This window comes from Parendozoicomonas sp. 209JJ7-1, from assembly GCF_058147085.1.
This window is the reverse complement of record NZ_JBYVJU010000015.1, coordinates 1-115343: the sequence shown is the minus strand read 5'-3', so window position 1 is coordinate 115343 and position 115343 is coordinate 1. Positions and strand designations below refer to the sequence as shown.

The window sequence follows — 115343 nt, the reverse complement described above, 5'->3', positions numbered from 1 at the left end:
TCCATAGCTGGCAGCAGATCTTTCGGATCGGTAACCTTAATTCCAACATGCCCATAGGATTCCACCAGCTTCTTAAAGTCCGGCAGGGATTCCATATAAGAGTGGGAATAACGGCTGTTATATTGCATATCCTGCCACTGGCGCACCATGCCCAGCGCCTGGTTGTTCAGGTTAATTACCTTAACCGCCAGGTCGTACTGCAGGCAGGTGGACAGTTCCTGGATATTCATCTGAATACTGCCTTCACCGGTTACACAGGCGACATTGGCATCGGGATTATGGAGCTTAACCCCCATAGCCGCCGGCAGACCAAAGCCCATGGTTCCCAGACCACCGGAGGTGATCCAGCGATTGGGCTTATCAAACGGGTAATATTGGGCAGCAAACATCTGATGCTGACCAACATCTGTGGTCACATAGGTTTCTGAATTCCTGGTGACCTGGTAAAGAGCTTCTATAGCCTGTTGAGGCTTGATGACACCCTCTTCAGTTTTATAGGGGAAAAGTCCGCCACGGCCTTCACGCCATTCCGTGATCTGTTTCCACCAGTTTTCCATGGCTTCTTTATTCTGAACATCTTTGGACACCGCCGCGATGTCGTTCATTTCTTTAAGAACGCTGGTTACCGGGCCAACGATGGGTACATCAACGGGAACGTTCTTAGCGATACTGGCCGGATCAATATCCACATGGACAATTTTGGCCGTGGGGCAGAACTTGCTGGTGCTGTTGGTCACTCGGTCATCGAAACGCACACCAACAGCAAGTACCAGGTCACTGTGGTGCATGGCCAGGTTGGCCGCATAGCTGCCGTGCATACCCAGCATACCGACGAACTGTTCGTCAGTTCCCGGGAAAGAGCCAAGCCCCATCAAAGTGTTCGTTACTGGCGCGCCAGTCTGCCTGGCCAGCTGGGTCAGCAGCTCAGAACCTTCTCCCATAACCACACCACCACCGGCGTAAATAATCGGGCGACGGGCTTTGAGCAGCAGATCCATAGCTTTGCGAATCTGGCCACTATGGCCTTTCTGGGGAGGTGTGTAGGAGCGGATTTTGACCTTTTCCGGATATTCGTAAGGAAATTTCCTGGAAAGGTCAGTGATATCTTTCGGCAGGTCTACAACAACCGGGCCTGGGCGGCCGGTCTGGGCAATGTAAAATGCCTTCTTGATAATTTCCGGAATATCTTCAGCACGCTTAACCAGAAAACTGTGTTTTACGATCGGGCGGGAGATGCCCACCATATCGGTTTCCTGGAACATATCGGTACCAATAAATTCCGACGGTACCTGGCCAGACAGGATAACCATGGGAATGGAATCCATATAAGCCGTTGCGATACCTGTAATAGTGTTGGTCGCACCTGGGCCGGACGTGACCAGTGCAACACCGGCCTTGCCGCTGGAACGGGCATAACCATCTGCCATATGGGCAGCGGCCTGCTCATGACGTACTAAAATGTGTGTAATTTTGTCCTGGCGGAAAATGGCATCATAAACGTGCAGCAACGCGCCACCCGGATAACCGTAAATATATTCGACACCCTCATCAGCGAGCGCCCTTATAACCATGTCCGCTCCGGACAGAAGTTCGACTTGCTTACCCTCAGTCACGGAATCACCGTTATTTATTTTACAACCCGCACACACCTGCTGGAGGGAGCCGGGCTGAATTGTTATTGCCTGCGCAGTGGTTCAGGGGAAAAAGGCCCTGTCACACTTTCCCATGTGTCAGTTTGTATAAGCCTGCTTGTGGAGGCTCTGTATTCCCAGGCAGATATTACCCTTACGGAATGGTCACCGGGTATTGCGGGTGTCTTATCCCGGATAACAGAAATATTGTTCATTCCACAGGCTGCAAACCTTTCAGCACTGTGAAATATGCGGTCATTGTTGTCGCTGAACTCTGGTGAGTCAATAGGAGCACCATTAAAGGGGCTTCAAGCGGTGACCGTATGCGGGTAAAGTACAGCCATTAGCAGATAATAAAGACAACATCAGTTTCCTATGAAAACACTGTTCCAATCCCTGTCCCTGGTATTTTTGTTCGTGTTGGGCACTTCTGCCTCAGCAGAAACTGTCTATCGCTGGTACGACAGCAACAACACTCCCCATTACAGTAAGCGCCCACCTGAGGGAGTGAAATACGAAACCCTGACCACCAGAGATATAAAACCGAAAGACCAGAATCAGGATGAGAGCGAATCTGCAGCGCCCGGCACCGACAAAAAGCGTCGTGACACCGCAGATAAAACAGACGAATACTCTGAACAGCTCGCCCGTCTGGAAAAGCAACGCGCGGAGTCCTGCAGTACAGCCAAAAAGAACAAAGAACGTTTGCTGAACAATCATCGTATTCAACTACGAGGCGAAAACGGAAGCGTAAGAACATTGAGCCATGAAGAAAAGATGGAACAGCTCAAACGAATGGATGAGGCCATCCAGGAATACTGCAACTGATATTGAGCGGAATATTACCTGCTGAAAGAAGGCTTACCGTTTAAACCGGCAAGCCTTCCTCTATTTCCTTGTCAGTAACGCTTCACTTCTCCTTTAGGCGCGTATTTGCTTTCCTTAATGGGAGAGTGTTTCTTGATGTAATCCTTCAAAACATCCGCATCAATAAAACCGGTATTCACATAGCCTGGCTTATCATCCACTTTCGGATACCCATCGCCACCCGAAGCCGAAAAACTGTTCACGGCCAGGCGGTAGATTTTATTCGGTATCACCCGCTTGCCACCAACGGTCACATTCTTTAGCAGGCCGTCTTCAATGGTCATGGCGACATTGGCGAACTGGGCAAAGGCTCCACTGTTCGGAGGCATACTGCCAACAACCTGCAGATAGTCTTTCAGCTCTTTCCCTGTGAGTTCCACATAGCAGACCTGGTTCCCGAACGGTTGCACCGTCAGCACATCCCTGTAGGTGATTTCACCTGCAGGAATGCTGGCACGGATACCTCCACTATTGACGACAGCAAGGTCAGCATTCACTTTATTCATCTGGACATCAGCAATTAAATTACCCAGAGCAGTTTCCCGGAAGCGCACCTCAGACCGCTCGCCAGGTAAACGCTTATCGGTATAGCCAATGGGAACACTCAACATGGCCTCGCCTTCCTTATAAAAAGGTTCAAGCAGTTCCAGCATGGCTTTATCTTCCGGAATAACAGGGCCGATATTCACATAAATCTTTTTACCATTGCGCATGGTGCGCTCTTTGAGGTTAACCGGTATCAACTCGTAATTGGTCAGCTTAAGAATGCCATCCTTATATATGAAATCAGCCCGGCCAACATATTTGCCCCATTCAAAGGCCTGCATGATATAGGTCGAGTTAATAATGTCAGGACGATACAGGGGATTCTGTGAGTGTCCGCCAGTAATAATATCGATGCCATCCACTTTCCTGGCAAGATTAACATCCCCTGGAGAGTTCGCCCCATGCTTACCCCGGAAGTACCAGCCCAGATGGGTTGCGGCAAGAACAATGTCCGCCTGACTTCTCATCTCCGGCATCAAGGCTTTTACTTCTTTAACCGGGTCTCGGAACTCCAGGTCTTTGGTGACATCCGGATTTGATGTTTCCACAGTATCCAGGGTGGTCAGCCCGATAATCGCCACCTTGACGCCTCCGGCATCCATAATGATGTAAGGCTTGAAAAGCCGCTTTCCTGTTTTCTTATCGTAGATATTGGCAGCCAGGAAGGGGAATTTCGCCCACTTCTCCTGCTTCATCAAGACGGGCAGGGGATTATCGAATTCATGGTTACCAACCGCTGAGGCATCATAGCCAATCAGGTTCATGCCTTTAATATCCGGAAGAGCGTCCTGCATATCTGATTCAGGTCTTCCCGTATTAATATCACCGCCCGATACCAGGATTGTTGCTCCACCTTCCCGGGCAACTTCCTTGCGAATATGGTCTATTAACGTTTTACGGGCAGCCATACCACCCTCACCACGCTGGTTTCGCCAGAAATTACCGTGATTATCGTTGGTATGAAGAACTGTCAGCCGATGGACAACGCCTGCACCGGGAGGCGGTGGCTTGGGTGGCATGTGGCAGGCTGCCACCCAGACAACAAACGACAATAACCATACAACTCGAAAGCGATAAATCGACTGCATCACAGAACTCCGGATAGTCCAAAGAAACGCCAGTTTGGCAATTCTAGCAGCCCCTGTGGATTTGCCCGGAACGGAGTCTCAGACAGTTGTGACCAGACTCCTGCCTGTTCTTAATTCATAGCTTTATCAAGAGATGCCACAATAGATAGAAGACCAGCTACACGGTCACCTTCCGCCTTAAGGGCTTCTTCAGCATAAGGGTGAATGCTGGCACCTTTGGGAAGTTCACTTCCATGCTCAATCATCCCGTGCAGACGGGGGATATAAATCCACTGCAGCCACTCGGTAAACGACATGGTATCAACACAGAAAGGCAGCTCACTGGCCAGCGCCTCAGCTGAAGGAGGCATTGCACGCCAGAATTCCACCTCCTTCAGTTCTGCTTCCATTCTTCTCAGCAACACGAATACGCCCTGATTCAAAACAACAACTCCTTCACAAAAGCTTTCTTCATCACAGCCTCTTCACAACAATAATGGCCATGGAGCAGCAGCCAAATATTATAAATCCGAAGACAAAAACAAGTCATGCTAACGCACCTGTGAACGTCGAAGAAAACACAGAAGTGTTATTGCAAATAGAGCCCATCGTCCACATCCAGATAGAACTCCACATAAGTGCAGCGATGTGATCGAGTATCCAGGCAGGGCATAAACTTCTCTCCTACACTCCCTTCTACATTCTCTGCTTTCGCGCTAGAAATGTGTCTATAAAGTGTATCTATGAGGAAGGTACCCATGAAAAAAGTCATCACGTTCATTGCTTTCGCATGGGTCTCTGGGGTCTTTGCAACAACTTGCCCCAATGGGACTTACCAGGAATGCGCTCAGGGCGCTTGTTATCAATATTATATAGAACACCAAAAGAGCTGGACTGATCACACCCCTGTGTATCATTGTGTTATGGAAGATTTTTCAGGTGTGACGCAATGCTATGTCGGATCGGCAGGCAGTTGCCGGAATGATGGCTCTGGCTGTGTTGAATGTTGAGGGAACGCCATGTTGGCTGGCCCTGCATGAGCCTCAATAAGCTTCTTACCGTCCTGGTCTGCCTCAAGCGCATCGAGCTATATCAACACAGAAATCACCACAAAGCCTTAAACCAGTCCACTATTCCTTTTACCGGAGACGCCCCCGCACAGGGCGCACTCTTTCGGGGCTGAGAACCTTCAATAAACGGCAGTGACATATCATTTTCACAACCGCTGCCCCCTAAAAGACCACTTGCCCGGTCTATGCTGAAGAACTTTACATCTGCAGCAGATATTGTCCTTAAAGACTCCACTCCCCGCTGGCGCATAAATTCACTCCAGACCCGCAGTGCACCGGTACTGCCGGTGAATCTGGTCGGGCCGTTATCATCCCGGCCAATCCAGCTAACCGCGAGTGTGTCATCGGAATATCCGGCAAACCAGCTGTCCCGGCGATCATCAGTGGTTCCGGTTTTCCCTGCCAGACGAACAGACGACGGCAACACTCTATAAGCACCAGACCCGGTTCCTTCGGTCATGGTTTTCTGCATGGCGAAATCAATCAGAGCAACCTGCCCTGCCGGAAAGGCTTCTGTCTCTGAGGAACTGTAACGGCGCAGGGGGTTCCCGTGGGCATCCAGCACCGTATTGATAGATCGCAGGGGAACCCTGTATCCGCCGGAAGCCATGGTCTGGTACATGGCAGCCACCTCCACCGGACTTAATTCAAGGGTGCCTAGCAAAAGAGAGGGAAACGGTTTGATATTCCGGGATAAACCCATTTTTTTCAGGGTTTCCACCACTTTGGGCAATCCCACATCCAGACCGATACGAGTGGTTGCCTGGTTATAGGATTTGGCCAGAGCCAGATATAAAGGTACGTCGCCGTGGGATTTCTTATCATAGTTCCGGGGTGTCCATGCCCTGCCATTCTCCTCTGTTACGGTAACAGCTGTATCACTGACAGATGTTGCCAGGGTATAACGGGATGGCTCTGAAAGTGCCGCCAGATAAACCGCCGGCTTGACCAGTGAGCCTATGGGTCTGCGGGCATCAAGAGCCCGATTAAAACCCGCAAAACCCGCGTGCCTTCCACCTACAACAGCCTGTACTTCTCCAGTCGCAATGTCCGTAACCACCATGGCGGTTTCCAGCCCGGTATTTTTGCCGCCCTCAAGTCTTCGCAGTGTTTTCTCAACGCTGCTCTGGGCCTGCTGCTGGGCAATGGGATTCATATTGGTGAAGATCTGCAGGCCTTCACTGGTCAGGTCTTTATTGCGGTAATCGTTGCGTAGCTGCCGTTTCACCAAGTCGATATAAGCCGGGAAAGCATTGGCCTGCATTCTTTCACGGGAGACAACCCCCAACGGCAGAGACTTTGCCCGTTTAACTGCAGTGGCAGATGCGACCCCATACTCCGCAAATATATCCAGAACCAGATTACGCCTCTCTTTGGCTCGCTCAGGATAACGCCGTGGGTTATACCAGGACGGGCCTTTTATCATGGCCACCAGCAAAGCCTGCCGGGAAAGATCAAGTTCCTTCAACGGGCGAGCAAAATAAAACTGGCTGGCCAGAGCTATACCGTGAACAGCCCGCTGGCCCTGCTGCCCCAGATAAACTTCGTTAAGGTAGGTTTCAAGAATATCGTCCTTGCTGTAATGGGCTTCTAACAGCAGGGACATCAGGGCTTCTTCAACCTTTCGGGTTAGTGTGCGCTGGTTATTCAGATAGAAATTCTTCACCAGCTGCTGGGTCAGGGTACTTCCCCCCTGCACAATGCCACCGGCCTGAACATTCGCCACCATGGCACGGGCAATGCCTTTCAGTGAAATACCCTGATGGTTATAGAAATCCCTGTCTTCCACCACGACCAGCCCTTTGAGTAAGGTCTGCGGGACATCATCAAGGCGAACAAGAATCCGGTCTTCATAACTGGCCGGATAAATTCCTCCCATTAGCTGAGGGTCCAACCTTACAGAGGAAATATCCCGGCCAAGGCTGCTCAACCGGGATATTCCGTTACGGTCAAAGGCAATCTTAACCCTCAAGTTTCCCCTTGCCCCTTCGGGAAACTGGAAGCCACGGATATGAATTTCAAAAGTATTACCAGAACGGGAGAAAGTTCCGGGACGACTGACCCGTTTTACCGGTTGATAGCCCTGTCTTCGCAACTGAAACTGTAAGGTATCCTGTGTGAGCTTTGCGCTTTGGGAAAGCTCGACAGGCTTTGCGTAAACCTTGGCGGGAATCGCCCACTTTTTGCCATTGAAGGTCTGGGTGATGATAGCGTCGAGATAAACCATCCATGCGGCCAGAACAACCAATCCGCAAACCCCCAGTTTGAATATCAGATTCAGCGACAGTAGCCTGCCGCGTCTGCCCCCTGATTTTTTCTGTCTGGTTTTTCTGTTTGAACGTCCCTTGGCAGCGGGCTTTCGTTGAAGTGATTTTCTGGTCATGGATGGAATTATATGTTCCAAACCTGCCTGCATGGAACCAGTCAGTTGTTTCCCCTGTGGTTGTCTATGCCAGCGTTTGAGCTGTCTCTTTATAAACTTCGTCTATCATTACTGTGTTGATAATGAATAACTGTTCTATCTGAACGCAAAAGGATTTGCTTGATGGAGCTGATAGAAATGAAAAACTTGGGCAGAACCTCTGTCCAGTGGCTTAACGCTGTAGGTATTCACAGCCCGGAGCAATTAAAAGCCGCAGGGGCAGCCCAGGCTTATAAGAAAGTCAAAAGCCGGGGATTCAGGGTTTCAAAGGTCCTTCTTTATGCCCTTGAAGGGGCTTTACTGAATGTGCACTGGAGTGAACTCAGCCCCGATCATAAAGACCGTCTGCTGCAGGATGCAGAGAACGCACAAGAGTAATGTTCAGACAATTTACTAAGAAACAGTCTGAAAAGTAGTGCATTCAAAGACGAATTCTTGAAAATAGCCCTTTTTATAGCAGTCCCTTGAGCAAGAAACGTCGCAAAAAATCTGTGGCGCAGAGTCCATGACACACTTCATGCAAGGGTTCGCCGGAAAGCAGGGCGTCATACCACAACCGGCGTCTTTGCAAGGATTATGAAGTGCTACCGGAGACAACTGAGGCTATGATCCATTTGGCGATGATCCACATCATGGTGCGACGCATGGCCTATGGCCTCATGAGTGACTTTTCAGACGACTCCTAAATGAATGAAAACAGTCTTCGCTCTCTGAATCAGGGAATGACTCTATGCACGTAATCTCTGGCAGCTTTTTGAAATACCTTGTCGGAACGGTGGGACTCTACCTGCTCTTGACCACAGTCTCCTTTGTCTTTGCACCCTACCATGCTTTTCCGGCCTACGGAATTGTCGGTTATACCCTGGTGATTCTGTTATTGCTGTACACCATCGGGCTGGCGGAACGGAGGTGGCACTATATTGCTGGTGGCTTAACCCTGGTGCTGGCGGGTGTGGTGGGCAGTGCTGATATTGTGCTGTCCCGGGAAGAGATAGTGATGGAATTGCAGCAGCTGAATTTTGTCTGGGCCCGGCAGCTGTTCAGTGATATGGATACTGTGTCCAATATGGTGAATATTCTGGTGATATTGCTGAATATCTTTACCAGCAGTCTGGCGGCCAATGTGCTGTTCCATGGCTTGAACAGGCAGAACTTTAAAGACTCAGCCTGATGGTTGGGGAGCAGGCCTCGGCTTTGTGCCGAAGCCAGGGAAAAGGGGTCGGGTTCATTAAAAGTGCTCAACCCCTTTTTTCTTCCCCCTTTGCAACCAGTCAAGTCTCACATGACCTTGGGGATGTTTTCCCCTAAGAAACTGTCTGAAAAGTAGTGCATTCAAAGATGAATTCTTGAAAATAGACCTTTTTGTAGCAGTCCCTTGAGCAAGAAGCGTCGCAAGAAGTCAGGAAAAAACCGGTATCCATCAAACCTCAGTGAAGGTGCATGGAAAGCCCTGCAAGGGCTATTGCCCACAGAGAACAAAAATGAGGTCAGTTTGCGTAAGGTGCTCAATGGCATTTTCTATGTGCTCTAAACAGCCATTGGTGGGCCTGCACGAAGATACGATGCCGGAAGATTGGGTCAGAGACAGATTGCAATTCGCGCTGAAGGTTGTCTTACATTGGGTCTTACGTTGTAACAACCAGAAAGGGTTGAAAGTCTTACCGAGGCGGTGGGTTGTGGAAAGAACATTCGCATGGCCTCATGAGTGACTTTTCAGACGGCTTCTAAAACCCTTCTTTAAAACAGTCTTCTTAACATTTTGTTTTTAAACGGTATATAAAAAAACTTCTGAAAATCCTCCAAAAATATTTGCAAATGCAAATAAGAATGATTATTATTTACTCGCTGGCTGACTACCAGCACCGATGATTACAAAACAGATTCCCAAGGTCTGGCTTGTAACCATCTCCTCATCAGGCAATTCACGGCATTTTTCCCCGGTTCGTCCGGGGATTTTTTTGCCTGACAAACGGGGAGGGTAATTCAAGGGCTGTTAGTTATCACCCACCAGATAACCAGCACAATCAGACCAGGAACAAAAAAACCTATCAGGGCACCGGACTCCCGATCACCGCCCCGCTTTTCCGAGATTTCCCCCAGCCACCAGGTTAATCCCAGCCAGCCGGCAACAGCGACCACAATGCCCAGCCAGTGCAGCCACGATAATTCCGCAAAGAAAACCATTAAATCCATGCCCCCAATACCTCCACAGCCTGTTCAATATGTTGTTACGGCCACTTATTCGCCAACTCAAACCCACGGAGTATGGCAAACATACCGGCAAGCGTTAGTTTTGGACTCATCAGGGGAAGAAGGGTTCAACAGCCTGGGCAACCAGACTGTTGAGAGCAAGGAGGGAGAATCAATAATAAAGAGAAGGGAAGATAAACTTATTGGGCGTTCTTTTTTTTAAACTCTGCGCAATAATCAGGACGCTGGACACCTTCTGTCCACCAGACAACATCATATTCTCCGGACAGATCACGGCCTTCCCGGGGCAGTTCGGCCATACCCAGGGTGATAACCCGGGCATTCGGGTCGTTGGCCAGCACATATTGAGGTACGCCAATATCCTTACGGGCATGCCAGTTGCCCGCCAGCAGGGCGGAACCTGTGGGTTCAGACATCAGGCTTGCCGCCATTCTGACATCTCTGGACACCTGAATGCGCAGCATGGCTTCTTCGCGGGCCTTGGGAATATATCCGCAGTGGGATTCCTGGAACTCCTTTCGGTGAATATTCAGTCCCTCGTCACCAAGCAGCTCATCACCGATGCGGACTGGCTGGGATTTCACAACTTTCATTTCACCTTTATCAAGGTTGGCGGCCTTCAGAGGAATTCCCTCTCCCGCAGCCCAGGCCACGATGGGGCCATACAGCTCCCAGTCCCAGCCTTTCTGCCAGTTCAGGGTTTTGTTCAGCTGTTCAAGGTCAGTCATTCTCTCCTGCACAGCAAGATCGGCACCGGGCTGCTGGGAAGGAACAAGCATTTCCAGGGAAATCTGTTTCAGCCAACCTTTGGCATAAAGCTTTTTCAGAATCTCCAGCTGCAGAGCATGTTGTTCAGCGTTGTCGTGGAACTCACCAAGAATCACATAATCTTCTTTCTGCAGCACATCCACCAGCTGGTCAATGGTCGCAAGACTGCGCTGCTCACTGAACACTTCCCCCGGTTTCATCCCCGCACAACCGGTCAGTAATACGGCCAGGCAGGCAACGGCCCCAAAGTGCTTTACACGAGATAACATTTATTCGGCTCCTGCCGTAATTTTCAGAATCATTTCACCGAAAGTGTAGATAAGAGAACCGCCCCTCAGGCAGCAACCACCAGCGGATAACCGTTTACGGGGTGAGGCATAATGCAGACATCAATATCCAGCAGCTCTTTCAGCAATTCTGGCGTTAATACCTGATCGGGAGTGCCCTCTGCTCTTACCTTGCCATCACACAGCATCACCAGGCGGTCTGCATACTGGCTGGCCAGGTTCAGGTCGTGGAGAATCACCACTACGCCCACATTGTGGCTGGCAAATTCCCGGGCCACCTTCAGGGTGAGATGCTGGTGCGCGGGGTCAAGGGCAGATGTTGGTTCATCAAGCAAGAGTACCCGTGGGCCGGATTCTGGTTCATCCCAAATCTGCGCCAGAACTCTGGCCAGATGCACTCGCTGCTTTTCACCACCAGACAGCGTTGTGTAATCGCGATCCCGAAGATAGAGGGCATCAACCCGGCGAAGGGCCTGATCAACAATATCCAGGTTTTCTTCCCGACTGGTTTTGCAGGGAGAACGCCCCAGCAGAACAACCTCACCGACAGAGAAAGGAAAGTTCAAAGAAGACGACTGAGGAAGAATACCAAGCATCAGGGCTCTTTCAGTCAGCTCCCAGCTTTGGATTTTCTGACCATTCAGGGAAATACTGCCACTGTTGGCGGACATCTCATCAGTCACTGAGCGGAACAGTGTCGACTTACCAGCGCCGTTTGGGCCAAGCAGGGCAACCACTTCCCCAGGGCGGGCATGGAAAGAGACATTATCCAGCAGAAACCGGCCGTCCCTTTCAACAGAGACGCCCTGAATATCAAGACAAGGATTAATTCCGGAATCCTGCATCATCCAATCCTGTTTCTCTGCTGCCACAGCAGCGACATAAAGAAGGGAGCGCCGAGCAGCGCGGTTACAATACCGATAGGCAGTTCAGCCGGAGTAATCACTACTCGGGAAATCACATCCGCAAGCAGCAACAGAGAACCACCCAGAAGCGCCGAAGCAGGCAGCAGATAACGGTGATCCGGGCCAATAGTCATGCGAATAAGGTGGGGTACAACCAGGCCGACAAAACCGATCATTCCCGATACAGAAACGGAAACACCAACACCCAGGGCGGTAAGAATAATTAACCGGATTTTCAGCGCCTGAATATTATGGCCAAGATGGCGTGCTTCCGATTCACCCAGCAACAGGGCATTCAAACCTTTGGCCTGGCTGATAAGAATCAACTGAATACCCAGCAATACCGGCACAACCAGAATCAGCTGCTCCCAGGTGGCTCCACCCAGGCTGCCCATCTGCCAGAAGGTCAGGTTCCTCAGCATGGTGTCATCGGCCACATAATTAAGAATGCCCATGCCCGCGCCACTTAAAGCACCAATGGCAATACCGGCAAGCAGCATGGTAGCAACAGAGGAACCGTGGGAAGTGGTACCGATTTTATAAACAATCAGCGTCGCCCCAAAACCACCTACAAAGGCAAGAAAAGGTACAGTGTACATCTGCAGGGTAGAAACCATGGCCACAGGCAGAAGGCCAATCAGCACAATGCCAACACCCGCGCCTAAAGCCGCACCACTGGAGACACCAATAATACTCGGGTCTGCCAGAGGGTTTCGGAACAGCCCCTGCATGGCTCCGCCACAAACGGCCAGGGCACTGCCCACCATAACCCCAAGAATGGTTCTTGGAAGACGGATAACTTCTACTATCATCCAAGCTTGGGAATGCTCTGCAGCATCGGGAACGGTCATCCCCAGCCAGCTTTTCAGAAGTCCGAAGAATTGTCCGGCAGTTACCGGAACCGCCCCGGTGATAACGGACAGCATCATTATCAGCGGCAACAATACAGCCAGGCCGACAACAAACAGCCTTGCTCTGTTTTCCCTTTCCATCAGTGTTTTACTGCAACCTTTATTAGCGAATTAGCGAGCATTCAAAGTACGTGGTTACGCATCCGGACCATACATATGGTTGGCCAGCCTGAGAGCTTCATCACCAATCCTCGGCCCCAGACCACCCATGAGAGTGCTGCCATCAATTATAAGAATATTGCCATTACGACCGGCGGGTGTCGCCTCCAGCCCAGGTATCAGTCTGAGCACCTTGTCCAGGGAACCTTCCTTGTTCATGGTGCTCTCAGTTACCAGAATAAGGTCAGGGGCCATGGACAGCAAAGCTTCGCCGGAAACCGGCTTAAAACTGCTGAACGAAGACTTCACCGGATTCACGCCACCAGCCATCTCAATCAGATTGGTGACTGTGGTGTTATCCCCCGCAAGAACAGCGGTTCCTGTATGAGCCATCAGGAAAATAACCTTCTGCGGTTTTTTACCTTCCGACACCTTTCTTACTTCGACAAGCTTCTTTTCAATATTCTGCCAAAGCTCATCACCAGCGGGCTTATTGTTCATGACTCTGGCCAGCTCGGTAATACGGGTTTTCAATTCCGGAAGTCCTGCGCCTGCCGGAAGAACAGTGACCTTAACGCCCGCCTGTTTCATCTGCGTCAGCACAACGGGAGGTCCCATTTCATCTGTGCCAATCAGGTGATTTGGCTGAAGGGAGAGCATACCTTCGGAAGCCAGCTGGCGATGGTAACCAACTTTCGGCAGAGCCATTGCCGAAGCAGGCTTGTTGCTGGTGACATCTGTACCGACAACTTCTTCATTCTGCTTCAGCTTATAAACAATTTCGGTGACACCAGGACCTATTGTTATTATCCGGTCGCCCGCTTCCGCCAGAGCCAGGGATGGCAGCATGACCAGTGCGGCCAACATCCGTTTACCAAACATCACTCGTTCTCCATCATAATACTTGCGGCAGGCCAACTCTGGCTCTGCAGGAAACTTAACATCTGTACCAGCCGTTCCATCGGCACGTCCCGGTCCCCGGCGATAACCACCTGAATATCCGGCCTATCCTCACGGGCTTTAAGCAGGGCGGCAGATACCGCCTCCCAGCTTTCATGTTTTTTCCCATCCAGCGCCCAGCCCGGAGTGTCCGCGAGCAGGTTGACTGCGAGGGTTTCCGGTTCTTCCAGCACTTCTGCTTCTTCCACACCAAGACGGGGCAGGTCTACCGACAGCGCCAGGGGCGCAACATTGGCGGTGAACATTAGAAACACCATAACAATGAAGATAACGTCCAGCAGCGGCGTCAGGTCAGGCAGCAGGGACGCCTGGGCTGCGTCGTCTTCAGGTAGACGAATCATGCGGCAACTTTCTCAAAATCAACAGCTCCGGCGTTCCTGGCCCTGCCTTGTCTGTTTTTGCTGAAATCCCCCTCGTCCAAAACCGTATCGCTGGCATCCACGCCTTCCAGCATAAGATTCACGTGGTTCAGAACAAATTCGAGACGGGCGAGGTAGTTATTGGCCCACAGTGTAAAACCGTGGCTGGCGGCCAGGGCCGGAATAGCGATAGTCAGACCGTAAGCTGTGGTGTACATGGCCGCGAACAGGCCTTCAGCCAGTACCGCAGGAGTGACCGGGCCGGTTATGCCTGCCATACCCTGAAACATGGTAATCATGCCGAGCACTGTGCCCAGCAGGCCGACCATCGGACTCAGCACACCGATCAGCAGCAGAAAACGCAGGCCGGAGTGCATACGCTGACGATGTTTCAGCAGCCACAGGCCGGCAATTTCTTCCCGCATATCCTTGGGGCTGGAAGCGTGCCTAAGCAGTACCCCAACCCCCTGATGCAGACAGTGCTTCTGGCTACAGAAGCGGGCGGCCTGATCTTTATTGCCGCAGTCGCCACAGCCGTTTTCCTGCAGATCCATCAGCAGCTTGCGAACACGGGCCTTGCCCATGCCTGGCTGCAGGGTATAAGTCACGATGCGTTCAATAATCAGGGCCAGAGCCACCACCGACAGAAACAGCAGCGGCACTCCCATTATTCCCAGCTGGTTATAGACATCTTCCAGCATTTTTCACTCCCAGGCTTATAGGTTTTATCGGGTATTCAAGGCGAAATGCACGGGGATCTGCACCCGCTGGCGTACGGCTTTTGTTCCAACCATTTTGGGGTAGAACAGCCAGGCGGAAGCAGCCTTAACGGCAGCCCGGTCCAGCAGGGGGTAACCCGATGAATCAACAATATCCACGGACAGAGGCTCGCCCCCTTCATCCACCAGCAGCTCCACTAGCACGATTCCCTGCTGATTACGACGACGAGCCGCCCGTGGATATTTGGCAGGCTTTTGTCGTTTAAAGTACGGATCAGTCACTATCGCGACTTCTTCACTTAGACCATCCTGCTGGTTTTCCTGCAGAGCGGAAGCGACAGAGGCCATTAGCTCAGGTTTGGCTTCCTGCGGTTTTATTTCCTCTGGCTTCTCTTCCTGCACAGGCTCAGGCTTCTGAGGTTCAGGCTCTACCTTGGCTACCTCAACGGGCTCGGGCTTGGATTCCGGCTCTACCTTTGGCTCAGGCTCCACTTTTGGAGGAATCTTCCTGACAATCTCAGGTTCTGGAACTGGCTTGGGCTCAATCTTCGGCTCAGGGCGCGGTTTGGGTTTTGGTTCAGACTCCGGCTTAGGCTCGGGTTTTACTTCCTGAACGGCCTCTGGCACCGACACGAAATTGTTGAAGGTCAGGGACACTGGTGCGGAAAATGCTTTTTCCGCATTCAGTGGCTGCCGGGGGGCCGGAGTCTTCTGCCACAGTAAAACAGCTCCCGCATGCACAGCTATCGAACACAGCAAAACCAGCGACCCACGTAGTGAACCACTGTTTAAAAAATCTCTGAGAATGCCTGTCCGTCTCACCCAAAAGATGCTCTTAATTATTGCCCTGCCAAGGGTTTCAGATCATTTGACGCGGAATCTAACACAAATGAGAATGATTTGCATTTGTTTTGGATCAATTTTATAGTGTGCGCCATCACAGATTCTCCCGGCATGGATTACCAGGAACGCAGGAAGCTCGAATCTAAGCCCGGCAAAAATCCAACTACAAGATTCTTGCTACCAAAAACAACATTCATACACACACGGAAATAACTAAAAATGTTCCAGAGGACATTATTGTCCGCAGCAATTGTGGCTGCGCTCGCATCAACGACAGCTGTCGCTGAAGAAAACACTCAAAAAGCCACTTTGCTGGATAAAGTGACCGTTAGCGCAACAAAAACAGAAAAGAATATTGGTGATGTAGCAGGTTCTGTTTCCGTTATTACAGAAGATGATCTCGAAGAAAATCTGGCCAGCAATATGGCTGAAGCCGTTCGCTATGAGCCTGGTGTTGATATTTCCGGATCTACCAGCCGATTCGGTTTAAAAGGCTTTAATATCCGAGGCCTTGACGGTGACCGGGTCAAGATTCTTGTTGATGGCATTCCCCAGGCCGCAGATTATGATTTCGGTCCTTACCAAAATGCTCGCCGGGATTTTGTTGACCCAGAAAGCTTAAAAGCTATCGATATTGTTAAAAGCCCCGGCTCTGCCCTGTACGGCAGTGATGCAATTGGCGGTGTTGTGGCATTCACAACAAAAGATCCGAGCGACTACCTGACAGACGGCAAAGATATTTATGGCTCCGTAAAAGGCCAGTATGACAGTGCAAACAAAGGTTTTCTCTCAACCCTGACTGCCGCCGGTCGCAATAATAATCTGGAAGCCATGGCGATTTACACTCATCGTTCTTCCGATGAAACAGAAACCCACAGCGGCAAAAATATTAATGGTCCAAGTCGTGGTCGGGCCAACCCTGAAAACAACAAGGGTAGAAATCTTCTTGCCAAAGTGTTCCTGAATCTTGATGAACACAAACTTGGCATAACTCTGGACTCTCTTGATGACCAGATTGACGGCAAATTGAAATCTGAAATCAAAACTGTTGTTTCCCGTTACGGGAATTACACGCAAAACAGTTTCACCATCAATGACAAGAAGCAGCGCAACCGCCTGACTTTCAGCCATGAGTGGGATGCCAACCTAGTGCCTTTCGACACACTTAAATGGTCTCTGAGCATCCAGAAAACAGAATCCACGCAAAAAACCAGAAACTCTCGGGATTATGCCCAGGCAACAATCCCCATGCCCCCACCTAGAGCTCCTGTAGTTGTTCCGGCTCATGCAAGAAGTTTTGAAAGAAAGTCCGAATATACAGAGAAACTTATTCAACTAAGCGCTCAGGCAGAAAAAGAGTTCTCCACTGGCAACATTGGACACTATGTGATTTACGGACTGGACGTCAGCCAGAATAAACTGGCCAACAAACGCTTTATCGATACAAAAGATGAACGCCCAGGCCGCTCAAGCCAGACCACTCAAAGGGATTTCCCCAAATCCACGTCTGAACAGTTTGGCTTTTATATTCAGGATGAAATTACTATTGGCGATACCGGCCTGACCATTACGCCCGGGATTCGCTTTGATCGCTTTGCCCTGTCTCCCAAAGTTGACGCCCTGTACCTTGCAGGCAAGCCTCTGGTAACCAACCCGAAAGATCAGAGCGACCAGAAGTTCTCAGCAAAACTGGGTGCGGTGTATAAAATCACTGAATCAACATCTGTCTTTGCAAAGTACGCTCAGGGCTTTAAAGCCCCAACCGCAGAACAGATGTATGGTGAGTTCCAGAATCCCCGTCATGGTTACCAGAGAATTGCCAATACCAACCTGAAGCCGGAAAGCAGTGAAACCGTAGAACTGGGTATCAGGGGCAACCTGTCATCTATTCAGTATGAAATCGTGGCCTTTGCCAGCCATTATGAAGACTTTATTGGAGACACAAATGTTGCCAACCCCTACAACAACGGTATTCGTCTGACCAACCAGGCAAACAATCTCAATGATGTAAAAATTCACGGACTGGAAGCCAAGTCCGAGGTGAATCTAGCTCTGCTCTCAAACAAACTCAGTGATTTCACCGCTACCGGTAGTATTGCCTGGACCAAAGGTCGCTATAAGAATGAGAAAACCGGCACAGAACCTCTTAACAGCGTTAATCCGCTCAAAGGTGTTCTCTCTCTCAAATATGCTGCACCTGCAGGTAACTGGGGCAGCACATTGGCAATGACCCTTGTTCAGGGTAAAAAGGAGAAAGATATTGACGAGACTCAAGCCGAAAGCGCTCGTATAGACAAACAATTCGCTCCTGCTGGCTACGGCCTTGTTGACCTGACTGCCTGGTATCAACCGGTTCCTGTCCTGACCCTGCGTGCGGGCCTGTTTAACTTGACCGACAAGAAGTACCACAAGTGGGATGACGTAAAAGGTCTTGATGACACCAGCGTTCAGCTGGATCGTTTCACCCAGCCCGGCCGCAATTTCAGCTTGAGTGCCAAATACGAGTTCTAATCTCACACGGCACTTAAACTGAAGCAGCTCTTCTTAACTGACAACCACCACCCCGCTCTCTATAGGTAGAAGGCTATAGAAGGCGGGGTTTTGTCGTTATAATCCTCCCTCTTAAACGACAACAATAGTTCTTCCTTTTATATGCATAAACTCTGCGCCGTCAACGACATTCCCGAGCCCGGCAGCAAAGGCTTTGACCATACGCCAGACGGCGCAGTATTTGCGGTACGTTTTGACGGGCAGGTTTTTGTATACACCAATACCTGCCCACATCTGGGCGTGAACCTGGAGTGGCAACCGGATCAGTTTCTGGATTCCGAACAGCGCATGATTCAATGCTGTATGCATGGCGCGCTGTTTCGAATAGAAGACGGTGAGTGTCTTTCCGGGCCATGTGCTGGAGAATCCCTTCGACCCGTTCCTTTCCGGATAGAGAATGAAATTATTTATGTAACGACTGAGTCCGGTTAAAGACTTTTCACAGTTTTTACGTTCTTTTCTCTATTTCTCTTTTAATGGATAAACGACATCAGCCAAACCATTAACATGCAGCTCCAGGGCCAGCTCAAGCAACCGCCCGAGCCTGCTGTCCGGCATACCTTTTCTGGCAAACCAGAGCAGATACTCTTCCGGAAGATCTATTAATACCCTTCCTTTATATTTACCAAAAGGCATTGGCATTCTTGCCAGGGACAGCAGGTCTTCTTTTTCAAACATGGCTTAAACCCTGAGGGCCAGCTCCCGGTCGAGGATAATTTCTTCCGGGGTAATGGTCGCTCCCCAGACCATAACCTCTACGCCAGCTGCCATAGCCTGACGCAGGGCCTGCCCATAGGCCGGGTCGATACTGTCCGCTGGGCTGACCACTTCTATACCCGTGTGTTGAACGCAGAACATCAGTACCGCACGGTGCCCCTGTTCAGTCATGGCCTCCAGTTCGCGCAGATGTTTCTGGCCACGGATGGTTACAGCATCGGGGAATTCACCATGACCATCCCCCGTTGCCAGGGTGACGCTTTTCACTTCCACATAACAGTCGGGTCTACCTTCCTCAGAAAGCAGAAGGTCTATCCGGCTGTTTTCCTCACCATACTTCACTTCTCTGCGCACCTGACTGTAGCCTGATAAACTCGGAATTCTGCCTGTTTTCACGGCTTCCTGAACCAGCGTATTGGCCCTGCCGGTATTGACACAGGCCAATGTCATTCGCTCTTCACCGTCATAACTTACCGGTATCTCCACCAGCTCCCAGGTACAGGGAAGCTTCCGCTTGGGGTTGCCGGAGTCGGAGAACCACACTCGTGCATTCTCCGGCTGGCAGTTTTTCATGGAACCGGTGTTCGGACAGTGAATCGTTGTTTCAGAGCCATCCGCCAGAGCAATATCCGTCAGAAACCTTTTATACCGTCGCTGCAGGCGGGCTGTCTGCAGGGGAGGATCGAAATACATAAATATCACCAAATATTATAAAAAAAAAATTTTGATTCTAATTTACACTTAATACCTCAGCGACACTTCTATTAGCGGGGCTAGATTCTTATAGATGTGGTGGCTTTTTGGACCCGGACATTTTGAGGTGGAATCCTTGTCCGGGTTCTGGTAGCTTCTCGGCTCCTTGACTAGTTGTAATTTACGGGGCGTATGGAATGCCATCTCGCCCCACAGCCATTCCCGGGATTCCGGTTTCCCTGAGACTTTCCGGATGTTATACCCGCAGGACGATGACTTGGATAGAAACGGGGCTGTAAGCATGTCAGCACAAAACAAGCCAGAGAACGGCAACCTGCTCAAAACCTTCGAACCTTATAAGGAAAAGAAGGGTGAGGAGTACATGAGTGATCGTCAGATCCATCACTTCGCCCAGATCCTGAACAGCTGGAAGGAGGAGTTGATGGTTGAGGTTGACCGCACTGTAAACCATATGCAGGACGAAGCCGCTAACTTTCCTGACCCGGCGGACCGCGCCAGCCAGGAAGAAGAGTTCAGTCTGGAACTGCGTACCCGCGACCGTGAGCGCAAACTGATCAAGAAGATCGAAAAGACCCTGTCCCGCCTGGAAGAAGGCGACTACGGTTTTTGCGATTCTTGTGGCGTAGAGATCGGCATCCGTCGTCTGGAAGCCCGTCCTACTGCAACCCTGTGTATCGACTGCAAAACCCTTGCAGAGATCAAGGAAAAGCAGCTGGGTCACTAAGACTCAGCCATGCTCGCTGACTTTTCCTGCACAGGCCGTTTTGCTCCGTCCCCGACAGGTCCGCTGCACTTCGGCTCCCTGACAGCAGCTCTGGCCAGCTACCTGGACGCCAAAGCTGCGGGAGGGCACTGGCTGGTTCGCATTGAGGATATTGACCCTCCCCGCGAACAACCCGGCGCCACCTCCCTGATTCTCAATGCTCTTGAAGCCTATGGTCTGCACTGGGATCAGGATATCCTGTACCAACACACCCGCCTGGATGCCTATCAGGAAGCTCTTGAGCAGCTGAAAAAAATACAGCTCGCTTATCCCTGCACCTGCACCCGCAAACAGCTGGCACCTTATCTGCCCTCATATCCGGGATTCTGCCGCAGCCATTCCGGTATTCCGGATACACCCCACGCAATGCGTTTTAACGGTCAGGATCAGAGCTTCACTTTTGAAGACCGTATTCAGGGTACACAGAGCTTTTCCCTGAAAGAGCTTGGGGATTTTGTAGTCTTTCGAAAAGACGGGTTATTTGCCTACCAACTGGCAGTAACAGTGGATGATGCTTTCCAGGGGGTTACAGATATTGTTCGGGGTATTGATCTGATCGATTCCACTCCCCGCCAGCTCGCCCTCCAACATGCGCTGGGATATTCAACGCCCTCCTATGCCCACCTGCCGGTGATTACCAATGAGCTGGGGGATAAACTCAGCAAGCAGAACCATGCTGCCGCATTGCCTCTGGAGAACCCCCAGCCAGTTCTGCTGAAAGCCATGATCGCCCTGAATCTTCCCGTTGATGCCCATATTCGTAATGCCACCCTGCCGGATATGCTGAAATGGGCAGTCGAACACTGGAATATGAACCGCCTGAATGCACAAAAAGATATTCCGGAAGCTTCGCTGCCGAAGTAAAGCCCGGCATTGGCGGAATAAATAAGAGCTGTCTACTCTCCCGTTTTCTGCTGCCAGAGCAATCAATAATGAAAGGCAAGGTTTTACAGCTCTTTCTCTGTTTTCTGATGCTATCGCCCTTGGAAAGGCTTCAGGCCCATGAACAACCGGAAACAGAAGATAGCAAAATCCTTTGCATTCAGGCTTCCGAGGTTCTGGTAGAAAAAAACCTCTTTCCCAACTGTGTGGTCGTTATTCAACGTGGGATGATTCGGGATATTGTTCCCTGGTCACCACACGTTGAAACAGAGCAATGCGACTCTCTGGAAACCTACTCAGGCATTCTGGCTCCCGGATTGATTGATATCCATATCCATGGAGCCGGTGGATATGATGTTATGGAATCCGCTCAATCCACGGAGGCCTTAAGGATTATTTCCCAAACCCTGTTGAAAGAAGGGGTCACCAGCTGGCTTCCTACCACCACAAGCGCGCCTTCCGGCGAACTGACAAAAATTCTGAAAACCATAGTGGAACACGCTGTTGCACAACCCCCGGATGAGTCCGGCATTCTCGGTATTCATATGGAAGGACCGTTTATCAGCGCAGCCAAGAAAGGCTGTCATCATATTCAGAGTCTTAAGGATATTTCCCTTACGGATCTGAAAAAGTGGCATAACAGTACTCATCAAATGCTGAAAATAATTACCTTTGCTCCTGAGCTGGAAAACGCCCAGACACTTATCGAATGGTGCAAAGAAAATAATGTTATTGCATCTATCGGACACTCAGCAGCCACAGAGGCAGAGACTCTTAAGGCCATTGAACAGGGCGCTCATATGGCAACACATCTGTATAACGCCATGTCTATGCCCACCAGCCGTAATGCAGGAATGGCCATGACCTTACTGAACGGTTCCAGGCTGCCTTTTGAAATTATTGTTGATGGCCAGCACCTGAGTCCCACACTTGTTCGGATTGCCTGGAGACTTAGCCGGGATAACCCGGAACGCTTTGTATTAATCAGCGATGGCATGAAAGCCAAGGGGCTGGAGAAGTACTCAGCCAGCTACATTCTTGGAAAAGATATCGAAGTGGAGATCCTGAACGGAAGAGTTGTTCTGACCACTGACAGTACACGACTGGCTGGCAGCATCACGACAATCCCGCAGTCCATCTCACACCTGAGAAAAATTACCGGCTGCTCAACTGAAGAAGCTCTTCTTGCCGGCAGTTATCACCCGGCCCAGGCACTGGGTCTGCAGGATCGAGGCTTGCTTCAACCTGGAAGACTGGCGGATATGGTGCTCTTTTCAGATGAGCAATCCCTGTCGGTAAAAGCCACATGGCGACAGGGACGACAGGTCTTTACCGCTTCTGCTGAAAGATAACTGAATATATAAACAAAACCCATTTCAATAACATCAACATATATGGTAACAAGCCAGCCTGGCAGGGAAATGGGATAAAAACCCGTAAGCTTGAAAGCCGTTGCAGCCGCTGCAATAGTTGACCACAACAGGGCCGCTGCCAAAACGCACCGTCAGACCTCTCAAAACGGCCCGGAATTGCGCTAAGCACCGAACAACCTGTAATATCCCTTTGGCTCGTTATAACAGCGAGTTTGTTGTGGAGCTTCGGCATGTACCTGCACCGACTTGTACTTCTACTTGTCATTGGTATTTATCTTTTTTCCCCTGCCATTCTGGAATGGTGGATAGACTCACCGGAAGGATGGTACCGTCCCTGGCTGCTCTGGCTGATTCTTATTGTTGCCGCTTACCTGCTGCAACCCGGGGGCCACAAGCATGACTCTTGAGTTAAGCCAGCTGGCCTCATTCAGCATTATTTACCTGATGCTGCTGTTTGGTATCGCCTGGCTGACAGACCAGGGCTGGATTCCCAGAAAAGTCACCTCCCACCCGTTTACCTATGTTCTATCTCTCGGAGTTTATGCCAGCGCCTGGGCGTTCTACGGTGCTGTAGGCATGGCCCATTATTATGGCTTTGTTTTTCTTGCCTACTATCTGGGAATCTGCGGAGCCTTTCTGCTCGCCCCGGTTCTGCTTGCTCCGATATTACGCATAACCCGAGATTATCAGCTCGCCTCCCTTGCAGACCTGTTTGCCTTTCGCTTCCGCAGTTCCTGGGCCGGAACCCTGACCACCATAATTATGCTGCTGGCCATGCTGCCCCTTGTGGCCATGCAGATTCAGGCTGTTGCCGACTCCGTACATATCATCGTGCGGGAAGGTTCGCCGGAGCAGCTGGCCTTTGGTTTTTGTGTGATCATCATTCTGTTCACCATGGCATTCGGCACACGCCGCATATCCAGCCGGGAAAAACACCACGGTCTTGTGTTCGCCATCGCTATTGAGTCCATGGTGAAACTGATCGCCATGCTGGCTATTGGTACGTTTATTCTGTTCCAGGTGTTTGATGGCCCACAGGATCTGCAGGGCTGGCTGGTGACCAACAAGGAAGCTCTCGATACCCTGCGTATCTCCCTTGATGACGGCCCCTGGCGAACTATGCTGCTGATCTTCTTCGCAGCCGCCATAGTTATGCCGGACATGTTCCACATGACTTTCACTGAGAACCAGAACCCCAACACCCTGAATACAGCCAGCTGGGGCCTGCCCCTTTACCTGTTGCTGATGAGTCTTCCTGTACCCCTGATTCTCTGGGGAGCTCTAAAGCTGCAAACAGGCACAACACCAGAGTATTTTTCCCTGGGCATAGGGCTGGAAACGGATAATCTCTGGCTTTCCCTGCTGTCTTACGTAGGAGCCATGTCCGGTGCCAGCGGACTTATCATCGTAACGACACTGGCCCTCTCCGCGATGGTTGTAAACCACCTGGTGCTGCCGGTTTACCAGCCCCCCACCAGTGTAAATATCTATCGCTGGCTGAGCTGGACCAAACGTATCCTTATCGCCACCATGATTTTCGCAAGCTATGGGTTTTATCAACTTCTGGAAGCCCAGCAGGATCTTGCAACCCTGGCGATTGTCTCTTTTGTTGCCAGTCTGCAGTTCCTGCCCGGAGTGCTGTCCACTATCTACTGGCCCCATGCCAACCGGAAGGGTTTTATCGCGGGCCTGATCTGCGGCGCGGGCGTCTGGTTCTTCACCATGCTGGTACCCCTGATTACTGCGGAGGAAACCACCTTTATCACCGGCATGATAATAATTGAACTTCCGGAAAACAGCTGGCACTGGGCCGCGCTGGTTTCACTGTCCGTCAATATTCTTGCCTTGGTGACAGTCAGTCTGTTGACAGAGATCTCTCCTGAAGAACGCCATGCCGCAGAACTCTGTTCCATCCAGACACTGGGCCGGCCATCCCGCAGAAGCCTGAAAGCCTCTTCACCAAAAGAATTCCAGGAACGTCTCAGTCGCCCCCTGGGGCCTTACACTGCTCAGCGGGAAGTGTTCCAGGCCCTTAAAGACCTGAATATATCTCTGGATGAGAAACGACCATACGCCCTGCGTCGTTTACGGGACAGAATTGAAGGCAACCTGTCTGGCCTTATGGGACCAAGTGTTGCCCGGGATCTGATCAACCGCTATCTGCCCTATGAGTACGACAGCACTGGTAGCGCTGATCTCAACTATGTAGAAAACCGGGTCGAGGAATATCAGCACCGTCTCACAGGTCTGGCCGCAGAGCTGGACCGGCTGCGTCGCTACCACCGCCAAACCCTGCAGAATCTGCCTATGGCCATCTGCTCTCTGGCCAAGGACGGCGAAGTTCTGATGTGGAACCAGGCCATGAGCGAACTTACCGGCATATCCGGCAACAACACTGTCGGCTCACGACTGGTCAGCCTTCCCTCGCCCTGGCGAGACCTGTTCACGGAGTTCACCAGCAACAGGGAAAAATGCCGGGAAAAACGCCAGACAGAAATTAATGGCCAGACCCGTACGTTAAATCTCCACAAAGCCCATCTGGAAGAAGGCTCGGTCATCATGGTGGAAGACCAGACCGAAGCCCAGCTAATGGAGCAGAAACTGATGCACAGTGAACGGCTTGCTTCAATCGGCCAGCTGGCCGCTGGAGTTGCCCATGAAATAGGCAACCCGGTAACCGGCGTTGACTGTCTCGCACAAGAACTGCGCAGTTTTGCTGAAGACGAGGATTCCCAGGAGATCGCCGACCAGATTCTTGAGCAAACCAAACGTATCGGGAAAATCCTGCACTCCCTGATTAACTTCGCCCATTCCGGCCAGTCCTCGGAGCAAACCGAAGTGGAAGCTGTCAGTCTGCACCGCTGCGCCAGCGAAGCCACCAGCCTGCTGGCTCTTAACAAAAACAGCCGGGGCATAAGGTTTATCAACAACTGCCATATGGACTACATGGTGGCAGGGGACAGCCAGAAGCTGACCCAGGTGCTGATCAACCTGCTCAGCAACGCTCGAGACGCCTCACCGGATAATTCTGTTGTTACCGTAAACACGACGCCGGGTGAACACTCCATAACACTGGAAGTGACCGACCAGGGCAGCGGCATCAGCCCTGAACACCAGAAGCGTCTGTTTGAGCCATTCTTTACCACCAAAGAAGCGGGTAAAGGCACCGGCCTTGGCATGGCGCTTGTTTACAGTATTGTTGAAGAACATTTTGGTACAATATCTGTTCGCTCTCCGGTAGAGGAGAATGGCAGAGGCACATGTATCAGTATTAGCCTGCCACGTCATCTGGCGGAAATTGATTCATACGAAACCCCGGCCAGTGCCGGGGTTGTTTGACGGAATGCGGATTCGGGGGAATTCCATGAAACCAGGAAAAATTCTTGTTGTTGAAGATGAACCGGTCATCCGCTCATCCCTGCGCCGGCTGCTGAAGCGTAACGACTACGAAGTGACTGAAGCCGAATCTGTAGACGACGCCTGTCAACATGACCTGGAATCATTCGACCTGATTATTTCCGATCTTCGTCTGCCAGGGGAACCTGGTACAAAGATGATTGAACGGGCCAGGCAAACGCCAGTCCTTATCATGACCAGCTATGCCAGCCTGCGCTCAGCCGTGGACTCCATGAAAATGGGAGCTGTAGATTATATCGCCAAACCTTTCGATCACGACGACATGCTCAAGTCTGTGGCCGAAACCATCAGTCTCAAAAACACAGCCTCCGCCGAAAAAACACCAGCTCCAGCCAGGCAAACATCTTCCCCCTCAATATCAGCCTCCGCAAAAACAGAAAACCCTGCAGGTATTATTGGCCAGTGCAGCGCCATGCAGACCCTGTTCAGCAGAATCAAGCGGGTTGCGCCCACCGAAGCGACTGTACTGATTCAGGGAGAGTCCGGCACTGGTAAAGAACTGGTGGCCAAAGGACTGCATGAAGCCAGTCGCAGAGCTGATAAACCCATGATTTCCGTGAACTGCGCGGCTATTCCTGAGAGTCTGATCGAGTCAGAGCTCTTTGGTCATGAAAAAGGCGCATTTACCGGTGCCACTACAACCCGCAACGGCCTTGTAGAAGCTGCGGACGGCGGAACACTGTTCCTGGATGAAATTGGTGAGCTTCCTCTTGAGGCCCAGGCCCGACTGCTTCGGGTTCTTCAGGAAGGGGAGATTCGCCGGGTTGGTTCTGTGGAATCACGTAAGGTGAGTGTCCGTCTGACAGCGGCAACACACAGAAACCTTAAGAAGATGGCCAGCGAAGGGAAATTCCGGGAAGACCTCTACTACCGCCTGAATGTTGTTGAACTGAACCTTCCGCCCCTTCGTGAACGGGGCCAGGACATCACCCTGCTGGCGGAAGCCCTGCTGGAGAAAACCACAGCTCGTATGGAGGTGAATCATATGCTGATTTCCCCAGAAGCACTGGTGGCTATAAGCCGTCACTCCTGGCCGGGCAATGTACGGGAGCTGGAAAACGCGATTGAACGTGCCGTTATCCTCAGCGAAGACGACATGATCACACCGGAGCTGCTCGGCCTTGAGCATGCAGCTGTTGCCAGCAGAGACTCTCAGCCTGCACCAGTAACAGCGGGTACAGACACTACAGAAGAACTTTCCATGGAAGATTACTTCCTGCGATTTGTTCTCGACCACCAGGACCAGATGAACGAAACCCAGCTGGCCCGCAAACTCGGCATCAGCCGCAAGTGCCTTTGGGAACGCCGCAAGCGTTTAGGTATTCCAAGAAAAGAGGCGACAGCCTGAACACACGTTCCCGGTCAGCTCTTCTACAATTACCAGATCAGGGAGCAAGACCGGGAATGCACAGTGCGCTTTTCACAAGGATGGATATCGTATTTACTCTGCCTGCTGGCTTTTTCTGCGGCGTCTATGGCAACACCAACGGTTTTTGCCGAAGCAGCCTTTGCCGAAGAAAGCGTTAATAACAGCAGTGACAATATATGTAAGCAGATGCGGCTAAAGCGCCAACATGAAATTAACCGCAATCCAGCCCTCGACCTTCTGGTTCCCCTGCGCAAAAGCAGCGACGCAAACTGCTTCAGCCCCGCCGAAAACCTCTATTTCGTCAGCCTTGTAGCCGCCCAGAATGAGATAGGCCCCAATGCCCCCTGGTATCAAAACATGGGCAATCAGAACAGAGAGAAAGCCAAACTGGCCTGTGAAGTAATGGGCTATGGTGCAACACCCCTGAGCCTGTCCATGGAAGAGTGCATAGATGCCCGTTACCAGGAAATGATGCTCCCCTACAACGACGAATACCGCAGCGAATCCACCACCTACATCAACAAACGCAATAACCGGGCTGAAGAGCTTGTTCAGGAATGTGTAACGGCTTTCTATCAGAACCTGCCCCAACTGCCCCGGCAGATACAGTTCCCCCTCGCCTACTACGACCGCAAACTTCATTCTTACCCCGCCTGGTATATTGAAAGCCGTATAGACGATACCCAGTGGTTGATGGATATGCAGAAAACCATGGCCAGCCAGGTGATCAGCGATGCCCTGAGCAAACAATGCCCCGGGAATATGATCTGGTGGCTCTATCTCTCTACCTGAACGGCCTGACCTGAACCTTTACTTAACCTCAACAAACCCTGACCTTCCAGCCCCCGGCAAACTGTCTCTATTGCCGGCCAGATGTTAATATGTGCCTTTTCACATGCACCGAACAGCTTTCTGTTCATGGCAGTAACCAGAGATCACAGTATATTATGACTGGCGGGCGCAAAGGACTCGTAGGATTCCTGTCCAGGCTTTTCAACGGAAAACCGGCCACATCCCAGGAACCGGTTCGCAAGGTTATTCCCCGGGACGAACATACCATTTCCCGCCGACACATCAGTGATAATGCCCTGAAGGTTCTTCACCGTCTGAACAGTCAGGGTCACGAAGCCTGGCTGGTTGGTGGCTGCATTCGTGATCTGCTGCTGGGTCTTTCTCCAAAAGACTTTGATGTGGCAACCAGCGCACCTCCCGAAGAGGTGCGTTCCCTGTTCCGCAACTCCCGCATTATTGGCCGGCGCTTTAAACTGATTCATATTGTGTTTGGCCGGGAAATGATTGAAGTGGCCACATTCCGAGCCAACCATGACAACCTCAATGGCAAGCAGCACAAGGATAAATCTCATCACTCAGATTCCGGGCGTATTCTTCGGGACAATGTCTACGGCACCATTGAAGATGATGCTATTCGCCGGGATTTCACTATCAATGCGCTCTACTACACCACAAAAGATTTCAGCATCCATGACTTCTGTAACGGTGTAGAAGACATAGATAACCGTCTGATTCGCCTGATTGGTGATCCGGTACGCCGTTACCATGAAGATCCGGTTCGCATGATGCGGGCGGTGCGCTTTGCCGCCAAACTTGACTTTGATATTGAGCAGGAAACCGCCGCGCCTATTCGAGAACTGGGACACCTGCTGAGGGATATTCCTTCTGCCCGCCTGTTTGATGAAACCCTTAAGCTGTTTCTGTCCGGCTATGGTCGGGAAACCCTGCGTTTAATGCGGGAATATGACCTGTTTCAACCACTGTTTCCGGCAACAGATTCTGCCCTGATGGATGACCCTCAAAGCGAACGATTGCTGGATCTGGCTCTCAAGAATACTGATGACCGTATTCAGAAGGATAAACCCGTTACTCCGGCCTTCTTCTATGCTGCGGTACTCTGGGCACCTCTAAAGGCCATGCAGGATGACCTGATTGCCCAGGGTATGCCTCCGGCTCCTGCCGGACATCAGGCCGCCATGCAGGTTGTTGCCAACCAGTGTACCCATACAGCCATTCCCAAACGCTTTACCATTCCCATGCGGGAAATCTGGGATATGCAGCATCGCCTGGAACGTCGCCAGCCCCGCAGAATTGAAGAACTGGCAGCCCATCCGCGCTTTCGGGCAGCCTATGATTTCCTTCTGTTGCGGGAAGCCTCCGGGGAAGATCTGCAAGGTGCTGGTGACTGGTGGACCGATTACCAACGGAAGAATCCGATCATTCAGGATCACACCAGACCTTCTCACTCATCCGATGATCGCGGACCAGGGGAGAATCGTAACCGTCACCGACGTCGCAGACGCAAACCATCCCGTAATAACCCTGGTCGTTCGTCCTAACAGTTTCCTTTTGAGTAAGGCCCATGTCCGTCATTGCTTATATCAGCCTTGGCAGCAATCTCGAACAGCCAGAGCAGCAGGTGCTCTCGGCTGTTGAACAGATAGCCAATATCGAGCAAACAGAGCTTCTCGCCGCTTCCCGGCTCTATCGCAGTGATCCTGTGGGGCCTGAAGGGCAGCCTGACTATATCAATGCGGTAATCAAAGTTGAGACAGACCTTGCCCCTCTGGAGCTGCTGGACGCCACCCAGTCTATTGAGCAGGCCCATGGGCGAGAGCGCCATATTCGCTGGAGCGCCCGTACCCTTGACCTTGACCTGCTGCTTTATGGAAGCCAGACAATCAACTGTGAACGTTTGACTGTACCCCACAAAGAGATGCACTGGCGCAACTTCGTACTGAGACCGCTGGCAGATATCTCCCCTGACCTTGTGCTTCCCACTGGACAAAGCCTGCAAAAGCTTTTAAAAACAATTGGAGATAAAGGACTTTCTGCGATTGGCCGAATAGAACTGCCGCAGCCGGCCTGAAGACAGCCTGATGGCTGTCTTATAAAAGCGCCTCCCGGGACAGACAGAGGAAAAGCATGCATGGAAGCAACGAGGTTGACCGCGAACCCACTCGACAGTTCCTGTAGCGTGAAAGAAAGCTTTCCTCAGTTTATCGCCGTTGAAGGGCCAGTCGGCGTAGGCAAAACAACCCTCGCCCGGCGCCTTGCCAGCACATTCAACTATAACGTTCTTCTTGAAGAGCCTCCGCGGGAAAATCCTTTTCTTGAACGGTTTTACCGCCACCCCCGCCAGGTTGCACTGGCGACGCAGCTGCATTTCCTGTTTCAGCGGGCCACACAATTACAGACTCTGCACCAGAACGATATGTTCGAACCTGTAAGGGTGTCTGATTTCTGTATGGAAAAAGACCGTTTGTTTGCGGAAATGTACCTGGACAGCCACGAGCTGGAGCTTTATGAGCGTGCCTGGGATATGCAGACCCGTGATCTGCCCCGGCCTGATCTTGTGATCTATCTGCAGGCCCCTGTGGATGTTCTGAAAGAGCGTATTCGGGAACGGGGTATAGAAGCCGAACGATTAATTGGCAACGGCTACCTGAAACGGCTCAATGAAGCCTATGCCAGTTTCTTCCACTATTACGAAGCCTCTCCCCTGCTGATTGTTAACGCCTCGGAGATTGATCTTGTCCATAATGAGCCGGATTACCGGCAGCTGATAGAGGAAATTATGTCATGTCGAAAAGGCAGGCATTATTTCAATCCCAAGTCTTCGGAACTTTAGGCTGTGCCTGGATCTGAAAAGGCTGCCATACCGGTAATCCCAGTCTAACGCAGAATTCCACAGAAGCATTCAGGTATACACGCTTGCCAAACAGGTAAATGTTGCACTGGAAATACATCCTGAATTCCACCAATATAGCCCGTCTGAATCAGGACTGAACTGCTACGGCCAGCTTTTCAGCCCCACCAGTGATGGAAAAAACAAATCCAGGGCTTATGACAAAAACTACTCTGCATACCCTGCTGGAACAAAAAAAGGCCGGTGAGAAATTCACCTGCCTGACTTCCTATGACGCCACACAGGCGCATATGGTCAGCAGCCAAGGCACTGAAATCATTCTGGTAGGAGACTCTCTGGGCATGGTTGTTCAGGGACGTAACTCCACTGTTCCCGTCTCTATGGACGATATGGTTTACCACACCCGCTGTGTCAGCCGGGGAAATACCGATGCCATGATTATGGCAGATATTCCGTTTATGGCCTGCGCGATAATAGAGCAGGCTTACACCAACTGTGCCCGCCTGATGCAGGCCGGCGCGGAAATCATCAAGCTCGAAGGCGGTCGCTGGCTGTGCGATACAGTCCGTGGACTGTCCGAGCGTGGTATTCCCACCTGTGTACATCTGGGGCTGACACCTCAATCTGTCAGCATGCTGGGTGGTTATAAAGTGCAGGGCCGGGATGAAGAATCCGCAGCCCGCATGATAGAGGACGCCCGCCTTCTGGTTGAAGCAGGTACCAACATCCTTCTTCTCGAATGTGTTCCCAGCCCCCTCGCCAGTGAAATTTCCCGATCTGTTTCCGTGCCGGTTATTGGTATTGGCGCAGGTTCCGATACCGACGGCCAGGTTCTGGTAATTTACGACATGCTCGGCATGACCAATGGCCGCAAACCCCGTTTTGTAAAAGACTTTATGGCAGAAACATCCACGCCTGCGGAAGCTGTCGCCAAGTTTGTGAATGACGTTAAAAGCGGGAAATTTCCCGCTCCTGAGCATGGATTTAATGCATGAGAACGGTTTATAGCGTCGCAGATATTCGGGATTACGTATACAGCGTAAAAGCTGCCGGGAAGACGGTTGCCCTGGTTCCCACCATGGGCAATCTTCACGGCGGCCATCTGAGCCTGGTGACCAAGGCCCAGACTCTGGCAGATATTGTGATTGTCAGCATCTATGTTAACCAGATGCAGTTTGGCCCCAACGAGGATTACCACAGTTATCCCCGTACCATGGCCCAGGATGAAGCACTGCTGGAAGAACATAATGTGGATATGGTGTTCGCACCTGCGTCCCATATTATTTATCCGGAAGGACTGGATAATCATACGATTGTGAAAGTGGATGCTCTGGACGGTATGCACTGCGGCAAATCCCGTCCGACCTTCTTTACCGGTATTGCCACGGTTGTCACCAAACTGCTGAATATTGTTCAACCCAATGTTGCGGTTTTCGGCGAGAAAGATTTCCAGCAGCTTTGCATTATCCGCAAGATGGTGAGTGACCTGTGCATTGCCGTTGACATTATTGGCGCACCTATTGCCCGCTCAGAAACCGGCCTGGCCCTGAGTTCCCGTAACGGTTACCTGTCTCCGGAAGAACTGGAGCAGGCCAGCCTGCTGAACAAAGAGCTGTTAAAGGCCAAAGACACCATTACCTCCGGTGCCAGCAATTACGATATTATTCAACGGGACGCTATCGCCAGTTTGGCGGAAGCCGGATTCCAGCCGGATTACTTTAATATTATTCGTCGCTCAGACCTGCGCCCCGCCAGTCCGGAAGACAAAGAACTGGTGATTCTTGCAGCAGCAGGCCTGGGTAAAGCCCGGCTGATTGATAATATTCAGATCGACTTGTAAAGCTGCGCGCGAACAAGTATTTTTTGCAACCGCGGTATCGGGGACATATAAAGATCTGCCGCGGTGCAGCTTAAAACAAGGGAAGCTCCTGATGCAGAACGTAATGCTCAAGGCCAAACTTCATATGGCCAGCGTGACTCACGCAGTTCTGAACTATGAAGGTTCCTGCGCTATCGACGGCAAACTGCTGGATATGGCGGGATTGCGCGAGTTCGAACAAATTCAGATCTACAACAAAGATAATGGCGAACGCTTTACGACGTACATTATTCGAGGTGAAGACGGTTCCGGCATGATTTCCATGAACGGCGCTGCGGCCCGCCTGGTTTCTCCCGGAGACCGCGTTATTATCTGCGCCTACGCCAGCTACTCAGAAGATGAATGTGCCAGCCACAAGCCAGCACTGATTTACATGAACCCGGATAATACTGTCAGCCACAGTGCCAATGCTATTCCGGTTCAGGTTGCCTGATAGACCTGTACTCCGAAATACTGAATAACAATCGGCACAGTAAATAACAAAAAGCCATCTGATGACAGGTGGCTTTTTGTTATTTCATAAACCGGAACAGTCGTTCGTTGCTAATGCTATTACAATAGAGTCACGACTAGCCTTATGGAGTCTTCTTGCAAATGACTGCACAAACCTTGTTATCTTCACTGCCTGATTATCAGGCATCTGAGAAACTCGATTCCCTCAGACACCAGATAACAGGAGATTTCCTGCGCAGGGCTATCGCGCAAGAGGGTAACCGCTTTGACCGCTTCTCTTTATATGCCTGTGATCTTCTGCTGGATTACTCCCGCAACCTTGTGGATGAGGAAATTCTTAGTCAACTTACCGAGATCACTCGAGAAGCAGAGCTACAGAATGCTATAGAAGCCCAGTTCAGCGGAAAGATTATTAACACCACAGAAAACCGCGCTGTTCTGCATACAGCTCTGCGATCAGCCGATATACACTCATCCACACCTGAAGAACCTGTGCTGGTTGATGGTGTAAATATCAAACCTGATATCCAGGCCATGCACAGACAAATGCGTTCCATCTGTGAGCGTATTCATTCCGGTGAATGGACAGGGCATACAGGGAAGTCTATACGTCAGGTTGTTAATATTGGTATTGGTGGTTCATTCCTGGGCCTGAAAGTTGTTACCGATGCCCTGAAGCCATTCCGGCTAGAACAAATTACGCCCCATTATGTGGCAAATATGGATCCCGCGGATATTAGCGGTGAACTACCGCTTCTGGATCCGGAACAAACCCTGTTTATTATTGCCTCCAAAACCTTTACCACTCTGGAAACGCTCTCCAATGCCAAAGCGGCCAGAAACTGGCTGCTGGAAAACGGCATTAAAGAGAGTGACCTGTGCAAACACCTTATCGCCATTTCCTGCAATATTGAAGCAGCTACAGAGTTTGGTGCAGCGAAAGAAAATATTCTGCCCCTGTGGGACTGGGTGGGTGGCCGTTATTCTCTCTGGTCAGCCATTGGCCTTATCATCGCCCTGACTGTTGGTTATGACAGATTCCTGGAGCTACTGGCTGGCGCTGGAGAAATGGATAACCACTTCCGCACAGCGCCTCCCGAGAAAAATATGCCCGTATTAGCGGCTATGCTGGGTATCTGGTACCACCACTGGTTTGATGCACAGAGTTATGCCGTTATCAGTTACGATCATGGATTGCGAGGTCTGGTTGACCATCTGCAACAGGTTGATATGGAGAGTAACGGCAAAAGTACCCGGAAGGATGGACAAGCCGTTACCTGCCAGACCGGCCCTATCATCTGGGGCGGAGCCGGAACAAATGATCAGCATGCCTATATGCAGTTAATGCATCAAGGCACCCGCGTAACACCTCTCGACCTGATTCTTCCTGCAAGCAGCCATTACCCTGTTGGTGATCAACACCCCTGGCTGTTTACCAACGGTCTGGCACAAGCCAATGCTTTGGCCTGCGGTAAAACCCTGGAAGATGTGAAAAAAGAGTTGGCGGAAAGCGATCTCAGCAAAGACGAAATCGAGAAGCTTTCTCCCCATAAAGTTGTACCCGGCAATCGCCCCTGCAATCTGCTGATGTGTGAAAGCATTACCCCCAAAACATTGGGTGCCATTCTGGCGATGTATGAACAGAAGGTTTTTGTTCAGGGGGTTATCTGGAAGATCAACTCTTTCGATCAGTGGGGGGTTGAACTTGGCAAGCTGCTGGGCAAACAGCTTTACCCGGTACTTAAGGAAGGAGACCTGAGTGAACTGGACAGCTCTACTCAGGGGGCGATCAAATACTTCCGGTCTGTTAACAATAAATAAATGCGGTTAACAGCAAAGCTTATCCGCCGGCCCGCTTGGCGTTATGACCCAGGCGGATCAGCTCAGCGACCATGGTGTCCACATGGTCGCCCTGTAACTCGATAGCACCATCTTTTGCCGCGCCACCGCCGCCAAAGCGTTTCTTCAGTTGCTTGGCAAAGCCTTTCAGGTCATTGCCTGTCATGGGCAAGCCTGTGATGACAGTCACTATTTTTCCACCCCGCCCTTTTTTCTCAGGCCTTACCCGAACAACACCATCGGTTTCAGGAACAACCTCTTCTTTTTTTGTCTCACGTATACGACCCTGGTCAGTGCTGTAAACCAGACGACTTTCGTCACTTTTATCGGAACTGTACTTAGCCATAACAGAAAAATAAGGAATATATTTCAAAAGTATGTGCCGGACTAAACCGGCACATAAAGAGTTTATCAGCCCTGCTTCAGCAGGCTGCGCAGATCGATAATGGCAGCATTGGCACGGGAAATGTAGTTCGCCATAACCAGAGAGTGGTTGGCAAGGATGCCAAAGCCATCGCCGTTCAGAATCATCGGACTCCACACGGTTGCCTGGGTCTCCTGCAGTTCACGGATGATCTGCCTCAGACTGACCAGAGCATTTTTCTTCTCCAGAACATCCTGAAAATCCACTTCAACAGCTTTCAGTAACTCAATCAAAGCCCAGGATGTACCTCTGGATTCGTAGAAAACATTATCAATCTGCATCCAGGGGGTTTTTACAAGCATTTCATCACCTGCCGGGGTGGACTGACCTGCTTCTGCATCACCGGCCAGATCTGTATTCAAGCGGGTTTTACCCACACTTGCGCTCAGACGCTGGGACAAGGAGCCAAGTCGGGTTTCCACATCCCCCAGCCACTGGGTCAGGTTATCTGCACGGGTGTAGAACTGAGCTGGGTTACTCGGATCAGAGAGGCGCAGCAGGTAGCTGTCCAGCTTTTTAATACCACGGCGATATTCGCTTTCACTGGAAGGTAACGCCCAGCTATTGGAATCAAAATTAAACTGAGGTTCCGCCAGGGCCAGATCAGGATCTTCCTTGGACTGGGACTGTGACCGGCTGAATTCTCTGCGCATGGCCCGGGTAAAGTCACGGAGCTGCACCAGCACGCCGAACTCCCAGCTGGGCATGTTATCAAGGAATACACCTGGAGGTGCTATATCATTGCGCAAATAGCCACCGGGTTTATCCAGCAGGGTTTCAGCTATGCGTATGGCTGTTGCAGTAGAGGTAAACCCAGGGACAACCGGCCGATTCAGCTCTGCGGCCATTGCCTTGGCGTTAGTCCGAACATTAAACAGGGCAGGTTCACTGCTCCAGTAAAACCCGAGAACAATAACAACCAGCAGGTAAATACCGACAATTACCGCGATTATGCGTCCCAGATTACGCCCGCCAATTACTGACGTTATATCTGCCAGCCGTTCTTTCCAACTCTCCAGGCCCATGACATCCCCTTAAAATCCAGCAGGTGCAACTTGTTCGGACTATTATGGGCAAAGCTGAGCAGAACTCATAGGGGCTTTATTAATTAACTTGGCTTAGGCGATATGACCAGAAAACATTCTGCGTTACTCACATAATGCTACATCGACTGGAAACCGCTGAGTTGGAAATCACATGAATAGGAGAATCGTCTTTAAGCAAATCCCGCCACTGCCTCTCCATTTTTCTCCGATATGTTCTTCTGCCTATATTCTCCGCAGTATCCTGTTTGTAAAATATATTAAGATCCCGATCTATAGCCACTGAAAACCCCTCTCTCAAAGCGCCTTCTGCGGTTGCCCGGACACACATAAAGTCATAGCAGCCGACAGGAATAACATCCGTGACATTTTCAAAGCGCAGGTGAGCCGCCAGTTCGGTATACATGCTTTCACTCAGTTCTCCCTCACCCTCATCCGACACCACCTCAACAGGTTGGGCAAATGCGTCAAATTTACCTTTAAGGAATACTTTTCTAATACTTCGCTCTCCCATGACCCTTGAGAGTTCTGATATAGCAGGCCCTTTACCTTTCATAAGTACATTGTAAACATTGAGGCCCTTGCGCAACCGGAGTTCTCCCCCTTCATTGACGGTGAAGTGTTCGATAACAGCAATCTGCGACTGGATAACACTCAGGAATTCATCTGCGTTGAAATTGACCAGCTCTTTGGTCTGCATATCAATAATTAAGAGTCCCACTTCTTTGCCTTCTGCAAGCAGGCTTTCAATATAAGCAATGGTTTCAGATGAACCTGCATAAGTAATGGTTGGCACCGGGAAAAAAATGCTTATAACAAAGCCCATGCATCGCAGGAATTTGCCAAGAGGAAACTTCAAGAAAACACTCATCGGGCGGATAAAATATAATCGAAGAGGTAAACGCCTATAATAGACCTTCTTCCTGAGTACATCCTTTGCCCTCAGAAGTTCATGCTCTATCAATAGACGTTGATTCCCCCTTTATTGTTACCCTTTGGGCCAGATATGGCTATCAATCGAACGATTTTGAATAGCTTTCCAATGGGGTAAACGGGAGGCCTGCCCGATTCGTCTTTCCTGGTAATCATCACTTAACAGCCACAGGCCGGTACTGTTAAACGAATATACTGGATCAAGATCATTACGCTTCTCAGGAGGTTTCAGGGCACTGGTCAGGTTATCCAGCACGACCTGTCGTCCATCATCGGTTTCCACCATCAAAACCATATGGGCCTGCCGCAGTGTAAGCGAACGCACATAAGCCAACCGCAAACGTTCATCGGAAATACCCAGCCGACGCAACGTAATGTATTTGGCGATAGCGTAATCTTCACAATCCCCAATACCCCGGTTCAGGAACTCCCTGGGTAAAGCCCAGTAGTCTTCCTTTCCCCAGGCATTCTGGTCACTGCGAAAACGAATAGCGTTAAAAAAACGGTTGATCTGTTCGATACGAACATTGTCTGGCGCAGTACGCAGACGGGTAATCAACTGCTCCCAGGCGTCAACACGCTGCCCGACTTCCCGCTGAGCGCCAGCCATGTGTCTGGCGGCTGTCGAACTTTCGGCACTGGCATCAGTACCAATCACAGCACAACTCAGCCCTAATGCACTGATTGACAGTGCTACTGCTAGGGGTTTCATAGTGGATCACACTCCCTGTGAACAACTCAATCACGAGATCCTGAAACCACTATAGGACAGCCATCCTGCCCGTTTTTCGTCTACATGCCTTTGTTACAACCTATACACAATCACCGGACATCAGTAGTATTGGCAACATACATAGGTACCTTGATAGTAATCACTAACAAGGTTAATAGGGAACCGGGTGAGAATCCCGGACTGTACCCGCAACTGTGACAGAGAATTCTGTCTCCCGCCGCAACACACAGCGGTGAAAAACCACTGGAAAGGTTCTACAGGCATTCTGTAAGAGCATCCGGGAAGGGGGAGACGATGGATGAAGTATCTCTGGAGTCAGGAGACCTGCCTTGTATACATATACGGATGTTGGGCGGGATTACCCAGGAGTCTAAGGACTATCTCTCACAGTGCGAAGATGCGCTGAAACCTGCCTTTCGTTCCGTACCGTCGGCCCCGTTGCGGGAATCCAACACACCGACCTTAATTACGGACACACATGAACATAAAAAAAATACCAGCAACCCTTCTGCCTCTTGCACTCGCTGTCTCTACACAAGCCGTCTCAGCTCAGACCAGTGAAGATATTTATGAGCTTGAAGAGGTTGTTGTTACAGCCAGCCGGATGGCACAAACGGTTGACCAGGCACTTGCACCTGTTTCAGTTGTTACCCGGGAAGATATTGAGAACAGCCAGGCCAGCAGCGTGCCGGAACTTCTTGGTGTATTACCTGGCATCCAGATAAACAGTAATGGCGGCCCGGGAGCAAGGGCCCCGCTCATGATCAGGGGAACAACATCAAGCCAGTCACTGATACTGATAAATGGCCAGCGAATTGGCAGCGCAACCTCTGGATCGGCCAGCCTCGAGTATCTGGATCCAGATCAGATTCAACGCATTGAAGTCGTGAGAGGCCCCAGAGCAAGCCTTTATGGGGCGGATGCAATAGGAGGTGTAGTCAATATCATTACCCGCAGCAGCACTGCTGAACCAAAAGTAACTTTTGGCATTGGTTATGGTAGCCGCAATACTCGAACAGCAAATGCTAACGTTTCAGGTACCCATGAAAATACCCGTTATCACTTCGGTATCAGCCGGTTTATAACTGATGGTTATGATCGCACTGATGCCAAAACTTCACCTCAAAATGATAATGACTTTTATTACAACACAACCAGCAGCCTGAAGATTGGTCATGATTTTTCAGACAAGCTGGCGGGGCATATCAGTTTCCTGAACAGTGAGGGTGTTTCAGAATACGATGAATTCGGCACTCAAAAACCCAGAACAGAGTTCAGCAACTCCTCAGCCTCTTTAGGGGTAGACTACAAAATTGACGAGTTCTGGAAAGCCTCTGTTAATTTCTCTCGTAATGTCGATGATAATCGTGCAGTACGCACAGCCTATCCTAATAAGTACAAAACAAAGCGTGACTTAATAAGCTGGCAGAATGATGTTTCTGTCGGCGAAAGCAGTCTCATCATTGCCGGTCTGGATTACTATAAAGATACCGTCGACAGCTCTGTAAAGTTTACAGAAACCAGTCGTGATAATAAGGCCGCTTTTATTCAGGGACAGACAACATTTGATAAAAGTGATGTGCAAGTGAGTCTGAGAAGAGATGACAATGAAGCTTACGGCGTAAAAACCACCGGTAATGCAGCGTGGGGGCTTAACCTTCCATACAGCATGAGATTGATCGCCAGTTATGGTACGGCATTCAGAGCCCCGACTTTTCAGGATCTCTATGCCCCTCCGCAGAACTTTGGCACCATATATCTGAGCAATCCGAACCTGAAACCCGAGAATGCAAAGAACAAGGAAATTGAACTTCGCGGTAATTATAATCATTGGTCATGGAGCATTTCAGCCTTCCAGAATGATATTGATAACCTGATTGTCAATTCTCAGAAATCCCACAATGAAGTTATCAGATCAAACGTCAACAAAGCCCGTATTCGTGGTTTTGAAGCCAATACCACAGTGAAAATTGAAAACTGGACGGTGACAACCAACCTGACAGTGCTCGACCCGAAAGATCGCAAGACGGATAAAGTCCTTGTCCAAAGAGCCAGACAAACCTTTAACCTGATTGCCGATCGCAAATCCGGCGACTTCTCCTATGGAGGCACCTTCACTGCACGCAGTCATTCCTATAGTGATTCTGCCAACAAAAGGAAAGTATCCGGCTATGGTACGATCGACCTGCGTGCCAGCTGGCAGATTACTAAAGACGTTAAAACAGGTTTGAAAGCCGTTAACATTCTGAATAAAAAGTACGAAACGGTAAAAGGGTTTTATGAAGAACCCCGCGGCATCTTCGCAAATATTTCCTGGTCCCCATCTATCTGATCTAATATCCGGGGCAGTTCATCTGCCCCACTTCCATCGGCTTACACTCTGACGGAGTTTCCATGTCCAGCTCTGATGCCAGCAAAGATGAAAAATACAAACAGCGCATGCAGCGCAAGAAAGAGCATATAGACAGCCATATCGCAGCGGCAACGGAAGAACGCGGCATTGTTATTCTGATAACCGGCAACGGCAAGGGCAAAAGCACCTCTGGCTTTGGCACTGTACTGCGATGTGTTGGCCACGGCCTGAAAGCCGGCGTCGCACAATATATAAAGGGCAAATGGGACTGCGGGGAACGCAATATTCTGGAAAAACTTGGTGTTCAGTTCCATGTAATGGGAACCGGCTTTACCTGGGATACCCAGGACAAAGAACTTGATACCAAAGCCGCCCAGGAGGTCTGGACAGAAACCAGGAAAATGCTGACAAACCCGGAACTCAGCCTGGTTCTGCTGGATGAGATCACCTATATCGCCCGTTATGGCTATGTGGATACCGGTGAAATTATTGAAGCCATTAATAACCGCCCCAAGATGCAGTCGGTGATTATTACCGGTCGGGGCTGCCCGAAAGAGCTTACCGATATTGCAGACACAATCAGCGAAGTGAAAGACGAACGCCACGCATACCGAGCCGGTGTAAAGGCCCGGAAAGGTATAGACTGGTAGGTATGGATCACTCTAGCTGGAGGCCACTGGCAAAGCAGGTATTCAGCTCCAGCTACAGCAGGGTTCATATTCAGACTATCCAGTCAGCAAGATATGTAAAACAGCCCAGCCAGCATCTTCTTTCTCAATCTAACGTCTTTATCCACCACCTGCGCCTGCAGAAGATTATCTGCCAGGCTTTCATCAGGTGCTCTATAATCTGTTTCTCCAGCATGAAAGCCGCTATTTTCACAATTACTGGCACCCTGAACAGGTTGATATGAATTAATACCTGATCAACGAAAACCGCAAACAGCCCAAAGCTCCCGATCTGATTGAAAACAAAAGAAATATTGTTATTCTTTGAGGGCTTAAGGCTGGAACATCATAGTTTCCATGGGTATAATCAGCGCCGCATGATTTCGTCAAATATCACGCATAAGGGCCTATAGCTCAGTTGGTTAGAGCAGTGGACTCATAATCCATTGGTCGGAGGTTCGAGTCCTCCTGGGCCCACCATAATCCACAAGAGGTGAACAGTTAATAGCTGCTCACCTCTTTTTAGTTTTTGGCTTTTAGTCTCGGTAATGGTCTCGGTGAAGTGCAGACCTTAACCGTGTCCCTTCGCTCTGTTTCACACCTTCTCAGCTCCGTGGTTTACCCTTCGCAAAATCACTTCGCTACTTATTATTCACTGGGTTATCCAAAGAGCCCTTTCCTTATGGCTCGCTCTCAAAGAGTACTCATCATGAAAACGTTCAGTAACAGGTATAGGGGGGGAGGGTCAAAATCGAAGGAGGGGGGCGGTGGCAGGGCCCGGATGTCAAACCGGTAAGCGGGCCCCATTTCTGATGCCTCGACAATTTTTAGCATTTCTATGGATTTTATTTATCCAATCTATCCACCCTATCCAACCATTTATAAAGAAATAAAAATATATAAGAACTCTAAAACGCGCTTTTCCCTGCCTTGCCTGGATAGATGCAAACCAACAGCACAACCTGCACAAGAAAACAGCCTTCCCCGTACATCATCTGAAGAAATTTTGGACAGGGACGACCTATCCGAGATTGCTTTTTATCCTACGGGCTCCTTTGACAACACACCGGAGCTCTTTATGTCCTACCAAACACCACCCCGTATCTTGCGAATGCCTGATGTGCAGGAACGCCTGGGGAATGTCAGTCGCAGCACTATCTATCGCTGGGTAGAAGATGGCTGGCTGCCACCCCCAATACATTACGGCAAAAACTCTATCGGATGGCTTGAGCACACAGTCTCAGACTGGCTGGTTGAACTGGATATGTGCAACTAACGCTCAAAAAAAACCGGCACGGATGCCGGTATTAACTCTTCAAAAGGACTTTGATTATGAGTACTTCTCATGAAAATGTCGTCCCACAGGATGACGCCCATAATTTCCTGAAACTGTTTGGTGGGTCAAATGCCCCCCAGACCTTTCAGCTACTCCCAGAGCAAAAAGGCAGTGACGTACATAGCAAAATACTGCACGGCTCATATAACGTACTTGAACCCACGCTCAGAGAGGCTAATGCTAATGGAGCAGGCGTATTCTTTACGCCCAACCAAACCGATTTAAAGGGCAGGCGAGCAGAGAACATCCTTGGTGTTCGTACCCTGTTTGTTGATCTGGATGGTTTCCCCATCGACCCTGTTCTAAATGCCCCTCTCAAACCTCACCTGGTTATTGAATCCAGCCCTGGTCGATTTCATGCCTACTGGCAAGTAGAGGATTGCACGCTGGAACAGTTCCCTTGCCTGCAAAAAGAACTTGCACGATTGTTTAATGGAGATAGCTCTGTCTGCGATCTGCCGAGGTTAATGCGAGTACCCGGATTCGATCACCTGAAAAGCACGCCCTTCAGAAGCCGTATTGTTAAGGTAAATGCAGAACCCGTCTATAGCGTTCAGCAGTTAACTTCCGGGCTAGGGTTAACGCCATCTTCTCAATCCTTACCTCAGCCAAAGCCTTGCCTTTCATCCAGCCAGCAGCAGGTATTCCGGGATGGAGAAAGAACTACAGCACTCACGACCATGCTTGGCAGACATTTCAAAAATGGTGTCTCATGTCAGGATGCACAACTGCTGGCCCAAATCTGGAACCTTAAGTGCTGCGTACCACCGCTGCCGGATGAGAAGGTGTGTGCCACAGTCGAAAGCATTCACCGGACAGTTCAGAGAAAACAAAGTTCCTCTGAGCCGTGGGTTCAGGCCATCAACGAAGAGTTCTCGCTGGCTCTTCAAGGTGGCAAAAACGTCATCATGCGTGAAACTCCCGAAGGGCCTGTCGCTCTATTGCCTAATGAGTTTCGTATGTTCCTAGCGAACAAAAGAACTCCATATGGTAAGCCCATCGCTCCTGAGTGGTTAAAGCACCCAGATAGAAGACAATATGACAAGGTCGTGTTCGACCCCTCAAGCTCGCCATGTCCGAATTCTTATAACCTATGGAAAGGCTTTGCCGTAGAAACAACCCCTAACGGAGACTGCTCCCTATTCCTCCAGCACGTTAAGGAAGTCATCTGTTCTGGCAATAAAGAGCATTACGAGTACCTCCTCGACTGGATGGCTGATGCTGTCCAGCACCCATCCGTGTTACCCGGCATAGCTGTCGCTCTTCTGGGCGGACAAGGCACAGGGAAAGGGATCTTCGTCAATTATTTTGGCCACATCTTTGGTCATCACTATATGAGTGTTCACAACCCAGAGATGCTGACGGGCCATCATACCGTCCACTTAGCACACACATTGCTTGTTTTTGCTGATGAAGCCATGTTTGACGGAAACGCTTCTACCGCAGGCTCTTTAAAGTCACTCATTACGGAGCCCACCCGCACAGTCAATCCTAAAGGACGGGATATGTTCACCGTCAGGAACTTTGTTCGCTTAATAATGGCGAGCAATAACACCAGAGTTTTACCCGCAGACGTAGATGACAGGCGCTTTCTGGCCCTCAAACCCAGCGATCATCGCAGTGGTGATTACCAATACTTCAAGGCATTAACGCGTGAATGCAGTAATGGTGGCCCGGCAGCACTGCTTCACTATCTTCTGCATCAAGATATCAGCCAACGACAGCTGCGGTCTGTACCAAAAACGCCAGTTCTCACCGAACAAAAGCTTTTACACCTCAGTGAAGAGGATAACTGGATATACGAGAGCCTGGTGGCTGGAGAGTTCGTTTCTCAAAGTTCCTGGCCACACCAGATAAGTAAGAAAGACCTGTTCAGACACTTTCAGGAGTCCCTCCCTCACTGGAAACAGCGCAGTGGTGGCAGTGGTCTTTTCCATAAGAAATTCCGGGCAATTCTTCCTGTTCAGGATAAACGTGCAGGTGGTGAACGCTATTACCAGCTCCCCCCACTGGATGAGTGCCGCAAAGCATTCGAGAAATATATCGGAGGCGATGTAGACTGGGGCGGATAGCAGAGCCATTCATATACAGATGGCGGGCCTAAGCCCGCCGGCTTCTTCTATCCCGGTTTATTCCTGAACACACTCTCAACCTTATGCTTTGAACCAGAGGGTTGGCGCATACACACCCTGATGCTCCCGGGGCTCTTTATATCCATGGCCCTTTCAAGATGGAACTCCAGTTCCCGAACACTCCAGCGGTTCTCCAATGCCTGCTTTGCGTAGGAGTATCTTGAATAACGATACTTCAGTTTATCCAACAGCAGAATGTTATGTTCCCAGCTTAACCAACCGATACTCTGCCAGAGTTCCTTCTCATGAAAATCCGGCCAAGCCTCAGCAAACTTGCGCATATATAACAGGTTGCCAGGCTCAAACTCCGTAAAGAGGGGAAAATGTCGCTTCAGGTATCTGGCAAAAAATTTCACATCACGATGACTCCAACGTGTCCCATGCTCTTTTTCCCACTTCAGCATTGAGTCACCCACCTGCCAGTACAGCGATAGTGTCTGCCTGTTCAGCATAAACCTTGTGAATATGCGGGCGTCAGTGATTCTGGCCCTGGTTGAATTTAACCAGGCAACATCATTACGGGATATTGAGTCATACATACACCTTTCCTCCACACTCACGGACTGGGCGAAGCAGTATATGCAGCCAGAAGGATCACCTATAAATGCTTAATTGGCATATTGAAACAAGCTATAGACCAAGGCTAAGAAGGTGCATATTCACCAGAAATGCAAAAAAATTTGCAGCATTGTTTTCCTTGCATAGGCTTAATTTTTATACGTACCACAACAACGGCCAGACATAACAATGAAGAACGACACCTTTCGTATTACCATCGGACAACCAGACTCTGTGCTGGAAAGAATTCAGCAAAGGTTGTCGAAACCTCAACCACTTGAAAAGGAATACCTGAGCCGCCCGGAGTGCTACAAACGCTACGGAGTATCCCCCTCAACATTTGATCGCATGCGTGCTGAGGCAGACTTCCCAGCTCCCATCACTGCCAGCCAAAACGCCTACCCGAAGTGGAGTATTACTGACCTGAAAGTCTGGGAGGCTGCCAAAAAGAGAGAAAACCGGCTCAGGTAAGTTATCCAGTCAAAGCACAGGCAGGCATTCAGCCGTTGCCTGCCGGTATGCATGACTTCCTGAAAATAGCCCTTCACAAGTTACCCGGTCTGCTCCGAAAACGGTGACAAGGATTCGGGAAAGTTAAATCTTGTATGATCAGAAGCTGCCGGGTGTATATCAAACGACACCACCCAAAGTCTTAAGTCATCACTGAAATCAAAACTCTGCTTAACAGCCTTACTGAATCGCTCCGTTTTCGGATAGATCAGCAGCATATCCCCTGCCCCCTCCAGGTATTTATGGCCATAAGCAAACATCTGGTAAAAATCCCCCTGGGAGAGGCCGAATTTGTCTTTGCCATTGCCCTTGGCGCTGTCCAGCAGCTTCCATTTGGTATCCAGCACCTGCACGACCGTTTGCTTATTTTTCATAATTAACAGATCAGGCTTGAGGCGGAACCAGCGGCTTGTACCGTAATCCACCAGGGATTCGGAGCTGGCCTGCTCTTTTAACCAGTAGGGCTTTTTGAGTTGTCTGCGGAGGATGCTGGCCACGTAAGCTTCAAACACAGCTTCCATCGGGAACAGCAGGGATATGGTCTGCTCCTTTCCACTCATGGAGAGAGGCGAGAAGCCTTCCAGTATTAACCGGGTCCAGGCCAATGGTGTTTTGTAATGCTCCATCCCCCGGCTGACCTTCATGGTGGAGAAGTCACCCGGAATATCCTTGCTCAACGGCACATCCTGAAAGGCAAAGTTCAGTTCCCTGCACAACTTCTGGCTGGCATTGGAACGGGTGATGCCTGCTACACGAATTAATGCCGTATGGATAAGCCTGTTAACCGGACGGTCTTGCAGGTATTCGTCGTACTCAACGTAAAAGCGGTGCTGATTGACCAGATTATGGCGAAGCTGCCTTGAGGTCAGCAGTTTGCCTTTCATAAAGTTCTGGTTATCCTCCCGGCGCACATACTCGGAACACAGGCCCCGTTTTACCAGATGGCTGACACTCTGCAGAAACTGGCGGATAAACACCTCAAGCAGGGGCATCTGTTTCGTGGCCACCAGCGCATCGGTGGTTTCAATATGCCGGAATGCTCGCAAATGCCTGAGCATATTAAGCAGAGCCTCACGGGACTCCCCCTCTGCTTCTGTCGTGGTGGTTTTGGGAAGCACCTCAATCTGCACACCGGTCGGGGTATGAATCACCCCGACATAGTTCCGCACCTGCAGCGCCTTGTGCCCGCCCCAGGAGCAAAGGCGAAGAAATGCCGGTGTCTCTTCATCCTGATTCAGGCACAAATTCTCAAGGTAGAGGAACGCCTTGCCGGTGATCTTTTTGCAGCGGCCATCCTCAACCTTCGGGCTTAAGTAGCCATACTCAAAAACGGTGATGACATCGCCAGCCATCACGCATCTCCGGCCACGAATGCTGTGATTTTTCGGTACGCCTGAATATTTTGCAGGGCATCCGGGTTTCTCTGGTAGGTGACATTCTCACTGTCGAAAGAATCATCCTGGTAGTCGTTACCAAAGAGTGACTGACCGGTCGTTTTAGTTTGTTTAACAAACTGATCTTCAGGGTCTGTGACCTGGTTATCTCCCAGCACCAGGCGGATTTTGTCCCAGTCTTCAAAGAAGTACTCTTCCAGCAGCGGGATGACCTTATTCTTGAAGATAGAAGCCAGCTCATCCAATCGTGCCTGCTCGTCATCAATATCTTGCAGCGGCATAAAGAAGGCGTGTCCCAGAGTATGCTCTCTGTCGTACAGATACTCGATACGCTGGTTCATTACCTTCAGCATCTCGCCAACATTCACCTCACTCACGGCAACATCAGAGAGCAAACCGCAGTTCGGCATCATCTCCTGAAAGTCGAACCTGCGTCGCAGGGCGGTATCCATCATCGCCAGGGAGCGGTCAGCGGTATTCATGGTGCCGATAATGTGAAAATTGGAGGGTACCGAGAACTCATCCTTGGAATAAGGGAGCTGAACCGTCAGGGCTTCTTTCTGCCCGGCACGTTTGGAAGGCTCAATAAGGGTAATCAGCTCACCGAATATTTTGGAGATATTGCCCCGATTGATTTCATCAATAATCAACACAAATTCGTTCTGCCTGCCCTGTGCTGGCTTGGCAGAAAACGCCGGGACGTTGTGTTGCTCAACCAGATAATCAAGGATGCTCCGCACATAAGAAATATTGTAAATCTTATCCAGGTTAGTCCTCCGGTACTGGTTCCGGATATGTTCTATGGAGACCGGGTATCCTTTCCCTAAATCATCATGGACAGTATTTTCCGGGAAAACTCTAAAGGTTTTGTTCCCATGATATTTCACACCAAAAGACTTTCCTGTTTGGGTCTCCAGCTCTATTCGCTCTCCACCATTCAGTTGTTCCTGTAAAGCCTGTATAGCTGTTTCCAGAGGAGATTCAGAAACAGCAACACCAGCGGCAGCATCCATACAAATCTGTTTAAGAATGCCGGGGGCAATGTCATAGCTGATCTGGCCATCATCAGACTCAGCCCTTAGCCCTTCCACAAACTCTTCATAACTGAAACTCTGGTGAAAAGTCACAAACCGGATGCGACCGGCTTTTACCAATTCATCATATTTCCGCTTCAATTCTTCCCTGTCTTCAGGAATAGGGAACCCCGGTTCAGCCTTACGCACGGCGGCTTCAATGGTATGGAAGGTTTTTCCTGTACCAGGAGGGCCATACAAAATGGTATTGGTGCCTGCGGACATCATGCTCTCCCCCATATCCTGGGCGTCTTCTGTTTCCGGTACCAGAGGTTCTGGCTGGTGGTTTTGTTGTTTATTGGTGTGATAAATACATTCAAAGAAATACCAAAGGGCGATATTCCTCTCGATGGCACTCCAGCCGTTTTTCAGTAATTCACTGACGGCCCCGGTAAAAGCCCGATTGCACTCGTTCCAGTTACCATTACGGGGCAGAGACATTTCAAACTGGCTCTGCAATACCATGAAAACAGTATTCACATCGCGGGAATTAATAATCGTGGTCAGATGCTCCGGGTCAGCCACTGCAAACACCCGGTTAATCACAGCTCGATTTGTTTTGGAGAATGTGCCGTTCTGCCAGTCTTTGTGAATCTGGGTAAATCTTGCTGGCGAAGGGTCTTTCAGAATATCCAGCGTCATGCTTTCAAGGAGGGGAATGTTGTTATCCATATCTTTCTGGTACAGACCACCAGCGCCTACACTGGAAACACCATTTGAACGCTCAAACCAGATGGCCCTTACATCCTGGGTGGATAACGTACCTGATGTTTTTATGGCAACGGCCTTCTGGCACACCTTTTCATAGGTCGCCTGCCAGCCTTTACTGCCACCTTTCTGGTCGTATACCCATTGCAACATAACCTCCAGGCTGTGCTTTCCTTTGCCTGCTGCCCATGATTTTTCCAGCTCCGTCAGGTACTGCGGCTGAATTTCGATACCGGAAGACTGAGGGCTCCACTTCTGTTCAGGAAAGGCATTCACCACCATCAGCATGGGCAGGGAGCCATCAGCCTGCTCCAGACGCATATCGTCAAAACGAAAACGGATGCAGTTGCGGGTTTCGGAGTTATCCCGAAAATCCGGATCGGTAAAACTGCCCTGGGTGACTGTGCCTTTGGCAATCAGCCCTCGGGGCTCTTCCCCCAGCCTGACCAGATAGACCGTATCCCCCGGTTGTGGCTGTTTGCTGCTGCAGGACCAGGTAATTTCATCTCCCACCTGGTATTTCAGGCTGCCATCTTCCGAGCCATCTCCGCCCAGAGAAAAGTGTTTGGGGTTCCAGGTAAGCAGATAGGCGGACATAGGCATATTCCTTGGCCAGAAACGGGGTAGAGTAAATGGCCACCATGATCCTACTGTTACAGCAGAATAGTAATAGGTCGACGTCTATATTTGAGAGATATCCGCCTGCCTGCTTTTTGGGTTAGTGCTGGGCAGGCGGTGTTTATAAAAATCAGGGGAGGGTCAGGCGACAGCGCGTTCTACAATGGCATTGGCCAATTGCAGGTTGGTTTGTTGGGACTGCTTGACGTTGGCTTTTAGGTGGTCGCAAAGAGCCATTAGCTCATGAACCTTATCCAAAATTCTTGCTTGCTCAGTGATGCCTGGTACCGGCATAACAAATTCAGCCATTTTGTTTGCATTAACATTGGGCACGCCTACAGAAGTAGTATTTAAACCAAGGTAGGACTGACCTAACGGACTCATCAACATCAACAAAAAAAACTCTGGAAGCGAACCTTCAGGCAGTCTCACTCGAATCAAATATGCGCTTGGAATGGCCGGAATATCCAAAGTAAACAATGCCATTGTTCCAATACTGCCAGAGCGAGTAATCAACAAATCGCCTTTTTGAAGGCCGTATAAATTAAGTTTTCCAGTATCAACTTCAACACGTGGTGGATCGCTTAACTCAATACGCCCATCAGCAGTCATATCCGTTGTTCTAACCGTGGGGTAACCTTTGGCTGTAACATATTCTTCTTTACCAAACCTCGGTCCATAAAAAGAATCTTGCCAATAAGTTCCAAACCGACACCATTCCCACCCATTCGGCAAAGCAAACGGCTTCTCACCTTCACCAATCGGCGGCAGTGGTTTCTGTTTTTTGATTTTCTTCTCTTTTACCAGCCGGGCTTTTTCGTCGGCGATACGGGCCAGCAGTGCGGAGGCAGGCTCATCCTCCGGGCTCTGGGGTACCAGCCTGCCCATAACCGCCAGTTGCAGCACGGTTTGTTTGAGCTGGTCGATGCTGTGCTCGGTGGTGAACAGGGTGTCGAAGTGTTCGGCGATTCTGGCCCAGTTCTGGGCGAAAATTGCTCCTGCATTTTCGCCATTTCCGCCATCCCTGGCGGTCATCGTTGCCTCTGCCGTGGTGCTGTTGGTCAGCGTAGCCAGCAGGGTTTCTACCAGGGTTTGGTGGGCGGTGATACTGTCGGCCTGCTGCTGTTCCAGTTTGTCGCAGAGGGACATGAGTTCGTTGACTTTGGTGACTATGCTTTCTGCTTCGGCTTCTGGTGCGACAGGGATAATCAGACCATCCCACTTTCCTCTGTTAATTATCGGCGTAGCTGATCCTGTTGCTTGATCCAAAACACTTCGATAGAAGCGTTGAGTCATCACGGAGAACAGTAAAAATTTCGAAGAAATATGAAGGGGTTTAATCGCATTAATTTGCTGGTTAAATGCAACCCGGTGATTGATTACGACAGCTTTCCCAATTGAACCACCGATACAAACCATGAGTATGTCGCCATGATTTGCCTCAGTAGTGTGCTCCATAGCATCTTCCGATATAAACTTTTCGGGCGTTAATAACTCCCCAGACAAACTAATTTGGCCTGGCCCAATGAAAGGAATATCGCCTTCAAAGTACTCTTTGACTTTGGTGCTTGGTGTTTTACCAGTGGATGTAATACCAACATCAGTTACCCTGCACCATTGCCAGCCTCGCGGTAATTGATATGGGATTTCATCATCATTAATAGGCGGCAGTGCCTTCTGCTTTTTAATCTTCTTCTCTTTTACCAGCCGCTCTTTCTCAGCAGCCATCCGTTCCAACAACACTGAAGCCGGTTCATCATTCGGATCCTGAGGCACCAGCTTGCCACGCACAGCCAGTTCCAGAATCAGCTCCCGCAGCTTTTTTATGCCATGCAAATCCAGTTTGGAGCTTTTGCCCCGGCCTGCGCTGGATTTGGTGGTATGGGCGCTGGTCCAGAGATCAATATTTTCAAGCAGCAGTTCGGGGTTTAACAGGGAGGTCATACAACAGTCTCGCTGGCCAGCATATTCATAATCAGGCGGATCAGGGTGTCTTTCTGCTTCGGGTCGGATTCCGCCACCAGCAGGGTCAGGGCGGCCAGACCGGTGTCGTTAATTACCGGTTCGCCGTCATCATTCAACAGGCGGTTATTGCGGTTGAGGAAGTCCACAAACAGAAAAGCGCCGCTGCGTTTATTGCCATCAGTAAAGGGATGGTTTTTCACCACAAAGTAGAGAAGATGTGCAGCTTTGCTCTCAATCGTTGGATAAGCCGGTTCACCAAATGCGGTCTGATCCAGGTTGCCCAGCAATGCGCCCAGGCCATCGCCACGAGGCCGTGCAAACAGTTCGGTGGCTTCCTTGCGTTCTATCAGGGTCTTTTTCAGGGCCAGCAATGAGGCCATAGCCTGCTGCTCTGTGGCCAGAGTACCGCCGGGCTGACCGGTGGGTTCGTTCAACAATCCTTCATCGTACCGCTGGAGCCACAGGAAGGTCTGGGTGTAGCGGCTGACAATCTCCACCAGCCCCCGTCCGGTATCAGCATGGAGTTCCGGAGTGGCGGCGGCTTTGCGAATCAGCTTAAGGGCCGCTTCCAGCTCACGGGCATTGTCCTCAAAGCGCTGCTGGTTGATGGTATAGCCACGGGTGAGGTGTTCTTTCAAAGTGCGGGTGGCCCACTGGCGAAACTGAACAGCCCGTTTGGAGTTCACCCGGTAACCCACGGAGATAATCGCATCCAGGTCATAGTGTTTCAGATTCCGGCGAACCTGACGCCTGCCTTCCGTTTGAACTGCTAAGAAATCCTTAGAAGTTGAGGTTTCCTCAATCTCCTGATCTTTATAGATATTTTTCAGGTGCATAAGGATGTTTTCCGGGGTTGTCCCGAAAATCTGCCCCATTTGCCGCTGGGTCAGCCATACGCTGTCCCTGGCCAGCCGAACGTTGACTTCGCCGGTTTCACTGGTGAATATCTGGACTTCACTGTTCTCCTGCATCAGCCGTTCTGCCCCGTATCCGTAGAGAGTGCCGCTCCCAGTATATCCTTCAACTGCTGCCGAATAGCCATCATTTCCTGCTGCTGGGTGGCGTAGGTTTGCAGCAGTTCATCCGGGTCGTGGTTGACCTGTTCGCCCACATGGGGATTTTTGATATCCAGGTTGAAGTTCCGGGCCTTGATCTCATCGATGGTGACCTTCCACGCCTGCTCGTTCTGCTCCCGGCTGGCAAAGCCGTCGGCCTCGTTGCCCCACCATTCAATTTCCGGCTTGAACTCTTCAAACTTCATCGGGCGGGTTTTGCTGTAGTTCTTGTAACCGGCAGGGTACGGGTGCTCGTAGTACCACACCTGTTCCGTGGGCTGGCCCTTGGTAAAGAACAGCAGATTGGTCTTGATGCCGGTGTACGGGTTAAACACGCCGTTGGGCAGCCGCACGATGGTGTGCAGGTTGCACTCTGTCAGCAGCTTCTCTTTCAGGCGGGTTTTCATGCCTTCGCCAAACAGAAAGCCGTCTGGCAGTACCACAGCCGCCCTACCACCATATTTCAGCAGATGGATAAAAAGGGTCATAAACAGATCGGCGGTTTCACGGGTGCGGAACGCCGCCGGGAAGTTGGTTTCTATGCCGTCTTCTTCCATTCCACCGAAGGGCGGGTTGGCGACAATCACATCCACACGCTCTTTCGGCCCCCAGTCACGAAGCGGGCGGGCCAGAGTGTTGTCGTGGCGCACGTTGGACCGCACGTCGATGCCGTGGAGAATCATATTGGTGGTGGCCAGCAGGTGCGGCAGGGGCTTCTTCTCCACGCCGTGGATGGTGTTCTGCAAAGCCTGCTCATCATCCGGGGTATGGACGTAGTTCTTGCGCTTGTGTTCGATGGTGCAGGTAAGAAAGCCACCGGTGCCGCAGGCCGGGTCCATCACTTTGTCGGTGAGCTTTGGGTCTACCCGGTTGACCATAAATTCGGTGACAGGGCGTGGTGTGTAAAACTCACCGGCGTTACCGGCGTTTTGCAGGTCACGGAGTATCTGCTCGTACATATCCCCAAAGGCGTGGCGCTCTTTGGATTTGTTGAAGTCCACTGCCTCTTCAATTTTGTTCAGCACCTGCCGGATAAGCTGGCCGGACTTCATGTAGTTGTAGGCGTCTTTGAAAACGTTCTGAATCACGTAAGCCCGCTGGTCACCGTCTCGGCCACGGAGTTCCTGCAGTTCTGGGAACAGGGTGTTGTCGATAAAGTTTTTCAGCTCTTCGCCGGTTATCCCTTCCGGGTCTGCCGCCCAGTTGCACCAGCGCAGCTCTTCCGGGATGGGAGACTCGTAATCGTCTTCCAGCAGCTCCCATTCCTGTTCACGGTCGTCGAAAATTTTCAGGAACAGCATCCACACAAGCTGGCCGATGCGCTGGGCGTCACCATCTACGCCGACATCCTTGCGCATGATGTCCTGGATGGATTTGATGGAGGAAGAAATAGACATGAACAGATATCCTGAAAAAACAAACCCCGATCACTGTTTATATGTGATCAGGGTAATAAGCTATGACTGGAGTTTTACTACCAATATCAGGCAGGTGCCAGAGGTTTTCATCTGTAGAGGGCGGTTTCCAGCTCCTGAACGGCCTTGGTGTACTGCTTTTTGCCGCCGAAGCTTTTCACCAATTCTGACACTGTGCCCAGTTCGGTAAACGGCTCATGATTTAGAATCTTGATGTTTTCGATATGCTCTATGCCGGTGTCGGCATACTTGTCCAGAAGCGCCTCCAGCACCTGTCTGGCGGCACCTTCGTACTTGGTGAAGTAATTCCGTTTCTTGACGTTATCGGCACGCTCACGGCGCGTGAGGGGCGGCTGGTCGAAGACGATATGGCAGATCAGGTCAAACGGGTCGAGCGCTTCTGTGTGAGAGGTGCCCAGCTTCTTTTTTACATCGGCCTGAAGCTCATCCCAGAACACGCCTTCTTCCGCCAGCTCTTCGATAATGGCTTTTTTCTGGTCGGCGTCTGACCATTTGCGGAGAAAGTCATCCATGCTGGCAAACTGCTTCTTCACAGTATTGCGGGTGTAGTCACGCATGGACTCGGTAATCAGCTTGCCGTCGGCCCCCAGGTACTGAATCCGTTCACCAATAACAGTGACCTTTTCCCCTTTAACACGGTATTTGATACGGGGCGGAGTATCTGGGCCACCGGTATCATCGCCTCCATTATCAAAGGGGCCTGGGTCGCCAATCGTATCGACACCATCATCACTGCCTTCACCGGCTGGATCGTCGGTGTTCTCTCCGGTTTCATCCCCTCCATCTTCTGGCGGTTCAACCGGCTCGCCGGGTTGGGGATCGTAAATCTGTACCGGATCACCATCGAAGTTCGGATCAGCAAACAGCTCGGTGGCTTTTTTGAAATCCATAATGGTGAACCAGTGTTTGCCGTAATCTTCATCAATACGGGTGCCACGACCGATGATCTGCTTGAACTCGGTCATGGATTGTATGCGCTGATCCAACACCACCAGCTTGCAGGTTTTGGCATCCACGCCGGTGGTCATCAGTTTGCTGGTGGTGGCGATAACCGGATAGCGGGATTCCGGGTCGATAAAATTATCCAGCTCGGCTTTGCCTTCATCATTATCCCCGGTGATACGCATCACGTACTTTGAGTTCTCTTTTACTCGTTCGGGGTTCAGATTCACCAGAGCCTGGCGCATGCGTTCAGCATGGTCGATATCGTTACAGAAGACGATGGTCTTCTGGTATTCACCACTGGCTTGCAGAAACTCGGTGACCTTCATGGCCACCAATTGGGTACGCTCATCGAAGACGATATTTTTATCCATATCCTTTTGGTTATAGATGCGGTCTTCAATCACATTTCCGTATTTGTCTTTCTGTCCGTTTCTGGGCCGCCAGCCTTTGAGGTCTATATCGAAATCGACCCGCACAACCTTGTAAGGGGCGAGAAAGCCATCATCAATGCCCTGCTTCAGCGAGTAGCTGTAAATGGGCTTGCCGAAATAATCGATGTTGGAAACCTCTTTGGTCTCCTTGGGCGTGGCAGTTAAACCGATATGGGTAGCGCTGGAGAAGTAATCGAGAATCTCCCGCCAGGCCGAATCTTCTTTGGCGCTGCCCCGGTGGCACTCGTCGATAACGATCAGGTCAAAGAACTCAGGCGAGAACTGCTTGTAGATGTTCTTCTCATCATCTGTGCCGGTGACGGCCTGATAGAGGGAGAGATACACCTCAAAGGATTTATTGATCTGACGCTTGCTGATTTTGGTCATGGCCTGACCAAAAGGCTTGAAGTCGTTGTTCTTGGTCTGGTCGACCAGGATATTGCGGTCTGCCAAAAACAGGATGCGCTTCTTCTGCCGGGACTTCCAAAGCCGCCAAATGATCTGAAAAGCCGTGTAGGTTTTGCCTGTTCCGGTGGCCATAACCAGCAGGATGCGATCCTGGCCTCTGGCAACGGCTTCTATAGTTCGGTTGACGGCATTGGCCTGGTAATAGCGTGGGCTACGGCCTGAACCATCATCGTAGTAAGGCGCTTCTACGGCAGGCAGGGAGGTGGAATCAAACTGCTTCCAGGTGCAGTAACGCTGCCATAGTTCTTGAGGTGAAGGAAATTCATCAAGGCTCAGCTCTGTTTCCATTTGGGGCGCATTGCCGGTGCAATCCCGAAACAGGAAACCATCGCCATTACTGGAAAAGACAAAGGGGATATCCAACGCCTCAGCATAATCCAGCCCCTGCTGCATACCGGCACCGATGCTGTGCTTGTTGTCTTTCGCCTCGATAATGGCAATAGGTTGGTTTTTCTGGTGGTAGAGGATGTAATCAGCCCGGCGCTTTTTGCCACGGGTATGGAGCTTGCCACGGACGATAATGCGGCCAGCGGTAAAGGTGACTTCTTCCCGCACCTGGGTGTTGATGTCCCAGCCTGCATTCTGGATAGCCGGGGTTATGAACTTGGTGCAGATGTCCCGTTCCGTCAGCTTTTGCTTTTCCGCCTTGTTCAACTGCATGCTCTCCGTGTTCAGATGTTTGCACCTTTTGGTATGGTACTCTGAGCAGGGGAGTTGGGGTAGGGTGTCGTTTAGTGATGGTGGTTATATTTTTGGCAAATAACAAGATGGTTACCGTGGCAAAACAAATCTCTTATATCTCTGTCCTAATACTATCCATTTACGTATTAAGGACAACAACCATGTTTGACGCTATTCTTGTAATCGGTTTAACCAGTTTTGTTGCAGCAACAGTTTCAGAGGTTTTATTCAGCAACTTAATCAATGGTATTGATGATCGAACAAATATCAACAGCACTAGCAAAATTGATCCAAGCATTACACACAACCTGCCTTTCAAAGTATTTCTTCTCACTTTTTCCATATCAATAGTCTTGTACTATGGGTGTGTGTGGTTAGCTGAGCTCATTTTTTGATACACGCCTACCCAATACAAAAAAAATAGACAGCCTTCCTAACAATCTTCCACAGATGAGGAACAATCAATAATCCCAAAGTTCAGAAAACAAACATTGCATCCACATATACTTTGGCAAACACATGATCATTGAGAAATTAAACGAAATACTTACCGTATTCATCACAATCTATTTAATCTCCTTCCTTATAATAAAATCAAACGAAGCAAGAAAACCTGTAACACTTTGAATCCCAAGCAATGAAGAAAACATAAAATCCATAAGAGTTTTTTTTCGATTATTATTCAACAAGATTAAAGCCTTTGGAAAACACTTGTCACAGGGATTCCTGCAAAACATCAATTCGATTTACAAATTCACTACTCGTAACATCGGGTATCTGATTATTGGCTCCATTTTATTATCTGGAGGGTGCCATTTTTTCACTGAGTGCTGGGCGTTTGCCTGTCCCGTGGTGATAAATGCCAGTGTTCGCATTTTTTGCATTTATAGGGCACCAGGTCACGTTCATACATCGTCTTTGCGTACTCAGCCGAGGACTGGGCATCTTCTTCAGTGAAATAAACGGAAAGTGGTTGTCCAGATTGTTTGCCAAAGCAGGTATCGCTTTTCATCGTTACTCCCAAATCATCATTCTACTTTTAGTGAGCCAATGCTCAGGCTCACTGCCATGCTATGAGAGTTCGCCAGATTCAATAAGTGACACACCATGGGAATAATTTTTTAAATTGAGAGGGAAAAAGCTTTCCTATAGGGAGTGGTGCATACCTACGCAAACCAGACCAGTCAGGGCACTCAAAATGACTTCTGTTAATTCAGGATGATCTGCCCTGACACATCCATGATTTAACAAATGCAGGAGGGGAACACCTCCATTGCAGCAAGTACAGTAACTACCTCACGTTTACAGAGAATATTTCATCCAAAATCCCTGCCCATTGAGCCATCCCCTCACGTTTCTCCTTGAGGTAGCTGTACTTGTTGTAGTGGATATCATCCACTCCTTGTTTGGCATGATTATGGATCTGCTGCATCAGCTCCTTGCTGTATCCACGGCTGGCCATCAGGGTCTTACAGGTACGCCGGATATCCTTTGGGGTGAACTTTTCTATTCCCGTTGCAACACAGAAGCGGCTCATGGCTTGAGAGACAGAATCAAGACGCATATGGCCTGATTGACGGGACGTCAGCCTCTCAGCATAAAAAGGATACATGCTCTCATCCTCATCAATCCTGAGCTCATCAAGAATCGACAGGGCATACCTGTTCAGTGGTACAGCATGATTCTGTCCATTTTTTACTATGGCACCCGGTAGGTAGAGTACGCCCTCCCGGAAGTTGTAACACCTCCAGTTAGCCTGAAGGATTTCCAGCGGACGCTGCCCGCCCAATGCAATAAGCAGGCGAAAGAGCAAGGCCATTTTATGGCTCATCAACTCAGGCAGTTGTTGCCATACCTGAGCCAGCTCCTGCTCTGATAAATGGCGTTCCCCCACACGAAGCAGTTTGGTATTACTTGGAATACTGGCGACCGGATTGCTCGTCAGATGGAACGTACGGGCTTTGTCACCACCATTGTGAACAGGGCTTGTGGGATCGAGGTGAGCACCCAAGCCATTCTGGAAGGCCGCATGCAGGTACGCCCGGGTATGGCGCATAGCAACAGGTGTCCCTTTGCCATAAATACGGCGCAGAATTGTAACTATATCCTCTGGAACAATATCCTTGGCAGGCATGTTCCAGTACTGAGGAAACGGATGACAGACATGGTGATTCAGGCGGTTCTCAACTTCGGCCCAGGTTTTCTTGCCATTATTGCGCATCTGCGCAGTGTATAGCTGGATCAGCTCCCCCAAAGAGCCAACTTTCGATCGAGCCTCCCGTTCTTTCCTTTCTTGTTCTTTTTTCCGTGCTTGATCTGCCCGCCAGTCCTTCGGATCAATTCCCCTGAGCAGAAGGTGGCTATATTCCAATGCTTTGACACGGGCCTCTGAAACACTCAAACCTGCTTTTGTCTTACTGCGGGGAGGCCGGAAACGACCAATAGATAGAGTGACGGGCTTTTTCTCCCGGTCATACTTGAATATAAATTCCTTATCGCCATTTCCCCGCACTTTAGAGATCAAGCGACCTCCACCTTGTCCGAGGGCTTCGCTATGGCTCCTCTGCCCATCAAGGGACAATGCCTCAACCATTTTGTCATTTGTCCGTTGACCACTGCTTTCATACCGCATAACTGCACCGCATCGTTTTGTTTTTGCAGAAGGCATACCATTCACCTGAGCAGACGTTTTATCCGGATTAGTTCGAAATGTGGTCTCGGTAGAGGTCTCGGTAAAATGCCGAGTTTCCATGACGACCAATGATTAAAGGTAGGTATGTTTTTTAACTCGTCAAACCAGATTTACCTGATGAAACAAGGGGTTCCAGCGAGTCTATGATGAGAGATGAGTACAGATGAATATGTATGAATTTAGAAAAATCAGAGACTCATAATCCATTGGTCGGAGGTTCGAGTCCTCCTGGGCCCACCATATACAGAAAGCGCTTCCGAGTAAGGAAGCGCTTTTTTGTATCTGTCGACTTCCTCAGTCAACACCATGTCCCCACTCAAACATCATGAATCTCTTACCTGATAACAATGACGGGGCGCAATATGCCCTGCCAGTCTCAAGCATCATGCAGTCCTTGTATATTATCCCTGACATTTCTTGAACCACCGAGAAAAACTCGGTAATTGGACTATTTAGCATGTACCTATGAGCCTGGGTAGTTTTGCCTTTATCCAAACACCCCTGCGCAGCCTGAATAATAAAGCTGTTGGTGATATGCCCGGGATCAAGGATATCTGATCTTGAAGGGGTTTCAGTCAGCAACCTTTTTTCAGCCAGCTTCCGAATAGCCAACTAACATAGACATAATGTGACTTTTATACTGATGCTGATATAACACCCAGAACCCAGCCTTTTTTCTATAGTCTTTCTTCCTTCTCTCCAGCGGTGAAAAGGAAAGAACAGGAGGTAAGCAGTGATCAGCCGAATGCCTCATTTGATCCTTCTCAGGCACTGGTTATTTAGCTCCATACTTCTGGCAGCCTTGATTCTTCCTTGTGCATCCAAGGCTGACCTTCTGGAACTCTTTGAAAAAATCGACCAGGAACTGGCTGCCGGTAAAAAAATTGCGATATTCGTTATGAATATTAATACCACTGAAGTCCTGTCCTATAACGCCGAGCGGGTGCCTATTGTTCTATGGTCACAAAAGAAACTGCTTAGCCGCTATTATACAAACAAGAACGTTTACTTTATCGATGCAGACTATACAGCCACCCCTGGCCCCCTTCAGCTGGTTCATGACTATGTAAAAATGAAGCAGAAATACTATCTCGAGATGTATGCCAAAACCCGAACCTATAAGGCGTTCGGGAGCACTGTCGTGCACTCCGATACCGAGTACACCCAATGGATAAAACACAATCTGGATGCTTTTCTTGATGCCCATGGCATAGATGTTGTTGTCCCCGTTGGAGCTTCCTCCAGTGAGAATATGTATATGACGGCTGTAGACCTGGCAGCCAGAGGCCGAACGATCGTCACCGATACGGAACTCCAGCTGCTTCTGGATAAGCGTCAGGGTTTTATCCAAAACGCCAGCCCTGATACCTACGTCCAGTTTATGAAAGAAAATGAACAACAATGGAGAGAGCTGGAGATTCGTGTACACAAAGCGGCAATTGAACCTTATGTTAATATTCTCGATGATTCAGGCAATCTGCCAATATCCTCAGCAACCTGCACCTCAGAGCTGTAATTTCACTATTCGACCACCGCCAGAACATCTGAGACTGGCCCATTTCCTGACTCTTTAATAATAAACGGGCTACTCCTCTGCTACAGGAACTATCCTCATGAAACAAAGGCGGTAGTCATCACTGTTTTTAAACGGTTCTGGGCGGTAAACCATGAGTGAAGTGAACTGGCTTGAGATGTTTGGCTATGTAGCTTCGGTGATTACCGGAGCCAGCCTGACTATGAGTTCTATTATCCGATTACGCTGGCTGAACCTGCTCGGTGCCTTCTGTTTTGGCACTTATGGTGTGCTGATAGGTGCTACTCCCGTGGCTCTTTTAAATTACTTTATCTGCTGCGCCAACATTTACTATCTGGGGAAAATTTACACAGAGAAAGAACACTTCCGGATATTGCCCACCTCAACGGATGACCAGTACTTCAATGAATTTATCAATCTGCACAAATCAGAAATAAAGGACTTCTTCCCGCCCTTCCACCTACGTGAGGACAGGGAATACACTGCCATGATGATCCATCGTGACCTGGCCCTTGCCGGACTGTTCATCTGCCACAAAATTGATGACACCACGCTGGAAGTGGACCTCGACTTTGTACTGCCACCATACAGGGACATGAAACCCGGGCAGTTTGTTTTCAAAGAAAACGAGTCATTCTTCACTCAACAGGGCATTACGAAAATCGTATCGGCATCAGGGAGTGAGGCCCACTCCAGTTACCTGAAAAAAATTGGCTTTTCCATGAAAGGGGATCGTCTGGAACTGGCTCTTTCAAGGTAATCAGATACAAATCATTACTCCCCGGAATTCACCCTTTAGCGCCCAGCGACTATATTTCTCTCCTTTATTATTTATGCCGGAGATTCCCATGAGATATATCGTAGCTCTTGCTATCTGCTCCAGCGTTATCGCCAGTGGATGGACTCAGGCAACCCAGGAAAATAACTCCTTTGTATTACACAAGGGCCTGCCCGCCCCAGGAACGTCATCAACATTCCCCATTAAGGGAATGATTGGCGGACAATTGGATGTGAGCGGTACCATTTCTTTTAACGTTCTGGGCAAAGAATTCTTCGACAAACAAAAGGCTGTAAAGGTCAAAGTCACAACATCCTTCAGCAGCAACGATGAAGGATTCTCTCAAGACGAAGACTATCTTCAGGAAGATGAAGAGTTTGATTACTTTAGCTGTAATAACAAGGGCTGCAAATATCTTGGGGATATGGAGATTTCTGAGGTGAATAATGATGTCACCCATGCCCGGCAAGCCAGCACGGTTCCATACCATGCTTCTTTGGGAGACAAAGGTCGTATAGGAACTTATATTAATAACGATGGGGATGTTACCCAATGCGACTGGAAACTCAACCCTGCCGGAAACAACCAGGCTTCTCTGATCACAACCTGTACAGATTCTACATCCGGACATGCGACGAGCGAAACAACCTTCACCCTGCTATTGGGCAAGGATGGTGCCTGCTATAAAAAAACCATAGATATAAAACTGATTGATAAACCACCTGTTCCATTTTTCCATGGAGAACTGGACTGCAAAGGGGATAACTATTTCTTCGGCTTGCTCAGATAACTTATCCCGGTGATCCTGGCAAGGAAGCCGTATCACCAGGAAGCTCAGGATGTGGCTAAATTACAAACTCTTTAACACTTCCTGAACCGAATCCCTGGCATCGCCAAAGAGCATTCTGGTGTTGTCCTTAAAGAACAGCGGATTATCTACCCCGGCGTAGCCCGACGCCATAGACCGTTTGAGAACAACAACCTGTTTGGCTTCCCATACTTTCAGAACCGGCATGCCCGCGATAGGTGAATCCGCCCGTTCTACAGCATCAGGGTTAACTGTATCGTTAGCGCCAATCACCAGTACCATGTCGGTTTCAGGAAAATCATCATTGATCTCATCCATTTCCAGCACAATATCGTAAGGCACATCCGCTTCTGCCAGCAGGACATTCATATGGCCAGGAAGCCGCCCTGCAACAGGGTGAATACCAAAACGTACCTTGCAATCACGCTTGCGTAACTGATCCACAAGTTCTTTAACGGATTGCTGGGCATGGGCAACAGCCATACCAAACCCCGGCACAATAATCACACTGGAAGCGGTAGCCAACTCATCAGCAACATCTCCCGGAGTTGTAGAAACAGCTTCACCATGATCGACAGATTCACCACTGCCTGAAGAGCTGTCCGTCCCAAAGCCCCCCAAAAGCACGGAGATAAATGATCGATTCATGCCCTTGCACATGATATAGCTGAGAATGGCGCCGGATGAGCCTACCAGGGCTCCCACAACAATAAGCAGATCATTGCCCAACATAAACCCGGTTGCGGCAGCGGCCCATCCGGAATAGCTGTTAAGCATCGACACAACCACCGGCATGTCGGCACCGCCAATAGCCGCCACCAGGTGTATACCCAAAGCGAAGGCGATAACTGTCATCACCAGCAACATAAATGTCGACAGAAATGTGTGGGGATTATCCGCAAACCAGAACATCATCAAAATGCAGGCCAGCAGAGCCACTGCATTTAAAACATGACGAAAAGGCAAAATCACCGGGCTGCCAGAGATACGCCCTTCCAGCTTGCCCCAGGCCACCAGAGAGCCTGACAGGGTTACAGCACCAATAAAGATCCCCAGATAGATCTCCACCAGGTGAATGGTGACTTCGATACGGCTCAAATCAATCGAGACCGGTGAAAAATATCCTCCCCAGCCAATCAGGACTGCCGCCAGCCCCACGAAACTGTGCAACAGGGCCACCAATTGAGGCATGGCCGTCATCTCGACATCCCTTGCCCGTTTGGCACCAATCACTCCACCTATAGCAACGGCAATCACCAAGGGGATATAACTGGTCACGGCATCACTGAAAACCGTAGCCACCATGGCGATGGCCATACCCGCTATGCCGTAATAGTTCCCTCTACGCGCGGTTTCATGGGAGCTCAGGCCCTTAAGACTGAGAATAAAAAACAGCGCGGCCAGAAGGTAGGCCATATAAACGACACCTTGCATCTCCTGCCCCCCTTATCGTCGGAACATTTCAAGCATACGACGGGTTACCCAGAATCCCCCGACAATATTTATGGACGTAACAAGCACTGCGACAAATGCCAGAACAGATGCAAACCAGGAACCGCTACTGATCTGCAACAAGGCTCCCACCACAATAATGCCGGAAATCGCGTTGGTGACACTCATAAGGGGTGTATGCAACGAGTGAGACACATTCCAGACCACTTGCCAGCCCACAAAAACAGCCAGCACAAACACCATAAAATGGGAGAGAAACGAAGGCGGTGAATATCGTCCAAGCCAAAACAGCAGAAGTCCGGCCACAACCCAAAAAGCTATAACAGCCGCAGTTCCGGATTGTTTTTTCTCGGCAGCTGGCTCAATTTTTGGCGGCGGAGTGACAGGCTTGGTTTTTGCGGGTTCTGCCCGTAGCTTTGGAGCGGGAGGAGGCCAGGTAATTTCACCATCTTTGACAACCGTTACCCCCCGGATAACCTCATCTTCCATATTTATAACAATCTGCCCATCCTTCTCAGGGGTCAGGTCATTTAACAGGTGAATGAGATTACGGCCATAAAGGGTGGAAGCTTGCCCAGATAACCGTGAAGCCAGGTTGGTATAACCAATAATGGTGACGCCTTCCTTCACTACAACCTGCCCCGGCTCGGTGAGATCACAATTCCCCCCCTGCTCTGCGGCCATATCCACAACGACAGAGCCTTCCTTCATCAATTTGACAGCATCTTCCTGCCAGAGTTTGGGAGCAGGTTTACCGGGAATAAGGGCCGTTGTAATAACAATATCCACATCTTTGGCCTGCTCCCGAAACAGAGCCATTTCTGCCTCTATAAATTCTTTGGACATCTCCCTGGCATAGCCACCAGTCCCGGCTCCATTCTCCTCCATATCAACTGTCAGGAACTGCCCCCCCATGGATTCCACCTGTTCTTTCACTTCCATGCGAGTATCAAAGGCCAGAACAATAGCCCCCATACTCTTGGCCGTGCCAATAGCTGCCAACCCGGCCACACCGGCACCAATAACCAGAATCTTTGCGGGAGGAACTTTACCGGCCGCTGTAATCTGGCCAGTGAGGAAATGTCCGAAATGGTGCGCGGCCTCAACCACAGCCCGATAGCCACCGATATTAGCCATCGTACTCAGGGCATCTATCTTTTGGGCACGGGAGATGCGAGGCACAGAGTCCATCGCCAGAACATTCACCTGCTTTTGTGCAAGCTGTTCCATAACTTCGGGGTTTTGGGCCGGCCAGAAAAAACTGATAACTGTGGTGCCGGGGTGAAGAAACTCCCGTTCCTGCTCATCGGGAGCATTCACCTTGAGAACAATATCCGCCTTACCAAATAACTGTTCTTTGTCCGCAATAATTTCAGCTCCGGCCTGCTGATAATCCTGATCGGTAAAATTTGCGTTCAAGCCAGCCCCTGCTTCAACAAGGGGCTGATATCCAAGATCAAGTAAGCGGCTGATACTGTCTGGAGCAAGAGCAACACGCCGCTCCTGTTCATCCTGCTCTGCGGGAATCGCAATTATCATGTTTTCCTTACCTGCCTTACCTCAACAAAGAGATTTCTGGGTGTAGAAAAATCATATAACTGTAAATAAAGCTGTATCTAGAACTTATCAGCCTTATTTAAAAGACTCTATATAGTTTGAAAAGATCACTTTGCCTAACAACAAAGGAGACTTTTTTGTCTCATTAAAAACAACACTATAATTTAATAGACTGACATGTTGTCCCCTTAAGTAACAAATCAATTTAAGATTTGGCCTTGCAGTCAATATGGCCACGCATTCCCTTAATTTGGCCTCTTACAACCTCCATTATTTATCTATATATGTAGACTCAGTGAAAAAATAATAATAATAATGATCCCCACTTCTTTCACTGCTGCACACAATGTCGTTGCGTTGATACTGGGAAAGAAGGAAGAATAACAGAGCAACACTCGGAGAATAACAAGAATGGCTTACAAACCACTATTTGCCGTGGCTCCCCTGGCCTTGGCTGTTAGTATGATTTCCTCCACTGGCGTCATCGCCGCACCGGGTGATGACGTTGCCCAGGCCAGCGGTGGGCTTGAAGAAGTTATGGTAACAGCGCAGCGTCGTGAACAGACGCTGCAGGAAGTTCCTATTTCTGTTCAGGTCGTTAGTGAAGATCAATTAACCCAGAACAATATTTCTTCCCTTTCTGATATTGCCAATATTACCCCTGGGCTTTCTTTTGGTGCGGCCTCAGAAGGTAACACAGTCTCCGTGCGAGGAATTGCAACAAAAGCTTTAGGGGTTGGGGTTGAAAGCAGTACCGCTGTTTATCTGGATGGAATATATCTCGGCGGTGGTGCGGCTCTGCTGGGGGACCTTCAGGACGTTAATCGTATTGAAGTATTGAGAGGTCCCCAGGGAACATTGTTTGGTAGAAACGCTGCCGCTGGTGCCATTAGTGTAACAACGAATGCACCTGTTGAAGAGTTTGGTGGTAGTTTAACTGGAGGTATAGGAAGCGATAGCCTCCGCTATGTAAATGGAACCATAAATGCTCCTATCTCCGATACCGTGCTTACTCGTACAAGTTTCACACGGACAGTAAACAATGGGATTTTTGGCAATAAAAGTGGCGGAAAGCGGTTTGGCAAGGCAGATACCGGCGCTATTCGCAGCCGAATCACCTGGCTTGCAACAGATGATCTAACTGCAGATTTTTCTTTTGATTTCACTAAATCTAAAGGTGGTCGGGTACCTATAGTTATTGATCGCGTTGGTAATAATGGTACCGCTCCTAGCCCAACCAACAAAGCGTCTATTAAAGATACCCGCTTTGAAAACGGTCTTGTCGTTATAGAAAACGGCCAGCCGAAAGCTCTCGATCCAGACTTTGGTGGCGCAGATAACGGCGGTCTCTCAGCAAAATTCACATATGATTTAAACGACGCATTGACCCTGACATCTTCTACGTCTTATCGCTTTTCCAAGAGCAAAGGCTATTCTGGTACAGGTGCTCTTGTAGATTTTGGTACAGGTCCAGTCAGTGGCTATGTATCAAAAACCACAGATAAGCGTAAAGAGTTTAACCAGGAGTTCAGGCTGAATGGCAGTGACGATTTCATGGACTGGTTCGCTGGCATTAACTATTCAAAAACCAGAAACTCCAGCTATGACACAATGGCATTGCCAATGCAGGCAGTAACCACATCATTAGGCACCGGCAATTTTGGCGACCAGATTCAGAATGTAAACGCGGTTCTCGACAGTATCGCATTATTTGGTGATGCAATTATCCCTTTGACAGAAACCGTCAATGTTTCTGTTGGTGCCCGGTACTCCAAAGACAGGGTAAAAGTTAAGTGGAAACAAATTCAGCAGGGTTCTGCAGGCCAGGTTTTCTACGCAAATGTAGGGCCTGGAGGTTTGAAGGTTAATGACAGTTGGAGTAACCTTTCTGGCCGTATTGTCTTTGACTGGACAATTAATGAGTCTGTAAATACCTATGCTGGTGTCTCCCAGGGTTACAAGTCAGGTGGATTCGGTACATCCTTAGCACCGCAAAATGATCTTTCACAAACTGCATCTGCCAGTGGTGGCCCGTACCTTCCTGTAGCTTTGGCTGAGAATGTCAAACCTTTTAAGGAAGAGAAATCGATCAATTATGAAATTGGTGTCAAGAGCTCTCTGTTCGACGATACCGTACTCTTAAACGCAGCCCTGTTCAGAACGGAGTATGATAATTACCAGATCAATACTGTTGATCCTGCTAACCCCCGCATCTCAATAGTTGATTCTGCTAATGCCGTTTCTCAAGGTTTAGAACTTGAATCAAGCTGGCTCGCTACCGAACAGCTTACACTGAGCTTCAATATGGCTCTTATGAGAGCCCAGTTTGTCGAAAATGCCAAAACTGTTGACAAAAACCAGGATCTGCTAAGAGCACCCAGATTCACAGCATCACTTAACCTTGACTACGTTCAACCTGTTGAGCGGGGTCAGATTCGCTATAACATGACATACAGCTACTCCTCGACTCAGCGTCTGACCAATCAGACGCTCGCTGGAACCCAAGGCAGAAATCCAGCGACTGGAAATATAAACAGCAGTCTTGTATTTAAGAAAGCTGATATTTACAGCGGTGCATTTGATAACCTGAATGCACGAGTCACCTTTACGCCAACCAGTCAGAAATGGGCAGCTGCTCTCTGGGCAACTAACATTCTTGATAAAGCCTATCGGGCTGATGGCCATTTTGAGCTAACTAACTCAACTCTCCATGTTTATGGATCAAACAGCCGCCCCTACTTCCGTAATGCTCCCCGCACAATTGGTGCAGAGCTGTCTTACTTCTTTGGTGAGTTTTAATACACCGAAAGTTGCAAGATAATCCCACCCACAACAAACCCGGCAGCAGCCGGGTTTGTTTTATCTAACCTAACCTTCCAGCTTTCTATAAAGCAAAACCTTCAAGGCTCTGTCCGGATCAACATCTCTGAATACCTCAGGATTCTCTATCTGCTCAACAAATTCCATCTCAGGGCACTCTTTCGCCACCTGCTCCATTAAAAATTCCCGGGGCAAATCCGGCGCATTCAAACAAAGCAGCATGTCACCTCCATCAGTCAACAGTTCCGGCAGTTTACGCAATAAACGTGCATAGTCTTTTGTCGCCACAAAACTGCCACGCTGGTTGCTGGGCGGGTCAGCAATAATCAGATCATAGGGGCCGTACTTTCTCAGTTTGCCCCAGGAGTGGAAAATATTATGGCTAAAGAACTGTACATTGCCGTTTATATTATTTAACCGGTGATTGTCCCGGCCAATTGCCAACGCGCCTTTGCTCATATCCATATTGATGACACTGTCAGCACCACCATGCATGGCAGCTACTGAGAAAGCGCAGGTATAGGAAAACAGGTTAAGTACCTTTCGTCTTTCTGCATGGGACTGTACCCACCTGCGACCATTTTTTATATCCAGAAACAGTCCGTGGTTCTGCCCTTTTAGCAGGTGCACGAGGATTTTCCGGCCATCTTCCTCAACAACATGGTGTTCAGGCACAGAGCCAGACAGCACCTCTGTCCGGGAAATCCCTTTTCCACGCTGTTGGAATACAAGGTTTAATTCAGCATCAATATTCCAATGTTGCTCCCATAACTCCTCTATACATACCTGCAACAACTCAACAGTCGATGACCCCAGCTCTTTAAAAGCGGTAAGCAACAGCACCGGGGGATACCAGTCCAGTGTTATCTGCTCATATTCCGGGAACAGGCCGCCTCGCCCGTGGAACAGCCGACATACATCCTTTCCCGGCGCAACGCCTTTGAGCCGCTCTGAGAATATGCTGTTATCTATAACCTTTTCAGGCATATGAATAGTTCCGGGAAATTCAAATAAGCGCATTGTATGGAAATTCAACGTGCTATGCAGGCACGCCTGATAATTGACCGGCATCAGGCAGTATTGGGAGAAAAAGGTTATGTTCGCGGAGCCCTTGAGCAGTTTTACCAGGAACAGCCCGCCGGCAGGGAGCTTGTCAAAAAGTCCGTTGGTATGACTGATGGCTCTGTTGCCATCGCCAGGTTTGGAGCTGGTGGCCAGCTGGATTCCGAAATCCTCAGTCAGCCAGTTATCGGTTTCATCTTTTCCAACAAAGGGCTGATGTACAACCTGACCTTTGAAGGCTCCAAGATCACAAAAATAAAACCCTGACTCTATCCTGGCAGAAAATTCTTCCTATACTTCTGTCTCCGATCTATCAGAGAGTTTTCATCATGGATTCCTCAAAGCACATGCAGACACATTCCAAGTGAGCAGATACTGAGTTTATCCGCAGCTCATTCACCAAGTACACCGTCTCTCTTGAAGTCGCCCGTAAAGGGGATGAAGTCGCAATTCGCGATGACAAAGACCCTGACAGAGGTCTGCTTATCTTTAACAAAGATGAGTGGCAGGCATTTATAAAAGGTGTGGAGAACGAAGAGTTCGACTTTTTCCCGGATTAGCCCCAAGGCAGGTTTGCACTTCAGGCTATATAACCTAGATTTTTAATAAAGATAATTAATAAAAACAGTGAATACAAAGTACCGTTCAATCAATGCAGATCTATGTAGATTGCTTTAGAGAGTCGAAGTGTTCAGAAATAACAACGCTTAGAGAGAACAAGAAAAGCCTCGTCAAAAGTCACAGGGAAAAGCAAATGAACACCGAACATCGCCAGGGGTTCACAATCATTCTGCTTACGGCCTGCATTCTATTTGCTAATCTGATTGGATCTCGCCCTTCCTCCGAGCCAGCCTCACAAACCACCTTTGCCGAACAGAAACAGCAGACTCTGACAAATATCTTTTAAGTCCGTTATCTGCTTCTGCCTGCAACCCCGCTACTAACCACCAGCAGCCTGCTAAACTTCTCTCTATTACGGCTCACCGCATAGTCACAGGGATGTGATGTTCAGGTTCTCCAAATTCTCCATTGAGCGCAAACTGCGCTACTCCATGATGACCACTGCCGAAATCGGTTTACTGGTCAGCCTGCTGGTATTCAGTATCAGCGATTATATAAAGTCCAAAGACGCCCTCATTGAGCGGGTGCAGAATCTCGCTGAAGTATTTGCCAGCAACAGTCAGGCCGCCGTCTATTTTCAGGATAAAGCGTCGGCAGAGGAGTATCTTCAAGGCCTCCAGGTTGTAAAACATATTACCGAAGCTCATCTTTTTCTGGTGGATGGCCAGAGGTTGGCCAGCTTTCCCAGGAATATTGAAACAGGCATTCAAAGCCCGGCTCTTCCTTCAGAAAAACGCGCGGTTCTGCTGTCTGACGACTGGCTTGATGTGGTCAGAACCATTGAATTTGAAGACAAGGTCATCGGCAGTATTATTATCCGGACCAGCCTCTCTCCGCTCTACCAGCAGATAACCCTGAACATTATGGCTGCGCTGATGATTACGGTGCTGGCCATTATTGTTTCCTATATCGCCGCATTCCGTATGCAGCGGTTAATCTCCAAGCCCATCACCACTCTGGCGGATACCATGAAGCAGGTCTCCGCCTACCAGCTTTTTACCAGCCGCCTGGAAACAACCCACGATGACGAAATAGGCCAGCTCTATGAACGCTTCAACGAAATGATGACCCAGGTCCAGGCCCGGGATGAAAAACTCAACAAACATAAAGAAGAACTGGAAAATACCGTAAAATTAAGAACCGAAGCCCTGAACATGGCCAACGCCAATCTGAAAAACGCCATAAAAGAAGCCAATGTCGCCAAGGAAGCCGCCCTTGACGCAGCCAAAGCCAAAAGTTCCTTTCTTGCCAATATGAGCCACGAAATCCGCACGCCCATGAATGGTGTTCTGGGCATGCTGGAATTATTGAAAGATACCTCTCTGGATAAAGGGCAGCAGGATTACCTCGATACTGCCTACGGTTCTGCCGACGCACTGCTGCAAATCATCAACGATATTCTCGACTTCTCCAAAATCGAAGCGGGCAAACTGGAACTTGAGAATATTGATATGAATCCCAGCCGCCTGACCGACGATGTCTCTGCCCTGCTGGCCAGCAGGGCCAGGGAGAAAGCCATTGAACTAAGCTGTTATACCGATGTAAACATGCCCCCTGCCGTGAAAGGTGACCCTGTGCGACTGCGCCAGATACTCACCAACCTGCTGGGTAATGCGGTGAAGTTCACCGAAAAAGGTGAAGTGGTTGTACGGGCGCTTTATCAAGAGAAAAACGAAAAGGGCCACAGGGTCCGCTTTGAAGTTCAGGATACCGGCATAGGTATTCCTGAAGAAGTGATTCCCAACCTGTTCCAGCCTTTCACCCAGGCCGATGGGTCAACGACGCGAAAGTTCGGCGGCACAGGTCTGGGCCTGACCATTTCCCGCCAGCTTGTGGAGCTTATGGGCAGCAAACTGGAAGTCACCAGCACCCTCGGCGAAGGCTCCTGCTTCTTTTTTGAAGTCACCATGGAAGAAAGCCAGGGTGTCGCAGAACGACCAGCATCTGCTCAGCATCTGGATCAGATCTATGCCCTCGTCGTAGACGACAACCCAACCAACCGGGAAATTCTCCACAAGTATCTGGGTGCCTGGAACATAGATCACGCTTTGGCGGAAAGCGGCCCTCAGGCACTGGATAAAATGAAAGACGCCGTCACCGCCGGGCGACCCTTTGATCTGGTCTATCTCGATATGCAGATGCCGGAAATGGACGGCATCACCCTGTCAAAGACCATTGCTGAGAACGACCTGTTGAAAAAGTGCCGCCGGATTATGCTCACAAGCGCTGGCCAGCTGTCGGAGCAAGAACAGCACAACGCTTTCCTCCAGGGCAGCCTTGCCAAACCCTTCCGGCAGTCACAGCTGCTGGATATGACCATGGATGTACTTAACAAACAGCCTCTGCAAAGTGCCCCTGAAAAGAAAAACACCCAAACTGACAGCAGTACTCTTTTTACAGGTGACATACCTCTACTTCTGGTCGAAGACAATCCGGTCAACCAGAAAGTCGCCATGGCCATGCTGAAAAAGCTTGGCCTGACCAATGTGGATCTGGCCCAAAATGGCCGGGAAGCTGTGGAGATGAGCGCCATCAAAGATTACGCCCTTGCCCTTATGGATTGCCAAATGCCGGAAATGTCCGGATATGAAGCCACGGGCGCGATTCGGGAGAGGGAAAAAGGTGGCGGCAAACACCTCTCAATCGTCGCCATGACCGCCAACGCCATGGAAGGCGACAGAGAGAAATGCCTTGATGCCGGTATGGATGACTACCTCTCAAAACCGATTAAAAGCACCTCTCTCGGGGAAACCCTGTCCCGCTGGATAAGCTGAAATTAATCACTTTCTTTCAGACAAAGAAAAGCCCCGCTTTGCGGGGCTGAATATTTATACCGTGTGCTGTTCCTGATGCTACCTTGCTTGTCACTGCTTCCCTGCGATGACATCCCTGTCACGCACCCGGTTACTAAAACCATAGTACAACTTTATGCGGAGCGCTGATTTCTGGGTTTTGCCTGCAAATTGCCGATACCTGTTCAAACAGACAACTTCCCGGGACACTTAGTGAAACCTGTACATCAATCTCTCTTACTCTTTCGTATTCTTCTCAAAAGCTGCGCAGGACTGTTGATAATACTGAACGTCGGGTGTCAGGATTTGTCCCGACAGGCTCTCAGGCACCATGACATTGTTAAAAGCCCCAATGATAACCGGAACTATCGCTACATAACCCTCAGCAACGGGATAAAGGCCACGCTTGTGTCTGCTCCCGGTTCAGAAAGCGCCGCTGCGGCTGTTGGCGTAAATGCCGGCCACCAGCAGAACCCTGACCAATGGCCCGGGCTGGCGCATCTGCTGGAACATATGCTCTTCCTGGGCAGCGATAAATATCCCGACGCCAATGAGTTTGATGACTACCTCGCCCAGTACGGGGGCTATTCCAACGCCTATACATCAGAAACCAATACCATTTATTACCTGGCTATCCCCAGCAAAAGCCTGGAACCTGCCCTGGAAAGAATGTCCTGGCTTTTCAGAGCCCCCCTGATAAACCCTGAATACCTTGACCGGGAACGCCATGCAGTGGATTCTGAATTCCAGATGTATCGCCAGGAGGATTTTCGCCGAATGCTCCATGTTGAATTTGCCACAACCAATCCGGCACATCCGGCATCGCGGTTCAGCACAGGCAATCTGGAAACCCTGCCCCATAAAAAAGAACTCAATAAAAAAGCGCCCGATAAAAAAAGCATGAATCTGCGGGAAGAACTGCTCAAGTTCCATAAAGACTGGTACACCGGCCCGAATATCAATGTAGCCATCATCAGCAACCATTCCCTTGATGAGCAGGAGAAAATGGTTCGGGAACTGTTCAAGCCGGTGACAAACCGGAAGAGTGCCACTCACGCCAGCCTTCCACAAAAGTTTCTACAGGAACAGCGCGGACTGCGCATAGATGTTGAGTCAAAACAGCAGATGCGGAACCTGATTATCAACTTTATCCTGCCCGTTGATAAAGACTTTATCCTCGACAAACCCGCAGCCTATCTGGCCCACCTGCTGGGTCACGAAGGCAAGGGTTCCCTTCACAGCTTTCTCACCAAAAAAGGCTGGATTCAGCAACTCTCAAGCACAGGCCATGACAATGGCCAGGATGCCTCACTCGAACTTGAAATTGACCTGACGGAATCCGGCTACCAGCATATCAATCATGTCATTGAGCAAGTCTTCGCCTACCTGAAATTAATCCGGAAAAAAGGCGTAACCCAGCGCCTGTTTGATGACCTGCGCAATCAGCAGGAGCTGCAGTTTCGCTTTATGGAACCGGGAGGGCCAGAGAGCACAGTCTCTGCTCTGGTAGAAAATATGGTTCTACTTCCACCGGAAGAGCTGATTCAGGGTGACATTCGAATATACAGATTTAACCCTGAAAAAATCCACCATATTCTCGACCAGCTCACTCCTGAGAATATGCGCGTTACAGTGATGCGCAATACTCCACCTCCAGTAGTGCCCGAAGAGATAAAAACAGAACCCTGGACACAGGTGACCTACAGTGTTCAGCCTTTCAGCAAGGGGTACAAACAAACCCTGTTATCCGTTCCTGAAAACCCTGAACTGTCCCTGCCTCCATTAAACAGCTATCTGCCCGAAGACCTTTCTCTGGTTCAGGAGCAAAGCACACCTTTACCAGAGCCGCTGATGACTCAACCGGGGTTAAAGGTATGGTTTAAACATGACAACGACTTTGAGGTTCCCCGCAGCAATATCATTATCCGGTTTGCCCGTCCGGAAATTTCCCTTACCCCCAAAGATCAAATGTTGTTTCTCTTTTACAGCCGCATGCTCCAGCACAATATGAAGGAAAGCCTTTATCTCGCAAATCTGGCAGGGCTGGGCTACTCAATATGGAACGATAATCGTGGCTTTTCCCTTGAAGTATCCGGATTTAATGAAAAACTTCCGGCATTCTTCCGCTCTGTGATGAAGCATATGGCCAACATGTCTATAGATACCCAGGAGTTCAACCAGTCCAAAGAAGCTTTTCTGGATCAGCTGCTGAGCCTGCACCAGCAGGAACCGGGTATCCATGTTAACAATGTCATAAAAAGAGTTTTTTATTCCCAGGCTCTTTCCGGACAACAGCAGCTCAAGGCTCTGGAAGCACTGAAACCAGGAGATCTGGAAGCCTGGTCAAAAATCTTAATGGACAAAACCTCCATCACCGCCTTGATACATGGAAACCTCAGCCAGGAAACGGCAGCATCCCTTAGCAAGGATATTGCCACGCTGGTCTCCGGCCCGGACAGGAATAATTATGAAGTGTTACCCCTCCGGATTCCCGAAACACCAGAACACCCCATCTGCCATGTAACCTACGCCAACGACGACTACGCCATCACAATGTTCACCCAGGCTCAGCAAAGAGATATGAAAACCAGGGCTATCTTCCGCCTGCTGGACAGCATCTTGTCAGCGCCTTATTACGCCCGTCTGCGTACTGATGAGCAACTTGGCTATCTGGCAGGAGTATTTGTCCGGGAAAAGCAAAGATTTCCGATGCTTGCCCTTTACCTGCAATCCCCAGGTACCGCACCTGATGAATTGCAGGAAAGGATTTCCGCCTTTCTTAATGACTTCAATAAAACCATTACCGAACTTACCAAAAAACAGCTGGAAAGCCATATACAGGCTTTAATCTCTGAGCTTCAGGAAACCCCTAAAAGCCTGTCTGAACAGACAGATAACTACTGGAATGACATCAACACCGGCTTTACCGGTTTTGACCAGAAGACGCAGTTGGCACAGGCTGTAGCGTCGGTCACGCCAGATGATATCCGGCAGCTCTATAAGCAGCTTTTGCAGCGGAAATATCTGGTGCAGATTAATGGCTACGGCGAAAACAAGCTGCCTGAAAAACGGCCTCCTGCCTGTAACGACGAGATATTCCTTCAACAGTTTAAAAGTCGTTAAAAATCATGACATAAAAAACGACCGGATCAGTACGAATTCCGGTCGTTTAGCATCAGGCAATATTATTTACAGGACTGGCCTCAGAACTGTTCTACATCCAGCTCAAACAGAGGCTCAGCGCCGGAACGTACAGCCTGGCTCAGGCTGTCGATACGGGGCAGAAGTCGTTTAAAGAAATAACGGGCAGTGGTCAGCTTGCCCTGATAGTAACTACCCTCTTCCCCTTCCAGGGACTGACAGGCAACCGCCACCATTCTTACCCACATGTAAGCGTAAGAGACATAGCCAAACAGGTGCAGGTATTCAACAGATGCTGCGCCCACTTCGTTAGGATTCTCTTTGGAACGTTCGATAATGGTTTTGGTCAGATCTTCCAGTTCAGCCAGAGCCTTCTCCAGAGTACCGGAAAATTCACTGACACCAGCAGGCAAATCATCCCCGAGGAATTCCCGAATTTCGCTGGCATACAGGGCAAACAGCTTACCACCGTTGGCAACGGTTTTACGACCCATCAAATCCAGCGCCTGAATACCGTTGGTGCCTTCGTAAATCTGGGCGATACGGGCATCCCGCACCAGCTGCTCCTGGCCCCATTCGCGGATATAACCATGGCCACCAAAGACCTGCTGCCCCTGAATGCAGTTCTCCAGGCCAAGGTCGGTAAAGAAGGCTTTGGCCACCGGTGTTAACAGCGCCACCAGACCTTCCGCTTTTGTCCGCACCGCTTCATCTTCACTGTACCTGGCCAGATCAAGCTGCATACCCACGTAAGTGGAGAAAGCGCGACCGGCTTCTGTGGTGGCTTTGATATTCAGCAGCATCCGGCGTACATCCGGATGTACGATGATCGGATCAGCCACTCTATCCGGCTCTGCGGGGCCAGTTGCGGCACGGCTCTGCAAACGTTCTTTCGCATATTCAACGGCGTTCTGATAGGTCATCTCAGAACAGCCCAGCCCCTGAATACCGATGGACAGACGCTCGTAGTTCATCATGGTAAACATGGCCGCCAGGCCCTTGTTCAGCTCGCCCACCAGATACCCTTTAGCACCATCAAAGTTCATCACACAGGTAGCGGAGGCTTTGATACCCATCTTGTGTTCAATAGAACCGCAACTCAGGGTATTCCTATCACCCAGCGAGCCATCCTCATTTACCAGCACTTTAGGAACCAGGAACAGGGAGATTCCACGGGGGCCTGCCGGTGCATCCGGCAATTTGCCCAGCACCAGATGGATAATATTTTCGTTCAGGTCATGCTCACCACCGGTGATAAAAATCTTGGTACCGGTAAGGACATAGGAACCATCGCCCTGGAGTTCAGCCTTAGTACGGATAATGCCCAGATCGGTACCGGAATGGGGTTCCGTCAGACACATGGAACCGGACCACACACCCGAATACATATTGGGCAGATAAGCCTCTTTCAGCTCTTCTGTGGCATGGGCATTAATGGCGAGACAGGCACCGGCGGTAAGCGTTGGATACAGGGCAAAAGAGTTGTTGGCACTGTACATCATTTCTTCAAACTGTACAGAGAGCATCTTGGGCATACCCATGCCGCCGAACTCAGGATTTCCCCCAAGACCAACCCAGCCACCTTCGGCATAAGTAGCAAAAGCTTCTTTAAACCCCTGGGGCGTGGTTACAACACCATCATTCCAGGTAGCACCTTCTTCGTCCCCGGAGCGATTCAGGGGAGCCAGCTCCCGGCTAGTCAGTTTGGCACCTTCCTCAAGAATGGCATCGGCGGTATCCGGGTCTACAACCTCTGACAGGCCGGGCAGGGACGCCCAGAGTTCGCCGGCCTGGAACACTTCGTTTAAAACAAAGCGCATGTCTCTCAACGGAGCACTGTATTCCGCCATGATTTACCTCTGATTGTTTGTCATCTGGCAAGGCCGCTTTAAGGTTACTTTAAGGGTAAGCCCGTAGCCGCTCTTTACGTTTTGTTACGTGATGATACGCATAAATTAACAACTTTCAAACGATCGTTTAACCCGTTCAAAAAAAGATTATGACTCCATGCCTGTTTTTATTCTTCAATCGAAACCCTGAGTGTTTCTGCAGTTATGACTGGTTAAATTCTGGCCAACCCCAGCTACCCGGTTTACAGTAAAAGCTCCGCCTTGAATTCTGTCTGACCGTCGAAGGAGTGACGTGTGAAAATTTTGTGGCTGATGCTGAAATCCTGGCTTGACCAGAACCTGCTTCCTCTCTGGATGCTTAATCGTGAACCTGACGATAGCCATCCCTACCGGCGGCTATTCACCTAACTCCAGAAATCACTCCCTACGCCGATCATTTATTCAGCTTAAATAAGGACAAAAGGCTGATAAATGACCCGGCTATCTTTCAAAACATTACTCTTCCTTGCCCTTATCAACCTCACATCTTTCAGCCAGGCGCAATGGTTTGATGGCATGGTGATTTCTGGCGGCAGGGACTTCAGCAGCAAAGCCCATCTGACAAGTTACAGAGTCTCACTCACCAGCCCATGGGAAGACCGCTGGTTTAACGAAGAGAACTGGTATATCGGCGGTTACTTTGATCTTTCTGCCAACCACTGGAAGAACAACCTGTCCAAAGGGCCTGATGTTAGCGTCCGGGGTGAAAGCGCTGTCTCCGCCCTGGCCTTTTCCCCGGTATTTCGTATAACCCGAAAAACGCCCTGGTTCGGGAGTTTTACTCCCTTTGCGGAAGCGGGCATCGGTGTTGCCCTGCTTTCAGACAGCGTTCTAAGAGCTAACAACAATGATCCCGTCGATGTCGGTATGCGTATGCAGTTTGAAGATCGTATAGGTTTTGGCTTTCTGTTCGGTGAAAGGCAGCAGTTCCAGGTTATGCTGCGGGTATTCCACTACTCAAACGCCCGACTGCATAAAGAGAACGATGGCATAAATCTTCAGGAAATCGCCTTTGGCTGGTCTTTTCCCTGACCAGCCAGTTTATTTACTCTGAATTATTTATCCTGAACCAGCACCCAGGGCGCGGCCGCAACAGCCCATACAGAAGCGCTCTGTTCATTCCATTTACGGGCATCATCATCGGTAGCCCGCCGTAACTGCCCGCTTTCCATCCAGGCTTTTACGTCAGCAGTCTTATCATCCACAAAGGCACTGCTTACGGTCACCAGATCCAGTTCTGGCGCGACAACCACCACTACACCACGGGCAAACAGACGTTGCAGTTCTTCCCAGGGAATTTTAGCTGTTTCCAGGTTCAGTTTTTCAGCCGTTGTCAGTTCTTCGTTTACATCAATCATAAATACAATCCCCCTGTGGGGGGAGAGTCTGGCATACTCCACTGGGACAGAAAACCACAAAAGAAAACTGCACTCGCTCATGTTTTATCGGAGATGTTATGCCAGTCAGACCCTTACAGCCGAAGGATATTCCGGCCATCACAAAAATTTATAACCACTATATTGAGCACTCCACCAGCACTTTTGAAGAACAGCCTCTGAGCGAACAGCAGATGGCCGAACGGATCAATAAGGTCACCATTCGACATCCCTGTCTGGTCGCTGAGGAAGAGAGCAAGGTTATCGGTTATGCGTATGCCAACACCTGGAAAGACCGTTCAGCTTATCGCCATAGCTGCGAGACAAGCATCTATATTGACCCTGAAACCCAGAGCCGTGGTCTTGGCTCTGCTTTGTATACCGCTCTGCTTGATCAGCTGGCTGAGCGGGGCTTCACCACGGCTATCGGCGTCGTTACCATACCCAATCCCGGAAGCGATCGCCTCCACAAGAAATTTGGCTTTAAAAAAGTCGGTCATTTCGAGCGAATCGGATTTAAATCTGATCAATGGCTGGACGTCAGCTACTGGCAGAAACAGCTTTAAGGCAGCCCTCAAAAAATGCTTCAGAAGTTCTCCCCAGAGCCGAAACCACCTGCATCAGACCAATGCAGGTGGTGTTATGGATAACCAGATTTCATCTTACTCAGCGGGAAGCGTGACCCCAGCCAGTATTCTGCTGCTGGCAGACTCTGAATACCGGAATCCCCCTGCGCCGGCCCAGCCATCAGCCAATATTAACGCCCTTCAGGACTTAAAAAAGCAGCACCTGGAACTATCCGATACCGCCATACGCAGCAAAATCTCTTACCTGCTGACAACGATAAACCAGCGCCTGGCCCTGATACCTGAAATAGCCCGGGTGAAAAAGACTCTGGGAATACCTGTATCTGATCCACAGTGGGAAGATGCTGAGCTTAAGTCAGCCATGAACACGGCCAGGATAACCGGTCTGTCCGAAACCCTGGCCACGAAGTTTATGAAAGGCCAGTTTGAAGCAGCCAGACGCCTGCAGAAACAGGTTCACAAGGAGGCGGCTTTATCTATTGCTGAAGCGGAACAGCGTCTCTCCGAACTTCGTCAGCAGCTCAACTCTCTGACCGTCCCCATGCTGGAAGCCCTGGCAGATATTGCTGACAACCTGCAATATCGCCCCGTATCCAGCGAGATAGAGAGGCAACTGAGCCACCAGCCTTCTCAGATGCCTCTCCACTACAAAAATGTTGCTGATCCCGTTCGGCAATCATTACTTCCCTCCCATAACTGATCAGTGAGCCTCTTCTCAACTGTCCCCTTCACCAGTACGATAGTTGTTAGCAATTACACCAGCGATACGATCTGCCAGACGCGCAAAAGGCAGACTCTGAATCCAGACACTGCCGGTTCCCCGAAGAGTCGCCATCACCATACCCTCACCGCCAAAGACCATGCTCTTTAAGCCTCTGGTCATCTCAATGTCGTACTCAATACCGCCAGAGAAGGCCACCAGACAGCCGGTATCCAGACGAATAGTCTCCCCATTCAGCTCCCGGCGCTGTACCGTGCCTCCAGCATGTACAAACGCTTTACCATCCCCTTCCAGGCTTTGAAGGATAAAACCTTCACCGCCAAAGAAACCAGCCCCGATTTTCTGGCTGAAAGCGATATCCAGCTTTGTGCCCAGAGCAGCGCAGAGGAACGCGTCTTTCTGACAGTTTATACGACCACCGCATTCTGCCAGGTCAACAGGAACGATAGAACCGGGATAAGGTGCCGAAAAAGCCACTTTCTGTTTGCCTGAGCCATGATTGCTGAAGTGGGTCATAAACAGAGATTCGCCGGTCATAGCACGCTTGCCGACACCCCAGAGCTTGCCAAAGAAACCCTGATCCGCATTGGAGCCATCACCCATTTTTGTTTCATACTGGATATCCTGGTCCATCCAGGTCATCGCACCGGCTTCTGCAATCACGGTTTCCTGGGGATCAAGTTCCACTTCGACCATCTGCATATCATGGCCGATAATCCGAAAATCCACTTCATGGCTGTTCACGGCTAGCTCCCTCTTTCTGCTGCTGATAAAAGTGTTGGACCAACCCTACCATAGGAACAGAAAAACTGGCGTATCACGGTTTTATTCATCAGATGACTGGCACTTCCTGTAAACAGGTTGTTCTGCGCGACACAAGGTATAAATGCTGGTTGAAGAACCATAAGCAACTACAGTATCGCTATCATCGCAGTCATCATAATCTTCCAAACCCGGCACATTTTTGCAGGCTTCCAGCGACCAGTACGGCTTTACAGAGTCAGTAAACTTGCAGCAGTGAACCAGCATCCCCGGATCATCAAAAGAACCACAACTGGCTTCCGCGCAACCACCGAAAGCCAGGCTGGAAAGGGACGAGCAAACACCTGCCAACACCGAAACACACAATATTCTTGGCAACATGGAATACCTCTTCATTCACATATACGACAGAAGTGATAGAGAAGTGTAGATAACCGACACCAAACGGCAGGCAATAAAAAACGGGCTCCGAAGAGCCCGTTAAAAGAGAGTAACAAGAGAGTGTTACATCGTGCCGGCAGGAAGATTAACCGAAGTTAGCTTCTTCCATAGCCATCACACTGTCAGCACCGGCTTCGATGCAGGCTTTGTGCATCAGAGTACGGGGCAGAATCTTCTGGAAGTAGAAGTCAGCTGTCTGAAGCTTGGCAGTGTAGAAGCCTTCTTCAGAGGTGCCGGCATCCAGCTTCTCTTTGGCAACGCGAGCCATATCGGCCCAGAAGTAAGCCAGAACCACGTAACCGGAGTACATCAGATAGTCTACAGAAGCTGCACCAACCTCTTCACGGTTCTGCATGGCCTTCATGCCCACCTTCATAGTGATGTCGCCCCACTCTTTGTTCAGTTCAGCCAGCTTGGGCACATAAGCGCTCAGGGCTTCGTTGTCTGCGTTAGTCTTGCAGAACTTGTGAACAATCTTGGTGAAGCCTTTCAGGGATTCGCCCTGGCTCATCAGTACCTTGCGACCCAGCAGATCGAGTGCCTGAATACCAGTGGTTCCTTCGTACAACAGGGCAATACGGCAGTCACGTACGTTCTGCTCCATTCCCCACTCGCTGATAAAGCCGTGGCCACCGTAGCACTGCACACCGTGATTGGCGGCTTCGTAACCAGTTTCGGTCATGAAAGCTTTGATGATCGGAGTCAGGAAGCCCAGCATGGCATCTGCTGCTTTGCGCTCTTCTTCGTCAGCGGCGCTGTGAACCTTGTCAACCAGCTTGGCAGCGTAATATGCCAGAGCACGGTTACCTTCGGAGAAGGACTTAATGGTCAGCAGCATACGACGCACGTCCGGGTGAACGATAATCGGGTCAGCCGGACCTTCAGGGTTCTTCGGGCCAGTCAGGGAGCGCATCTGCAGACGATCACGGGCATAAGTCAGCGCGCCCTGATGAGCGATTTCTGCGTGGGCCAGACCCTGCATACCAGTCCCCAGACGTGCGGTGTTCATAAAGGTGAACATGCAGTTCAAGCCTTTATTGGGAGCACCGATCAGGAAGCCTTTAGCGCTGTCAAAGTTCATGACGCAGGTGGAATTACCGTGGATACCCATCTTGTGTTCGATGGAGCCACAGGAAACAGTGTTACGGTCACCGGCAGAGCCATCTTCGTTGGGCAGCTGCTTGGGTACGATAAACAGGGAGATACCCTTGGTACCGGCAGGAGCGTCTGGCAGGCGGGCCAGTACAATGTGGACGATGTTTTCGGCCATATCATGCTCACCGGCAGAGATGAAGATCTTGGTACCGGTTACCGCATAGGAACCGTCAGCCTGGGGCTCGGCCTTGGTGCGCAGCATACCCAGGTCAGTACCGCAGTGAGGCTCGGTCAGACACATGGTACCGGTCCACTCACCGGTTACCAGTTTGGTCAGGTAGGTGTCTTTCTGCTCCTGAGTACCGTGAGCATGCAGAGTGTTCATGGCACCGTGGCTCAGGCCGGGATACATGCCCCAGGACCAGTTAGCCTCACCAATCATTTCGCTCATTACCAGATTCAGGGACTCAGGCAGGCCCTGGCCGCCAACTTCTACGTCGTGCGCCAGAGAAGCCCAGCCGCCTTCAACATACTGCTGATAGGCTTCTTTAAAACCGGTGGGAGTCTTCACGCCGTCTTCAGACCAGGTACAGCCCTCTTCATCACCCACACGGTTCAGGGGGGACAGTACCTGCTCGCAGAACTTGGCACCCTCTTCTAGGATGGCATCAATCATATCGGGAGTGGCTTCTTCAGCACCTGGCAGAGTGGCGTAGTGCTCCTGATAACCCAGAACTTCATCGCGAACAAAGCGGATGTCACGTAGGGGGGCCTTATATTCTGGCATGGCTGGTGACCTCTTTATTTATGATTCTGACTTGCCGGTCTGAGTGGCAGCTGTTCCCTTGCATCTATTTCTCTCTTATCAGGGAGTATAGGCAGGGATTAAAACATGCGTTTGAAACTTACGTATGAGTCCCTGAAGTGTCAAGGGCTGGCTAAAAGATTTTTGCATCTACACCTATCGACGCAGCCTGGGAATCTGTTGGATTTAACGCCAAACTCCTGCGAAAAAACCGGATTTAGCTCTATACAACAGGAAGAATTCACAGATAGAGGGGGAAAGGGGAAACAGCACAACGGGCCATTTCTGACCCGCGGATAAAATAGATCAGGGGTTAAACTCACAAACCGGTACACACATCATAATGCAGACTTCGGCCTCGGGATCATGTCGGCAGGGAGATGCACACTCATCAAATTCCCCTCCAAGGGTTTGGCAGGCCGACGCCGAAATATATTCGCATTCCTGATACGGTTCCAGCCAGATGCCCCCCTCAGACAAACACCCCAGCACCGCTTCAGGACCAGAGGCAGAAATCTGGGCAGGAAGAAGGGAGCGGGTAATGCGTAAATCCCGAATCACCCCCTGCTCAGACAGTTCTATAGCCTGTTCAATATCCTTCTGGCCATTTTTTACTGTCCAGTGTTCGGACGCCTCGGGTGTTTTTTCAATCTGTACACAGCCCATAATCATGATTATGCCAGCGATAACCAGACAGGCTTTTACATAAGACAACACAGAGAATCTCCTTTCAGTTCGTCGTGAAGCTGAGATATTTTGCAACTTCATCCGCTTCAGGATTATCAAGATGGGGAACATCTCCGAAACAGGGAGCCGGCAGCAGGTTTTTCAGGGTCGCCAGATTCTCATCGTAATGGCTCATCTCGGATTCAGCCCTGTTTGCCACCCAGCCAACCAGCCTCAGCCCATCCCTTAAAATAGCTTCTGCCGTTAATACCGCATGGTTAATACATCCCAGCTTCATACCTACAACCAGCACGACGCCGGCGTTAAGCTGTTTTGGCACACTGGAATACATCTCCCGTGAAGAAAGGGGAACACGCCAGCCACCGGCACCTTCAATCAAAGTCAGATTAGCACCACGCATCATCACACCACGGCAGTAACCGGCCAGCTGGTCGACTGTCACCCGTCGCTTACTTTCCTGAAGGGCGATATGGGGGGCAATCGCCGGTTCCATGGCAACAGGGTTAACCTGTTCGTAGGGAAGCTCCATGGTCGCGGCCTGCTGCAGGGCCAGGGCATCACTGTTGCGTAATCCCTGTTCGGTCATTTCACAGCCAGAAGCGATGGGTTTGATGGCAGCGGTTATCAGTCCATCCATTCTGGCACGGGCCAGCAAACCACAGGAAATAACCGTTTTTCCAGCATCAGTATCGGTACCGGTCACGAACAGCGTTTTCTTCATGGTTTCCCTATCAACACAGCAATTTTAGGAGTGTCAGAGGAGTGTACAGCAGCCACTCTTCCGTTTCCTCACCTCTGCATGTGCTGGCTGTCGCGCCAGGAAAATCCGTTTATTTCCCCAACCATTGACATAAGGTCGCAGCATCCGGCCGATGAGCGGGGTTTTCTCGATGGCAGGCAAGGGCAATTACAGCGCACCATGGCCGCCAGAGGGTAGAAGTATCCAGGTTTTCTGGAGAAACCGGAACAGGAGAAAGCATAAATTCATCAAATGTCTTTCCCGTTAATCTGAACACCCAGGCAGCAAGGTTTACCCCACGCACAATGGAAGTTTTATAACGCTCATAAAGCTGTTCCAGTGTCATTCTTTTGATTTCATCGCCACCAGAACAAGCAAGGCAATCTTCATCCTCTATTACCCCCAGAGCTTCAAGAAGTATCTTTCCCACAGCCCAGATATCAGATTTAACCGACCACCTCAGCTTCGCATCCTTACTATCCAGAGATACAAGACATTCCGGCGGCATAAAATCCTTAGTTCCTCTTCTAGCGTCCAATTCTTCAATTTCCAGTCTGTCTATAGCGGAACCAAAGTCGATAAGCTTCATGGTGTTGTCACAGACAACAAAATTCTCCGGTTTAAGATCCCTGTGCAGCATTCCCTGTTCATGCATTTCTTTTACTGCTCCGACAACATCCCGGGCACATGCCAGATACCCATTCCTGATTAGCGTCCAGCCACCCAGGGGGGTATAATTAAACAAATCTGTCTTCCCTGCTTCCAGAAACAGCCAGCGCTTTTTCTTCCACACACCAGTGGCATAGAGAGTGATGATATGCTCGCTTTTCTTAAGTTTTTGAAGCATTTCACTCTCAGATTCAATTTCCCTTTCTAAAATAGAAGCATATTCCGGATCTTTGCCTGATTTCTGAAGTTTTAATATAAAGGGAGTTCTACCCGGCCAGAACACCCGATATATAGCCGAACCCACTCCCTGTTCGCTGAGCCTGATAATGGTTATTTCCCCTATACGCGCGGAGTTCCCCTGATCGTCAGAAGCTTTCAGAATGCGGGGCAGATGAAGTTCAAGTTCTTCCTTGCCCATCCAGAAGCTTTCATCGACATACTCTATTAGTGGTTTTTCCGCCTGAACGGCGACAGCCCTTCCCCCCAGAGGCTTTCGGAGCACCTGTCCCTCTGTTGGCAATAACTTTCCCGGTTCATTAGTACCAGTGAGAAGCTGTGGGGATTCCTGCGAAGAACCTCCAGCGTCAGCCAGAGAACTACCCGGAAAAGCAGGGAAAGATGGTATTGGTGATGCCATATGCGAAGCTCCGAAAAAAGGTTATTCGGAGCTTTGAGTGGCGGGAGGGATAACAGGTTTTTGATTTGTTTGTCAGACTGGCGGCGATGTTAACGCGGCTTACGCATAACCCCGTAAATCACCTGATAGCTGGCGGGCAGGCCATTGTCTGTCTGGAAGGGCTGATAACCTTCCATTAACCGGGAAAGCATTTTGCGTCCGGCCAATCCACGGTTTTGATTCTCAATAACCGTATTGGCACCGAGAGCCTTCATTTCCCCCAGCAGGCTGATTACGGAAGGATAATAAAGGGTCTCTGTATGCTGGCGCAGGGAAACAACTGACAGTTCAGAAGTCTGGGCTCTCTGTTGCTGCCGTTCAAAACTTTCATAACTGTTCACATGAACATTATCGTCAACCACCTGCCATGCGGTATTCAGTTCATGGAGGCTGCCTGCCGCCAAAGTTGAGAAAACAAACCAGCCGCCGGGCTTTAACACCCTATTGACCTGATTTATTACCTCAGAAAGGGATTCACACCATTGAATCGCCAGGCTGGAAAATACCAGATTAAACTCACTATCAGAGAAAGGCAGTTCTTCAATATCCCCCACAGACCAGCGACACCCGGCCAGTTCCGGTCTCTGCCTGGCCCAGTCCAGCATGCCTTCGGAAAGGTCAAGGCCAGTGATATTCCCGCTTGGATAACGTTCAACCAGCGCTCGGGTTTCATTGCCTGTACCGCAACCCATATCCAGAATGGCAGCTTCAGGCTCCAGTTCCGGCAAGCCCAGGCGTGCCTTTCCTGCTACCCGCTGCTGCAACGTTGCGACAGCATCATAAGTGCTGGCAGCTTTGCCAAAGGTTTCCGCTATACGACGTTTATCCGGTTTAATCTCTGCAGGTTCAGCCGTTACTGGCTGAGATAACATAACGACATCCCCGCTCATGCATCTCCCCCACACATCCTGTGGACACAGCGGATAACCGTCTCTGGGTTATCCAGAAAGAAGGCATGACTGCCGGATACAGATGTCACCCTCTGTTGAGGCAATAACTGTTTAAGGCTGTCGTAAACCGCCAGCGGGTCCTGATCAGCAACAAAGTGTTCAACCTCGCATTGCACCTGTGGCCAAAGATCCCGGGCATCTTCTGCCAATCTGTTCAACAACTCGCGCCAGTCTGTATCTGTTTCCAGAGCTGCTTTGGCAGACGACCGCAGTGCACGAATTGCACCTTTCGGGTTCTCACTGCCTCTGGCACAGACCGGTACAAACCCTTTGAGGGTTAATGCCATATCCTGGGCGGCGCTGTCGGCAAACTCTTTATAAGCTTCCGGTGGCCGGCCTTCAGGCCAGTCATCCGCAGCAACAAAACAGGGTGTACTGCCAAGGGTGATGACTCCGGCAATCTTTTCAGGATACTGTGTGGAAAAACGCACACAGGTATTACCTCCGAGGGACCAGCCCACCAGTACAGTGGGTTTGTCATTCAAATGGGAGTCTATGGACTGAAACAGATCTTCCCAGGACTCTCCATCAGCATCCGACAATGCCATCACACTTACGGAATAACCCAGCTCTCTAACCTGCTCAGCAAGCCCATCAAGAATATTTGGCGACATTGCCCAGCCGGAGACCAGCAGCACCTGTTTAACTTCCGATTTCATCGTAATGCCTCCAGTGCATTCAGCAGCTGATCAACCTGCTCTTTCGTATGGCTGGCACTGAAAGTTACCCGCAGACGAGCTGTGTCCTTCGGCACGGTAGGCGGACGAATCGCTGTGACCAGAATTCCTTTTTCCGCCAGCCCTGCGCTCATGGCCATAGCCTTATCTGCGCTGCCCACAAGAATGGGCTGAATCGGCGTGCTGGAATCCATCAGGGCTAAACCCAACTGTTCAGCACCGGAGCGGAAACGGGCAATCAGAACTGCCAGCCGTTCACGACGCCAGTCTTCTTTCTCCAGCAAGCGAAGACTGGTCAGCGTGGCGGCAGCCACAGCCGGCGGCAGAGACGTTGTGTAAATATAGGTGCGGGAGAACTGGATCAGGGTTTCGATCAATGCCTCGCTCCCCGCAACAAAAGCACCGGCTGTACCAAAAGCTTTGCCCAGGGTTCCCACCAGCACAGGCAAATCTGCGGTGTTCATAGCAAACAGATCGGCAACGCCACGCCCTCCCTGACCAACAGTGCCAAAACCATGGGCATCGTCCACCATCAGCCAGGCATCGTGTCTGGCGGCAACCTGTGAAAGCTCTCTCAGGGGAGCAATATTGCCGTCCATACTGAACACCCCGTCAGTCACAACCAGCTTGCGACGGGCTTCAGCGCGGGACAGTTTCAGTTCAAGACTTTCCGGATCGTTGTGAAGATAACGCTGAAAACGGGCACCGGAAAGATGTCCGGCATCCAGAAGAGAAGCATGGTTCAGGCGGTCCTGAAACACGCCATCACTTTTACCCAACAGGGCGCTGATCACACCCAGGTTGGCCATATAGCCTGTGGAAAACAGCAATGCACGCTCACGGTCAGTAAAAGCCGCCAGCTCTTCTTCCAGTTGCTGATGGGCACGGCTGTGTCCTATCACCAGATGAGACGCACCACCACCGAGGCCATACTCATTAGCAGCCTTCTTGAAACTGGCAACAACTTCAGGATGATTCGCCAGCCCAAGATAATCATTGCTGCAAAACGCCAGCTTTTGCTGACCATCCACAGTCATCACCGGTTCCTGGGGGCTTTCCAGGGTACGGCGCTCCCGGTACAGGCTGTCTGCCCGGCGTTCAGCCAGGGCAGACTCCAGATCAAACGCACTCATACGGCGGCATCAACAAACAGGCTTTCGTCCTGTCTCTTTTGCACCTGCTCCAGAAGTTCAGCCTGCTGCTCTTCGTCGTCCTGCTTCACAACGCCGCGCTCAGGCTTAATGCCCAGCTTATCAAACAGCTCCCGATCCTTATTGGCTTCGGGATTGGGCGTGGTCAGCAGACATTCACCGTAGAAAATAGAGTTGGCCCCAGCCATAAAGGCCAGGGCCTGCATCTGTTCGTTCATCTCTTCACGGCCGGCGGAGAGACGGACATGGGATTCAGGCATAAGAATACGGGCAACAGCTATGCAACGGATAAAATCAAAAGGCTCAACATCATCAATGCTGTCCAGGGGCGTACCATCAACCTTTACCAGCATGTTGATGGGCACACTTTCCGGGTGCACATCCAGAGTGGCCAGATTCACCAGCAGTCCGGCACGGTCACGGGTGGTTTCACCAAGGCCAACAATACCGCCGCTGCAGATTTTCATGCCGGAATCACGGACGTGGGCCAGAGTCTCGAGACGGTCAGAGTAGGTTCGGGTGGTGATAATGTTGCCGTAGAATTCGGGGGATGTGTCGAGGTTGTGGTTGTAGTAATCGAGACCTGCTTCAGCCAGTTGTTCAGTCTGCTTTTTGGTGAGCTTGCCCAGGGTCATGCAGGTTTCCAGACCCAGTTCCCTAACACCCTTCACCATCTCCAGAACATAGGGAAAGTCTTTTTCCGGCGGGTTTTTCCAGGCCGCGCCCATGCAGAAGCGGGTAGAACCAATACTCTTCGCCTGCTTGGCTTTGTCCAGAACCCGCTGCACTTCCATCAGCTTTTCTTTCTCAAGACCGGTATTGTAATGACCGCTCTGGGGGCAGTACTTGCAGTCTTCCGGGCAGGCCCCGGTTTTAATGGACAGCAGTGTACTAACCTGCACCTGATTCGGATCGAAGTTCTGGCGGTGTATGGTTTGCGCACGAAACATCAGGTCATTGAAGGGCAGAGCAAAAAGCTCTTCCACTTCAAAAACAGTCCAATTGTGGCGAACAGAGACATTCTGGGTCATGGTCTTCAGGCTTCTTTTGCTCCGGTCCTGAGTGACCGGATATTTCTGAACAGGTGATAACTTTCTCGATAATACCCGATGAAGCACTTCAGTCAACTGACAGAAACAGGCAAGGTTTACCTTTGGCTGCTTTTTAACCAGAAAAAGATAGCAGCGTGCCTGCTATGCCATGATATCTGTTCACCCGCTTCAGGAGTATGCGACAACTGCCTCTCGAAGCTTCCCACGCCGGAATGGTGCTGTCAGCAGTGTCAGGAACCCCTGCCAACTTCGGATGCCCTGCTTTGCAAACGCTGCCAGCAAAATCCTGACCGTTTCCACTGCTGTATAGCCCCGCTCCTCTATGCCCACCCGGTTTCCGAGATGATGGGCCGTATCAAGTACGCAGGCCGGTTGGTGTTCCTTCGTCCCCTTGTGCAACACCTGATAAGCGCTTTACAGGATCACTATTCTGATGACTCTTTCAGCAATTCTTATAACAGCAGTTCTTTTAACAGCAACCCATGGCCGGAAGCCATTGTTCCCGTGCCTCTGCACTGGTGGCGACTAAGGGTGAGGGGGTTTAACCAGGCCGCATTGATCGCCCGCCAGCTCTCCCGGAAAATCGGTATTCCTGTTTTGCACCGCCATGTTCACCGTACCCGCTATACCCCTGCACAGAAGGGACTTTCCTCCCGAGATCGACAGACAAATCTGCGCCATGCCTTTTCCCTGAAAAAACCTCTGAAATACCGCCATGTCGCAGTGGTCGATGATGTCATGACTACGGGCGCAACTGCCGAAGAACTCAGCAAACTGCTCAAGAGCAGCGGGGTTGAACGGGTTGATATCTGGTGTCTGGCCCGCACTCCGCCCCGATAGTGAAACCGCCTTGATGAATATAACAATCCGGTCTCAGGTAATTTCTGCGTGAAGACCGGACGCTTGCTCCCTACAATAGGCAGACTTTACTCCGGAGTCGCCAATGACATCTTCAGCCCAGCACCCTTACGACACCCTGACCCCGGATACAGTCATCGATGCTGTCGAATCACTGGGCTATATGAGTGATGTCCGCATTCTCGCCCTGAACAGCTATGAAAACCGGGTGTACCAGGTCGGGATTGAAGATGATGTTCCGGTCATAGTGAAGTTCTACAGACCCGGACGCTGGAGCCGGGAGCAGATTCTGGAAGAACACGCCTTCGCCCTTGAGCTGGAGGCCCTGGATATTTCGGTTATACCTCCAAAGGTACAGGGCAACGGAAAAACGCTGCACGACTTCAACGGTTTTATGTTCAGCGTCTATACACGCAAGGGCGGCCATGCGCCGGAGCTGGATAATATGGATCACCTGTTCAGCCTCGGGCAGCTGATGGGTCGTATCCATAAAGCCGGTTCCACCCGCACATTCAGTTACCGAACAGAAATCTCCCTGCAACATTACGCCAAAGACAGCGCCGCCTATCTATTGGAGAACGATATTATTCCTCCAACACTGATACCTGCGTACGAAACCCTGTCCCGTGACCTTATTGAGAAGCTTGAAGTTATCGACGAGGCTAATAATCCTGAAATGATTCGCCTCCACGGTGACTGCCATGTAGGCAATATCCTGTGGCGGGATGACATGTTCCACTTTGTAGACTTTGATGACTGCATCAACGGTCCGGCTATCCAGGACTTGTGGATGTTCCTCTCCGGCAACCGCAACAGTCGCATGGCCCAGCTCTCAGAACTGATGGATGGTTACAACGAATTCCATGACTTTAATCCGGCCGAACTGAACCTGGTCGAATACCTGCGTACCCTGCGCCTGATGAATTACAGCGCCTGGCTGGCCCGCCGCTGGAGTGATCCGGCATTTCCCATCGCATTCCCATGGTTTAACAGTGAACGTTACTGGTCTGACCATATTCTGGAGTTGCGGGAACAGATGGCCGCGCTGGACGAAGAACCCCTTACGATCTTTTAAACCCAAACCACTTTGAAAACCGGGGCTTCATGTCAGCTCCTGTTTGACTTCTCTCTGCCTTTGTTCTTCATCAATCAGGGAATCTTTCACCCAAAGGCGATCGGCCACGACCTCAGGAACAAGATTCACCCGGCCAACAAAATCCATATAAAGGGAGTGAGAGGTTCTGATATTCAGGAACTCCTGTACTACACTGAGCGGCTGTTGTTTTCGGGATGTTCGGGGGAGCCGCCTTATGCTTTCAGCCCTGTTATTTACTGTGTGGAGCCAGGTTCAGCAGGCATCAGACCATGTAAACCAGGCAATATTTAATACAGGGCGTGAGGTGGTTGCTTCGTATTATGGATTCAGCAATCGGGATGTCATCGCAGATGGCTGCGTGACCCGCTATCTGGAGAAAGGCCAGGGGCCGACCCTGGTATTTCTCCATGGAGTGGGGCTGGCCCGGGAAGCCTGGTTGTATATGGTGCCCTGGCTGAGCCGCAAATATCATCTTGTTATTCCGGATATGCCCGGCCATGGGCAAAGTTGTCGTGACCCGAACAGAACCTACAGAGTGGAGGAGAATGTCCGCTGGCTGGGGGCATTTATGGATGAACTGCACCTTGGGAAGGTCAATATTATTGCTCAGTCTGCCGGAGCCACGACATCCGGCCTTTATGCCAGCGAGAATCCCGGCCGGATTGCAAGCCTTACTTTGATCGCCCCTGCTGGGGTAGAACCTACACATTCCGACAGTTCCTATTTAACGCCCTTTCTTCAGGAACTGCTGCAGACTGGCCATAACCGCCTGATTATTAACAAGGCCGAAGATTTTGAGGCCGTACTGCATTTTGTCGCTAATCGCCTTCCATGGCTGCCTTTGGGTTTAACCCGCATACTGGCCTGGGAGCATCTGCGCAACTGCCCGGAACTGGAGAGAGTCATTAATGGCATGCTGGAAACACGTAGAGACATCCAGTCCGGGAAGTTGTCCTTTGAAGATATTGTCAGATCCATTCGTGTCCCCACGCAGCTTATCTGGGGGGAAGATGACCGGTTGATGAGCATAGCCGGTGCCGATTACGTTCACGCATTGCGCCCGGAGCTTCCTATACATCGTTTGCAGGGGATAGGTCACGGGCCAATGATTGAAGACCCGGAAACAGTGGCACGACTGGTGGACAAATTTGTTCCTGGCCTGGTAATAAATTCCCCCGGGGCTGTTATGGCCGGAGCCTTGCTGCCAGAACAATAGTTTGCATTAGAGCCGGGAGCATAACCGGTTTGTCAGAGGAGCTACAGGCTCACCCGGCCCCCATAAAGGGAGCAAGAGTTCCCTGTTTCCAAACCAGATTTAATAATCAGGTATCAAAGTCCTGTTGGCGTAAACGCTCGATATCCCGTCGCTGTTTTTTGTCCGGGCGACGGTCGGAGAACGGATAAGAACCTCTTACAGCTTTGCGATGGGCGGCTTCCTCTTCACGCTTTTGAACACTGTCTTCGGTTTCCTGATAGAGCAGTTGGGCTTCGGGAGCGCCGCGCCGGGTACCGGAGAGAGCCTTGATCACGATAGTTTTCTCATCAAAGCCCTGGCGTAGCACTATAGTGTCGCCGATACGGGCATCTTTACTGGGCTTGGCCCTCTGACCGTTCACATGAACCTTGCCTCCTTCAATGGCATCCCGTGAGACAGAGCGGGTTTTATAAAAACGGGCCGCCCAAAGCCATTTATCAAGACGAACTTTCTCTTCGGTATTTTGCTCTCTGGCAGAGCGTTCCTGTTGGCTGCGCTTATTCATTGTACGGGTAACAGAGCCTCAAAATTATCAACTGCAGCGAACTCCTGAGTATTGACGCCGGGCAGCGAAAGGTCAGGACGCAGAATAGCCAGAAGATAGGATATGCCATAAGTGCGGGCAGATCTGAGAATATCAATATTGTCATCAACAAAGAGTGAACGGGAAGGGTCAAATTCACATTCTTTGGCAAGGTGGTGCCAGAACGCCTGGTCCTCTTTGGGGTGGCCGAAGTCATGGGAGGAAAATATCTGGTCAAAATAACCGGCAAAGTCCAGCATCTCAATTTTCAGATTCAGGCCATCCCGGCTGCTGTTGGTGATAAGAACGACTTTCTTATTGGATTTATGCAGAGCTTCCAGCAGCTCTCTGGCATGGGGGCGAAAGCGTATTTTGTGGGTGATTTCCCGTTTCATGGAGACAATATCCAGCCCCAGTTCACGGCTCCAAAAATCAAAACAGTACCATTCAAGGGTACCCGCGACTGCATCCAGCCTGGGTGACATATATCCCCAGGCTTCATCAAAACTGATGCCATTGGTTTCTGCATAGCGGGCGGGCACCAGCTGTTTCCAGAAGTAGCTGTCGAAATGGAGATCCAGCAGGGTGCCGTCCATATCAAACAACACAGTATCAATATCAGGCCAGGAGATAATAGGAGTATCAGACATTGTGGTACTGTCCATAAAATCGGTTTATGGAAATATACCCTGAATGGGCGGAAAAAAAGTACCTGCACGGAATAAATCAGGGGTTTTATAATAAATGTCCCCAAGCCTGTTGAGGGGCTCAGTGGCGGACGCGTTAACTCTATGAGAACGGGAACAAGAGCAATATGAAAAAAATGCCGGAAATACTGAGTGTCAAGGAAGTTGCCCGCAGCGCACTGTTTCGAGTTGAGCAGATAAGCCTGCGTTTTTCCAATGGCGTAGAGCGGCTTTATGAGCGGATGGCTGGCTTTGGTGGTGGACACCAGGCGGTCATGGTGGTGCCGGTACTGGAAAATAACCGGTTTGTGATGATCGAAGAGTATGCGGCTGGTACCGAAGATTATCAGCTCTCTTTGCCCAAAGGACTGGTAGAATTTGGCGAAGACCTTATTGATGGTGCGAACAGGGAGTTAAAGGAAGAAGCCGGCTATGGTGCACGACATCTGGAGCATATTACTGAATTTACCCTGTCCCCGAATTATATGACTCACCGTATGCAAGTGGTTCTGGCCCGGGACTTGTATGAAGAACGTTTGAAGGGAGATGAACCGGAAGAGCTGGGTGTGCATATCTTTTCTTTCGATGAACTGCCGGAGTTGATTGCCCGCCCTGATTTTTCAGAAGCCCGGGCCATGGCTGCGCTCTATCTGGTACGCGATATGTTGAGACAGGAGTAACAGAATGAATATTGATAATGCTCTGGTGGATAGCCTGAAGGAATTGTGTCTCAAGGCCGGAGAAGCCATTCTTGCCGTTTATTCTGAGGACAAGATTTCTGTTACCCGGAAAAAAGACAGCTCTCCGGTAACAGAGGCGGATCGTCAGGCCCACCGTATTATCACTGACGGACTTGAACTCCTGGAGGCGGGTTTTCCGGTGCTTTCGGAAGAAGGAACACTGCCGTCTTTTGAGGAACGCAGCCGGTGGAAACATTACTGGTTGGTAGATCCTCTGGATGGTACCAAGGAATTTATTGGGCGTACCAATGAATTTTCCGTTAATATTGCGCTGATAGAAGACGGCCGCCCTGTTTTGGGTATGATTTACATTCCCGTATCCCGGGCGTTTTATTATGGTGGCCCGTCCCTTCACGGTGCCTGGCGGCAGAAAGAAGGGCATCAACCTGAACAGATTCAGACCCGCTCCTGCGCACCGGAAGGTTTGTTAAATGTTGCTGTCAGCCGACATCATGGCAGGGAACAGTTAAAGGATCTGGTTGAACGCTTTGAACAGCGGTTTTCTGAAGTTCACCTGACCATTGCCGGCAGTTCACTGAAAACCTGCCTTGTGGCAGAAGGTCGTGTGGATATATACCCACGGCGGGGGCCAACCTGTGAATGGGATACAGCCGCCGCCCAGGCTATTTTGGAAGCTGCTGGAGGAAAGATTGTGGATGCGAGCCTCCAGCCACTTCGTTACAACCAGAAAGAGAGCCTGATTAACCCGGACTTTTATGCTTTCGGTGATCCTAATGCCGAATGGGAAAACCTGCTGCTGTAACTTTTATTTTCTCTTTTAAGACAACCTTGTAAGAGAGCCTATTAGAGATGTCCTTAAGAAAGAATGGGGCTGACAGGTTATCAGCCCCTTGACGTATAAACCTTATAGGGTTTTGTTTCCTGCTGTGACATTCAGTATGGCTTCGGTCGCTGAAATGTTGGTGCCGTCAGCTGTGGCAGACGTTACTATCCCGGTAATGTTCCCAGAACCAACAACCATTCCCTTACCCAGTTGCCAGGCACCCGTCATAATACTGTGGGCACCATTAATGACAGGGGAAACAATTCCTTTCCCCACCCCTGCTGCCTGGTACAACGCGCCTTGAGCGGTTTCTGCAACGGGCATAACAATCCCTTGAGCCATATTCCATGCCGAAGCTGTTACATTACCAGCCATGGCTGAGGATGATTCAATAACAGAAGGAAACAGGCTCGGATTCATAAACTGTACCGCACCAGTTACTGCTGCCAGTGATAAAGTTATGGCTGCTGTCCTGCGGGGGTTGTTCAAAGCATATTCGGTACTACTTTTAACTGCCCGGACTGGCAAAGCTGCCACTTTACCTGTCACTTTGCGTGGAAACTTTGAGAATGCTGCCACATGGCGCAGGCCAGGCCTGTACCAGTGAGGTATTGTCTGAAGATTTCTTTCCGGCGGCTCCAGCTTTTTCCCCATCCTGACGTTGGGAATGAACAGGTCTTCTATCTGATGTTTGTCGATTTCTACTGATGATAATGTGACTGCGTCAATCAGCAGGCTGAGACAGGCAGCAGGATTGACGACCATTTTAGCCTTTGATTGAGGGAAAATGCCCAGAGTGTTTTCCAGGCTGTTTTTACTCCAGGGGATATGCTCCTGGAATGTCTCTTTGCCCACGATTTTTGTTATAAGAGCATCTTCTTTGAAATCAACATGGAAGGAAGCCACAGTATCAGGACTTGTGCCATTCAGGGAACGGATTACCTGTTGCTTGACGGCATTCTGCAAGGGGGACCATCCGGAAGCAAGGGAGAGTGAAGCCGTGAAGGAGGATGGTGAATGCTGGTAGTAGTTAAGAATATAGAGGCGGTTACCCTGTCCAAGATTGAGTAACAGTGGCCCAATACTGATACCATGCAGGGGATTTTTACCCGTATAAACCGCCTGGGTATGTATAACAGAGTTCTGGAAGGGTAAATCAATATGTTCCTGTGAGAGTTCTGAGCCGGAATATACTGAACCGGAAGGTGTCGTCAGCGAAAATGAAGCGTTGTGATCAACAGATCCGCTTTTTGCTTTCAGCAACATATTAATGATGGGGATAACATCCAGTTTCGGGGCCAGTGTTTCCAGAGGCTGTGAAGTATCGCCGGGCAGGGTTATATCTTCAACATAACCTAGATTTTCACCGTTATTGAATATCTCGGAGCGGCTATCTTCAGCGTAGTGCAGGGAAACCTCATCACCTTCAGTATCCACATAAAGGCTTGCCTGGGAGTTGAGTGCCTGGAATGGAAGAAGGCGGAAAACAATATCCTGATCAACCTGGCGAACATTTAAGAAATACTGTTGTTGTCCTTCATTGCGTGTGCGCACAGTGAATGGCGTACTGACTAATTCGATACCGGTAGGGCCGTGAACCGAGGCCAGGGCCCAGGCTGAGCCGGAGCGGAGTTTGAAAACCGGAATGGAAGGAATATTAAAGGGTTTATCTGTTCTATAAACAAGCCTGTTACCATGAATTTCTCCAGCGTCTGAGCTGGCTGCTTTTACAGGTGTGAACATTTTATTCAGCAACTCGTGCTGTTTATCCTTGTCAAAAGACACTACGGGAAGATTAGATGTCCGGAGCATCCTGCGGGAAAAGGGTAACAGAGCTTCAAGAATCCCCAGGGGCTGGATGATAATCTGCGCATCACCGGGTTTGTGAACAACTGCAACGCTTTTTATATTTCCCGGGGCGTTCCAGTGGGCAGTCCTGATGGGGCGCTGCTTTGAATCAGTCCATTCTACCTTAATCCGTCTATTTTCCGGCGTAATCAGCAAACTTGAAAGTGGGGTGGAAGCCGGTTGGTTCTTCTCGCTGGTGTAAAGGCTGGCGACAATGGTTTTATTGCTTCTGTCAGCCGGTTCCCTGGGAGTTATGTGGAGATAGTAGGGATTCTTCCCGGTTTCAAAATCGACAGTCATTTTCAAGGATGATTTTTCCGGAGATGCCCGGGAAGTGATTGTGGCTGGATAGCTGTAGTGCTGGACTCCATTTATTCCTTCAACCTGGATATCCACCTGCAACACATCCGGGTCTTCTGAATAACACCGGGTTGCTGCCAGCAGGACACATAACAAGAAGAATAAAAATACTGTTCCTGGAAAAAGACGAGCAATCATTATGAAGACCTTTATCAGGTTACTGTGTCGTGGGCAGGGCTATTGACAGCCCTGCCGGTTTATTCCCGTTCTAGGGCTTTGAAGAAATAGAAGCATTAATAGAAGCATTAAGAGGAGGGCAGGCCGCTGATGGTGACGGCTGAGTGAGTGTTGGACTCAATGAGAACGTCGTGGTTGAAGAATCGACTACCGGGCTTGTACCCGAAGAGCCTGAGTTTGAAAGGCTCGATGCCAGAGTGCTGGCCACTATATCACTCAGTACAACGCTGCCGTTGTTGAGGAAAGACTCCAGCCATTGGGTGCTATCTGACTGCTGTATGTAAAAACCCGTTGCTGCTGTCACTGCAGCGCCGGAAACAAATGGGTGCTGCCATGCGATTCTTAAAGGTGAAGTGGTAGTTTTATAGGCTTGTTTGACCGCCCATTTTCCGCTTCTGATCCAAGGTCGCTTCTGTACGGGGGGAATGGCTTCTTCAAATCTTGGTTCCGTACTGGTAAAAGCTCCCCAGAAAATCCCCTCGTCCTTGAAGCGCCTGCTTTTTTGTTTGACAAACATAGCCTGAAGTCTGTCATCGGTCAGCGGATAATTCAGTCCAGCCGGTATCGCGGCCAGAATATTCAGACAAGTGCCAATGGCGGGGAGCCATGTACGTTCACTCCCCTGGCTTACGGGAAGGAGGCTGATTCTGTCTTTGCGTGGGTTCCAGTCGATTTGATCTGTTTGATGCTGGCTCTGGAGTTCGCCTTCAGCATTATAAAGTGTGGCCTGAATATTATTTTCACCGAGTTCCACTTTCAGCATTGCTTCAAAGCCAGGGTTTATACCAAAAACATCCCTTTTTAAATGCCGCTCCGCAATTGATTCCGTTGTCGGCTCTTCCGACCCTTTGTACATGAATACTGTGTATTCGCTGGGTGAGCTGGAGACAAAGTTAAAATGGTAGAGCCTGTCTGCGCCATCAGGACTACTGATCAAAATGGAGGGGATAGTCAGGCCATTTTCCGGATTGTTTGGGTGAATAAAAGCTTTGACGTTTATGTTGTTGAGCCCCGTCCAGCTTTGGAAGCCAACTGTTAAACCAGATCTGACCGGGGTATGGCTAAGAGCCACTAAATCAGGCTGTTTAACTTTTGTTGGGAAGTGGGACGTCTTCTGAAATATTTGAAAAACATCTTTGGGTTGAAGCTGATAAGGGCGTTCCTGCATGGCTTCCGACCCCTTAAAAGCGACCGGCGCAAGGGCGTTAACTGCGGCAACAGGGTCAAAACCTTTCAGCAGGTTAATAAACTCTTTATCCTTGAAAATGGGGGTCAGCATATTGGCATCCTGGCTTGCGAGGAGAGTGCCGTCTTTATCATATAGTTCGTACCTTCCGGTATTGGCGAGAATGTTCAGAAAGGCTACGGCTGATTTTTTAAGAGGGGTTTCAGAGGAAAGTTCTACTGTTGATCTGTTCTTTTTACGCAGGCTGACCCTGATCCATTGATTTGGCGCCGGTGTGCTTTCGGATATTTCCAGATAATACATGCTTCCTGTAAGGGTTTTGTTGTTATGCCAGACAGTTGTTTCTCCTGCACCACTGATAAAGAATGATGATGAGAATGCTCTTCTATCGGGGGAGTCTTCACGCAGCATCAGCTTTACAGGTTCCGGAGAAGATTTTCTCTGGGACATGAGGAGGCGTGGGGTTATTGTCTGAGCATAGGACCTGAGGTTGGTTGGGAAGCTTTGAACCGGGATAGTCAGAGAACCAGCACCATCGCCAACGCCTTTTTCAAATATGCCCAGACGGGGATTGCCTTGATCAATCTGAACAAGAAGATCTTCAGGAGGGGGGGATTGTTGCAGGTGCAATCCTTGTATTTTCTGGACAAGCTGATCCTCGGCATTACCTGCTTCACCTTCTTCAGGTTTATCCCCCAGCTCTTTGAACAGGAGAAAGAAAGCCACTGACGGATCTATCATCATGGCGGCATCATTGTCAGAGTCACGAAGAAGAGTCAGCGCAGGGGTGGCATCGCCTGCTATTTTTTTAAGTATTTCCTCCCTGATTCTTCCGCCTTTATTATCCAGCCACTGAAGGACGTAGCGGCTTTCATCCGGATTTACATACAAACGGAAGCCAATAAGTGGGGTGTATCTCCCGGCTCTGTCGTCTTCACCCTCTTCTTTCGGGGGTTCATGCTGCTGCAGAGAAACAGTGATACCTCCATGCTCATGCCCGGTAGAGAACTGCAGTATGTACTGTTTGTCGGGGTCACCAAGGTCTGAGGAAGGTACAATATAGGGGCCGATGGAGTAGCCTTTTTTCAACTCCTCGCCTGTCTGTTTTAATACGAAGTAACGTTGCTCTGCTGTTCCCGGTCTGGTCGTTTTCTGGATATGTAAATATTCATCGCCTGTACCTGCGTAAGTTCTTTGCCCAACAAGCAGAGCGGCAAGGAACGTTAAAAGATAGACAACAGAAAATCTGGATAGCGGTAAAGTCATGGCAATCTCGCTGCAATACTCAGCGCCTGAGAAACAGTGTGGTTTATCGAGCAGGGCTGTAATAGCCAAGGTTGAAAGTTCAGGCAGGTGCTTATACTAGAACCGGATAGGATTTTTTGCCTGAAAATTCCCGCTCCTTTTCCCCGTGTTTTTCTGTGAGAACTGTGGGCTGGCTCAGAAGGACCAGAATGCCTGGTTAGCTTCAACTTCCTTTTCCCCTTCACCCTCCCGGACGACTTCACCTTGTATTCTTATTTTTATGTTGGGTTTTAAACCTCCAGGGGGAATCTGCTCTACAGGGATATCGGCCTCTATTGCGCCAGTGCCGTCATGCATAAGTACTGTATTTGGCCCTACCTGGCGGATAATAACACCGGTTATATCCACCAGTTTTCCTTCCTGCTTACTGTCCAGGGTCTCTTTAACAGTCACTTTGTCCGGCTTGCGGGAATCAACCTGCTTTTCTGTGGCAAACGATATCAGGGGTGTGGTCAGGCAGATAATGGTGGCTGCGAACTGGCGTTTGAACATTGACTTATCCTGGAGAACTTGTCCTTGAGAATCCTGGGAAAATTGTCTCATCCTGAGAAATCCATGCTTACTCAGTGTAGACAGCCCCTGAACATGGCGATGCTTCTACCACCATAAATATGGAGCTGAGCCGGTTTATTTAGATGGGGGGAAGGGCAGCCAGGGATATAAGCAACAGTGGTGAACTGTCGTCAGATTCTGGGGCACTCTTGCTGCATGAAATCACTGGCGAGAGCGCCACTCCCTGGCTGGAGTCAATCAGCTACGTGACAGGCTTGTCCATCAGCCTGTCTCTTTCTGTTCTTTTATATTCTTCTTTAGCTTGCCTGATACGCTCTGCAGCCGCCCCGTGGCCAGCACGCCTGGCGCTTGTCTCGGGAGAGTTTGAAAACAACCAAGACCAGCAAAAGGTGCCACAATTGTTCGTTATTGTCCCGGGGCGGGCGCCAGCTGCCAGCAATTCTTCAATCATGTCTTCACGACCCGTACTCGCGGCAATTCCCAGAGCAGTACTACCATTTTGGCTTTTCGCCTCTATTGAGGCCCGCACCTCATTTTCCTGCAGCAACCGCCTGACAACAGGGTATGACTCCGCTTTTACAGCACTGATCAGAGGCGTCTGTGTTTGTCTGTGAGAATAACAACGATCTTGCACATATTGTCTCTTTTGGGCTCTGGAATAATTGCGGCTGGTGAGTTCGATTTTGGATGGAACAGTGTGTTCATAGTCATCATTTCCTGAAATAGAGCGAATCGCCTCATGTTTCAAAAGCGCATCCACAACCTGAACATTGCCAAGACAAATAGCATAGGTGAGAAGACCGCAGTTTCGACCATAGGTCTCATAATCACCCAGACTCCGTTCCACAACCGTGTACATCTCAATTTCATTTGTGAACAAACGCGTCCAGTTACTACGCAACACCGGGTGCGCAGTATCCGCTCCACTCTCCAGAAGGAGGCTGACCATGTTTCCATCACCACTGCGAACGGCAAGTTCCAGCAGGGAGCGTTGATAACCGTCTTCTTCTTTCACGTTGACGTTAGCCCCGTATTCAATCAGCATTTTGGCAAGTGGCAGGTGCCCTTTCTGAACCGCACAGGAAAGGGGGCCTTTCATTGTTTGATTCCCATAAGGGTCTGTCCTTGCCCCAGCATTCAGCAAACACTGAACGTTCTTCAGGTTGCCCGCTTCACTTGCACTGATCAGACCGTCGTCCAGCCATTCACTTTTGACAGATAACTTTGAAAGCAGTGTGGGTAAACCCTGCTGGGTGCATAAAGACAGAAATTCATACTTTGTTATATTTGCACCTTGACTTATCAAGTAATTACACAGTGGCCAGTTCTGACCGGCGGCGGCAATATACAGCCCCTTGACATCACGGTGGGTCATGCCGCATTTCTGCGGTGTGTTGACATTAAAACTGGGATTTTTTTTCAGGTATTTCACCCCCTCCACAGAACCGGCCCGACAGTACTGGAGGAAAAGTGACTCATTGCACTTTTTCTCGCAGGGCGGTCTCTCGCAGGGCGGTTTCTTGCAGGAGGGTGCTTCGGAAGATGTGTAAGCCAGTTACGTGGCTGAAGAAGTAGCGCTGGTCTGCATTTTTATTTCCCCATAAGAAAACGTGTGTCACCTGTTGGCAGAACCCAGGTGTCCTGCATCTGAGACCCTGCCTGTCCCCTGACGCTCCCTGCCATTAACAGTCTTGTTAAAACCGTGCGGGATAAGCCTTTCAATGTCATCACTCCGATCATCTGAGAGTGATGTTCCAGGCATTATTCCCTCCGCTGTTCTATACACCATGCTCCGAAATAAGAATTCCGGGTCAGGAACGGTCTTATGGGGTGTTTTGTCTGTAAGGGAAACTGGTGGGGGCTTTTCTGTATTTTCCTGCTTTGCCTGTCAGTGGGATGGACGGACAGTGTTCTTGCTGGTAAAGGAAGAACCCGAAGTGCAGGAATACCAGCCCATGGGGAGAGTGCCAGTGTTGATATAACGGTAGTAGGTAAACCCCTTAAACCCATTCTAAAGAAAGGATGGGGGAACCGTTGCCCCGGTATAAAAAAGGAACAGGTATTCACCCCTGCCTGCAGAAAGTCGGTCATGGCGCTTATGACCAGGGATGATGGATCACCGGTGGAATTTCATCCTGACGAAGCCGCACCTGAAGTTGCATTTTTTCCTGACCCTGAAGAACGATTATTAAGTCGTTTTGATGTTCATCCAGGGCAGGAGCCAATACCCGCAGACGAGCCTGAAGATACCGGCGTGGATGTATCTATTACAGAAACCAGTGAAAAGCTGGAACAACTGGCCCTCGAAGGTGTACAGCAGCCAGTTGTGGATACAAAGTTATTTCCCGCCTTAAACACTCTGGTCGTTCAGAACACTGGCTCTGAAGGGGAAGCTAGAAATATGGAGTGGTATATGGCGGAGGACTCCTGGTTCAGCGCCCCTGTCCTGATTAATCATGTTGATGCGGGTCTGTTTCAGCTTTATATACGACAAATATCTGATACTGTTGACAGGGAGTATGAGCATCGCCGAGTTCGCATGATCGTTTATGCTGTTCCCATTGAAAGGGGGGAGAGCCCAATAATTTACGGTGGGGATATTCGCTTTTATGTGGAGCTGGTTGCAGCAAATCCGGAGCAGGAAATAGCCCATCAGAGAAGAATCATTGATACATTAATGACATCGACCGGAGTATCTGATTACGACCGTGAGCTCCTCCATCGTTTTTTACCCCATGCCACCGCTCTGGAATTAATGTCCAGTTATTTTCCCCAGAATGAATTTGCCGAACTGGTGGATATTGCCTTAGAGAAAACAAACTTAACGCGCTTGAAAAGATGTACATTCTGGCAGAAGCTGGTGCTCTCTGTTCTTCTGCGGGTAAGAAGTAATGTACTCGCCAAAAATCTTGAACAGCTTATTAAAGACCATGGTATGGATGGTGCGGCGAGGTTAATACAGGGGCCATTGTCGGAACGAGCTTCAGAACCGGTTTTTTTATTGCAGCTGATTACCGGGCTGCAGGTTGGCAGGGTGAAATATGAGCAGCCAGTATTGGACGCGGTGAATGCCGACAGGCTGAAATCTTTTCAGGTAACCAGCTTTTTCAATGTGAAAGAAAGGACGTACAGACGCACAGAGACTAACAGGCAGTATGCCTATACCATCAGGGAGAGTGGGGAAGAAAATCTTGCTCTTCATGGTGGGCGCCCAGGGCTTCGGACAATACCCCAGGATTTCTTGTTTAATATTGGCGAGCTGGCAAATATGGCAAAGCCCGGGCTCTACATGTCCGCGAACCCTTCTGTTTTCAGCTCTTTATTTGAGGCCGTATTAACAACCGAATCCCGGTTGGGGAGAAAAAGCACTCGACCCTACAAGATACAGGAATATGTTAGAAAGAGTATGTACATGGTGCTTAAGGATGGTGGGAAGTGCAGATTCGCTGACTACTGGGCGGAGGATATTAATATACGTAACAGAAATATCTGGAAGCTTCTGATAGGAACAGGAACCCCTAACAGAGGCGCTTTAGCCCGGCACCAGTATGCTCTTAACTGGATGGATAAGGATTCAGATAACACAATCAGGCTTCTGCGCAATGGCATTTGGAATATATCGCCAGAACGGAATAAAGCCGGGCCAGACAGCCGCAGTTGCTGTGGACGCTTTCTTATTGCGACGAAAGAGGCGGTATGCAGCTGTTTCGGGAGGTCCGCTAAAAAGAGGAGGCGTTAGCCGTATGCCGCTGTTCCGGATAATCCTGCAGATATTTAAGGTTGTCCGTCTCTGGCACCGGTTCTCTTCCTGAAAAAGCTCTGTGGGATGTCAGTAATCAGTTAGTCGGCTCTGTGACTTTATCGTTATCTTTAATGGCGTGGAACTGCTCCAGCACCTGGTACATCAGTTGAATTTTCTGCAGCAGGATTTTCAGCTTGTCGACATACTCATCATTAGCGGCCTTCGGCAGACTGGTGAGTTCATTGGCTACTTCCACCATATAAGGCAGGAACCGGTCGGCATTGGCTGTGAACGGTGAGTTTTTATGGAAAACTGCGGAAAATTTCCCTTTGCTCTGTTTTTTCAGCCGCTCAAGCTGTTCGTCCGCGCTTTGGGCCAGAGGGTAAAGGGATTTCAGATTACCGGTGAGTTTCTGTAGAACAGTTTCACGTGTGGCCTGATCAATGGCGGTTCCCGAATTTTGTAACATGAAGGACTCTTGCTTAATCAATATGTGGCGGGGAATTATAGCGTTATGAACAGAGCAGGTCACAAACCTCAACAGACCCTGGTGTGTAACGTTTTACTTTTCAATGCTATTTTCCATAAACTGGTGAAATTTCGGCCTGTTGCACGATTTTAACAGGAGTATGCGACTATATCGCTGAAACCCTGGGTGCTTTTGAACATCTCAGAGCAGGGCTTTAAATACCTGGCTGTGAGCTGATGGGGGGATGGGATTTATAGTCCAATAGGATACGGTGCTATCCAGACAGAAACGGGAACCAGGGGGCAAACAGACGGACACAAAAAAGCCCGAAATGTTTACTAACGCTTCGGGCCTTTTAAAATATGGTGCCGGCACCAAGAGTCGAACTCGGGACCTACTGATTACAAGTCAGTTGCTCTACCAACTGAGCTATACCGGCAACGGACTCGAATAATATGGATGACCCCCTGCTTTGTCAACACCTGCAGCCGCCATTTGGAGGATGGCTCAGGTATTGCCTGCCATACCGGTGTGTTCCCACATGGAAGGAGCACAACCTTCTCACAGTCATCAGATTACACGACTCAAACTTGGTAAAAATTATCCGGCATAAAAAGAGAAATAGCATCAAAAGCCAGACGTTATATAAACAGGAAAAGCCCACAATAGAAGTCAATAAAAAAACGACTGTCCAGGTATTTATGAATATCAAAAACCAAAAAAGCCAGACTGAATCAAGTCTGGCTTTTTTTCTGAATATGGTGCCCAGGAGAAGACTCGAACTTCCACGCCCTTTCGGACACTAGCACCTGAAGCTAGCGCGTCTACCAATTCCGCCACCTGGGCAATTCTGATTTTAACTTGTCAGTCAAGCCTGAGAGATGATTGGTGCCCAGGAGAAGACTCGAACTTCCACGCCCTTTCGGACACTAGCACCTGAAGCTAGCGCGTCTACCAATTCCGCCACCTGGGCATCTCTAATTTACTCTTTGCTGGAGCATTATTTCATCCCCAGAGAGCGAGGCGAATATTAGAGAGAATGGTTTTTCCTGTCAACAACTTACAGAGCGTATACAGGTCGGTATATGCCGAAATCGTCTTAAATAAGCTGACTTGGGGGAAGGAAAAGGAAAGCCAAGGAGTCCGATTCTCTCTCACGTCACTTCATTTTGAAACTGCTCTCAGCATTGGCACGGTTCAAACAATGGTTGGCCGCCATAAATTCACTGAACTCTGCCAAAGCTGTTTTGTAATTGGCTTCGGAAGGGTCTTGGCTGTAGTTCTTCAGCGCAGTCTGGATATTAGTGGTGAAATCCTCATCCCCGATATCTGTCAGCTTTTTATTAAATTCCATACAGGCATTTTTTTCCGGGTTCACCATGTTCTTCATCAACTCCTGAATTCTTGGCTTGTTCTTGTGAACAAACTGATCCCAGTAATCCGCTCCCGCTGTTTCACTCTGCCCGGCTTTGCGCATTTCAGCTATATCCGCACTGGCTTTGCCACCATCCACCCAGCCGTTATAGCGGGTAAAGAAGTAAGTCAGGGTATTATTGCCAACATACTCTTTATGATTTACACGCTCCTTACTGGCGGCTTCCACTTTTACTTTGACATTGCCCCAGGGCGCTGCCACTACGGGTATTTCTGGCGTTGAGCCGCCAATGCCTTTTTCTGAACTGAACCGGGCGTACTGCAGGCAGTAGCCTTTCTCTGACTTGATAAAGTGGCACTCCACTTCACCCGCGACATCTATGCCAAAGGTCAGGTCAGAGGGCAGGGAGCTGGCAAATGCCACCTTCCCACCAACGTTCATGGCTGATGGCATGCCACTTGTCACACTTCCAAAAATGCTTTGTACATTGGCTCCGGCATCAACGCGAAAAGAAACATTCAAATACTCCCCGTTCATATCTTCATTAAAATGCCCGGTAACATTGTCTGTCCGTACTGCCGCGGACAACATCAACGGTGTATAGGGAACCCGTACTTTTACCTCCCCGGTATGGTGAAGCTGTTTGGCTTTATTGACCGCAGAGGCTGACAGCTGCCCTTTCACCTGTTTGTCTGTCAGATGAAACTGGGGCATGCGGTATTCCGCTTCCATCCTCCCAAATGCCCGACTGGCTTCCCGATCATCCGCCTGCGCAGGCATAGCCTGATTGAACGAGCTCTTGTAACACCCTGCCAGGCTCGCATGGGTTGCGCTGACCGCACGCACAAACTCTGCCCGGCCATTAGCCCCACGGGTTATTTCCATTTTGTGCTTTAACTCACGAATATCATTTTTAAACCCATCTTTTCCCTCTGAGTCATACCTGTTTACCGCGGCACCATAGTGATCATATTCTGCATAGAGATGGGCCATGGCCTGTTTCAGGTCGTTCCGGACATGCTCCATCATCGCGGCAATGGCTTTCGCCTTTTCCGGTTTCCAATCCACGCACCTGGCATATTCTGTCTGCAGATTTGAGATCAGTTTTTTTGTTGCCTTTATCCATTGCCGGCCTTCTGCTCCGGACAGGTCTTTCCCCTGAACATGGAGAGAGAAATGTTTAGTCGACTCTTTCTCCAGTAATCCAGGGTTCTCCCGGAAGGCATCCTGCAAAGGCACATGCTTGCGGAACTCAGTATGGGTATTGGTCAGCTTGTAGGTGCCGGAAAGAATATCCTCCAGCACTCCCAGCCGGGCTTTGAGTTCACCGCTCTTTTCAGAGACCGATATATAATCAGCCCGTCGCTTATCTTCCAGCACCAGACGATCCCCGGGATTGATAAGTCCCTGGGCCACAAGTTTCTGCTTTAATCCGGACTGCTTTGCCACCAGCTGGGCATGGGATGAATCTGACTTTCTTGCCTTGATAATTCCCTTAATATTTTTTGGTGATTTCAGGGCAGAACCCAGTAACAGGGGCAGAATATCGTTGGCATGGTAATCCACAAAATCATCCAGGCTGGTGAACATTCGCCCCTGCCCTTTGGAAAGGCTTCCCCCTATATCCGCCCGAACAATTTTTTCATTCCCAAGAACCAGATCCACATTTCCCGTCAAGGTACTGCTATCCATAATGCGAGTGTCGTCCAGTGCCGTTGCGTTAAAGGTAAAACGCACCCCGGCATTTACCCCCAGCACATGACCGGCAGCGACTCCCAGCTCAACACCAACAATCATCTCTTGTTTGGAGCCGCCACGCTCAAGGGAACTGAGCTGGGCTTTGAGGGACTCTTTAAACTCCTCCCGGGCCAGTAGCAGCAACTGGTCATCAATATAGGCGACCAGGTCATCCACCAGTGCCATACCCTTGAGGGATGGATAGGTTTCCTGAACTTCTTTCAGGGCACCACTGATCATTACCAGCTTTCTGGCAGGGGAAGCGTCGTCGGGAATATCATCAAGCTTGTTAACCACGCCGGCATAAACGTTTGCCGGAATGCTCTGATTCTGGTCATCGCTCTGCTGCTTCAGGCGGGTAAACACATGGCAGGCCAGTTTTCTTGTCCCATCCAGTGAGGAGAGGTCATAACTGTCACCAATCAGGGAACTGGCCCAGTGTTCCAGCCGCTGTTGGCTTCCCCCTTCACTGACCCTGGCTTCCATGTCCACAACAGCGGCACATAATCGTTCCAGCTCATGTGATTCCAGCTGTTCCGCAGATGCTATTTTGCTTTGCATCCACGGAGTATTCAGAATCAGATCCAGGGCCTGCTCGCCACGGGCAGAGAGACGTTCATAATTCTGCTGATCAATTTTCCCTTCCACCAACAGAGAAGCCAGGGTTTGATAAGGCTGGTGATTCACTGTGACCTGGCGACTTGCCAGAGACTTGTCTTCCATTGACGCGGGTAATAATCCCTTTACAGAAGCTGCCGGAATTTCGACAACTGTGCGACCCGCCAACTTACCGGTACTGACTTTGCCAGTATCAGCAAGAGGCAGCCCAAGCCCCGTATTTACGCGCTCTGTGCCATTTATGCCCTGCACGAATTCATCCCTGAACCACTCCTTATAAACAGATTAGTGCCACTACACTTTATTTAATCCGTATTTAATTCGTGCATGACCTGCGCCTGAGAATAATTCAATAGGGAAGTTGATCCGGAATGCGTGCCCTCGCCTTTGTTTTCTTGACAGTTTTATTCAGCTCTTTTCTGCAGGCAGACCCTGCAGCACCCAAGTTGCCTAGTCAGGAAGTGATCTCCAAAGCACTGGAGCAGCTAAAACCTACAGACAAGCCCCAGGATGAGAAAAACATCCAGCTCAGTGACCTCTACCAGAACACCCTGACCTTTCTGCGGCTGTCTTCGTCCGAACAGGAGCAGCTCAAGCAGCTGCAGAAACAGATTGATAACGCCCCGGAAGAACTTACCCGCCTGAAAGAAGAGCTGGAAGGGCTACAGCAACCCTCAGATACAGAGCTACTGGAGAAGTACCGCCATCAGCCTGCAGACGGACTGCGTAAACGGCTGGACACACGCCTGGAAGAGATTACTGAATTACAGAATCAGATGACCCGCATCACCAGTCAGATCACCCTAGGGCGAGCCAGGCCGGAAACCAATCAGGCCGCCATCAGCAAAAACCAGGAACGGCTGAAAGAGATTACTGTTCAGCTCAACGCCCTGGAAACAGAAAAACAACCCTCCGAATTCAAAGATCAGAAGAAAATGGTGCTGCAGGCTGAAGCCAATGCCCTGCAGCATCAAGACACCCGGTTGAATCTGGAAATCCGGACCAGCAGTACCCTGCTTGATATGGACAGCCTGCGCCAAAGACTGTTGAACCGCCGGGCTCAGCTCCTTGAACAGGAAGTTCTCTCCCTGCAGACAATTATCAACTTCAAACGCAGAGCGGCCAGTGAGCAGGCGGTCGCGACTGCGTCACGGCTTAACCGCTCTAATGCCGGCAAAGCCCTGCTGCAGGCGGAAGCCGCCGAAAATATGGAGTTAAGTCAGCAACTGCTGGCCATATCTGACCGCATCAGTGTGATCAGCGTTAAAAACACCAAAGCCAGGAACCAGCTGAAACATCTTGAAGCCATCAGCCAGAGTGTACGCCAGCAATCCGTACTTCTGGGAGAAAACCGGGTTCTGGCAAGGATGCTCAGGGAAAGCCTGATGTCCCTCCCCCATATCTCCGTCGATCACAGCATCGGGGAAATTATTACCCAAACCCGCCTGCAGAAATTCCAGTACGACCAGCAACGCCAGATTATCACCAGCCCTGAAACCCGTGTTCAGCAATTGATCAGCCAGAATCAGTCCGGCCACACCTTTAACAACCAGGATGAAGCCGAACTTCTACGGCTAATGCGCAACCGCCAGAAACTGCTGGAAGACCTCTCAGAAGAAGTGAGCAACCTGCTCAGCCTGTCCACCGGCCTGGACCTTGACCAGAAAGCCCTTTTGACCCGTAGCCGGGAACTGTCAGAGACCCTGGAAGAACGCCTGTTCTGGATTGCCAGTAACCAGCCCCTCGGGCTGGACTGGATTATGAAAATGCCTGTGGCGCTATGGAATGAAGTATCTTCCATTCCATGGGGGGATATCCTCTTTGCCCTTACAGACACCCTGCGGGATTACTGGCTAACGTCAGCATTGGTTTTTGCGTTCTGCCTGTTCCTCCAGGCCCGCAGACGCACTTTTGTGGCCTGGCAGAGAACCCTCACCCGCAGAATGGGTAATGTCCGCTACGATACCCTGAAACTGACCCCCGGTGCCCTCTCCCTGAGTATGCTGCAGGTTATGCCACTACCGGTACTTATGGGCTGCGCCGGACTGGCACTTACGGTTTCGGAAGGACATTCTGCAGCTGTCACCAATCTTGGTCAGGCATTTATTGTAACGGCTATTGCCTGGTTGCTGCTCTCCCTCGCCATTCAGATTCATCGCCCCCACAATATCGCCGTTACTCACTTCCGCTGGCCGCCTCAACAATGCCGACAGGTACAGCAGCTTTTGATTCACCTCAGGGCCATCATGGTTCCTTTGCTGCTGACCGTGAGTCTGGCTAAGGAACAGCCCTCGGACCTGAACCAGGATATTCTCGGCATGACCCTCCTGATGGTGGGTTCTCTGCTCCAGGGCTGGATTCTGTTCAAATTGATGAAGACCTGCAGCAATCTGTTCGGGTCTCGCTTCCTCCACATTCTGCTGACCATGGTGCTGGTGGCTATCGCCTTTGCCCAGCTTGTCCTGACCGCCGCTGGTTACTACTACACCACTCTGCAATTGCAGCACCAACTGGCCGGAACTCTTTACATGGTTGGAGCCGCCTCCCTTCTACAGGCGCTGGTAATTCGAAGCCTGCAGGTGGCAGAACGAAGACTGGCCTTTACCCGTGCCCTGAAACGAAGAGCAGCCAGCCAGGAAGGTGAAAATGTTGAAGAGCCCAATCTCGATCTGGCCACAGTCAATCAGCAATCTTTGCGGTTGCTGAATGCATTGATGATTGTGGGTCTGTTTATCGGGTTGTTCTGGTTCTGGCGGGATCTGTTCAGCCTGTTGAATGCTCTAGACACTATTACTCTCTGGAAATTTCCCTCCACTGTGGAAGGGAGAGAACCGTTTACCGTTCACCTGAGCGATCTGTTAATCAGCCTGATTACCCTGGTCACCAGCTTTATTCTCGCCCGTAATATTCCGGGTTTGCTGGAAGTAACTGTACTCTCCCGTATGAAACTGCGGGCAGGCAGCAGTTATGCGGCCACCACATTGCTCAGTTACACCATCACCTGCATCGGTTTTATCACGGCCCTCAGCTTCCTGGGTGCCAGCTGGGACAAACTGCAATGGCTGGTGGCGGCCCTTGGTATCGGTATCGGTATCGGTCTGCAGGAAATCGTTGCCAACTTTGTTGCCGGCCTGATTATTCTCTTTGAGCGACCTATTCGTATCGGCGATACCATCACCCTGGGGGAGTTGAACGGCGTGGTCTCGCGTATTCGTATCCGCTCAACCACGGTTCTCGACTGGGATAACAAAGAGATCATTATTCCTAACAAAATGCTGATGGGTGAGAAGCTGGTGAACTGGTCTCTCTCCAACACTGTGGTCCGGATCATTCTCCATTTTCATGTAGCCCACGATACCGACCCAAAGCTGATCCACAAGCTGCTGCACCAGGCCAATGACGAGCACGAGCATACCGTGAATGAACCGGAAAACTATGTGCTCTTTATGGAATATGGGGACAGCGCCCTGCACTTTGAGCTGCGTACTCACGTCGACCACGTGGACGATCGTCTCGTTATACAGGACCAGTTAAATGCACGAATTCAGGAACTATTCCGGGAAAACGGGGTCACCATAGCGTACCCGAAACAAGATGTTTTCCTGCACTCATCCGGAAATGGTCATGCCTGAAGAAGTTATTGAAAGAATTGAACCCGTACGGACACATCAGGAGCAACTGCTGCCCCTTCACGCCTGTATCCGTATTTTTCGTAACCGCATGGAAGGTGAAGAAGCCTGGACCAGCGGGATTCTGCTGGATGTCAGCCGGGAACTGCTATTGCTGCAGGTAATCAGCGATGAGATCAATCTGAACGGTTACCAGATTATCCGGCGTTCAGATATCAGTCATATTGAACGGCCGGCGCCCCAGCAGGAGTTTATTCTTAAAGCCCTGCAGCTCCGTAACCAGAAACCCAGACATCCGGGAATTATGGGTCTGGAGAATATGGCTGCCGCGATAAAGTCCGCCGGCCGGCTTTTTCCTCTGGTGACCATCCATCAGGAGATTACCGACCCATCGGTATACTGGATCGGCAAAACCTCCAGGGTGGTTGACGATCTGCTGCATCTGCGCTGTATAAGCCCGGAGGCGTTACTGGATACCCACTCTGATATTTTTGATATCGAAGGTATCACCCGTATCGACTTCGGTAGTTCCTATGAGGACGCTCTCTGGCAGGTGCACAAAGCTTCCTGAAGCAAAGCATAAAAAGGTTGTAAAGTTTGTAGGCTTCCTGATGTTTTCCCTGTTGCAGAAGCCAGCTTGTCCCTGTATCAGTTATTCATCCTTGCTTCAGTTAAGCACCGGAAGATTCATTACGTATATTTGCGTATGATTCACTTCATGAAGCTTTCCCATACTTTTGCCGATCTCGGTCCGGCCTTCTCCGCGAAGGTTCTGCCACAGCCATTGGATACCCCTTCACTCGTGCACAGAAACGATGAAGTGGCTTCCCTGTTGTCCTGTTCATCTTTGTCTGACAGTGACATTCTTCATCTCTGTAACGGACAGAAGCTCGCTGAAGATTCTTACCCTATTGCCATGGTCTACGCCGGCCACCAGTTCGGCAGCTGGGTTCCCCGGCTGGGTGATGGACGTGCCATTCTTCTGGGAGAAACAACAGGTACAGACAGCAAGCTCTATGACCTGCAGATAAAAGGGGCAGGTATGACGCCCTTTTCCCGCAACGGCGATGGCCGGGCGGTTCTACGCTCTACCATTCGGGAATACCTGTGCAGTGAAGCCATGCACCATCTGGGTATTCCCACAACCCGCTCCCTCTGCCTGATCAACAGCGAAACCCCTGTGTACCGGGAGAAAACCGAAACCGGAGCCGCAATGATTCGCGTAGCAGAAAGCCATGTGCGCTTCGGCACCTTTGAATATTTCTGTTACACAAATCAGCTGGATAACCTGAAAATCCTTGCGGACTACGTAATCAACCGGCATTTCCCTGACTGGAATGGCCTTGAAGACAGGGTGGAGCGCCTGCTCGCAGAAGCGGTAAAACGTACCGCTGAACTTATCGCCCATTGGCAGGCTGCAGGCTGGTGTCATGGCGTAATGAATACCGACAATATGTCTATCCTCGGACATACCATCGACTACGGCCCCTTTGGTTTTCTTGATGGTTTTGATGCCAGACATATCTGCAATCATTCAGACTGGAACGGTCGCTACGCCTATAATGCCCAACCGGATATCGGTTACTGGAACTGTGCGGCACTGGCCCAGGCACTGTTGCCGTTGATGGAAAATAACAGGAATAGATCCCAGGAGATTCTCAAGCAATACCCGGTGGCTTTTGGCAATAAATACGCGACACTACTCAGAAAAAAATTTGGATTCGAGACAGCCAAAGAAGACGACTACGGCTTGTTTGATGATATTTTCCAGTTAATGCAGAAAGAGAAAACAGATTACACAATCTTTTTCCGCCGTCTGGCCGGTGGAAATACCCGGGATCTTTTTCTCGACCGTGATGCATTCGATAACTGGCATACACGTTATCTGCAAAGACTTAAGCACGAACCCCTTACTATGGAAGAGTGTTTTGAGAATATGCTCAAAACCAATCCGAAATATATTCTGCGTAATCATCTCGTGCAGGTGGCCATAGAAAAAGCTGAAAGCGGGGATTACCAGGAAATAAACAGCCTTTACCACCTACTCCGGCAACCCTTCGCGGAACAACCAGAACATAGTGACTATGGTAACTTTCCCCCTGACTGGGCAGGAAATCTGGAAATCAGCTGTTCTTCATAGAACAGCTTGAGCCTTAAAAAAT

The 115343-nt window shown here is 50.0% G+C and carries 95 protein-coding genes, 4 tRNA genes and 1 riboswitch (1 of these 100 running past the window's edge); of the genes, 47 read left to right on the top strand and 52 right to left on the bottom strand.

Annotated features, from left to right (window positions below; translation table 11 throughout):
- On the bottom strand, positions 1-1613 hold the 5' portion of the coding sequence (locus tag ACY2RQ_RS15330) for an acetolactate synthase 3 large subunit (RefSeq protein ID WP_490113859.1). Its footprint begins 133 nt before the window's first position; only the first 1613 of its 1746 coding nucleotides appear in the window; it begins with the start codon at positions 1611-1613; the stop codon falls past the left edge of the window.
- Between the two features lie 393 nt (positions 1614-2006).
- Here ACY2RQ_RS15330 and ACY2RQ_RS15325 point away from each other — a divergent pair, with 393 nt between their 5' ends.
- Entirely contained in the window at positions 2007-2459 is a 453-nt protein-coding gene (locus ACY2RQ_RS15325; protein WP_490113858.1) for a DUF4124 domain-containing protein, read from the top strand.
- Between the two features lie 71 nt (positions 2460-2530).
- Here the strand turns inward: ACY2RQ_RS15325 and ushA are convergent, their stop codons facing one another.
- From ushA to mrcB, 3 genes are all read right to left on the bottom strand, one after another.
- The gene (gene ushA, locus ACY2RQ_RS15320; RefSeq protein WP_490113857.1) at positions 2531-4132 is read right to left on the bottom strand and encodes a bifunctional UDP-sugar hydrolase/5'-nucleotidase UshA; all 1602 of its coding nucleotides are present in this window, start codon (positions 4130-4132) and stop codon (positions 2531-2533) included.
- A 110-nt stretch (positions 4133-4242) separates the two neighbouring features.
- Positions 4243-4536: a YqcC family protein gene (locus ACY2RQ_RS15315; protein ID WP_490113856.1), complete on the bottom strand. Its 294-nt coding sequence runs from the start codon at positions 4534-4536 to the stop codon at positions 4243-4245.
- A gap of 679 nt (positions 4537-5215) precedes the next feature.
- On the bottom strand, positions 5216-7564 hold the full coding sequence (gene mrcB, locus ACY2RQ_RS15310) for a penicillin-binding protein 1B (RefSeq protein WP_490113872.1): 2349 nt from the start codon (positions 7562-7564) through the stop codon (positions 5216-5218).
- A 162-nt stretch (positions 7565-7726) separates the two neighbouring features.
- On the opposite strand from mrcB, the gene ACY2RQ_RS15305 reads away from it, so the two are divergent.
- Together ACY2RQ_RS15305 and ACY2RQ_RS15300 are read left to right on the top strand one after the other, a co-directional pair.
- Positions 7727-7981, top strand: coding sequence for a TfoX/Sxy family protein (locus tag ACY2RQ_RS15305; RefSeq protein WP_490113855.1), 255 nt, complete (start codon positions 7727-7729; stop codon positions 7979-7981).
- 352 nt (positions 7982-8333) lie between these two features.
- The gene (locus tag ACY2RQ_RS15300; RefSeq protein WP_490113854.1) at positions 8334-8774 is read left to right on the top strand and encodes a hypothetical protein; all 441 of its coding nucleotides are present in this window, start codon (positions 8334-8336) and stop codon (positions 8772-8774) included.
- Between the two features lie 812 nt (positions 8775-9586).
- Here ACY2RQ_RS15300 and ACY2RQ_RS15295 read toward each other — a convergent pair.
- The 8 genes from ACY2RQ_RS15295 to ACY2RQ_RS15260 all read right to left on the bottom strand — a co-directional run bounded on the left by ACY2RQ_RS15295 (position 9587) and on the right by ACY2RQ_RS15260 (position 15581).
- Positions 9587-9796 (bottom strand): hypothetical protein, encoded by a 210-nt coding sequence (locus ACY2RQ_RS15295; RefSeq protein ID WP_490113853.1) that lies wholly within the window; start codon positions 9794-9796, stop codon positions 9587-9589.
- Positions 9797-9993: 197 nt separating this feature from the next.
- Complete coding sequence (locus ACY2RQ_RS15290; RefSeq protein ID WP_490113852.1) at positions 9994-10851, bottom strand: ChaN family lipoprotein; 858 nt, start codon at positions 10849-10851, stop codon at positions 9994-9996.
- Between the two features lie 65 nt (positions 10852-10916).
- Complete coding sequence (locus ACY2RQ_RS15285; protein WP_490113851.1) at positions 10917-11717, bottom strand: heme ABC transporter ATP-binding protein; 801 nt, start codon at positions 11715-11717, stop codon at positions 10917-10919.
- Positions 11714-12766: a FecCD family ABC transporter permease gene (locus ACY2RQ_RS15280; protein WP_490113850.1), complete on the bottom strand. Its 1053-nt coding sequence runs from the start codon at positions 12764-12766 to the stop codon at positions 11714-11716. The genes ACY2RQ_RS15285 and ACY2RQ_RS15280 overlap by 4 nt, the downstream gene beginning before the upstream one ends.
- A gap of 54 nt (positions 12767-12820) precedes the next feature.
- The gene (locus ACY2RQ_RS15275; RefSeq protein ID WP_490113849.1) at positions 12821-13666 is read right to left on the bottom strand and encodes a heme/hemin ABC transporter substrate-binding protein; all 846 of its coding nucleotides are present in this window, start codon (positions 13664-13666) and stop codon (positions 12821-12823) included.
- Positions 13666-14085, bottom strand: coding sequence for a biopolymer transporter ExbD (locus tag ACY2RQ_RS15270; RefSeq protein ID WP_490113848.1), 420 nt, complete (start codon positions 14083-14085; stop codon positions 13666-13668). Before ACY2RQ_RS15270 ends, ACY2RQ_RS15275 begins: the two co-directional genes overlap by 1 nt.
- Positions 14082-14804, bottom strand: a complete 723-nt coding sequence (locus tag ACY2RQ_RS15265; RefSeq protein WP_490113847.1) for a MotA/TolQ/ExbB proton channel family protein — start codon at positions 14802-14804, stop codon at positions 14082-14084. Before ACY2RQ_RS15265 ends, ACY2RQ_RS15270 begins: the two co-directional genes overlap by 4 nt.
- Positions 14805-14828: 24 nt before the next feature.
- Complete coding sequence (locus ACY2RQ_RS15260) at positions 14829-15581, bottom strand: energy transducer TonB (RefSeq protein WP_490113846.1); 753 nt, start codon at positions 15579-15581, stop codon at positions 14829-14831.
- A 321-nt stretch (positions 15582-15902) separates the two neighbouring features.
- On the opposite strand from ACY2RQ_RS15260, the gene ACY2RQ_RS15255 reads away from it, so the two are divergent.
- Both ACY2RQ_RS15255 and ACY2RQ_RS15250 read left to right on the top strand, forming a co-directional pair.
- The gene (locus ACY2RQ_RS15255) at positions 15903-18176 is read left to right on the top strand and encodes a TonB-dependent hemoglobin/transferrin/lactoferrin family receptor (protein WP_490113845.1); all 2274 of its coding nucleotides are present in this window, start codon (positions 15903-15905) and stop codon (positions 18174-18176) included.
- Positions 18177-18317: 141 nt separating this feature from the next.
- Complete coding sequence (locus ACY2RQ_RS15250; protein WP_490113844.1) at positions 18318-18647, top strand: Rieske (2Fe-2S) protein; 330 nt, start codon at positions 18318-18320, stop codon at positions 18645-18647.
- Positions 18648-18677: 30 nt separating this feature from the next.
- Here the strand turns inward: ACY2RQ_RS15250 and ACY2RQ_RS15245 are convergent, their stop codons facing one another.
- The gene (locus ACY2RQ_RS15245) at positions 18678-18893 is read right to left on the bottom strand and encodes a DUF3820 family protein (protein WP_490113843.1); all 216 of its coding nucleotides are present in this window, start codon (positions 18891-18893) and stop codon (positions 18678-18680) included.
- Between the two features lie 3 nt (positions 18894-18896).
- The gene (sfsA, locus tag ACY2RQ_RS15240) at positions 18897-19625 is read right to left on the bottom strand and encodes a DNA/RNA nuclease SfsA (RefSeq protein WP_490113842.1); all 729 of its coding nucleotides are present in this window, start codon (positions 19623-19625) and stop codon (positions 18897-18899) included.
- Positions 19626-19926: 301 nt separating this feature from the next.
- On the opposite strand from sfsA, the gene dksA reads away from it, so the two are divergent.
- The 14 genes from dksA to pgi all read left to right on the top strand — a co-directional run bounded on the left by dksA (position 19927) and on the right by pgi (position 35264).
- A complete protein-coding gene (dksA, locus tag ACY2RQ_RS15235; RefSeq protein ID WP_490113841.1) occupies positions 19927-20370 on the top strand; it encodes an RNA polymerase-binding protein DksA in 444 nt (147 codons plus the stop codon).
- Positions 20371-20379: 9 nt separating this feature from the next.
- Positions 20380-21273: a tRNA glutamyl-Q(34) synthetase GluQRS gene (gene gluQRS / locus ACY2RQ_RS15230; RefSeq protein WP_490113840.1), complete on the top strand. Its 894-nt coding sequence runs from the start codon at positions 20380-20382 to the stop codon at positions 21271-21273.
- Positions 21198-22643 carry an N-acetylglucosamine-6-phosphate deacetylase gene (nagA, locus tag ACY2RQ_RS15225; RefSeq protein ID WP_490113839.1) on the top strand — a complete coding sequence of 482 codons (1446 nt, stop codon included), beginning with the start codon at positions 21198-21200 and terminating at the stop codon, positions 22641-22643. Before gluQRS ends, nagA begins: the two co-directional genes overlap by 76 nt.
- 251 nt (positions 22644-22894) lie before the next feature.
- Positions 22895-23071 carry a hypothetical protein gene (locus ACY2RQ_RS15220; protein ID WP_490113838.1) on the top strand — a complete coding sequence of 59 codons (177 nt, stop codon included), beginning with the start codon at positions 22895-22897 and terminating at the stop codon, positions 23069-23071.
- The gene (locus ACY2RQ_RS15215) at positions 23061-26003 is read left to right on the top strand and encodes an ATP-binding protein (protein ID WP_490113837.1); all 2943 of its coding nucleotides are present in this window, start codon (positions 23061-23063) and stop codon (positions 26001-26003) included. Before ACY2RQ_RS15220 ends, ACY2RQ_RS15215 begins: the two co-directional genes overlap by 11 nt.
- A 25-nt stretch (positions 26004-26028) precedes the next feature.
- Entirely contained in the window at positions 26029-27429 is a 1401-nt protein-coding gene (locus ACY2RQ_RS15210; protein ID WP_490113836.1) for a sigma-54-dependent transcriptional regulator, read from the top strand.
- A gap of 63 nt (positions 27430-27492) precedes the next feature.
- Positions 27493-28242 carry a hypothetical protein gene (locus tag ACY2RQ_RS15205; protein ID WP_490113835.1) on the top strand — a complete coding sequence of 250 codons (750 nt, stop codon included), beginning with the start codon at positions 27493-27495 and terminating at the stop codon, positions 28240-28242.
- 155 nt (positions 28243-28397) lie between these two features.
- A complete protein-coding gene (gene pcnB, locus ACY2RQ_RS15200; RefSeq protein ID WP_490113834.1) occupies positions 28398-29801 on the top strand; it encodes a polynucleotide adenylyltransferase PcnB in 1404 nt (467 codons plus the stop codon).
- A 23-nt stretch (positions 29802-29824) separates the two neighbouring features.
- Positions 29825-30331 (top strand): 2-amino-4-hydroxy-6-hydroxymethyldihydropteridine diphosphokinase, encoded by a 507-nt coding sequence (gene folK, locus ACY2RQ_RS15195; protein ID WP_490113833.1) that lies wholly within the window; start codon positions 29825-29827, stop codon positions 30329-30331.
- Positions 30332-30391: 60 nt separating this feature from the next.
- Positions 30392-31093: a deoxynucleoside kinase gene (locus tag ACY2RQ_RS15190; protein WP_490113832.1), complete on the top strand. Its 702-nt coding sequence runs from the start codon at positions 30392-30394 to the stop codon at positions 31091-31093.
- A 215-nt stretch (positions 31094-31308) separates the two neighbouring features.
- Positions 31309-32106, top strand: a complete 798-nt coding sequence (gene panB / locus ACY2RQ_RS15185) for a 3-methyl-2-oxobutanoate hydroxymethyltransferase (protein ID WP_490113831.1) — start codon at positions 31309-31311, stop codon at positions 32104-32106.
- Positions 32103-32951, top strand: a complete 849-nt coding sequence (panC, locus tag ACY2RQ_RS15180) for a pantoate--beta-alanine ligase (protein WP_490113830.1) — start codon at positions 32103-32105, stop codon at positions 32949-32951. The genes panB and panC overlap by 4 nt, the downstream gene beginning before the upstream one ends.
- A 91-nt stretch (positions 32952-33042) precedes the next feature.
- Positions 33043-33423 (top strand): aspartate 1-decarboxylase, encoded by a 381-nt coding sequence (panD, locus tag ACY2RQ_RS15175; protein ID WP_490113829.1) that lies wholly within the window; start codon positions 33043-33045, stop codon positions 33421-33423.
- Positions 33424-33584: 161 nt separating this feature from the next.
- Positions 33585-35264: a glucose-6-phosphate isomerase gene (pgi, locus tag ACY2RQ_RS15170; RefSeq protein ID WP_490113828.1), complete on the top strand. Its 1680-nt coding sequence runs from the start codon at positions 33585-33587 to the stop codon at positions 35262-35264.
- 19 nt (positions 35265-35283) lie between these two features.
- On the opposite strand, the gene ACY2RQ_RS15165 is transcribed toward pgi, so the two are convergent.
- The 4 genes from ACY2RQ_RS15165 to ACY2RQ_RS15150 all read right to left on the bottom strand — a co-directional run bounded on the left by ACY2RQ_RS15165 (position 35284) and on the right by ACY2RQ_RS15150 (position 38394).
- Complete coding sequence (locus ACY2RQ_RS15165; protein ID WP_490113827.1) at positions 35284-35655, bottom strand: SUI1 family translation initiation factor; 372 nt, start codon at positions 35653-35655, stop codon at positions 35284-35286.
- 38 nt (positions 35656-35693) lie between these two features.
- Positions 35694-36731 (bottom strand): DUF2333 family protein, encoded by a 1038-nt coding sequence (locus tag ACY2RQ_RS15160; RefSeq protein ID WP_490113826.1) that lies wholly within the window; start codon positions 36729-36731, stop codon positions 35694-35696.
- A 127-nt stretch (positions 36732-36858) separates the two neighbouring features.
- Positions 36859-37608 (bottom strand): hypothetical protein, encoded by a 750-nt coding sequence (locus ACY2RQ_RS15155; protein ID WP_490113825.1) that lies wholly within the window; start codon positions 37606-37608, stop codon positions 36859-36861.
- A gap of 129 nt (positions 37609-37737) precedes the next feature.
- Positions 37738-38394: a transglutaminase-like cysteine peptidase gene (locus ACY2RQ_RS15150; RefSeq protein WP_490113824.1), complete on the bottom strand. Its 657-nt coding sequence runs from the start codon at positions 38392-38394 to the stop codon at positions 37738-37740.
- Positions 38395-38519: 125 nt separating this feature from the next.
- Positions 38520-38761: riboswitch (cobalamin riboswitch) on the top strand.
- 132 nt (positions 38762-38893) lie between these two features.
- On the opposite strand from ACY2RQ_RS15150, the gene ACY2RQ_RS15145 reads away from it, so the two are divergent.
- The 6 genes from ACY2RQ_RS15145 to ACY2RQ_RS15120 all read left to right on the top strand — a co-directional run bounded on the left by ACY2RQ_RS15145 (position 38894) and on the right by ACY2RQ_RS15120 (position 44844).
- Complete coding sequence (locus tag ACY2RQ_RS15145) at positions 38894-40747, top strand: TonB-dependent receptor domain-containing protein (RefSeq protein ID WP_490113823.1); 1854 nt, start codon at positions 38894-38896, stop codon at positions 40745-40747.
- A gap of 62 nt (positions 40748-40809) precedes the next feature.
- Complete coding sequence (gene cobO / locus ACY2RQ_RS15140) at positions 40810-41418, top strand: cob(I)yrinic acid a,c-diamide adenosyltransferase (protein ID WP_490113822.1); 609 nt, start codon at positions 40810-40812, stop codon at positions 41416-41418.
- Between the two features lie 2 nt (positions 41419-41420).
- A complete protein-coding gene (locus ACY2RQ_RS15135; RefSeq protein WP_490113821.1) occupies positions 41421-41681 on the top strand; it encodes a hypothetical protein in 261 nt (86 codons plus the stop codon).
- Between the two features lie 158 nt (positions 41682-41839).
- Positions 41840-41916, top strand: a tRNA-Ile gene (locus ACY2RQ_RS15130).
- Between the two features lie 598 nt (positions 41917-42514).
- Positions 42515-42712, top strand: a complete 198-nt coding sequence (locus ACY2RQ_RS15125; RefSeq protein WP_490113820.1) for a helix-turn-helix transcriptional regulator — start codon at positions 42515-42517, stop codon at positions 42710-42712.
- Positions 42713-42768: 56 nt separating this feature from the next.
- Positions 42769-44844: a DUF5906 domain-containing protein gene (locus tag ACY2RQ_RS15120; protein ID WP_490113819.1), complete on the top strand. Its 2076-nt coding sequence runs from the start codon at positions 42769-42771 to the stop codon at positions 44842-44844.
- Between the two features lie 47 nt (positions 44845-44891).
- Here ACY2RQ_RS15120 and ACY2RQ_RS15115 read toward each other — a convergent pair whose 3' ends face one another.
- Entirely contained in the window at positions 44892-45443 is a 552-nt protein-coding gene (locus ACY2RQ_RS15115; protein WP_490113818.1) for a DUF1016 N-terminal domain-containing protein, read from the bottom strand.
- A 208-nt stretch (positions 45444-45651) separates the two neighbouring features.
- Here ACY2RQ_RS15115 and ACY2RQ_RS15110 point away from each other — a divergent pair, with 208 nt between their 5' ends.
- Positions 45652-45933, top strand: coding sequence for a helix-turn-helix transcriptional regulator (locus tag ACY2RQ_RS15110; protein WP_490113817.1), 282 nt, complete (start codon positions 45652-45654; stop codon positions 45931-45933).
- 80 nt (positions 45934-46013) lie between these two features.
- Here the strand turns inward: ACY2RQ_RS15110 and ACY2RQ_RS15105 are convergent, their stop codons facing one another.
- From ACY2RQ_RS15105 to hsdR, 6 genes are all read right to left on the bottom strand, one after another.
- The gene (locus tag ACY2RQ_RS15105) at positions 46014-47324 is read right to left on the bottom strand and encodes an McrC family protein (protein WP_490113816.1); all 1311 of its coding nucleotides are present in this window, start codon (positions 47322-47324) and stop codon (positions 46014-46016) included.
- On the bottom strand, positions 47324-49744 hold the full coding sequence (locus tag ACY2RQ_RS15100) for an McrB family protein (RefSeq protein ID WP_490113815.1): 2421 nt from the start codon (positions 49742-49744) through the stop codon (positions 47324-47326). Before ACY2RQ_RS15100 ends, ACY2RQ_RS15105 begins: the two co-directional genes overlap by 1 nt.
- 162 nt (positions 49745-49906) lie before the next feature.
- Entirely contained in the window at positions 49907-51709 is a 1803-nt protein-coding gene (locus ACY2RQ_RS15095) for a restriction endonuclease subunit S (RefSeq protein WP_490113814.1), read from the bottom strand.
- Complete coding sequence (locus tag ACY2RQ_RS15090) at positions 51706-52701, bottom strand: virulence RhuM family protein/type II toxin-antitoxin system death-on-curing family toxin (protein WP_490113813.1); 996 nt, start codon at positions 52699-52701, stop codon at positions 51706-51708. The genes ACY2RQ_RS15095 and ACY2RQ_RS15090 overlap by 4 nt, the downstream gene beginning before the upstream one ends.
- Entirely contained in the window at positions 52701-54182 is a 1482-nt protein-coding gene (locus ACY2RQ_RS15085; protein ID WP_490113812.1) for a type I restriction-modification system subunit M, read from the bottom strand. Before ACY2RQ_RS15085 ends, ACY2RQ_RS15090 begins: the two co-directional genes overlap by 1 nt.
- A gap of 107 nt (positions 54183-54289) precedes the next feature.
- Positions 54290-56725 carry an EcoAI/FtnUII family type I restriction enzme subunit R gene (gene hsdR / locus ACY2RQ_RS15080; protein ID WP_490113811.1) on the bottom strand — a complete coding sequence of 812 codons (2436 nt, stop codon included), beginning with the start codon at positions 56723-56725 and terminating at the stop codon, positions 54290-54292.
- 182 nt (positions 56726-56907) lie between these two features.
- Between hsdR and ACY2RQ_RS15075 the strand changes: the two genes are divergently transcribed.
- Positions 56908-57141: a hypothetical protein gene (locus ACY2RQ_RS15075; RefSeq protein ID WP_490113810.1), complete on the top strand. Its 234-nt coding sequence runs from the start codon at positions 56908-56910 to the stop codon at positions 57139-57141.
- Between the two features lie 896 nt (positions 57142-58037).
- Here ACY2RQ_RS15075 and ACY2RQ_RS15070 read toward each other — a convergent pair.
- Positions 58038-59414: a tyrosine-type recombinase/integrase gene (locus tag ACY2RQ_RS15070; protein WP_490113809.1), complete on the bottom strand. Its 1377-nt coding sequence runs from the start codon at positions 59412-59414 to the stop codon at positions 58038-58040.
- 769 nt (positions 59415-60183) lie between these two features.
- Here ACY2RQ_RS15070 and ACY2RQ_RS15065 point away from each other — a divergent pair.
- The 3 genes from ACY2RQ_RS15065 (at position 60184) to ACY2RQ_RS15055 (ending at position 62540) form a co-directional block, all read left to right on the top strand.
- Positions 60184-60954 carry a hypothetical protein gene (locus ACY2RQ_RS15065; protein WP_490113808.1) on the top strand — a complete coding sequence of 257 codons (771 nt, stop codon included), beginning with the start codon at positions 60184-60186 and terminating at the stop codon, positions 60952-60954.
- A 151-nt stretch (positions 60955-61105) separates the two neighbouring features.
- Complete coding sequence (locus ACY2RQ_RS15060; RefSeq protein WP_490113807.1) at positions 61106-61732, top strand: hypothetical protein; 627 nt, start codon at positions 61106-61108, stop codon at positions 61730-61732.
- Between the two features lie 88 nt (positions 61733-61820).
- Positions 61821-62540: a hypothetical protein gene (locus ACY2RQ_RS15055; protein ID WP_490113806.1), complete on the top strand. Its 720-nt coding sequence runs from the start codon at positions 61821-61823 to the stop codon at positions 62538-62540.
- A gap of 60 nt (positions 62541-62600) precedes the next feature.
- Here ACY2RQ_RS15055 and pntB read toward each other — a convergent pair whose 3' ends face one another.
- Together pntB and ACY2RQ_RS15045 are read right to left on the bottom strand one after the other, a co-directional pair.
- Entirely contained in the window at positions 62601-63992 is a 1392-nt protein-coding gene (gene pntB, locus ACY2RQ_RS15050; protein WP_490113805.1) for a Re/Si-specific NAD(P)(+) transhydrogenase subunit beta, read from the bottom strand.
- A gap of 12 nt (positions 63993-64004) precedes the next feature.
- Positions 64005-65549 carry a Re/Si-specific NAD(P)(+) transhydrogenase subunit alpha gene (locus ACY2RQ_RS15045; protein WP_490113804.1) on the bottom strand — a complete coding sequence of 515 codons (1545 nt, stop codon included), beginning with the start codon at positions 65547-65549 and terminating at the stop codon, positions 64005-64007.
- Between the two features lie 429 nt (positions 65550-65978).
- On the opposite strand from ACY2RQ_RS15045, the gene ACY2RQ_RS15040 reads away from it, so the two are divergent.
- Positions 65979-68366, top strand: a complete 2388-nt coding sequence (locus ACY2RQ_RS15040; protein ID WP_490113803.1) for a TonB-dependent receptor — start codon at positions 65979-65981, stop codon at positions 68364-68366.
- Between the two features lie 69 nt (positions 68367-68435).
- Here ACY2RQ_RS15040 and ACY2RQ_RS15035 read toward each other — a convergent pair whose 3' ends face one another.
- Positions 68436-69374 carry a class I SAM-dependent methyltransferase gene (locus ACY2RQ_RS15035; RefSeq protein WP_490113802.1) on the bottom strand — a complete coding sequence of 313 codons (939 nt, stop codon included), beginning with the start codon at positions 69372-69374 and terminating at the stop codon, positions 68436-68438.
- 36 nt (positions 69375-69410) lie between these two features.
- Between ACY2RQ_RS15035 and ACY2RQ_RS15030 the strand changes: the two genes are divergently transcribed.
- From ACY2RQ_RS15030 to ACY2RQ_RS15015, 4 genes are all read left to right on the top strand, one after another.
- The gene (locus tag ACY2RQ_RS15030; protein ID WP_490113801.1) at positions 69411-69716 is read left to right on the top strand and encodes a hypothetical protein; all 306 of its coding nucleotides are present in this window, start codon (positions 69411-69413) and stop codon (positions 69714-69716) included.
- A gap of 116 nt (positions 69717-69832) precedes the next feature.
- Positions 69833-70009: a DUF397 domain-containing protein gene (locus ACY2RQ_RS15025; RefSeq protein WP_490113871.1), complete on the top strand. Its 177-nt coding sequence runs from the start codon at positions 69833-69835 to the stop codon at positions 70007-70009.
- A 444-nt stretch (positions 70010-70453) separates the two neighbouring features.
- Complete coding sequence (locus tag ACY2RQ_RS15020) at positions 70454-72844, top strand: response regulator (RefSeq protein WP_490113800.1); 2391 nt, start codon at positions 70454-70456, stop codon at positions 72842-72844.
- A gap of 324 nt (positions 72845-73168) precedes the next feature.
- Positions 73169-75985, top strand: a complete 2817-nt coding sequence (locus ACY2RQ_RS15015) for an insulinase family protein (RefSeq protein ID WP_490113799.1) — start codon at positions 73169-73171, stop codon at positions 75983-75985.
- Positions 75986-76065: 80 nt separating this feature from the next.
- Here the strand turns inward: ACY2RQ_RS15015 and ACY2RQ_RS15010 are convergent, their stop codons facing one another.
- On the bottom strand, positions 76066-77853 hold the full coding sequence (locus ACY2RQ_RS15010) for an acyl-CoA dehydrogenase C-terminal domain-containing protein (RefSeq protein ID WP_490113798.1): 1788 nt from the start codon (positions 77851-77853) through the stop codon (positions 76066-76068).
- A gap of 471 nt (positions 77854-78324) precedes the next feature.
- Between ACY2RQ_RS15010 and ACY2RQ_RS15005 the strand changes: the two genes are divergently transcribed.
- Positions 78325-78924: an acyloxyacyl hydrolase gene (locus tag ACY2RQ_RS15005; RefSeq protein WP_490113797.1), complete on the top strand. Its 600-nt coding sequence runs from the start codon at positions 78325-78327 to the stop codon at positions 78922-78924.
- Between the two features lie 23 nt (positions 78925-78947).
- Here the strand turns inward: ACY2RQ_RS15005 and ACY2RQ_RS15000 are convergent, their stop codons facing one another.
- Positions 78948-79250, bottom strand: a complete 303-nt coding sequence (locus ACY2RQ_RS15000) for a DUF2288 domain-containing protein (RefSeq protein ID WP_490113796.1) — start codon at positions 79248-79250, stop codon at positions 78948-78950.
- 98 nt (positions 79251-79348) lie between these two features.
- Between ACY2RQ_RS15000 and ACY2RQ_RS14995 the strand changes: the two genes are divergently transcribed.
- Positions 79349-79834 (top strand): GNAT family N-acetyltransferase, encoded by a 486-nt coding sequence (locus ACY2RQ_RS14995; protein ID WP_490113795.1) that lies wholly within the window; start codon positions 79349-79351, stop codon positions 79832-79834.
- 76 nt (positions 79835-79910) lie between these two features.
- Positions 79911-80555: a chorismate mutase gene (locus ACY2RQ_RS14990; RefSeq protein ID WP_490113794.1), complete on the top strand. Its 645-nt coding sequence runs from the start codon at positions 79911-79913 to the stop codon at positions 80553-80555.
- Between the two features lie 15 nt (positions 80556-80570).
- Here ACY2RQ_RS14990 and ACY2RQ_RS14985 read toward each other — a convergent pair whose 3' ends face one another.
- The 10 genes from ACY2RQ_RS14985 to bioB all read right to left on the bottom strand — a co-directional run bounded on the left by ACY2RQ_RS14985 (position 80571) and on the right by bioB (position 90259).
- Positions 80571-81320 carry a TIGR00266 family protein gene (locus tag ACY2RQ_RS14985; protein WP_490113793.1) on the bottom strand — a complete coding sequence of 250 codons (750 nt, stop codon included), beginning with the start codon at positions 81318-81320 and terminating at the stop codon, positions 80571-80573.
- Between the two features lie 81 nt (positions 81321-81401).
- Complete coding sequence (locus tag ACY2RQ_RS14980) at positions 81402-81719, bottom strand: hypothetical protein (RefSeq protein WP_490113792.1); 318 nt, start codon at positions 81717-81719, stop codon at positions 81402-81404.
- Between the two features lie 145 nt (positions 81720-81864).
- On the bottom strand, positions 81865-83661 hold the full coding sequence (locus tag ACY2RQ_RS14975; RefSeq protein ID WP_490113791.1) for an acyl-CoA dehydrogenase C-terminal domain-containing protein: 1797 nt from the start codon (positions 83659-83661) through the stop codon (positions 81865-81867).
- Positions 83662-83985: 324 nt separating this feature from the next.
- Positions 83986-84396 carry a hypothetical protein gene (locus tag ACY2RQ_RS14970; protein WP_490113790.1) on the bottom strand — a complete coding sequence of 137 codons (411 nt, stop codon included), beginning with the start codon at positions 84394-84396 and terminating at the stop codon, positions 83986-83988.
- A gap of 13 nt (positions 84397-84409) precedes the next feature.
- The gene (gene bioD / locus ACY2RQ_RS14965) at positions 84410-85087 is read right to left on the bottom strand and encodes a dethiobiotin synthase (RefSeq protein WP_490113789.1); all 678 of its coding nucleotides are present in this window, start codon (positions 85085-85087) and stop codon (positions 84410-84412) included.
- Positions 85088-85196: 109 nt separating this feature from the next.
- On the bottom strand, positions 85197-86411 hold the full coding sequence (locus ACY2RQ_RS14960; RefSeq protein ID WP_490113788.1) for a protein kinase domain-containing protein: 1215 nt from the start codon (positions 86409-86411) through the stop codon (positions 85197-85199).
- An 89-nt stretch (positions 86412-86500) separates the two neighbouring features.
- A complete protein-coding gene (gene bioC, locus ACY2RQ_RS14955; RefSeq protein WP_490113787.1) occupies positions 86501-87322 on the bottom strand; it encodes a malonyl-ACP O-methyltransferase BioC in 822 nt (273 codons plus the stop codon).
- 14 nt (positions 87323-87336) lie between these two features.
- A complete protein-coding gene (locus ACY2RQ_RS14950; protein ID WP_490113786.1) occupies positions 87337-88059 on the bottom strand; it encodes an alpha/beta fold hydrolase in 723 nt (240 codons plus the stop codon).
- Positions 88056-89210 carry an 8-amino-7-oxononanoate synthase gene (gene bioF, locus ACY2RQ_RS14945; protein ID WP_490113785.1) on the bottom strand — a complete coding sequence of 385 codons (1155 nt, stop codon included), beginning with the start codon at positions 89208-89210 and terminating at the stop codon, positions 88056-88058. The genes ACY2RQ_RS14950 and bioF overlap by 4 nt, the downstream gene beginning before the upstream one ends.
- Positions 89207-90259, bottom strand: a complete 1053-nt coding sequence (bioB, locus tag ACY2RQ_RS14940) for a biotin synthase BioB (RefSeq protein WP_490113784.1) — start codon at positions 90257-90259, stop codon at positions 89207-89209. Before bioB ends, bioF begins: the two co-directional genes overlap by 4 nt.
- Positions 90260-90337: 78 nt before the next feature.
- Between bioB and ACY2RQ_RS14935 the strand changes: the two genes are divergently transcribed.
- From ACY2RQ_RS14935 to ACY2RQ_RS14925, 3 genes are all read left to right on the top strand, one after another.
- Complete coding sequence (locus tag ACY2RQ_RS14935; RefSeq protein WP_490113783.1) at positions 90338-91120, top strand: ComFC family protein; 783 nt, start codon at positions 90338-90340, stop codon at positions 91118-91120.
- 103 nt (positions 91121-91223) lie between these two features.
- Positions 91224-92213 (top strand): serine/threonine protein kinase, encoded by a 990-nt coding sequence (locus tag ACY2RQ_RS14930; RefSeq protein ID WP_490113782.1) that lies wholly within the window; start codon positions 91224-91226, stop codon positions 92211-92213.
- A gap of 235 nt (positions 92214-92448) precedes the next feature.
- Positions 92449-93450: an alpha/beta fold hydrolase gene (locus ACY2RQ_RS14925; RefSeq protein WP_490113781.1), complete on the top strand. Its 1002-nt coding sequence runs from the start codon at positions 92449-92451 to the stop codon at positions 93448-93450.
- Positions 93451-93556: 106 nt separating this feature from the next.
- On the opposite strand, the gene hslR is transcribed toward ACY2RQ_RS14925, so the two are convergent.
- Both hslR and yrfG read right to left on the bottom strand, forming a co-directional pair.
- On the bottom strand, positions 93557-93994 hold the full coding sequence (gene hslR / locus ACY2RQ_RS14920; protein ID WP_490113780.1) for a ribosome-associated heat shock protein Hsp15: 438 nt from the start codon (positions 93992-93994) through the stop codon (positions 93557-93559).
- Positions 93991-94662, bottom strand: coding sequence for a GMP/IMP nucleotidase (yrfG, locus tag ACY2RQ_RS14915; protein WP_490113779.1), 672 nt, complete (start codon positions 94660-94662; stop codon positions 93991-93993). The genes hslR and yrfG overlap by 4 nt, the downstream gene beginning before the upstream one ends.
- Positions 94663-94826: 164 nt before the next feature.
- Between yrfG and nudE the strand changes: the two genes are divergently transcribed.
- Both nudE and cysQ read left to right on the top strand, forming a co-directional pair.
- A complete protein-coding gene (gene nudE, locus ACY2RQ_RS14910; protein WP_490113778.1) occupies positions 94827-95378 on the top strand; it encodes an ADP compounds hydrolase NudE in 552 nt (183 codons plus the stop codon).
- Between the two features lie 4 nt (positions 95379-95382).
- Positions 95383-96201 (top strand): 3'(2'),5'-bisphosphate nucleotidase CysQ, encoded by an 819-nt coding sequence (cysQ, locus tag ACY2RQ_RS14905; protein WP_490113777.1) that lies wholly within the window; start codon positions 95383-95385, stop codon positions 96199-96201.
- A 102-nt stretch (positions 96202-96303) separates the two neighbouring features.
- On the opposite strand, the gene ACY2RQ_RS14900 is transcribed toward cysQ, so the two are convergent.
- The 4 genes from ACY2RQ_RS14900 to ACY2RQ_RS14885 form a co-directional block, all read right to left on the bottom strand.
- Entirely contained in the window at positions 96304-98568 is a 2265-nt protein-coding gene (locus tag ACY2RQ_RS14900) for a hypothetical protein (RefSeq protein WP_490113776.1), read from the bottom strand.
- A 70-nt stretch (positions 98569-98638) separates the two neighbouring features.
- Positions 98639-101128: a hypothetical protein gene (locus tag ACY2RQ_RS14895; protein WP_490113775.1), complete on the bottom strand. Its 2490-nt coding sequence runs from the start codon at positions 101126-101128 to the stop codon at positions 98639-98641.
- Between the two features lie 105 nt (positions 101129-101233).
- The gene (locus ACY2RQ_RS14890; protein ID WP_490113774.1) at positions 101234-101590 is read right to left on the bottom strand and encodes a NirD/YgiW/YdeI family stress tolerance protein; all 357 of its coding nucleotides are present in this window, start codon (positions 101588-101590) and stop codon (positions 101234-101236) included.
- Positions 101591-101852: 262 nt separating this feature from the next.
- The gene (locus ACY2RQ_RS14885) at positions 101853-102986 is read right to left on the bottom strand and encodes an ankyrin repeat domain-containing protein (RefSeq protein WP_490113773.1); all 1134 of its coding nucleotides are present in this window, start codon (positions 102984-102986) and stop codon (positions 101853-101855) included.
- A 714-nt stretch (positions 102987-103700) separates the two neighbouring features.
- Between ACY2RQ_RS14885 and ACY2RQ_RS14880 the strand changes: the two genes are divergently transcribed.
- Complete coding sequence (locus tag ACY2RQ_RS14880; RefSeq protein ID WP_490113772.1) at positions 103701-105350, top strand: hypothetical protein; 1650 nt, start codon at positions 103701-103703, stop codon at positions 105348-105350.
- A 97-nt stretch (positions 105351-105447) separates the two neighbouring features.
- Here ACY2RQ_RS14880 and ACY2RQ_RS14875 read toward each other — a convergent pair whose 3' ends face one another.
- From ACY2RQ_RS14875 to ACY2RQ_RS14855, 5 genes are all read right to left on the bottom strand, one after another.
- Positions 105448-105822, bottom strand: a complete 375-nt coding sequence (locus ACY2RQ_RS14875; RefSeq protein ID WP_490113771.1) for a hypothetical protein — start codon at positions 105820-105822, stop codon at positions 105448-105450.
- Between the two features lie 363 nt (positions 105823-106185).
- Positions 106186-106261, bottom strand: a tRNA-Thr gene (locus tag ACY2RQ_RS14870).
- 320 nt (positions 106262-106581) lie between these two features.
- A tRNA-Leu gene (locus ACY2RQ_RS14865) sits at positions 106582-106668 on the bottom strand.
- Positions 106669-106708: 40 nt separating this feature from the next.
- Positions 106709-106795, bottom strand: a tRNA-Leu gene (locus ACY2RQ_RS14860).
- A 186-nt stretch (positions 106796-106981) separates the two neighbouring features.
- Entirely contained in the window at positions 106982-109804 is a 2823-nt protein-coding gene (locus tag ACY2RQ_RS14855; RefSeq protein ID WP_490113770.1) for a hypothetical protein, read from the bottom strand.
- A 194-nt stretch (positions 109805-109998) separates the two neighbouring features.
- On the opposite strand from ACY2RQ_RS14855, the gene ACY2RQ_RS14850 reads away from it, so the two are divergent.
- From ACY2RQ_RS14850 to ACY2RQ_RS14840, 3 genes are all read left to right on the top strand, one after another.
- Positions 109999-113184 (top strand): mechanosensitive ion channel domain-containing protein, encoded by a 3186-nt coding sequence (locus ACY2RQ_RS14850; protein WP_490113769.1) that lies wholly within the window; start codon positions 109999-110001, stop codon positions 113182-113184.
- Positions 113177-113752, top strand: coding sequence for a hypothetical protein (locus tag ACY2RQ_RS14845; RefSeq protein ID WP_490113768.1), 576 nt, complete (start codon positions 113177-113179; stop codon positions 113750-113752). The genes ACY2RQ_RS14850 and ACY2RQ_RS14845 overlap by 8 nt, the downstream gene beginning before the upstream one ends.
- Positions 113753-113899: 147 nt before the next feature.
- The gene (locus ACY2RQ_RS14840; protein WP_490113767.1) at positions 113900-115321 is read left to right on the top strand and encodes a protein adenylyltransferase SelO; all 1422 of its coding nucleotides are present in this window, start codon (positions 113900-113902) and stop codon (positions 115319-115321) included.
- Positions 115322-115343: the final 22 nt, after the last annotated feature.

Bases quoted from the DNA above. Each gene is read 5' to 3' on its own strand.
- ACY2RQ_RS14950 (WP_490113786.1), bottom strand. From the start codon at position 88,059: ATGAAATCGGAAGTTAAACAGGTGCTGCTGGTCTCCGGCTGGGCAATG.
- ACY2RQ_RS14900 (WP_490113776.1), bottom strand. From the start codon at position 98,568: ATGATTGCTCGTCTTTTTCCAGGAACAGTATTTTTATTCTTCTTGTTA.
- ACY2RQ_RS14930 (WP_490113782.1), top strand. From the start codon at position 91,224: ATGACATCTTCAGCCCAGCACCCTTACGACACCCTGACCCCGGATACA.
- ACY2RQ_RS15210 (WP_490113836.1), top strand. From the start codon at position 26,029: ATGAAACCAGGAAAAATTCTTGTTGTTGAAGATGAACCGGTCATCCGC.
- bioB (WP_490113784.1), bottom strand. From the start codon at position 90,259: ATGACCCAGAATGTCTCTGTTCGCCACAATTGGACTGTTTTTGAAGTG.
- ACY2RQ_RS15220 (WP_490113838.1), top strand. From the start codon at position 22,895: ATGTACCTGCACCGACTTGTACTTCTACTTGTCATTGGTATTTATCTT.
- nagA (WP_490113839.1), top strand. From the start codon at position 21,198: ATGGGCAGTCGAACACTGGAATATGAACCGCCTGAATGCACAAAAAGA.
- pntB (WP_490113805.1), bottom strand. From the start codon at position 63,992: ATGCAAGGTGTCGTTTATATGGCCTACCTTCTGGCCGCGCTGTTTTTT.
- ACY2RQ_RS15245 (WP_490113843.1), bottom strand. From the start codon at position 18,893: ATGTTTGAAAAAGAAGACCTGCTGTCCCTGGCAAGAATGCCAATGCCT.
- ACY2RQ_RS15120 (WP_490113819.1), top strand. From the start codon at position 42,769: ATGAGTACTTCTCATGAAAATGTCGTCCCACAGGATGACGCCCATAAT.
- ACY2RQ_RS15270 (WP_490113848.1), bottom strand. From the start codon at position 14,085: ATGATTCGTCTACCTGAAGACGACGCAGCCCAGGCGTCCCTGCTGCCT.
- yrfG (WP_490113779.1), bottom strand. From the start codon at position 94,662: ATGTCTGATACTCCTATTATCTCCTGGCCTGATATTGATACTGTGTTG.
- ACY2RQ_RS15305 (WP_490113855.1), top strand. From the start codon at position 7,727: ATGGAGCTGATAGAAATGAAAAACTTGGGCAGAACCTCTGTCCAGTGG.
- ACY2RQ_RS15095 (WP_490113814.1), bottom strand. From the start codon at position 51,709: ATGACCTCCCTGTTAAACCCCGAACTGCTGCTTGAAAATATTGATCTC.
- ACY2RQ_RS15150 (WP_490113824.1), bottom strand. From the start codon at position 38,394: ATGAAACCCCTAGCAGTAGCACTGTCAATCAGTGCATTAGGGCTGAGT.
- ACY2RQ_RS14885 (WP_490113773.1), bottom strand. From the start codon at position 102,986: ATGACCCACCGTGATGTCAAGGGGCTGTATATTGCCGCCGCCGGTCAG.
- bioF (WP_490113785.1), bottom strand. From the start codon at position 89,210: ATGAGTGCGTTTGATCTGGAGTCTGCCCTGGCTGAACGCCGGGCAGAC.
- hsdR (WP_490113811.1), bottom strand. From the start codon at position 56,725: ATGCAGTTGAACAAGGCGGAAAAGCAAAAGCTGACGGAACGGGACATC.
- ACY2RQ_RS15265 (WP_490113847.1), bottom strand. From the start codon at position 14,804: ATGCTGGAAGATGTCTATAACCAGCTGGGAATAATGGGAGTGCCGCTG.
- ACY2RQ_RS14840 (WP_490113767.1), top strand. From the start codon at position 113,900: ATGAAGCTTTCCCATACTTTTGCCGATCTCGGTCCGGCCTTCTCCGCG.
- ACY2RQ_RS15075 (WP_490113810.1), top strand. From the start codon at position 56,908: ATGTTTGACGCTATTCTTGTAATCGGTTTAACCAGTTTTGTTGCAGCA.
- ACY2RQ_RS15280 (WP_490113850.1), bottom strand. From the start codon at position 12,766: ATGGAAAGGGAAAACAGAGCAAGGCTGTTTGTTGTCGGCCTGGCTGTA.
- ACY2RQ_RS15135 (WP_490113821.1), top strand. From the start codon at position 41,421: ATGGATCACTCTAGCTGGAGGCCACTGGCAAAGCAGGTATTCAGCTCC.
- ACY2RQ_RS14980 (WP_490113792.1), bottom strand. From the start codon at position 81,719: ATGTTGCCAAGAATATTGTGTGTTTCGGTGTTGGCAGGTGTTTGCTCG.
- ACY2RQ_RS14925 (WP_490113781.1), top strand. From the start codon at position 92,449: ATGCTTTCAGCCCTGTTATTTACTGTGTGGAGCCAGGTTCAGCAGGCA.
- ACY2RQ_RS14875 (WP_490113771.1), bottom strand. From the start codon at position 105,822: ATGTTACAAAATTCGGGAACCGCCATTGATCAGGCCACACGTGAAACT.
- panB (WP_490113831.1), top strand. From the start codon at position 31,309: ATGACAAAAACTACTCTGCATACCCTGCTGGAACAAAAAAAGGCCGGT.
- ACY2RQ_RS15285 (WP_490113851.1), bottom strand. From the start codon at position 11,717: ATGATGCAGGATTCCGGAATTAATCCTTGTCTTGATATTCAGGGCGTC.
- ACY2RQ_RS15110 (WP_490113817.1), top strand. From the start codon at position 45,652: ATGAAGAACGACACCTTTCGTATTACCATCGGACAACCAGACTCTGTG.
- ACY2RQ_RS15005 (WP_490113797.1), top strand. From the start codon at position 78,325: ATGACCCGGCTATCTTTCAAAACATTACTCTTCCTTGCCCTTATCAAC.
- folK (WP_490113833.1), top strand. From the start codon at position 29,825: ATGTCCGTCATTGCTTATATCAGCCTTGGCAGCAATCTCGAACAGCCA.
- ACY2RQ_RS14975 (WP_490113791.1), bottom strand. From the start codon at position 83,661: ATGCCAGAATATAAGGCCCCCCTACGTGACATCCGCTTTGTTCGCGAT.
- ACY2RQ_RS15090 (WP_490113813.1), bottom strand. From the start codon at position 52,701: ATGCAGGAGAACAGTGAAGTCCAGATATTCACCAGTGAAACCGGCGAA.
- ACY2RQ_RS15055 (WP_490113806.1), top strand. From the start codon at position 61,821: ATGAGATATATCGTAGCTCTTGCTATCTGCTCCAGCGTTATCGCCAGT.
- ACY2RQ_RS14990 (WP_490113794.1), top strand. From the start codon at position 79,911: ATGGATAACCAGATTTCATCTTACTCAGCGGGAAGCGTGACCCCAGCC.
- ACY2RQ_RS15250 (WP_490113844.1), top strand. From the start codon at position 18,318: ATGCATAAACTCTGCGCCGTCAACGACATTCCCGAGCCCGGCAGCAAA.
- panC (WP_490113830.1), top strand. From the start codon at position 32,103: ATGAGAACGGTTTATAGCGTCGCAGATATTCGGGATTACGTATACAGC.
- ACY2RQ_RS15295 (WP_490113853.1), bottom strand. From the start codon at position 9,796: ATGGATTTAATGGTTTTCTTTGCGGAATTATCGTGGCTGCACTGGCTG.
- ACY2RQ_RS14880 (WP_490113772.1), top strand. From the start codon at position 103,701: ATGGCGCTTATGACCAGGGATGATGGATCACCGGTGGAATTTCATCCT.
- ACY2RQ_RS15000 (WP_490113796.1), bottom strand. From the start codon at position 79,250: ATGATTGATGTAAACGAAGAACTGACAACGGCTGAAAAACTGAACCTG.
- pcnB (WP_490113834.1), top strand. From the start codon at position 28,398: ATGACTGGCGGGCGCAAAGGACTCGTAGGATTCCTGTCCAGGCTTTTC.
- ACY2RQ_RS15030 (WP_490113801.1), top strand. From the start codon at position 69,411: ATGGAAATTCAACGTGCTATGCAGGCACGCCTGATAATTGACCGGCAT.
- ACY2RQ_RS15060 (WP_490113807.1), top strand. From the start codon at position 61,106: ATGAGTGAAGTGAACTGGCTTGAGATGTTTGGCTATGTAGCTTCGGTG.
- bioC (WP_490113787.1), bottom strand. From the start codon at position 87,322: ATGTTATCTCAGCCAGTAACGGCTGAACCTGCAGAGATTAAACCGGAT.
- ACY2RQ_RS15290 (WP_490113852.1), bottom strand. From the start codon at position 10,851: ATGTTATCTCGTGTAAAGCACTTTGGGGCCGTTGCCTGCCTGGCCGTA.
- ACY2RQ_RS15160 (WP_490113826.1), bottom strand. From the start codon at position 36,731: ATGGGCCTGGAGAGTTGGAAAGAACGGCTGGCAGATATAACGTCAGTA.
- ACY2RQ_RS14960 (WP_490113788.1), bottom strand. From the start codon at position 86,411: ATGGCATCACCAATACCATCTTTCCCTGCTTTTCCGGGTAGTTCTCTG.
- ACY2RQ_RS15045 (WP_490113804.1), bottom strand. From the start codon at position 65,549: ATGATAATTGCGATTCCCGCAGAGCAGGATGAACAGGAGCGGCGTGTT.
- ACY2RQ_RS15040 (WP_490113803.1), top strand. From the start codon at position 65,979: ATGGCTTACAAACCACTATTTGCCGTGGCTCCCCTGGCCTTGGCTGTT.
- ACY2RQ_RS15115 (WP_490113818.1), bottom strand. From the start codon at position 45,443: ATGTATGACTCAATATCCCGTAATGATGTTGCCTGGTTAAATTCAACC.
- ACY2RQ_RS14845 (WP_490113768.1), top strand. From the start codon at position 113,177: ATGCCTGAAGAAGTTATTGAAAGAATTGAACCCGTACGGACACATCAG.
- sfsA (WP_490113842.1), bottom strand. From the start codon at position 19,625: ATGTATTTCGATCCTCCCCTGCAGACAGCCCGCCTGCAGCGACGGTAT.
- ACY2RQ_RS15035 (WP_490113802.1), bottom strand. From the start codon at position 69,374: ATGCCTGAAAAGGTTATAGATAACAGCATATTCTCAGAGCGGCTCAAA.
- gluQRS (WP_490113840.1), top strand. From the start codon at position 20,380: ATGCTCGCTGACTTTTCCTGCACAGGCCGTTTTGCTCCGTCCCCGACA.
- ACY2RQ_RS15300 (WP_490113854.1), top strand. From the start codon at position 8,334: ATGCACGTAATCTCTGGCAGCTTTTTGAAATACCTTGTCGGAACGGTG.
- ACY2RQ_RS14890 (WP_490113774.1), bottom strand. From the start codon at position 101,590: ATGTTCAAACGCCAGTTCGCAGCCACCATTATCTGCCTGACCACACCC.
- ACY2RQ_RS15145 (WP_490113823.1), top strand. From the start codon at position 38,894: ATGAACATAAAAAAAATACCAGCAACCCTTCTGCCTCTTGCACTCGCT.
- cobO (WP_490113822.1), top strand. From the start codon at position 40,810: ATGTCCAGCTCTGATGCCAGCAAAGATGAAAAATACAAACAGCGCATG.
- ACY2RQ_RS15215 (WP_490113837.1), top strand. From the start codon at position 23,061: ATGACTCTTGAGTTAAGCCAGCTGGCCTCATTCAGCATTATTTACCTG.
- ACY2RQ_RS15065 (WP_490113808.1), top strand. From the start codon at position 60,184: ATGCCTCATTTGATCCTTCTCAGGCACTGGTTATTTAGCTCCATACTT.
- ACY2RQ_RS15190 (WP_490113832.1), top strand. From the start codon at position 30,392: ATGGAAGCAACGAGGTTGACCGCGAACCCACTCGACAGTTCCTGTAGC.
- hslR (WP_490113780.1), bottom strand. From the start codon at position 93,994: ATGAATAAGCGCAGCCAACAGGAACGCTCTGCCAGAGAGCAAAATACC.
- pgi (WP_490113828.1), top strand. From the start codon at position 33,585: ATGACTGCACAAACCTTGTTATCTTCACTGCCTGATTATCAGGCATCT.
- ACY2RQ_RS15070 (WP_490113809.1), bottom strand. From the start codon at position 59,414: ATGCCTTCTGCAAAAACAAAACGATGCGGTGCAGTTATGCGGTATGAA.
- ACY2RQ_RS15010 (WP_490113798.1), bottom strand. From the start codon at position 77,853: ATGGCGGAATACAGTGCTCCGTTGAGAGACATGCGCTTTGTTTTAAAC.
- ACY2RQ_RS15020 (WP_490113800.1), top strand. From the start codon at position 70,454: ATGTTCAGGTTCTCCAAATTCTCCATTGAGCGCAAACTGCGCTACTCC.
- nudE (WP_490113778.1), top strand. From the start codon at position 94,827: ATGAAAAAAATGCCGGAAATACTGAGTGTCAAGGAAGTTGCCCGCAGC.
- ACY2RQ_RS15100 (WP_490113815.1), bottom strand. From the start codon at position 49,744: ATGTCCGCCTATCTGCTTACCTGGAACCCCAAACACTTTTCTCTGGGC.
- panD (WP_490113829.1), top strand. From the start codon at position 33,043: ATGCAGAACGTAATGCTCAAGGCCAAACTTCATATGGCCAGCGTGACT.
- ACY2RQ_RS15275 (WP_490113849.1), bottom strand. From the start codon at position 13,666: ATGTTTGGTAAACGGATGTTGGCCGCACTGGTCATGCTGCCATCCCTG.
- ACY2RQ_RS15125 (WP_490113820.1), top strand. From the start codon at position 42,515: ATGTCCTACCAAACACCACCCCGTATCTTGCGAATGCCTGATGTGCAG.
- ACY2RQ_RS15105 (WP_490113816.1), bottom strand. From the start codon at position 47,324: ATGGCTGGCGATGTCATCACCGTTTTTGAGTATGGCTACTTAAGCCCG.
- ACY2RQ_RS15085 (WP_490113812.1), bottom strand. From the start codon at position 54,182: ATGTCTATTTCTTCCTCCATCAAATCCATCCAGGACATCATGCGCAAG.
- cysQ (WP_490113777.1), top strand. From the start codon at position 95,383: ATGAATATTGATAATGCTCTGGTGGATAGCCTGAAGGAATTGTGTCTC.
- ACY2RQ_RS15325 (WP_490113858.1), top strand. From the start codon at position 2,007: ATGAAAACACTGTTCCAATCCCTGTCCCTGGTATTTTTGTTCGTGTTG.
- ACY2RQ_RS14935 (WP_490113783.1), top strand. From the start codon at position 90,338: ATGAAGCACTTCAGTCAACTGACAGAAACAGGCAAGGTTTACCTTTGG.
- dksA (WP_490113841.1), top strand. From the start codon at position 19,927: ATGTCAGCACAAAACAAGCCAGAGAACGGCAACCTGCTCAAAACCTTC.
- ACY2RQ_RS14995 (WP_490113795.1), top strand. From the start codon at position 79,349: ATGCCAGTCAGACCCTTACAGCCGAAGGATATTCCGGCCATCACAAAA.
- ushA (WP_490113857.1), bottom strand. From the start codon at position 4,132: ATGCAGTCGATTTATCGCTTTCGAGTTGTATGGTTATTGTCGTTTGTT.
- bioD (WP_490113789.1), bottom strand. From the start codon at position 85,087: ATGAAGAAAACGCTGTTCGTGACCGGTACCGATACTGATGCTGGAAAA.
- mrcB (WP_490113872.1), bottom strand. From the start codon at position 7,564: ATGACCAGAAAATCACTTCAACGAAAGCCCGCTGCCAAGGGACGTTCA.